The organism is Acinetobacter sp. YH12120, assembly GCF_013418795.1.
Classification (GTDB): domain Bacteria; phylum Pseudomonadota; class Gammaproteobacteria; order Pseudomonadales; family Moraxellaceae; genus Acinetobacter; species Acinetobacter towneri.
In genome coordinates this window covers 1-115,343 of the sequence record NZ_VPBI01000006.1, presented here as the reverse complement: position 1 = coordinate 115,343, position 115,343 = coordinate 1, and the positions used below count along the sequence as shown (strand labels likewise).

Here is a 115,343-nt window from a genome sequence, read left to right as displayed (position 1 = left end):
AGAAAATACAGAATGAAGAACATCAAATAATCCAAGAGCATTTATCTAAATATCCTAAACTCATGTCAGGATTGGCATTATTGTTTCATATTATTGACGGTATAAATTTAGGGGTCGTAGGTAGAGTTAGCAAGCGAGCTACTGAAATGGCAATTGAGTGGTGTGAATATTTAGAAAGTCATGCAAGAAGAATTTATGGACTTGTACTACATTCTTCTAACTTTAGAGCAAGTACATTAGCTAACAAATTGAAAAAACTTCCAGAGTCAGATAAATGGCGGACAGATGGTTTTAGTGCTAGAGAGGTATTTCGTAAAAATTGGAAATCATTAACAGACATACAACATGTATATGAAGCATTAGATATCTTAAATGAAATATGTTGGGTACACGTTGAAAAAGTTGAAGCGACCTTAAAAGGTGGACGACCGACAAAACGATATTGGATAAATCCAAAAATTTATGAAATGATCTAAAACCATACTGACAAAACTGACAGAACATAGTTTTGTCAGTTTTGTCAGTTGGAATATTGAGAAATTACATAAATCATAAAACTAAAAAATCCTTATATATATAGAATTATTAGTAGACAGAAATTTTTTCAAAGTATTATTGATTTAGATGAAATTAAATTTTTTACAAAAAACAACAAAAATAACCTATGTATCCAAGTTTGTATCTTTTTTACTTTATTGAAATAATTTTTCTTTAAAACAATGATTTAAGTTAGATTATGGTAATGTCTGGGCAGAACATAATATTTATAGATTTACTTTACTAAGATACGAAAGTTTACTTGTAAAAAAAACAGAACAGCTGACATTTTTTGATTAACCCGCATTCTGTTTAAGCCAATCATTCCATTACTGGCTGTATCATTTCGAAAGTTACCCAGCATGACTCTGATCAGGTTCACAAGCCCCCCGATATCCCCAAACTACTATGAGCCAAATCGAGGTGACCATGACAGAAAATGAGATGAGAGGCCAAAGATCCAGTTTGAGAAAAACGCCAGCGTAGAGTGAAATGATCATTTAGCGATACAGGTTTATCAACTATTAAAAAAATGCTAAATTATTATCATAAAAGAGCAATGTAAAAATATTTTTTTGAATTTTAGAGGTTTTTAGACTAAATGACCGAGGGTACAGCAACATTTGCATATGATTCATTGGAGTCGATTCGTAAGAGACTATTGGATTTAAGTTCAAGAAATTCGCTGTTAAATTATAAGTTTCCACGTGGTAAGTGCCTTCAGTTCATTGAAACTACACCAAACTCTATATTCAAAGCATTAAATGACAGAAAAATAATAGATCTACTACCAATTCCTAAACCATTAGATGCAGAGCTCAAGAGCTACTATGGGGTGGAGGAAAAGAATGGTAGTGGTATTAAAGATCACGGACCAAGTGTTGAATCTTGGGCAAAGCATTTAGGTTATGAGATTAGTTTTGAATTGAGTCACAATTATACGAGTAATTCATCAAAACCTGAAAATACACATGTTTTACAGAGTTTACTTTATCCAAAGGACTTAGAAACTCGAGTTAAATATATTAGACAACAAGCCGAATCATTCATAAATGAAACAGGTTCGAATGTTTTATATATTGCGATTGGTTTTTTAGAATGGACTGAAAGTAAAGATTCAAATCTGAAACGGTTAGCTCCACTTTTCACTCTACCTGTAAAAATTGAAAAAAAGCCAAAAACAAAACATGGGGGCTATGATAATTTTGAATTATCTATGTCAGATGAAGGATTATTAAGTAACGTTACATTACATGAAAAGTTAAAAAATGAATTTGGCTTAGAATTGCCTTTATTGGATGAAGAAAGTACGCCAGAAGATTATTTTGACTTAATTGAAAAAAATATTTTGTCTCATGAAGTAGGTTGGAGTATTAAACGCAAGGTCTGTATGTGCTTGCTAAATTTTTCTAAGCAAGCAATGTATCAGGATCTTGATCCTACGAATTGGCCTAAAGGGTATTCAATAGAAGATCATCCAGTTATTCAACAATTATTTAGTAAGGTGGCCAAAGAAAGTCAGTCTCATAGTTTCGACTCTGAATATGAAATTGATGATATAGAAGATATCCATGAAAAATTCCCAATCATTTACGATGCTGATAGTTCTCAACATAGTGCTTTAATCGATGCCGTAAAGGGGGAAAACTTAGTTATTGAAGGTCCTCCAGGATCTGGTAAATCTCAAACAATTACAAATTTAATTGCTGCAGCAATCAATGATGGCAAGAAAGTACTTTTTGTTGCTGAAAAAATGGCTGCATTAAATGTAGTAAAAGATAGACTAGATAAAGCTGGATTAGGTGGATTCTGTTTAGAATTACATAGTCATAAGTCTAATAAGTTAAAAATATTACATGACTTAAATGAACAATATAAGCAATTGGAGCACAATGCTAAAATACATGAAATACAAATCACAAAAAACAAACTTGAGTTAAGTAAAAATTATTTAAATCAATATGTAAAAAGAATTAATAAAGAGTGGGGAGAGACGAAATATACAGCACATGAAATTTTAACAAAAGCAACTTACTTCAAGAATTTATTGGATATAAATCCTGAAGATGTATTAATCGATAATTTAAATTTGATTACATTAAATCAGGATGATATCCAAAACTATATTGATTGGGGGAAGTTGTTAGAAAATTCATTTATACAAACTCGAGATCAATGCCCTGACAAGGAGATCTATAAACACTATTGGTTTGGGGTTAATAAGGTAAACTTAATTGATTCTGAAAAAGCAGAAATTGTGAAATTTCTTAAAGAGTGGAACTATGAATTAACAGTAATACAACGTTTATTTTCTGAGCTTTTTTTTTGTGATGATGTGAATTTAGAATTAGTTGAAAGAGTAACTAATAATGCAAAAGAATTACCAAATTTCGATGAGGAAATATCTTATCATTTAATTAATGATCAAATCGATAATATTAGTTTGCTATCTGAATACATTAATTTGTATGATGAAATTAATAAAAACTACAGAGTAATTGTTGCGGTAATTAACAAAGAATATCTTGGAGAGTCAAATTCTCGTGAAGTTGAAATCATTAGGAATTTGATAAATGAAAGCAAAGCATTTGATAAAAGTATCACTTTAGAAGATATAGATGAAGCGATACACCAACTAGAAAAAATTAAGACTGCTTTGTTGGATTTAAAGCCTGATATTGAACTAATTGAAAAGAATATACCTTCTGAACTTAAGAAGGTGTTTGGATATTCAGAAGAAAATTTTAAAGCTATGGAGATATTGGTAGGACATTTAAAAGGGTTGCCATTTGATCTTCTAAAACATAGAAATGAAATATTTGATGAATCTAGTATTGATCAGTTTATAGTTGATTTTGAACCAATATTTAAACAGTTGCATCAAAACTATCAAGATTGTCAAAGACTGTACAAATTAGAGATCTTGCCTAGTGTGGAAGACTTAGAGATAAATTACAAAAATATATGTATAGGTGGATTTTTTAAATATTTTACGATGCGTTGGTGGAGCGCTCGAAAGTTTATATTAGGTATCAGTAAAAATGAAGGTACTCCACTTATTGAAATACAAAATAATTTTTCTAAATTAATAGATTTTAAGAAAGGTATTGATTCTGCAAATAAATTGAATGATAAATATAAAATATTAAATCATATGTATGATGGAGTTAATACGCCATTAAATGATATTAAAACATTGCGTGATTGGTACAAAGGCGTTCGTCATGAATATGGTATTGGTTTTGATGAGAAGGTGAAGATAGGTTCTGCTATCTTAAGATTAGAGAGCCACTTAGTAAAATCTATCATTGAAGAATATGATCGTAAAGTTGCACCTAAGATTAAAGATTTATTGAATTTACTGCAGGGCTTTTCTACTTTATATGCAAGTAAAATTAGTTATTTGAGAAACGTCCACGAAATTATTGATGATGAAAGTGAGATTTCTCGTACATTAATTTCTCTTAAAGAATTAAAGTTAAAACTTGGGCCCTTTATTATTGATAAAAAATCTTCATTAGCTCGTATTGAAAATGAATTAATTTTATTTGATGCTAATGTAGTAAAAGTAACTCGATTTAATGAAATTAGAAAAAATTATCCTCAATTGTCTAAAGAATGGAACTTTGATGATTTAAAAGGGGAAATTAATGTTGCTGAACTAAATCGCGCTCAAAAGACTCTTAAGCTTTTAAATATAATTTCTGATTCATTCGGAATTTTAAGAGAGAAACTATCTAAGATATCAGATAAGGAAAGTTATCAAAGATTAAAAAAATCTTTAGATGAAATCTCTCATCATTTCAAAAATGAAGGAATAAGAAGAAAACAATTTGAAGAGCATTCTAATGTTGAAGCAAATTGGACCAATCAGCTTAAAAATTCTTTTATTGAAACGATAAAAAGAAATAATTTAGCTTTAGAGAATGAAGATTGGTTATTTACATGGAGTAATTACCATACTATTAAGAATAAAGCTGAAAATTCTGGTTTAAGATGCATTATTAAAAAGTTGGAAAATGCCGAATTAGAGAGGTATTCAGTTGCTGACGTGGTGCAACTATCTTTATATAGTTCTTTAGCAAAGCATATTATTAATACAGATACACTGATTCAAAAATATAACGGTATAGAATTATCGACTATGGTTAGTAATTTTCAGAATTATGATAATGAATTACTAGTATTACAAAGAAAGCAGATTGCTTGTAATGCCTCATCAGTCGATGTTCCTGTAGGGATTGCTTATGGTAGAGTATCTGATTTAACAGAATATTCATTAATTGCAAAAGAGGTTTCAAAAAAAACAAGACATATTCCAATTCGGTCTTTGCTAGAAAGAGCACCTAAATCAATTCAAGCATTAAAACCATGTTTCATGATGAGTCCTATGTCTGTTGCTCAGTACTTAAAGCCAGGACTTTTTGATTTTGATTTGGTTGTGATGGATGAAGCATCTCAAATTTTGCCAGAAGATGCGATTGGAGCATTAGCTAGAGGCAAAAGTGCAATTATTGTCGGTGATCCAAAACAATTACCACCTACAAGCTTTTTCAGCACATCAGTTAACTTTGACGATGCAAATGAAGATGAACTTGTTGGAGTAGAGGATGCTGAAAGTATCTTAGATTCAGTCTCAATGTTTAAGAAGAGGCGTTTACGTTGGCATTATCGCTCGCGTCATCAATCATTAATTGCCTTCTCTAATAAATACTTTTATGACTCTGACCTTGTTTTGTTCCCATCACCTATTCAAAGTTCTCCAGAACTTGGTATCCGATATAAGAAGGCATCTGGCATATTTGATTCAGGGCGAAACTATAAAGAAGCACAAAGTGTTGTAGATGAAGTATGTGAATTAATTCTTCAAGATAAAGAAGAGTCAATTGGTATAGTTGCGATGAATAGTCAGCAACGGGATGAAATCGAAAGTCAATTAGAACTCAGACTATCAAAAGATTCTAGGTTGCAGGATCTTTATGATAAAAAAATGAAATCTCATGAACCTGTATTTGTTAAGAATCTTGAAAATGTCCAAGGTGATGAAAGAGATGTTATTGTCATATCCATGACTTATGGGCCGTCACAGGTTGGGGGTAAAGTATTTCAAAGATTTGGTCCGATTAACCAAAGTTCAGGTTGGAGACGACTCAATGTACTGTTTACCCGTTCAAAGAAGAGAATGCATGTAATTTCATCTATGAATTCATCTGATATTTTATCATCTGAATCAAGTAGTAAAGGTGTAACTGCATTAAAGGCATTCTTAAGATACTGCGAAACTGGTTTTTTACATGAAGAAAAAGTAACTGGCAAAGCACCTGATAGTGACTTTGAAATAGCAGTCATTAAAGCGCTTGAGAAGCATGGATATGAATGTGAACCTCAACTTGGTGTTGCAGGATACTTTTTAGATCTTGCTGTCAAAAATCCAGCTAATCCAGGAGAATATTTGTTAGCAGTTGAGTGCGATGGTGCAACTTATCATTCTGCAAAATCTAGTAGAGATCGTGATCGTTTACGCCAACAAATTCTAGAAAGTTTGGGTTGGAATATACATCGGATTTGGTCAACAGACTGGTTTAAAAATTCGCAAGAACAAATGCAAATTTTGTTGGAAAAATTGAGAGTATTAAAACCGGCTGTTGATATACAAGATACTATTAATACCCAAATAACACGGCCAACAAGCATTAATATTGAGAAGCAATATTTACTTGAATCTGAAACAGAAAATGAATCACACGATAATATTATTGAAATAATAGAGGCGGGTGATCTGGTGAGATATTTGGATAGTAGGCATCCTGAAAAAATAATGAATGTTAAGATTTCTAATAATCTTAACAATTTCCAGGAAGGTATTACACATGTTAATAGTCCCTTAGGTCAAGCATTAATGGGACTAACGATAGATGACAGTACAACCTTATCTTTGCCAAGTGGTGATGTGAAAATCACAGTGAAAGAGATCATTAAGTCTTAAGTAAATTTTAACAATGGTGGTAAATATGAATTTTGAAATAGAAAAGTTAATGAGAGCTGAGGAAATTGCGGCATCTGGTATTTATAGTCTTTCTGAATCTGAACAGCAGGCTATATTACAGTGGGGCTTACGTTTATTTGGGATGGGACAGCACAAAGTCGGTGATATACACGAGATTAAATACGAGGGCAGAGTGGTTGTTTTAGATGACGGTTCTAGATGGGAAGTCGAGTCATACGATGCATCAACTGTAGATTTTTGGGGGGAGTTTACAAAAGTAGCTATTATAGATGATGAAATGTATCGTTTAGACGAGAGTGTTTCTGTAAGCGAGGATTTGGTTTAAAGATCCTATACATTAGATCTCTTGTAAAAGTATGCTTATACCTAATTTTTGAATCAGCTAAACCTTCTAAAATATAGCTTGCTGCTGTTTAAATTTTGACTAACGCAAGAAGTCTAATGTAAATGTTATTTAATTAACTAGCCTGAAAAAATGTAATTCGGTTTGCGGGGAAATTAAATGAAAATAATTACAAAAAAATAACATAAATAATGTATGTATCCGAGTTTGTATCATATTTCATTCAATAATAATAAATATATATGAAACATATACTTAAAATTGAGTATGGTAACGTCTGGGCCCACCATATAAAACAACCACTTAGGTGTACTAATCCTAAGTGGTTTTTTATTTTAAGCTTTATGTCAGCAATTGAAATGTAGTCTGTGAGCAGCTCAAAAGCTTATTCATTTAAGATTCCACTTGCACATCTACTTCTTCCTCGCCAACAATGTCGCAAAACGCTGTTTAATTCGATTACCATCTGCATCTTTACGGTGCAATTCACCGACATTTTCATTGTATTTCACAATATCCCAATCAGCATAATAAGCACTTAACTCACCCGCTTTAAAACTAAAAGGGAAGTCTTGTTGCACAGGGTAATCTTCAGTATCCATAGCGCAAACAATTAAGTTAAAGCCTTGTGGTTTGGTCGCTTGCTGCATGTGCTGAATAAGCTTAGGAATGGTCTTAGGTGCCAAAAACATCATCACCACTGTACAGTTAATGAAGTCATATTCACCTGTAATAGTGGCATCCTGATTGAAATCCCGCACAGCAGTTTGAATAGATGAAATCTGTTCTGCAGCAATAATTTCATTCAGTTTTTGAATACTACTCGGATTCACATCCCAAGCATCCACCTGAAAACCATTTTGACTCAAATACAGTGCATTTCGGCCTGTACCACAGCCAACATCCAAAGCTTTACCCGCGTTTAACTGCGGAAGCGCCTCTAAAATTTCAGAATGTGTTGGGCTTAATTTGTATTTTTTAACAAAATAATCTTGAGGCAAACAATAAAAACTGAGCTGACATTCAATATCATCACTGGCAGATACAATTTTATGCCACACTTGTGGTTCAATAAAAGGTGGTTGATTTTCCACAGAAAAAATATGCTCAGATTGTACTTCGCCAGATTCTTGCAGCATCGAAAAATGCAATTCGCCTTTTAAAATAGTCAACTTTGCCCATGTGCCGACTTGGGTATTGTGTTGTTTTTTGAACCCTTGTGGAATTGAGTCATAATTCCAAATTGGAAGTTGCTTATAACAGATCAATTCTTGTTGCATCATAAACTCCAGTTGTACCGATCCTGATGGGATATAACTTCACATTAATGTAATGTCTTATGTAGATTAGAAAATATCATCTTCATTTCAGCATAACATTGCAGACCTGTTTCAGCCATCTTATGAATTTTATCCATCTCATTAAAACTAAAATTATTTTTAGGGGGGGATTACCGCTAAAAATACTAAACTGAAAAAATATTCACCATAAATTGTATGATTTTCATGTCTATTCAGTTGTGAATGTTTTACCATAAGCCGTTTAAATTCATTGAATTATTCCGTGTTTATTCAAGCCAATCAGTACGTTATTCCAACAGAGCAGCACGATTATCCTGAATGGCATCGTGGGCGTGAGCGTTATGCGCTTTGGTATTTAACTGTTCAACATCCAGCTTTAGAATGCTATTTACAACAATTAAAACAGCAATTTTCAGATGTGTTATTTCGCCCAAACACACGTCAGTTTCATATCACCTTATATATTTGTGGGTTTTATGCTGCATCAAAGCATTGGGAAGATGACTTTCTCGAGTCACAATTTCAACAACAAGTTCAAGCCTTACAGCAGTTGCAACTCAAGCCTTTTCAACTGAAAGTGGGCGGCATCAATAGCTTTAACAGTGCTTTATTTGTAGAAGTGCAAGATCAATCACAGCAATTGGCGCGTATACGTCAGGCACTTGGCGCAGGTGGGGCTGAAATCGCAGCCTTGCAGTATCATCCACATATTACTTTGGGTTTATATCAAACAGCGTGTTCAACCAATTTGATTTTGCAGCGTATTCAAAATCTCCCCGTGCAATATTTCGATTTAGATATCCATCATTTAAATTTTGGTTATTATCAGGCGCACACTTTACAAGGTCAGCTATTTAGCACGCATCAATTTCCTTTGGAGCACATGTGATTCAACTTATTTTGGGCGGTGCGCGTTCGGGTAAAAGCCGTATGGCTGAGCAAACCGCGCAGCAACTTGGCAAATCCGTCATTTATGTAGCAACTGCACAAGCGGGCGATGCAGAAATGCAGGCGCGGATTCAGCATCATCAACAACAGCGTCCGCAGACTTGGCAATTGTGCGAAGAGCCTTTGTATTTGGCGGAGCAGTTAAAGATGCTGGATCATCCGAATGCTGTGATTTTAGTAGATTGTCTGACCTTGTGGATGAGTAATTTGTTGATGCAATCTGCAGAAAGCTTTGCCGAACAACAAATTTCAGCATTGCTCGAAGTTTTACCTCAGTTGCAAGCCGATATTATTTTAGTGAGCAATGAAACAGGTTTGGGCGTTGTACCGATGGGCGAAATAACCCGAAAATTTGTCGATGAAACAGGGCGATTACATCAGCAATTGGGACAAATTGCAGACAAAGTGCAGTTCTGTGTCGCAGGTTTTCCAATGCTTTTAAAAGGAGAGAAGAAATGACTTGGTGGTTTGCAGCGTGTCAAAAGCCAAATGAACAGATGAAACAACAGGCAATTGCACGACAACTTCAATTGACCAAACCAACAGGTTCATTGGCAGCATTGGAAAATATTGCGATTCAACTGGCGGCTTTGCAAGGAACAACGCAGCCGAATATTGAACGTCCGTGGATATGTATTTTCGCAGGCGATCATGGCGTGATGGAAGAAAATATTTCCGCCTATCCCCAAGCCGTGACTCGGCAAATGCTACAAAATTTTGCCACAGGTGGGGCATGTATCAGCGTCATCGCCCGACAATATCAGGCGCATTTACAAGTGGTGGATTGCGGCTCGGTCGGGGAAGCGTATGAATATGCAGGAGTAGAGCGGCATTGTATTCGTGCAGGCACAGCGAATTTTGCTAAAACCCGCGCCATGACTGAACAAGCGTGTGCAGATGCGATGGCACTTGGACGTCAAAGTGTGGAAGATGCCATCGCACAGCAGGCCTCGATTTATGTCGCAGGTGAAATGGGTATTGGAAATACCTGTTCGGCATCAGCCTTGTCTTGCTTTTTATTACAAGAACCTGCTGAAGCCTTGACTGGCATAGGCACAGGAATTGACACTGCACAATTGCAACATAAAAAACAGGTGATTGATGCTGCTTTAGCTCTACATCAGAACTATGTGCAAGATGATGCTTTTAAAGCCTTATGTGCAGTTGGTGGATTGGAGGTCGCTGCAATGGTGGGCGCGTATATTCGCTGTGCGCAGTTGGGCTTGCCGATGGTGGTGGATGGTTTTATCAGCAGTGCTGCTGCATTAGTTGCAGTGCGTTTAAATCCTCAAGTCCGAGAATGGATGTTGTTTGGGCATCAATCGGCTGAATATGGACATCGTCGCTTATTAGAAGCATTAGGTGCACAAGCCTTGCTGCATCTAAATTTACGCTTAGGTGAGGGCAGCGGTGCGGGCGCGGCATTGGGCATTATCCAACTGGCCTGTGCCTTGCATAATCAAATGGCGACTTTTGCCGAAGCTGCGGTTATTGGTGAGAAAGTATCTTTATGATCATGCTAGACCTATTAAGACATGGCGAAACAGAATTGGGTCATACTTTGCGTGGCTCAACCGATGATGCTTTGACTTTACAAGGTTGGCAAGACATGCAGCAGACTTTAAACACGGCAATAGCTACAGGACAGCGATGGGATATCGTAGCGAGTTCGCCTTTACAGCGTTGTGTGCAGATTGCTCAGACTTTTGCGCTGGAACAGCAATTGCCACTGTATATTGATGCACAATTTCAGGAAATGCATTTTGGTGCATGGGAAGCTATTTCCACCCAAACTTTGTATGAACAATACCCTGAAGATTTAGCTAAATTTTGGATGACACCAACCCAGTTTTGTCCACCACAAGCAGAATCTTTGCCAAATTTTCAGCAGCGCGTTTTGCAGGGTCTGTCTGATCTCAACCAATATTTACAACAACTTGAGCAACAACCTAAACGTGTGTTATTGGTTACGCATGGCGGGGTAATTAAATTACTCAAAGTGATGGCGCAGAAACAACCTTTAGACGATATTTTAAAAATGTCTGCAGCGTTGGGGCAATTGAGTTCATTCCAGTTACATCCTAATGGCAAGATTCACATGCAGGGGCAAACATGACACCTTTTTGGATTGCCTTGCAATTTCTGAGCACGTTTCCTGTTTCTTTAAAACAGATACCAACTGCAGTGCAAAATGCGCAATCACTGTTGTTTTATCCGCTCGTTGGCTTATTAATCGGGGCTGTGTTGTGGGGAATGGCGCATCTATTGCAATTCCTGCCTTTGGTGCTCAGTAGCAGCTTAATTTTAGTACTCTGGATTTGGCTGACAGGTGGTTTACATTTAGATGGATTGGCGGATACTGCCGATGCATGGGTCGGCGGTTTTGGCGATTCTGAACGTAGCTTAAGCATCATGAAAGACCCAAGCAGCGGCCCGGTTGGAGTGTTGAGCTTACTGATCTGCTGCTTATTAAAATGGTCTGCGCTATATGTACTGCTTGAACAACAGTATTTTGCCTTTTTGCTGTTTGTACCCGTATTGGGACGGTTAAGTGCTTTGATTTTATTTTTAAGCACGCCTTATTTACGTGCCAATGGTTTAGGAACTTCTATTCAGGAGTATTTACCTAAAAAAGGCACAAAAATTGTGATCGCATTGACCTTGCTTGCAGGAGTGCTTTGGGGATGGGTGGGTTTGGTGACCGTTCTGACTTTTATCCTTAGCACCTTGTATTTGCGATATAAATTTATGCAGCGTTTAGGTGGAATTACGGGCGATACCGTTGGTGCGAGTATTGAAATAACAGAAAGCATGATGTTATTGGCTATTGCGATTCTTTGGTTTTTAATAAATTAGCTTTTGAGCAGTTTTTTTTGTTTCAAGTGCGCTGAAAATTGAAATAATATAAGCGAATGAATTTACAGCTATTTATGCACTCAATTTCAGCAAGTATGCAGATGAATTTGTCATTTGTCGGAAAGTTCCTAAATTAGATTTGCTATTTTTTTTAAATATGATAATAGTAGTTTATGTCAATCAGCCTTGATGACATTTGTATCTCAGGATGAGATCACAAACGTGATGTATAAAAATCAAAAGGAATGTCATTTATGATCAAACTGTTAAAGCAAATTTTCTGTATCCATATTTATGAATATGACGCAATGGAAGAAATCGGGGCGCATTTAGAGTGTCGTAAGTGTGGGGATTCTAAGACACAATAATGTTAAGTATTGAATCTGTATTAAAACCAAGTGAGTCTTTATGACTCACTTTTTTATTTTAGGCTAATAGCCTGAATATTTTGCTTAGTCTTGCCTGCATGTATAGATTAGACTGCACTTATCCATCTTCAAAACTACATATATCATTCCCACCTCTTTTGGTGGGGCGACTTCTCATGCTGTACGAAGTTAGATTTATACAAGTGCACAATTAAATTTTCTATCCTCCGCACACTTTATCCCACAAGGTATTCCGCTTAAAATCCAGTACCTAGAAATATTGAACTGACCGTATTTATGGCTAAAAACTTTCAAGAAAAAACGTATATTGTAGATGACAATCTAGCAGATACTTTGACGTGGTTGCTGCATCATCAGGACTGTTATGATCGGTTTTATTATGATGCGATTCAGCAACAACTGACGGTAGAACATGCCAACGGGGTAGATATTATTAAAACAGGGCAGTATTTAAATGCCAGTTACGGAATTTTAATTACCTCTTAAAAGCGTTGCCGCATAAACTTATTTTGCTGCATAAAAAATAAAGTCCCTTTTAGGGACTTTGTACATTTGGATGGGTGCTAAAATTTTAAGCCATTGCCATCGCATCTACCGACAATTCAGAAACCGTTGGTTTAGCACGTTCAGGCACTAAGCCTAACTTTTGGAACAATTGTTTGTCTTTGCCTTCGCCTGCGTTTGGTGTAGTTAAAAGTTTTTCACCTGAGAATAACGAGTTCGCACCTGCCATAAATGCCAATGCCTGATCTGAATCAGACAACGATTCACGCCCTGCAGACAAACGAATATAGCTGTTTGGCATGATAATACGTGCAACTGCAATAGTACGAATCCATTCAATCACATCTAGCTTTTCGACTTCAGCCAGTGGTGTACCTTCAATCGGAACTAACATATTGATTGGCACAGATTCAGGGTGTAACGGTAAAGTCGCCAATTCATGTAACAAACCAATACGGTCTTGGGTATCTTCACCTAAACCGACAATACCGCCACTACACACTTTCATACCTGTTTGACGCACAATATCCAAAGTATTTAAGCGGTCATCAAAGCTACGAGTACTAATGACATTCGGATAATATTCACGCGATGTGTCTAGGTTGTGGTTGTAATAATCCAAACCTGCATCTTTTAAGCGTTCTGCCTGAGATTGATTCAACATCCCTAAAGTCATGCAAGTTTCTAAGCCTAGAGCTTTGACTTCACGCACCATTTCTAAAACATACGGCATATCACGTTCATGCGGATTACGCCAAGCAGCGCCCATACAAAAACGTGAAGAACCTGATGCTAAAGCTTCTTTGGCTTCCTGAATGACTTTATCCACTGCAATACGTTTTTCAGCTTCAAGCTGTGAATCATAATGCGCAGATTGCGAGCAATATTTGCAGTCCTCAGGGCATTTGCCTGTTTTAATAGACAATAAGGTACTGACTTGTACGGTATTGGCAGCAAAATGTTGGCGATGCACACGCTGTGCTTCAAAGACTAAATCCAGAAAAGGTTGTTCATATAACTGCTGAATTTCTTCTCGAGTCCAATCATTGCGTACTGACATAAGTAAAAGTCCATCATCCCTATTATTCATAGTCTGTATCATACACAAATAGTTTGAATCAGAAAGGCATAATCTCCCAATTTCGTGGCAAATATTCGACAGAATAGAATTAAAATCATGCAGTCTATTTAGTTGCAAACTTGAGCAATTTTTCTGATATTTCGCTGCAAAATTAAATTTTATGGATTATTATTTTTGCAATGAATTGGTCACTAAAATTCAGTTAACTGCATAAATTGGCAAGTAACCTGCAGCCAAAATATCGTACCATTTGGGTGGTAGTTTTTGTTTAAATTTTAGGCTGTTTAAGCAATTGTTCCTGAATGGCCCAATCAATATGGATTTGCACAATCTCATCATGCTGTGCTCGCGTTTGCTGCAAAGTTTGCAAAATCTGTGCTGAAAATGGGGCATTTCCAAGCCCGATTGCAATATTACGCATAAAACTTTGATAGCCTGTACGACGCAATGGACTACCTTCAGTTTTGGCTAAAAACGTGCTTTCATCCCATTGCCATAAATCTAGCAAGCTGATCTGATCTAAGGCATGTCGAGGATGAAAATCATCCACCGTAGTGACTTGTGCAAAGCTATTCCACGGACAAATCAGTTGGCAATCATCACAACCAAACACCCGATTACCAATACCACGACGTAATTCTTCAGGAATGATACCCTGATATTCAATGGTCAAATAAGCAATACATTTACGCGCATCCAACATATAAGGTTCAACAATGGCCTGCGTTGGACAAATGTCGATGCAGGCTGTGCAAGAACCGCAATGCGAGGTTGCAGGCGGATCAAAAGGCAAATCTAGTGAAGTAAACAACTCGCCCAATACAAAAAAAGATCCAGATTTTTTATGAATCAGTAAGGTATGTTTACCTGTCCAACCCATACCAGCACTTTCTGCCAGTGACTTTTCAAAAATCGGGGCTGAGTCCGCAAAGGGGCGTGATTCAAAATTCCCCACTTTTTCACGAATACGGGTGGCAAGAGTTTTTAGGCGTCCGCGCATGACTTTGTGATAATCGCGCCCACGTGCATAACGGGCAATAATTGCAGAGTTAGGTGCATCGGGAATGTGTCGTGGACGTGGTGTTTCCACCAAATAATTCATCCGCACACAAATAATACTTTTTGTATTCGGGACTAACAGTGTGGGATTAGCGCGCTTGTCTAAATTTTCTTCTAGAAACTTCATATCGCCATGATAGCCACGTTTTAAATATTCCTGAAAACGTGCTAATTCTGCTTGAGCATCTGGTTTGGCAATGACACAATCAGCAAAACCAAGCGCCAAAGCTTGAGCTTTAATCCACGCTTTCAAGGCGGCTGGATCGTCTTGATGCAGAGAAATATGTGCTGAAGTGGTGGATGTTGCCATAACAAAATAGAAGGGAAGAAAATGCCGCAGCAAGTGTACCATAGCCCTGTTTATCATAGTCAAAGTATTCAAGCGTGGGAGCAGCGCTGGTTTGCCCGTCAAAATAGTTCTTACGGTTTAATGCAGCAAGTGGCGTGGACACTGCATTTACAAATTCGCAAAATTTTTGCAAAACAGCCATCTACAATACAAAAAATTGCTGTGTGTTGTGGACAAGGCAATAACGCAGGCGATGGCTATTTAACTGCAAAATATTTAAAACAAGCAGGTTTTCAAGTCGATATTTATGCCGCAACACGCGGTTCATCGGCAGATTTACATCAGGCTTTTTTAGAAGCTCAGACAGAACAAGTCAATATAATTCAAGGTTTTGCATTTCAACAAAGTTATGACTGCTATATTGATGCATTATTTGGTATTGGTTTAGATCGTCCTTTAAATGATGAGTGGCAGTCGCTTATTCACGCAATGAATCAACAAGCGGGTTTAAAAATTGCGGTTGATATTCCAAGCGGTTTAAATGCCAACACGGGGCAGCCATTGCCATGTGCAATTAAAGCCGATTACACCTTTACAGCTTTGGGTTTGAAAGCAGGGTTATTTACAGGGCAGGCACAAGAATATACTGGACTGGTCGATGTGCTGGATTTGATTCCAGCCGATGCAGAACTCAAAGCGTTGGCCCAACTCACACCACATTTGATTCAATTACCCGCACGGCAGGCTTTTGGACACAAAGGCAGTTATGGGCATGTGTTGATTGTGGGCGGACATGCGCAAATGGGTGGTGCGGTGATGATGGCTGCAGAAGCCGCATCAAGCGCAGGTGCAGGGAAAGTGACTGTGGTCTGTCATGCCAAACATCATGTGGCGATATTAAGCCGTGCGCCGAATTTAATGTTGCGGGATATAGACGCACTGACAGGCGCAGAAATTCAGCACTTAATTTCACAGGTCGATGCCGTGAGTTTAGGGATGGGACTAGGACGAGATGCTTGGGCAGAACAGCATTATGCAGACTGGTTTGCCGCACTAAATCAGTCCGAGGTAGAAGTAGTTTACGATGCCGATGCCTTGTGGTTTTTGGCGAAACAAGCGCATTCATCGCATCATCCAGCCCAACTAAAACCGAACAGTTATGCCACACCACATTCAGGTGAGGCTGCGACCTTACTGAATACTACGGTTGCAGCCATTGAAGCAGACCGTATTGCCGCGATTCAGCAATTGCAGCAACGCTATGCAGGCGATTGGGTGTTAAAAGGTTCAGGTAGTTTGACTTTGCAAGCTGCATCTACAGAACCGCAAGCAAGTTCATTGTGGATTTGTACCGCAGGCAATCCTGGTATGGGTACAGGTGGTATGGGCGATGTGTTGGCAGGCATGATTGCCAGTTTAAAAGCCCAGTTTCATCATAAAATTCAATTGCATGAAATTGTCATGTTACATGCCTTGGCGGGGGATGTATTGGCACAGCAGGGCATGCGCGGTTTACAGGCACAGCACATGAGCCAAGCGATTTATCAGGTTGTGAATCGGTAAAATATAAGCGATGGCGATGCTGATTTAGCGACGTCTGGAGCTTGAACGACTACGTCCGCGTGCCATACCACCCAAGGCATTGAGCACAGCCAATTTGGTCATACTGCCCGATGCATGAGCATGGCAAATTGCAGCAGCCAAAGCATCGGCAGCATCTTGTTGTGGTTTGATGGATAGATTTAATAATTTCATGACCATCATTTGTACTTGTTCTTTATCGGCAGCGCCATAACCCACGACAGATTGTTTAATTTGACGAGCGGTATATTCCGCCACTTGTAAATCTAAATTTACCAAAGCGGCAATCGCTGCCCCGCGAGCCTGTCCCAATTTTAAGGCAGAGTCTGGGTTTTGCGCCATAAACACTTGTTCAACTGCTGCTTCAGTCGGGCCGTGAAATTTCACAATCCGTTCAATCCCTGCAAAAATCCGTTTTAAGCGTTCGGGCATTTCACTGGTTTCGGTGCGAATGGTTCCTGCATCTACAAAACGTAATTTAGCGCCATCACGTTCAATAATGCCGTAGCCCGTTAGACGAGAACCAGGGTCGATTCCAATAATAAGTGACATGCCAAGCCTTAAAAAATTACATCAAGTTGAATTATAGGAGTTTAAATCTCTTTTGTGTGGAGTAATTTCAAAACATTCGGTCAGTAAGCTGCTGTTTAAACCATTGGAATGTATCCCACGCCACATTTTCAATTTTGGACTTCATTTTATTTTAAGTTTTGAGGTGTATATTTTATATACGGTAGCAAATGAGAGTGGCAATGAAGTGGATTGATAGGCTAAAACAGTGGGCGAAGCAAATTAAACGAAATGTTTATGCGGTTTGGTTTGTCGCACGTGATCCTGAAACGCCGTTTATGGCAAAGCTTTTGGCATTGTTGGTCGCTGCTTATGCCATTTCTCCCATTGATTTAATTCCAGACTTTATACCTGTTTTGGGTTATTTAGATGACCTGATTTTAGTGCCATTGGGCATCATGTTGGTATTGCGTTTAGTACCTGCTGAAGTAATGCAGCGTTGTCGCTTACAAGCCGATGCGATCAGTCAAAAACCGAGCAGTTATATTGCAGCATCAGTTTTTATTGCGTTGTGGTTATTATTGGCTTATGCCGCATATTTTTATCTTTATCGTTTAAATATATAGACGTATTAAGTCTGTTATTGGGTGATGATGAAAATATTAATGACAGACTTAACCTTTAAAAATACAATAATGCCCATATTGAAACAACAGCGAATCAAAAAAGCTTGATCCCGATGAAGCACTTGGTTACTGCATTTTATTTATTTTGTTGAGATTAGATTAATTTTCATGAAATTATTTCTTATTGTTCTAATTGGCTTAGTTCTTGAAGTCTTCGTCTGGATTGGTGTGGGCGACCTAGTGGGGAGCATGTGGTACGTGTTCTTTTGGTTTGTCGCTGCTTTCTTCATTGGTTTGAACCTGATTCGTAAATATTCTGCAGGCGTGATGCCACAAATGCAGCAAATGCAAATGGGGCAGATGAGTGCCGATCTTGCGCTGAGCAATAATTTACCTAAAATTTTTGCGGGTTTTTTATTGATGATTCCAGGATTAATTAGCGATGTTTTGGCATTGCTGGTGATGATTCCTGCCGTACAAAATGCCTTTAAAGCGGCAATGATGAAAGCCATGATGAAACGTCAGCAAGCCATGATGGATCAAATGATGGGTGGCATGATGGGCGATATGAATGGCATGGGCGGAGCAGGTCAAAACCCGTTTGCAGATTTAATGCGCCAAATGCAAGACATGCAAAATCAGCAGGGTGGTGGTCGTGATTCCAGTATTATTGATGGTGAAGCACGTGAAATTACCCCCGATGCGAAAAAAATTGAAATGAAAGATGTCAATCCACCTAAATAATATAGGTGATGCTTGATATCAAACCGAATCGTGCTGATTCGGTTTTTTTTATGTGTGTTTTTGGGTAAATATTCAAATATTGAGAGGCCTATTTTAAAGCCTTATTTATTCTCTTGCTGCACAAGGTATAATCGGACTTTCAATTCTCCTAATGTATTTATGTCTTTGTTATTCACCATTTGTTCGCTGCATTTTGTGGCACAGCTTAGCCCAGGCCCAGATGTTTTATTAATTGCCAAAAGTGCAGCCAGCAATACCCGTCGTAATACCTTGCAGATTATTGCGGGCATTTCATCGGGGATTGTGGTGTGGGTAGTGCTGACCCTATTGGGTTTTACGGTTTTGGTGCAGCAGTTTCCTTGGATTCAGCAAGTCTTAATGCTGATTGGCGGTTTATTTCTTGCCAAAATGGGATGGGGTATGTTGTCGGGTGGTTGGCATAGTTGGCAGCAGCGTAAACAGTTTGATGATACTCAAGTGCAAATTCCAGCCGCAAAAAACTACTTTTTATTGGGTCTATTCACCAATTTATCTAATCCGAAAACCTTAATTTATTTTAGCAGCGTATTTGCTTTGGCGCTGAGTTCATCGGCAAGTGCATCTTTAAAAGCCCAATTGGCAGTGATTATTCCAATCCAAACTTTTGTGACATTTACATTATTTATGTTGCTACTTTCGACACCAAAAATGAAAAAGTTATATCAGCGTTCAGGCAGTTATATTGATATGGTCTCGGGCGGATTATTTTTATTATTTGCTGTGTGGTTGTGGTTAGATGCACTGCGTATGTTTTAAAACATAGGTTTTGATGCCAATTAGTTAGATGATTTGATGTTGTCCAAAGCCAAGTTTGACGATTTTTCATTCAGTATTTCGGTTGCAGTCGTGTTTTCAGTTTTATCTAAATGATTGGGCTGATAAGTACGGTTTGATTGCAAAGTTGCTTCGGTATTTTCCGAACCTTGGTATTTACGACTACGGTTGGCACGTTCTCGCAAGCCACCTTTTTTAATGAGTTGCACCACTTTAACTTTACTCCGTGTAATAAAAAAATATGTGCTGAAAGCCAAGCTTGAGTCTAAACTTCAAGTAATCGAGCATGCAGAATTTTAGCATGGCATACCTATTTTAGATGGATAAAGTGACTGTTTATTCAAAAATACGATTTGCGCGAATAGCAGAACTTTGACATTCTAATTCACAAGCGATTGTGTCTGCTCAATCATCCAAAGGGTGTAAGCTACAAAGTGTCACAGTTGCTTAAACAAAATTACACTGCATCAGGGTAGATGGTGTAACAATAAAAACAAGAATTACAGTGAAGTAGGAGAATACCTATGCTGTATCATCAGTATCGTTGCGCATGTTGCAATCGGGTGGTGGAATCATCAGAAAAAGAATGTGGTACTTGTGGTTCACACAATATTCGTAGTCCTTATGGTTTCTGGTTATTCTGTATTTTGGCATGCTTGGCAGCAGCCGTTGTGTTTAAAGTCGTGCATGTTTATTTGCAAGATCATCAAGAAGTGCCCGTGCAACAATCGGTGCTTGAGGTGATTCGTACGCAATAAGTGCTGCATCCAAGCTTAACGCTTATTTCGTCTATACAAGATTTCAAAAAATCCTGAATCATTAAATGGCTCAGGATTTTATTCAACTGTTTTTTCAATATTGAAGAGACTCACCATTTTATTCTTCAATATGGATGAGCAATTTAAAAAGATTAGCGACTTAAGAAGTCAGCTTGGTTGATTGCAGACAGTGCAGCATTCACCTCAAAAATCTTGCCACGAATATCCTTCACGCCAAAACTTTCTAAACGTGCAGTGTGCATTTTTAAATAGCGTTCAGCATTGGCCGCATGATCAAACAGATAGATTCCACCTGCTTCCTGTGTTTGACCGTTCTCAGTCCAAATTTTCCAAAGCATGCCAGTTTCTAGGTTAATGCTTTCTGCAAGTTCACGGTACGCTTGGCTCATGCTTTCGCCAAATGGGCCTTCAGAAGGGAAATCGACTTGAAGAATAACCGCCATAATAAACTCCTACATCATTATCTTAGATGAGTATTTAAAAAATCTCAGGAATGATTCACTATAACATATTCGTATTTTGTATATTGTGGTTTGACAGCTAAATTTTAGGCATAAAAAAGCCCACCGAAGTGAGCTTGATAAAACTGAAAAGTTTTACATTACAGACCTGCAGAAGCTTTTAACGCCTCAACTTTGTCGGTTTTTTCCCATGTAAATGCAGTGTCAGAACCTTGACGACCAAAGTGACCATAGGCTGCAGTTTGCTTATACATCGGTTGTAACAGGTTCAACATGTTGGTAATGCCGTATGGACGTAAATCGAAGTGTTCACGTACTAAAGCAATAATCAACTCATCTGCCACTTTTGCAGTGTTGAAGGTGTTGATTGAAATTGATGTTGGCTCTGCAACACCAATAGCATAAGACACCTGAATTTCACATTTGTCTGCCAAGCCAGCTGCCACAATATTTTTGGCAACATAACGGCCTGCGTAAGCAGCAGAACGGTCAACTTTAGATGGGTCTTTACCAGAGAATGCACCACCACCATGACGCGCCATGCCGCCGTAAGTATCGACAATGATTTTACGACCTGTTAAGCCGCAGTCACCTACAGGACCGCCAATCACAAACATACCTGTTGGGTTGATGTGGAATTTGGTGTCTGCATGGAACATTTCTGCAGGAATCACTTTTTTCACAATTTCTTCAATTACCGCTTCTTTAAGCTGAATTTGAGAAATTTCAGGATCATGCTGAGTAGATAACACCACCGCGTCCAAACGTACAGGCACACCATTTTCATAAGCAAAAGTCACCTGACTTTTTGCATCTGGGCGTAACCACGGCAAAGCACCACTGCGACGTAATTCAGCTTGCTTTTCCATTAAGCGGTGTGCGTAAGAAATTGGGGCAGGCATTAATACATCAGTTTCACGGCTGGCGTAACCAAACATCAAACCTTGGTCACCTGCGCCTTGATCTTCAGGCTTTTGACGGTCTACACCTTGTGCAATTTCAGGTGATTGTTTACCAATCATGTTAATGACCGCACAGGTTGAACCATCAAAACCTAAGTCAGAATGATGGTAACCAATGCCATTTACGGTTTGACGAACAACGGCTTCAAAATCGACATTTGCAGTTGTTGTGATTTCACCTGCCAGTACAACCGCACCCGTTTTTACAAGCGTTTCACAAGCAACCCGCGCATAAGGGTCTTCTTTTAAGATTGCATCCAAAATGGCATCACTGATTTGGTCAGCCATTTTATCTGGATGGCCTTCGCTTACAGATTCCGAGGTAAATACAGCGTACTCGCGCATAAGTCCTATCACAGTTAAATTCAAAAGACGCAATATGTTACATCGAGTTAGACTTTAGGACTAGCGCATTACGACTAAATTGGCTGAATTTATTTCAATTCAATGACTTTTTATCGCATATCTTTAGCTAAAAAATAGATAAAGTATCGGTATGACTATATTGTGACTCAAAAATATTCATGTTGGCTAAAGTATGCTGTCATAATTTTAAACTAAGGAGCACCTTGTTTTTAAGTGGTGAATCATTTTTAAAAACAATATTGTAGATGGGTAATTTAAAGACTTTGAATTGACTTTATCTGCATCAAGCTGCATTTTCAAAAGCTGTTTTAAAATTTTGGACGATGGCTGTGATTCAATTTATTGTGTGAAAAGTGAATAAAATTCAAGATGTGTTAAAATCTGTCTATTATTTCTACAGAATACTGTTGTGTTTTAACTTGTTGCTAGGCATTTGATTGGAGTTGCTGCAAGAGCGACATCACAATTCCATCCTGCGTCTATAAATTGAAATATCTATACTTTAGAATTTTGCCAAGAATAGAGCTTAACACGGCAATTAGCTATTTTCTTGTTGTTATAAACGTGAAAACGTCTTTGAATTTGCACGAAAAATACCCTGAATGGGAATTAATGCGGAAATATTGTTGCATAGGCTTTACCCCTCAGGCGTTTTTTTGAGAGAATAGCGGCTGTTTTGAATTCTATTCATCTTCTTCTATTTAACGATTTTTTGTGGACTCTGACCTATGACGACCCCGCTTAATGAACGTCGTATTGCAAACGCAATTCGTGTATTGGCAATGGATGCTGTGCAAAAAGCAAATTCAGGACATCCAGGTGCACCGATGGGGATGGCAGATATTGCCGATGTGGTGTGGCGTGAATTTTTGAATCACAACCCAACCAATCCACAATGGGCAAACCGCGACCGTTTTGTATTGTCTAATGGTCATGGTTCAATGTTGCAATATGCGTTGTTGCATTTAACAGGTTATGATCTTTCAATCGAAGATTTAAAAGCGTTCCGTCAGTTACACTCTAAAACACCTGGCCACCCAGAATTGGGTTATGCACCAGGGATTGAAACCACCACTGGTCCACTCGGTCAGGGGATTGCCAATGCTGTTGGTTTTGCTTTAGCAGAAAAAACACTGGCTGCACAATTTAATAAAGAAGATATTCAGGTTGTAGACCATTTCACTTACTGTTTCTTGGGTGATGGTTGCTTAATGGAAGGTGTTTCACACGAAGCATGTTCATTGGCAGGTACTTTAGGTTTAGGCAAGCTGGTTGTTTATTATGATGACAACGGCATTTCTATTGATGGTGAAGTAGAAGGCTGGTTCTCTGACGATACCGAACAACGTTTCTTATCTTACGGCTGGCAAGTCTTAAAAGTTGATGGTCACGATGCCGATGCAATTTGTGCTGCAACGGTTGAAGCAAAAGCTGAAACGCAAAAACCGACTATTATTATTTGTAAAACTGTTATTGGTTTAGGTTCGCCAAACAAACAAGGTAAAGAAGACTGTCACGGTGCGCCATTAGGCCATGATGAAATCGCTTTGACGCGTCAAGCATTAGGCTGGACAGATGAAGCATTTGTTATTCCTAAAGATGTATATGCCGCTTGGGATGCTAAAGCGAAAGGTGCAGAAGCAGAAGCAGCATGGAATACAACTTTTGATGCCTATGCAGCAAAATATCCAACGGAAGCTGCAGAACTTAAACGCCGTTTAAGCGGTGAACTACCTGCAGAATTCATCGCGCAGGCAGATGCGTTTATTGCTGAAACCAATGCTAAAGCTGAAACTATTGCAACGCGTAAAGCCAGCCAAAATACTTTGCAAGCATTTGGCCCATTATTGCCTGAATTATTGGGTGGTTCTGCAGACTTGGCAGGTTCAAACTTAACCCTTTGGAAGGGTTGCCAAGGCGTTCAGGACAATGCAGCAGGGAACTACGTGCATTATGGCGTACGTGAGTTTGGTATGACTGCTATTGCAAATGGTGTAGCACTTCACGGTGGTTTCATTCCTTACGTTGCAACATTCTTAATGTTTATGGAATATGCGCGTAATGCCGTGCGTATGTCTGCATTAATGAAGCAACGTGTGATTCATGTGTATACCCACGACTCGATTGGTTTGGGTGAAGATGGTCCAACACACCAACCGATTGAACAAATTGCATCTTTACGTGGTACGCCAAACTTAAATACATGGCGTCCTGCAGATACCGTTGAAGCGGCTATTTCTTGGAAATCTGCATTAGTACGCAGCGAAGGTCCAACTGCTTTAATTTTCTCACGTCAAAACTTGCCATTCCAAACTCGTACTCAAGCGCAAATTGAGAACGTGGCAAAAGGTGGTTATGTCTTGGCTGAAGAAAAAGGTGAATTGAAAGCCATTATTATTGCAACAGGTTCAGAAGTGGGCTTGGCAATGGAAGCATACGCGCAGCTTGAAGGTGTACGTGTTGTGTCTATGCCGTGTGCAGAAGAATTTGTGAAGCAAGATGCAGCATATCGTGAAGCGGTATTGCCATCACATATTCGTGCACGTGTTGCGGTTGAAGCAGCGCATGTAGACTACTGGTGGAAGTTTGTCGGCTTAGACGGTAAAGTTATTGGTATGACAACTTATGGTGAATCTGCACCTGCAAAAGACTTGTATCAGTACTTTGGCATTACCACTGAAGCGGTTGTTGCTGCAGTAAAAGAATTAACAGCTTAATTTTTTAATCCAGTGTTTTTAAAGGCGTTCCTGTAAAGGGACGTCTTTTATTTTTGCATATTTGTTTGGTATTCGATGTGATGATCCAACAAATTTTGTCAGTGTAAGTCAGGTTTGTGAATAAACCTCTGTGTAATTGAGTGAGATGAGAAATGAGTTTGTACGAGCAAATTAATGATGAAGTCACTTTAATGGATGCGGGTGAGCAAAAGTGGATTGGACAAGATTTACCACTTGAAGCTATGGTGGCGGTAGAGTTGTTGTTACAGGATTTGGCTGAAGATCAGCAAATCAAAATTCGCCGTAAGAACCATGAAAAGCAATCAGGCTTAAAGCAAGTTGATCGTATTTTGATTGAGAAGCTTTAATCTATTGCGATGAATGCGGTGCATTAAATGGTGTATCGTCAAAAATAGCTTTATTCTATGCGTAGGGTAAAGCTTTTTTTATTGCTGAAAAATAGTTTATAAAATAGCCTAAGCATAATATGAATGATGCATAATCAATAAAATGATTCGATGCAAAAATAATCAGGCAATATCAAAGCATGCAGGCAACTATATTAGATCGTCAATTTAAGCACATCGACATTGTCGCGTTAAGTGAAATCCAATTTGAGCAATGGCAACCACTTTGGCAGGGTTATCAGCAATTTTATCAGGTGCAATTAAGTGATGAGGTTACGCAAAATACGTGGTCAAAACTAATTAATCCACACAGTACGCATATTTATGGTTTTGCTGCCGTATATCAAACTCAAGTTGTGGCAATTGTGCATGTAATTGAACATGACAGTTGTTGGACGCTTAAACCTTATGCCTATTTGCAAGATTTATATACCTTGCCTGAGTACAGAGGGATGGGAATTGCTCAGCAGCTTATTCAGCAGGTGAATCAAACAGCGCAACAGCGTGAATGTGATCGGGTATATTAGCTGACTCATGAAGATAATTTACAGGCACGGCAGTTGTATGATCGTGTCGCAAAAAGAACAGGTTTTATTCAATATCGCAGCCCTGCAACAGCGATGTAAAACGCGCATGCATATTTTTACAAATTTATCGTTTCAGTCATGCAACATACTGTTTTATCTTTAATCCTGTATTTGCAGCAAAAATCAATAAACTAAACCTCATTGAAACGTATCAACACTTTTAGAGATGAACAATATGAACATGAAATCAATTGCTTTAGGTTTGGCTATCGCGTCTGCAGCAACAATGACAATGGCTAAACCAGTGGCTTATCAAATTGACCCAACGCATACTGCTACTGTATTTACTTGGGATCACTTCGGTTTTTCTACGCCATCAGGTAACTTCTCAGACATTCAAGGTACTATCAACATTGATGAGAAAAAACCTGCTAACTCATCTGTGAATGTGACGATTCCATTAAGTAGCATCAACACCAACGTAAAAGCTTTAGATGAGCACTTAATGGCAGCAGATTGGTTTGATGCAGCAAAATATCCAACCATTACTTTTAAAAGTACAAAAGTTGAAACTCAAGACAAGAAAAACTTTAAAATCACAGGTGATTTAACAGTTAAAGGTGTAACTAAGCCAGTGGTACTTGACGCAGTATTGAACAAACAAGGTCCACACCCAATGACTCAGGCAGCGACTGTTGGTTTTAATGCAACAACATCATTCAACCGTTCTGCATTTGGTATCGCAAGCTATGTACCAAACGTAGGTGATAAAATTACTGTCAACATCACTACAGAAGCGTCTGTAGCTGCTAAAAAATAAGTAGTAATGATTTGATCAAAAAGCATCATTTTAAAAATGGTGCTTTTTTATGTCTGTGATTTTTATCCATGATTTTAATGTCAGCAACTTGAGGTCTATGGCTTTAAAATCTGTTTGGATGAATGGCTTTTTTATTTTACTTTTTGTCCATTCGTATATCCAAAACATAAAAAATGCGAACCGAAGTTCGCATTTTCATTCATCATGTTAAGGTTGAATTAACCAACTTAGAAGAAGCCAGCAGGTTTAGTTGAGTAGCTCACCAACAAGTTCTTGGTTTGTTGATAATGTTCTAACATCATCTTGTGGTTTTCACGGCCAATACCTGATTTTTTATAACCACCGAAAGCGGCATGCGCAGGGTAGATGTGGTAACAGTTCGTCCAAACGCGACCCGCCTGAATAGCACGGCCTGCACGGTAAGAAGTGTGCGCAGAACGTGACCAAACACCTGCACCTAAACCGTAAATGGTGTCATTGGCAATTTTAATGGCTTCATCAAAGTCTTTAAATGTAGTCACAGAAAGCACTGGGCCGAAAATTTCTTCTTGGAAAATTTTCATGTCATTGGTGCCTTTGAAAATTGTCGGCTCAATATAGAAACCACTGCCAACTTCATGACGTTCACCGCCACCTGTTAAAACTTGCGCACCTTCGGCACGACCTGTCGCAATACAACCCAAGATTTTGTTTTGTTGTTCTTGCGATGCCTGCGCACCAATCATCGTTTCAGTATCAAGCGGGTGACCTGTTTTAATACGTTTAACACGTTCAATGGCTTTTTCAAGGAAACGGTCAGCAATACTTTCCTGTACGAGCGCACGTGATGGACAAGTACAAATTTCACCCTGATTCAGCGCAAACATAGCAAAGCCTTCGAGTGCTTTGTCTAAGTAGTCGTCATCTTGCGCCATAATATCTTCAAAGAAAATATTTGGAGATTTACCACCAAGCTCTAAAGTCACTGGAATGATGTTTTCAGTGGCGTATTGCATGATCAATTGACCGACCTGGGTTGAACCTGTGAATGCAATTTTGGCAATACGTGGATTGGTTGCCAATGGGCGACCCACTTCTACACCGTAACCATTGACTACGTTTAATACGCCTGCTGGCAATAAATCTTGAATCAGTTCGACCAAAACTAAAATACTAGCAGGGGTTTGCTCCGCAGGTTTAAGTACAATACAGTTACCCGCAGCCAAAGCAGGTGCAAGTTTCCATGTTGCCATTAAAATTGGGAAGTTCCATGGAATAATTTGCCCCACAACGCCCAACGGCTCATGAAAGTGATAGGCAATGGTATCTTCATCAATTTCAGAAATTCCGCCTTCTTGGGCACGAATACAGCCTGCAAAATAACGGAAATGGTCAATCGCCAATGGAATGTCGGCAGCCAATGTTTCCCGAACAGGCTTACCATTATCCCATGTTTCTGCCACTGCCAATAATTCTAGATTTTGTTCTAAACGATCTGCAATTTTAAGCAGAATGTTGGAGCGTGTGGTTGGAGATGAGCTGTTCCATTGTGCTTTGGCTTTATGGGCTGCATCTAAAGCCAGTTCAATGTCTTCTGCCGATGAGCGTGGGACTTTGGTAAATACTTTGCCATCTACAGGAGAGATATTTTCAAAGTATTCGCCTTTTACAGGGGCGACCCACTCGCCACCAATAAAGTTTTCGTATTGTGCTTTAAATTGAACTTTTGAACCGGGTTGATTGGGATCTACGTAACGCATAATTCTCTTCCTTTGATGGTTTTTTATAATCTGCCGTCATCTTTACCTTTTATCACAATCCTGTGTCTAAAATCAGGTTAAATTTACGGCTAAGGTATAAGGTACTTTAGTACGTTATTTGATTAGCATACCAATATAAGGTTGGAAAAAGGTTGGAAAGTTGCAGGTTTACAAGCAGCGAACAAATCCTTACAAAAGTAAGCAGTACAATGGATGTAATGCCCACAGGATTGTGAGAATCAGTCATGATGAAAAAACAAGATCTATTGGAAAAAAAACTGCATATTGAACGGTTTAGACAAAGCAGTAGTTTATCGCCGCTGCATGCGCAGCAAATTCAGCAGAGTATTTTAAATTCTTGGCAACGCTCTGAAATTGCAGAAATTCCTGTAGATCGGCAGGCTGCTCCGTTAAATTCCAGTTTATCGCATCCGCAAGGCGGTTCGGCTTTACAGAGAGCTGTGCAAAATTGCGCAGAAGATTTAAAACATATCGCGCAGCAGTCCGACATGGTGGCAGCCGTGGGCGATGTGGGCAGTACGATTATTTGGACGGCAGCGAGCGCTCAAATGCGTAATGTGGCGGAACGAGTACATTTTGTAGAGGGTGGACAGTGGCGTGAAGAGTTGGTGGGTACCAATGCTTTGGCTTTGTCACTCAAAACTCAGCAAGCCAGTTGTGTGTTTTCCAGTGAACATTATATGTCATCGTTACATGACTGGGTTTGTTATGCCGCACCAATTTTAGACCCACATTCCAAACAAGTGTTGGGCGTGATTGATTTATCGACCACTTGGAAAAATCATAACAGTTTGGGTTTGTTGGCAGCAGAGCGCTGTGCTTCTTTAATTCAAAATGCGTTGCTGGAACAGCAAAAACAGCAGCTTTATATTCGCGCGTTTCGTGTGCCACAGGTGTTATTTAATGGCAAAGTGGTGGTGATGACACCGCGTCAAATTGAAATATTGGTGATTTTGGCACTTTGCCCACAAGGCATGAGTTTAGACACTTTACACCAAGCACTATATGGTGAGCGTAAAGTCAGCATGGGAACGCTAAAAGCTGAAATGTCGCAATTACGCGATATTTTAGGGGGGATGCTCGGCTCGCGTCCTTACCGAGTTTTGGCGCATATTGAAGCCGATTTTTTACAAGCTGAGCAGGCTTTAGATGCAGGTTATGTGCAGTCTGCCTTGCAAACGTGTGCAGGGGTATTTTTGGCGAAAACTGAAAGTCCATTTTTATGCGCATGGCGAGATTGTTTAGAATCACGCCTGAGTGATGCCATTTTTAATGCACAAGATACCGATGTATTGCTGAAACATTTGGCGCATAGCCCTGAAGCGATTGATGCGGTAGAGCGTTTAATTGAACTGATGCCAAAGCATCATCCTGCACATCAAATTTTATTAAAATACAAAGCCTAAATGACGAATCAAGTCTTTAGGCTTTCATTTCACTGTCCTTTAGTCTTACTGTTTTTTTTAGTTTTTACAGCCCCTTGCGGTTTAACCAGTCAAACAAGGACTGATACACTTCCGCACGGACTTCTGGCGCAGAAAGCACCAAATCATGCACGCCATCTTCAATTTGGCAAAGCTGAATATCACCATGCATGTGATGCCCATATTTTTGCATATCCGCAACATCTAAAATTACGTCAGTACGTTGCGCAATCTCATTCCATTGGCGTGGATAACTACTTTGACTCGCATGCATAATTAAGGTTGGTACACCCAAATGCACACTGGCATGAATTTCTTTTTGTGCTTCATGAATTGCACGTACAAAACTTAATCGCACTTTAGGATAGCGCGGTTTTTTCCATTCCAAGTTAAATAGCCATTCACCATGATATTGCTTGTGTAGACTTGGCACATAAAATGGATTGAGGCGACTTGGAAATTTCATTTCTGGCAGTAATTTGCCTAATTGGCTTAGACGAGGAATGCCGACTTTTTTCTCAATTTCGCTCATATTGAAATCATAAAAAGGGCTGTTACACCATAAACCACGAATCAGTGGATGATTGGGATGATGTGCTACATATAACGTGGTGATTAATCCACCTGTTGAATGTCCCGCCAAAATCACTGAGTCATGTTCTTCTGCGGCAATTTGCTCAAGTGCAGCGGAAATTTCTGCATCATATTCAGACAAGCTGCGCACGTTGTACCAATGCTGATGTGACAAATGCGAACGCCCGTATTTGCGCAAATCTAAGGCATAAAAGTCGTAGCCGTACTGATTAAACTGGTCTGCCATTTCAGTTTGAAAGAAATAGTCAATAAAACCATGAATATAAAGTACGGCTTTACGGGTTTCCCGTTCAGCTTTTTTGCGTACCAAGGTAGCAATCACTTTGCCTTCATAATCAGATGGAAAATCCAGCGTCATTTGTTGGTAATCGGCACCCAAAATATCGGGTTGATAGCTTGGTGTTGTTTTTTGTTTTTTACTTAACAGCATAAGGTGTTCGTCATCCATTTTATTTTGACTATATCCTTGATGAGCTGTGCGCATTTGTCAAATTGAATTATGCAAACCCTCTGCATCTAAATCGCTTTAGTTTTATGCTGCGAGTTCATTTTGTTCTGAACAGCAAAAAAAGCAGAACGCATCTGAGATGGTTCTGCCAAAGGGAAGGATAAAAATAAAACAGCAAAAGAGGAAAATTGAAAAAAAGGATGGGAGATGCTGAGCAAATCTTGATTCACTCAGCAGGAGATTCAAATTACATCGCGGCTTTAAAAATTTCGACCACTTGTGCATGATTGGCTTTACGTGGGTTGGTGAGCATGCAGGCATCTTTTTGTGCATTTTCAGCCATAATCGCCAAGTCATCTTCTTTCACGCCTAACTCTGCTAAACCTGTTGGAATACCAATTGAGCTAGATAATTCACGAATTGCATCAATTGCGGCATAGGCGGCTTCTGTGGTGGTTAATCCGTCAGTATTGACTCCCATCAATTCTGCAATATCTGCATAACGCTCAGGGCAGGCAATCAGGTTAAATTCGCAAACATGCGGCAGTAAAATTGCATTACAGACGCCGTGCGGCAAGTTGTAGAAACCACCGAGTTGATGCGCCATGGCATGCACATAACCCAATGAGGCATTATTAAATGCCATACCAGCCAAATATTGCGCATAGCTCATGGCATCACGTGCTTCAATATTTTCACCATTTGCCACGGCAGGGCTAAGCCACTGGCTAATCATACGAATAGCTTTTTCAGCGCAGGCATCGGTAATAGGATTGGCTGCAGTTGAAACGTAGGCTTCTACAGCATGGGTTAAGGCATCCATGCCTGTTGCTGCGGTTAAACCTGCAGGTTTGGCAATCATGAGTTTTGGATCATCAATGGCGATGAGTGGTGTGCAGCGCCAATCGACAATTGCCATTTTAACGTGCGTGTCGGTATTGGTAATGATACAGAAACGGGTCATTTCCGATGCTGTACCTGCTGTGGTGTTAATGGCAATTAGTGGAGTCATTGGCACGGTACTTTTATCAATGCCTTCATAATCACGAATATGCCCACCACCTGCGGTAACTAAGCCAATGCCTTTGGCACAGTCGTGTGAAGAACCGCCACCTAAAGACACAATAAAGTCGCATTGATTGGCATTGTAGGCATCGACACCTTTATGTACGTTAATGTCGGTTGGGTTTGGCTCAGCACCTGCAAAGATATGGCTAGCAACGCCTGCTTCGGTGAGATAGCCTGCAATGGTATCGGCTACGCCAAATTTAAACAGTCCTTCATCTGTCACAATCAGGGCTTTTTTAGCACCTAAATTTTGCGCTCTTACGCCAATTTCTTTGGCACAACCAGGGCCGAAGAGAGACACACAAGGAATATAAAAACCGTTGGTTTGATCTGCAATATTTTTAAAAGCCATGCTCAGATTCCTTCTTGCATTGGGTATTGGAATAATGTGTTGTTATCGCGGTGTTGAACCGTGATTTGAGTATTCAATGCTTTGTGGTGAAATCCTACCTACCAAACACCAACCCTATTTTCTGAGTAAATAATGCAAACTAATCAATTGAAATTTATTTGTTTTTTAATGGGTTTTTATTTTTTCTGAAGTTGTGCGCAGGCTATAGGCAAGGGCTTAAATCTTGTTTATAGTGTTTTTGTATCTCTAATTTTAAGGTGTAGATACCGTTCACATAAATTTCAGGTGTAATTCAATTAATAAGTGGCTTAAGCTCGATTGAAGAATTGTCCACTTTTTGCAGATGGAAATAAAAAACAAAAAATAGGGATGTATCACGTGATGGGTCTAGTCGGTGCAATCAAATAAAAATAAGATGACACTTAGATAGACCGCACTTAAGCATGAGGAGCGTATATGCAGCCAATTTGCCAGCATAGCCAGTTGCATGCCGTTGCACAGCAATTGGTTCGTATTTCCAGTGTGGCCGCAGAAATCTATCAAGATCAAATGGATTTGGTTGGACATTTTACAGCACAAAATTTGTTTCGGATCGATCCTTTGCAGCATCGGGTCGAATTGCTGAATGGTCTGTTTAGTCTTGAATTTTATCCGCCTAAATCTAACCCTAGTTTAATTCAGACGCAGTTTGAGTTTGCGGGGCTGCATCAAGAAGCGTTTGAAGATTTTTTCTTACATGATCTGCATTTTTTGACTGGGGATTTAAAACCGCAGCATTCTTTATTTTTGCGTAATCAGGCGCAGCAATTGCGACAATTGATTCTGCAGCAAGTTTACCTGTGGGTAGATGGTGCAGCACGGGTTAAGCAATTGTTATTGCATTTAGATGCAATGCAGGCACAAATTTTAGATCAGGCATTAATGCAGGCAGACGATCAGTATCAACCAGTATTGACCAAATTTGTGCAGCAAGGGCAGCACATTCCTGAAGATGTTTTAACTAACTTAACGATGCTGTGTGCTTTGGAATTTATAGAGGGTGAAACCTTTTTGCCAGTGCAAGCACTGATGCAAAGTTATGATGATTTTTGTTTTAGTGCGGCAGAATTTTTACCTAAAGCCATGCATCGTATTTTAAGTATTTCATTTCCTGAACGATTTAATTTGCAGGATTTAATCGATCATCAGGATGATATTCGGTTGTTGTATCGACATGCCGAAGAACATGGGCATTTATTGGGTTTTGCGCGTTTAATGCACCGTGAGGTGTGGCAGCGTTCCGATGCTTTGGCGAAACCGCATTTTTTAAAATCTTGCCCTTTAATTTGGCAAAAGAAAGTCGCCAAACTGCCGTTATTTGATTATCCACGTGCGGTGAATTGGCTGTTTAAACAGTCTGCACAAGTGTTGGATTGGCTTAGTTTAAATATTCATCATACCAGTGTGCGGGTGGCAGTGACTGCGCTCAGTTTTGTCGATTGTAGTCAGGCACATCCACGGATTATTTTGGCAACTTTGCAATATTTTCAATATTCAGCCGCACGTATGTTCATTCAAAGCTGTAATGTATATGCGACACAGCAAGCGTGGTTCGCACATGCGCATAATGTCAGTTTAATGCCGCATGGCGAAAAACAATCGTTGGATGATCCGCGGGTTGCCATTAGTCCTTCTATTTTGTATTTGGATGAATGGATGACTTTGCTGAAAACCGTGGCGCAACACGATGAGCATTTGGTCAAGCATGTATTTCGGCGTTTAAGTCGTGTCATGCAAAGTTATATGTTGTATTTACAGCAGATCACCCAAGATTTACCGACAGCTTTGTTGGACTATATTCAGTCTGATAGTCAGCAGCAACGTGACTTTTATACGGTATTGCAGCGTTATCAGATTCAGCCTGATGATTTTCGGCAGCGTTTTTATTTACGTGCACACAATACACGTGTTTCGGTATTTGACAGTTATGTGCGCGACTATTTACTGGAATATTTCGTAGCGCATACACATATTCCAAAAAGTTTGAGTTGGTTGGGGTTGTTTCATCAAGCGGTACATTGGCATCAACAAGTGTATAAAGCAGAGCTATTTGCCAAACTGAAAAAAGAAATTCCGTGTAGCACATGGCAGGCGAAAAGCCCGCAGCAAATATTGTACTTTTCAGGTTGGTGTTTTGAAGAACTGACCGATTTAGACCGTATTATTGAAGAATCGAAAAACTTTAAACACTGTTTGGCACTGAGCTATGCCAAAGCCGTGAGTGAAGGACAATATGTGGCGTTTCACATGGCATCACCACATTATGTGCAGCAATTGACCTTGGGCTGTCACTTTAGGAATGGGCAACTTGTGTTTGATCAATTGGAATATCCTAATAATCAAAAAGCAGAACAATTGTTGGTTACCATCGCAGCGCAGTTTATTGCATGGCTGAATCCACAATTACCATCAAAGTCATAAGTTACAAGTCATAAGACAACCGTTGTCGTATTCACGGACTTGAGCCTTAACTTTTGGCTCAAAACTCGTTAGGCTATAGCCGTTCAATCATGGTATAGGTCTTATGAAACAGGAAACTGCACTTAAACTTTTAAAAGCAGGCGAAAATGTCTTTTTAACAGGCTCGGCTGGTGCGGGTAAAACCTATACCCTGAATCAATACATCAATTATTTAAAAGCGCGTAAAGTGCCCGTGGCAATTACGGCATCTACAGGCATTGCAGCAACGCACATGAATGGCATGACCATTCATACATGGGCAGGCATAGGCATTAAAGATTTTTTGTCCGATGCCGACCTGAAAAATATGAAAGAGCGCAAATATCTCAAAGAACATTTAGAAAATGCGCAAGTGCTGATTATTGATGAAATTTCGATGTTGCATGCCAAACAACTGAATTTGGTCAATCAAGTTTTAAAATATTTTAAAGACAGTGATGACGCTTTTGGCGGCATTCAAGTGATTGTCGCAGGAGATTTTTTCCAGTTACCGCCTGTAGGAAAAAACGATGAGCGCAATCGTGACAAGTTCTGTTTTATGTCAGAGGCGTGGGTCGAAGCTAAATTTCGAGTCTGTTATTTAACTGAGCAGCACCGTCAGGGCGATGACTACTTAAATGACATTCTCAATGCAATTCGTGCACAAAGTATTGATCATCAACATATTCAGGCTTTGGAGCACACCCGCCATCAAGATATTGGCGACACTTTCACACGTTTATATACGCACAATATGGACGTGGACAATATCAACTTTAAGCATCTGAATGAAATTGAAACTGAGAGCAAGCAGTTTGATGCCGTGTGTGATGGCAATGAAAAGTTGATTGAAACGCTGAAATCATCCGTACGTGCGCCTGAAATTTTAAATCTAAAAAAACATGCCAAAGTGATGTTTGTTAAAAACAACTTCGATATGGGCTATATCAACGGCAGTTTGGGCGAAGTGATTGGCTTTGAAGAAGATGACGATCACGGTATTTTGCCTAAAGTAAAATTGACCGATGGCACAGTATTACTGGTCGAGCCTGAAACTTGGTCGGTGGATAATGATGCAGGCAAAACCATTGCCAGTTTCCAGCAAATTCCGCTGCGTTTGGCATGGGCAATTACCATCCACAAATCACAAGGTATGACCTTAGAAGCGTCAGAAATCAATCTTAGCCATACTTTTGAAAAAGGGCAGGGTTATGTGGCGTTGTCACGATTAAAATCGTTAAGCGGTTTGCGTTTATTGGGATTTAATAGCCAAGCTTTGGAACTCGACAGTTTAGCGATTAAGGCTGACCGCCGTTTTCAGGAATTGTCTGAAGAAGCTGAAACGCACTATGAGCTGATGGATTTAACACCACAACATAATGCATTTATTCGTCACTGTGGTGGCACGTTGAACGAAACCGAAATTTTGCGCAATGAAAAGAAAATTGCCAAAGGTGGAAAAACCAATTATGCGACTGCCACGTTAGATGAAACCCGCGCTTTATTTGAAGAAGGTTATGATATTCAGGATATTGCAGTAGAGCGAGGTTTAACTCCTGCAACTATTATCAACCATTTGGCACGTTTGCAAAAAGAACAAAATCTGGATATTTCAGTGGCACATCCAGGTGAAGAAGTGGTGGAAGAGGTCCGTAAAATTTATAAGCGATTAATGAAGCGTCAAAATGCAGAGCACTTCAGCGATGATGGCGCAATTAAACTGCGCCCGATTGTTGAAGCGACTAGTCCACGCATGGGCTATGATCAGGTGCGTTTAGCATTGCTGTTTATTCAGTAGTTTAGTCATTTGGATAATGATGACTTATACTGCAATTCTGCATTAAAAATGCCCGCTTAACGTCACATAAAATACTATCGTTTTGAGAAAAACTTCGGTTAAACTGCCATCACTGTAAGCCTTAAAATATAATATTCGGTATGGCATTTACACCGTGGTACACATTTCGAAAATTTGTCTATAACAACTTACACGACGATGACTATGAAACATGGTTTAGTCGTTGCATTAACTATTTTTTAATTTTACTGATTTTAGGCAATGCCAGTGCGGTTATTTTAGAGTCGGTGAATGATGTCTATCTTGCCTATCAGGTATTTTTTGACCATTTTGAAAACTTTTCCATCGCAGTGTTTACGCTTGAATATTTGCTGCGGATTTGGAGTATTGCCGAAAAAGACCCGTTTATTTCGCCGTGGAAACAGCGTGTAAAATGGCTTACCAGCGGTGGGGCAATTATAGATTTGTTGGCGATTCTACCTGCTTATATTAACTTCTTTGTGCATCTAGATTTACGGTTCCTAAGAATTTTACGTTTGCTGCGTTTGTTAAAACTGACACGTTACTTTGTATCATTGCAAATTTTATTAAGAGTGATCGAACGGGAAAAAGGATCATTTCAGGCAGTCATTTTTATTCTCTCTATTATGATTGTGATGTCTGCCGCAGGTGTGTATGTGGTGGAAAGCAAGGCACAGCCTGAAGCCTTTAGCTCAATTCCCGCTTCGATGTGGTGGGCAGTGGTGACTTTAACCACAGTCGGTTATGGCGATGTCACACCAATTACCCCTTGGGGCAGAATTTTAGGTGCGTTAATTACGGTATTGGGTGTCGGCTTGGCAGCATTGCCTGCAGGTATTTTAGCCACAGGTTTAGCCAACGAACTTGAACAACGTAAGCAGCATTTAGGGTTGAAATTTAGAGAGCTATTGCAAAATAGTGAGATTGATCTGTTAAATGATCAAGAAAAAATTGAAGATTTACGCAAACAAGTCGGTTTAACCACTGAGCAAACCCAAGATATTTTATTGCAGTTAATTCGTGAGCGTCGTGAAGAAGAGCTGCGTTTAGAACAGGAGCCTTATAAATACTGCCCACATTGTGGAGAGAAGTTGTCGGAGTAAGCGAGGCTTGGGTTAAGAATTTCAATTCTAGTTTGGCTCTGCACGTTGGAAGCCTAAAACATGCTTGCTGAAAGCCATATTATTTTTATGGAATTGTATTGATTTCGTAGTAAATATCATCGAATAAAAACTAAGATGAAGAAAACTCATTATTTACATGCTAAGATTAAATTAATTCATTATTAAATTGAATCATGTTTGGCTTTGTTTCTTATTTTGCAAAATAAAAATGCGACCTAGGTCTAAACATGCAGTCAATAACTTGAAAAACTAGGAACAAGCAATGCTTGAAATTCGCCACTTAAAAACGCTATCAGCCCTGCGTGAACATGGTTCTTTGGTTGCTGCCGCCAATGATTTATGTCTGACGCCATCTGCCATTTCTCATCAACTCAAAGAACTAGATCATTGGTATGGCGTAGAAGTGGTGAACCGTCGTAGTCGCCCTGTGACATTTTCCAATGTCGGACAGCGTTTATTGAAACTGGCGGATGATGTCCTGCCACAAATTCAAATCACCCAAACTGATATTACCCGCATTGTGCATGGTCAAACGGGGCGAATTATTTTTTCTTCGGAATGTCATAGTTGCTTTGACTGGTTGATGCCGCTGCTGAATCAATATCGTCAGCAATACCCTGATGTAGATTTAGATTTTGCTTCAGGTTTTGAAGCCAATCCGCATGAATTATTGCAAAACGCAGAATTTGATTTATTGATTACCGCAGACCCGATTGCCTTAAAAGGTATCGAATATTTTCCAATTTTTGAATATGAATCGCGTTTGGTGTTGTCAAATACTCATCCTTTAGTACGTGCCGAGCGCATTACCGTACAGGAGTTGGCAGAAGAAACCCTGATTACCTATCCTGTCGATAAACACCGTTTAGATATTATGTCTAAGCTATTCATTCCAGCCAATATTCAGCCAAAAGCTATTCGTACTACAGATTTAACCCAAATGTTGATTCAACTGGTGGCGAGTGGGCGAGGGATTGGCGCATTGCCAGATTGGGTGGTGAATGAATATGAGCAAAAAGGCTGGGTAACTTCACGTCGTTTAGACTGCGTTGCTGCGGGAGGATTACGCCGTACCTTGTATGCGGGTTATCGTAGCGAAGAAAAAGAAAAGTGCTATTTTGAAGGCTTTTTGAAGCAATTAGAGAAATTTTCCCAAAAACGCACGCAGTATTATTCAAGTTAAAAATCGTACGATCAGCATCGTAAAGAGAATGCTAATTTATCGCTAAAAACACTAAGCTCATCTAAATCTCCACTAAAAACAGTGAGATGTTCTTGCTAAGCTTGCCTTGCGAAAATTAAGGGAGAGCGCAGTGAGTTCGGTACGTTGGCTGACAAAGGATTTGTGGATTGTTGCTGCGGGTTTTATGGCAGCAATGCATATTGGCAAGTTGCCACCGACTGTACCCATCCTACAAGCTGAACTCGGAATTAGTTTGGTTCAGGCAGGTTTTTTGCTGTCTTTGGTACAAGCTGCGGGCATGTCTTTGGCGTTGTTGCTAGGCAGTTATACCGCAAAAATTGGCTTAAAACGCTGTGTACTTTTGGGTTTGTCTTTATTGGCAGGTGCAAGTTTTGTTGGTGGTTTTGTACATAGCTTTTCCGCACTATTAAGTCTGCGTGTAATTGAAGGTTTTGGCTTTTTACTGATTACACTCAGCGGCCCTGCATTTATTCGTCAACTGGTTGCAGTGGAGCAGTTGCCTGCCAAAATGGGGCTGTGGAGTGCCTATATGGGCGGTGGGATGGGTATTGGTTTACTAAGTACGCCGTTTTTACTGCCCATCTTGGATTGGCAAGGCGTGTGGATGTGTTTGGGATTGTTATCCTTTGCGCTCGCAATCATCATTTATAAAGCCGTACCGAGTGTGCAGATCAGCACGCAAGCCATTGCCATCTTTGAACTGATTAAAAGCACTTTGAGCCATCCACCCGCATGGATATTGGCTTTGGTTTTTGGTGTTTATGCAGGGCAGTGGTTCAGTTTGGTGGGTTTTTTGCCGACCATTTATCAGCAATATCAAATATCTTTACAAACCGCAGGTGTGCTCACAGCTATGGTTGCAATGGCAAATGCGGTGGGTACATTTGTATGTGGGTTGTTATTACAGCGTGGGCTGAGAGCGCAAGTGTTGATGCAAATGGGTTTTGCGGTATTGATGCTATGCGCACTGAGTTTTTATATTTTGCGTGATGTTTTACCATTCATTGTGCAGTTTTTATTGGTCATCCATTTCTCTTTATTTGGTGGTTTAGTCGCAGCTGTGGTATTTGCGCAAGTACTTAATTTTGCACCACAACCGATTGCGATTAGTACCACCGTAGGTTTGGTGTTGCAGTGCTCGGCAATTTCACAATTTTTATTGCCGCCTGTGGTCGCAGCTATCGTATCTGCCACAGGAACATGGCTTTGGGTTGGTATTTTAATGGCCGTTTTATCTGCAATGGGAATGATATTAACATCTATCTTGTTTCGCAAAGTGGCTTAGATTTGGATGGTTTTTATTGAAATTGGTTGATACAAGACGATGAATTCAAGCAAAACCATCTAAACCAAGCGTCCCTAAATCTATGTTAAGAATAGCCAATAAACAAGGTGAGAATTCCTGCTGCAATCAGTGGTCCCACAGGCACGCCACGTAGCACAGCAACACCTGCGACTGTACCAATCAATAAGCCTGCGACCACATCAGGCTGATTGGTCATGAGCTTGACACCACGCCCGCCTAACCATGCCACAAAAACACCAATTGCAATCGCAAGTAAAGATTTCCAACTCAGGAAAGATTTTAGAATTGCTTCGCCTGGAAGTTTGCCACTGGCAATGGGTGTCAGTACGCCAATGGTGAGAATGATAATGCCCAGATTTAAGCCATGCTGCTGCAATAGTGGGAAAAATTCACTTAGCGGCGTAATTCTAAAAATAATCAGTACTGCTGCGGCAATGGTCACAGCCGTATTTTGGCTAAAAATACCGCATGCGAGTAGAACGATCAGCACCATCAGGTTAAGGTCTAATTGAGAGAGCATGGTGATCCATAAAAGGGGAAATAAATTGGAAAAGTGCAGTTATTGTAACTGTTTTGAACTACAAGCGGGCAAGGTACGCAATGTGTTCAGAATTTACGGTGTATTTGGTTTAGAATAGCAGCAAATATATTTATACTTTTTATCATTAGGTCGCTCATCATGTTGTTGGAAAAAATGTTGCAATCACAAGGCTTTGGATCACGTAAACATTGCCAACAACTCATTAAAAATGGTGCAGTCACCATTATGGGCGAAACCCAGACCAATCCTAAATTCGCGATAAAAATTGCGCCTGAAACGGTTTTGCAATTTTCGGTGTATGGGGAAAATTATCAATATCGTGAAAAGGTCTATATCGCCTTACATAAACCACAAGGCTATGAGTGTTCGCATCAGGCGACCCATCATTTTAGTGTGTTTGACTTGTTTGATGATGTATTGCTGAATCGTGGTTTGCAGTGTGTTGGACGCTTAGATCAGGACACCACAGGGCTGTTATTGCTGACGGATGATGGACAGTTTTTACAAGCATTGACCCATCCTAAAAAGCATGTGGCAAAAGTGTATGCTATGCACACCGCAGACCCGATTAATGCAACACAAATCCAGCAACTTGAGCAGGGTGTCGCATTGCGCAATGAATCAGGGACATTTGCTGCAACAGAGGTACAACAGCTTGCTGAACATGAATTGCAGATGACCATTCATCAAGGTGTTTATCACCAAGTTAAACGTATGCTGGCAGCAGTGGGCAATAAAGTAGAACAATTACATCGTCAGCAAGTTGGTGCATTAAACTTGACTGATTTGGCTTTAGATGTGGGTGAATGGATGTATTTAAGCCCTGAACATGTCGAGTTGGCAAAAAGCCGTATGGAATAACATGAGTTTAGCTGAGCTTTCATCAATAGCTTATGAGCAATGGCTTGGGCTAGGTTAAATTTAAATCCATTGTCTAACTCTGCAATCGTCAGATCAGATGACTATTTTAAAAAGCAGTGATAGGTTTGAAATTCATCATCTTTGACAAAACCCATCTTTTCATACAATTGGTGGGATTGGTAATTACTTTTCTGTGTTTCAAGGCTAATCCGTAGCGCATTTTCATGTCGTGCAAATAAAATTGCAGTATCAATGAGCTGTTTGGCCGAACCTTGTCGTCTAAAAACAGGGGTGACATAAACGTCATCTAAAATATAGTAGGTCGAGCAGGCAACCGAAGAAAAGCCTAAATAAAGTAATACAAATCCAGTGATTTTTTGATCTTTGATATGAATGAAAATCACACTTTCCTGATTTTCAAAACGCTGTTTTAAGAATGCTGCTGAAAGGCTTAAATTCGAGGATGCACCATAAAACTGACGATACTCATCGAACAATACAGCAAGCTGGTCTAAGTCTTCTAAAGTGGCACGTCTTACAATCATTACGATACTCCATGCTTTTTTATTGTCCTTGCATGAAGCATAGCTAAGTTTTTAAAGTAAATTTTTAAAGAATTGTTTAAAAATGCAACACTGTTAATTTTTGTCAGTTTCACCCAAAATTGCATTGAGTTCATCAAACAAGTCTAGATGTTCATCATCCAGTTCAAAATCTTCAACACTATTATTGCCAGTTACAGATGCTTCATTGCTTGGGGTTGCATCCACTAGCGTTGCTTTTTGCTCTTGTTTTAATTTGCGTAACTTAATCAATTGTTCCAGATTAATATTCTGATTTTCAATTGAAAAGGGAATTGATTTAGTCAGCACGACTTGCTTAAAAAACAAACGTACCGCTTGCGCAGGCGTAATCCCCAACTGTTTAAACACAGCAAAGGCTTGTTTTTTCTCTTGAGAGTCCAAGCGTACTTGATAGACTTCAGTTTTTCTCATAATTTTTAATAGAAGGAAGTAGATTTAAATTTTAGCAATATTGTAAACAATTCATTTGTAATTTCAATATGACTACAACGAAAATCCACTATTTTGTAATGACAAACATATTACAATGTCAATTCTTGCTGTGCGCTAAAGTGGAATTGTTGCTGGCTAATCGGGTCAAAAAAACTTAAATGCTTGGCAAGCAATTGTAGCGGTGCAGAAAAATCATCTGCTTGTTTGTGCTGTAAAATGGGATAAAACGGGTCGTTCTTAATCGCAATACCTAAGCTATTTAAATGCACACGCAGTTGGTGCTGCTTGCCTGTTGTAGGCTTTAATTCATATTTTGCCCATGTTTGATTATGTTCAAGCAAACGAATTTCTGTTTCGCTGTTAGGTGTGCCTGCCACGACGTGCATCAAATAAAAAGGTTCACCTTTTTCCATGCGTAATTGCACAGTACATGGTAGTGACAAATTAGCTTGATAAGGCGCAATGGCATGGTAGGTTTTTTGCACCTGACGTTCTGCAAATAATTGCTGATACACCGCCCGAGTTTCTGGTTGTTTGGAAAACAGCACCACACCCGCAGTTTCGCGGTCTAAACGATGAATAGGTGTGAGCTGCTCATTCTGTGTTTGTTTTTTTAAGCGTACTAATAGGGTTTCTTGTACATATTGCCCTGTAGGGCTCATGGTCAAAAAATGTGGTTTATCTACAACCAATAAGTGTTCATTTTCAAATAAAACTTGATGCTGAAAAGGCACTGCAACTTCATGCGCTAAAAAACGATAATAAAAAATATCCTGATGTGCGCTATAAGGTGTATCTAAATCTAAACGCTTGCCTTCGGCATCATAAACCAGACCATCCTCAAAGCGTTGCAGCCATTCCTGTGCAGAAATATGGGCAAACTGGGCACATAAATAACGAAAAATTGATTCAGGCTGTGTGCTTAATTTGGGTAAATGCAATTTGCTGGCGCTCACACCATCTAGCATGGGTGGAACAAAGGTGTTGGGATGAGTCGACTTCATCTGCAAATTGCTCATATTCAGGTGGGAGAGTTTCTTTTTCATCATATTGAAAATAGCCTAAGCAGTTTGGGTGCTAAGCTTAACAATCTTGATTCATTGCCTTGTCTAAAATTGTTATAAATTGTCCACATTTACACAGTTTTATCCATCAGTACATAGGCTTTAAAGCAGTGCGATGCTATCATAATTGGTCTTTTGAATCATGTCGTGAGCGTTATGCAGTATTCATTTAATTTGGCTTTAAATAATGAGCAAGATACCCAAAATCTGGCGCAGGTTTTGGCAACGCATTTTCGGTCGGGTGTGATTTATTTAATTGGTGATTTAGGCGCAGGAAAAACCACTTTATCGCGTTATTTTCTACAGCATTTGGGGCATCAGGGCGCGGTTAAAAGCCCGACTTACACCTTGGTGGAACCTTATCAAATACAAGGACAAGATATTTTTCATTTTGATTTATATCGTTTAAATGATCCTTATGAATTAGAGCTGATGGGCATTCGTGATTATTTAGAAACCCCAAATGCCTTGTTTTTATTTGAATGGCCATCAAAAGGTGGCGATGAAATTCCGCCCGCAGACCTGATCATTGAAATTAAAAAATCGGAAGATGAATTAAGCCGTACTGCAACGCTAAGTTCGTCTTCGGTTGCATTACAACAAGCTTTGGAGCAACAATTTAATCATGCCTAATGATGTGTTAAATCTACGTCGGATCCACACGCTTGAACCTGCCTTAGCCAACCAAATTGCTGCAGGTGAGGTGATTGAACGTCCTGCCTCTGTGGTCAAAGAACTACTAGAAAACTCCATTGATGCAGGTGCAACCGAGCTAATTATTCGGGTGGCACAAGGCGGCAGTACACTCATTGAAATTATTGATAATGGTCGTGGCATTCATGCTGAAGATTTGCCTTTGGCGGTGACTCGTCACGCGACCAGTAAAATTCAAACGGCTGATGATTTACATGCTATTGTCAGTTTAGGCTTTCGTGGTGAAGCACTGGCATCAATTGCAGCAGTATCGCGTTTGACTTTGGTCAGTAGCCAAACTGAAGATGGTGTCGGTTATCAGGTCGAAGTCAATGGCACTGCCTTTGACCATCAAGATATTCAGGCCGTTGCTGCACAAAAAGGCACACATATTCGGGTACAGGATTTATTTTTTAATGTGCCTGCACGACGTAAATTCCTGAAAAAAGCGGGTACAGAATTCGGACATATTGAAGAAATTGTGCGTCGTTTGGCACTCACACATTTCGATATTCGTTTTGTTTTGGAACACAACGACAGCATCAAACTGAATTTACCCATTGCAGACAGTGGCGAATTGCGTTTTCAGCGCGTGCAGCAACTTTTAGGACGAAACTTTGTCGAAAATGCCTATTGGATTGATGCTGATAGTGTCACCATGCGCTTATCGGGTTGGTTGGGGCATCCTTCCGATGCACGTTCACAAGCCGATTTACAGTATGTGTATGTGAATGGACGTATTGTAAAAGACAAGACCATCTCCCATGCTTTGCGTATGGCATACGAAGGTATTTTGCATGGACATCAACATGCTGCATATTTGCTATTTTTAGAAGTAGAACCTGAAAATATTGATGTCAATGTGCATCCGACCAAGCATGAAATTCGCTTTTTAAATCAGCGAGAAGTTCATGAGTTTGTACGACATTATGCCAAAGAAACCTTAGCTCAATTTCAAACTGCAACAGCAGATTTAGCCACTGCTATGAAAGCTGATCCTGTCGAACAAGCTGCGCCTTATGTGGTGCAACCGCGTTATCAGGAACAATTTTTACTGCACAAACATGCCGAGGCAAATCCTTACAATTCCGCTGACGATGCAGTAGATGCGTACACGATGCAGCCCGCTTCACAAGCGGGAAGTGAGTTACTTACCGATTTTAATCAGAGTCAGCCGCAGACAGTTCAATATAACCGACCTGTGCAGAGTAATTATCAAGGTTCGCAACAGCTCAACAATGCTTTAAAAAGCTATCTCGCGCCTTTACGTGATCTAGATCAAGACTCAGCCAATCTTACGCAAACAAACACAACACCTGCGGTGGATGAGCATCCGCTCGGCATTGCAATTGCGCAATTGCATGGTATTTACATTCTGGCGCAAAACAGTGAAGGCTTGATTATTGTAGATATGCATGCCGCCCATGAACGAATTGTGTTGCAACAGATGAAAGCCGCTTGGGATAAACCTGAGTTTTGGACTTCGCAGCAATTGCTGATCCCCAAAGTTATCAGCATTAGCCGCATGCAAGCCATGCGGGTGGATGATTTAAAAGAACAATTGGCACGACTGGGCTTGGAAATAGACCAATATGGCGATGAACAGGTCATTGTGCGCGGTGTGCCCGCGATTTTGCATAAGGCAGATTTTGCCGAATTAATTCCTGAATTACTTGATGATTTAGATCCGAATGATGAGGCGCAAGCCTTGTTGCAAAAGCGTGATCATATTTTGGCGGGAATGGCATGTCATAGTGCAGTACGTGCACATCGGATGTTAAGTCTTTCTGAAATGAATGCCTTATTGCGTCAAATGGAACAAACCGAATTTGCTAGCCAATGTAATCATGGTCGCCCGACTTGGCGTGCCTTTCCATTGGCACAACTAGATAAACTTTTTGCTCGAGGAGAGTAGCGTTACATGTCAAATCAATTGCCGGTCATCAATTTAATGGGACCAACTGCAAGTGGTAAAACTGCTTTGGCATGTGAACTCTATGAACTAGGTCATTTTGAGCTAATTTCAGTCGATTCTGCGCTGGTTTATCGAGATATGGACATTGGTACAGCCAAGCCGACTAAAGCGGAGCAGGCGCGTTATCCGCACCATTTGATTGATATTATCAGCCCGCTTGAAGTTTATTCTGCTGCACAGTTTGTGGAAGATGCTTGTGCCTTAATTGATGATATGCACGCGCGTGGCAAAACCCCAATTTTAGTGGGTGGAACCATGCTGTATTTTAAAGCTTTGCTTGAAGGACTATCTTCCAATTTACCCAGTGCCAATTACGACGTCCGTGCAGAAATTGAAGATAAAGCTGCACGCGAAGGTTGGGAAGCGGTCTATGCAGAGTTGTGTGCAGTAGATGCACTGGCGGGTGAAAAATTTAAGGTATCAGATAAACAACGTATTATTCGTGCACTAGAAGTTTATAAATTAACAGGAACGCCAATTACCCAGCTTCAGGCGGAACAACCCAAAAATGTACCATATCGTTACACTTTTCATAACCACGCCTTGATGCCTGATCGGGTAGAATTACATCAGCGTATTCAAAAACGCTTAGAGATTATGTGGGAAATGGGTTTTTTGAATGAGGTGCGACATCTTATTGAAAATTACGATTTAGATGCTAATTTACCCTCTATGCGTTCAGTTGGCTATCGTCAAGCTTTAGAGTTTTTGCAAAACGGTGATGAAAGTCGCGAAAAAATGCAGGAAATGGAGGATAAGGCGCTATTCGCGACACGACAACTCGCGAAACGTCAATATACTTGGCTCAGATCGTTGCAAGAATCGCATAAATTTCACACATATTTTACGATAAAGCAGGCTCAAGAAGACTTGCGAAACTGTTACGGATAAAGCAAAATTTACCTACTGTCTTTTTTATAATTTTTAATTGAAAAATAGAGATAGTTTTTGCGCTGATTTTTAATTATTTTTGGAGTTATAACATGTCTAAAGGTCAAACTTTACAAGATCCGTTCTTGAATTCTCTCCGTAAAGAACGTATTCCTGTTTCTATCTTCCTTGTGAACGGTATTAAGCTACAAGGCCATATTGAATCTTTTGACCAGTATGTTGTTTTATTAAAAAATACGGTAAGCCAAATGGTTTACAAACATGCAATTTCTACAGTTGTTCCTGCACGTAATCCACGTCCTGCTGGTGCACCTGCTGGTGGTCAAGGCGCTGGCTTTGGCGGTCAAGGCGGTGGCTTCGGTGGTCAAGGTGGTGGCTTTGGTGGTCAAGGCGGCTTCGGTGGTCAAGGTGGTGGCTTTGGTGGTCAAGGTGGCGGTTTCGGTAGTCAAGGTGGCTTTGGTGGTCAAGGCGGTGGTTTCGGTGGTCAAGGCGGCGGCTTCGGTGGTCAAGGTGGCTTCGGTGGTCAAGGTGGCTTCGGTGGCGGTCAAGCAACTGGCGGTTTTGACAACGATTCTAAATTTGAAGAATCTTCAGAAGACGATAACAACCGTTAATTGATCTTCTTAAAAAACCTCTCGAAATGAGAGGTTTTTTTATGTCTATGGTTTTTTTATCAAAGTCGTATTTTGGTAGTGGCTAAGATGAAGTGCATATGGTAAAAAAGCATAAAAAACCAGTGTTGCTACACTGGTTTTAATTTTGGAAATAGCAGAAAACTTAAGCTTAGTTTTTCTTGCGGTCTAAGCTTGGGTCTTTAATTTCTACAAAAGCATTGTTACGTGTTTCACGTAACCAGCTATCCAATTCAGTATCAAACTGGCGTTCACCTAGTATTTGACGTGCCATACGTTCTTGGTATTCACGAGTCATATCTTGCTGGCGTGTATCGGTCACTTGCAGTACATGCCAACCAAACTGGGTTTGGAATGGTGCGCTAATTTCACCTTTTGCAGTATTTTTCATTTGATTTTCAAATTCTGGCACCATCACGCCAGGATTCACCCAGCCTAGACTGCCGCCATCACGTGCAGAGCCAGCGTCATTAGAGAACGTCGCTGCTAAGGTTGCAAAGTCTTCACCCGCTTTTAAACGGTTGTGAATACTGTCAATCATGTGTTTCGCATTTTCAGGGCTTACGACTTCACTTGGCTGAATCAAGATATGTCGAGTTTGATATTGTGGAACTAGTGCACGTTGCTCAGTACTTTTGCGCTCCAGTAATTTTACGACATGAATACCATCACGGACTTCAATCAGTTCACTGGTTTGCCCCACATCTAATGGCGTAATACGTGCAGCAAGTTCCGCGGGAATATCGGTCAAGTTACGTAAACCCATGTCTGCAGACTGAACGGTTACACCATTGCCTGTATATTTTTTACTAATGGCTTGAATGTCATTGTTCTGCGCCAATTCAGCTTTGACTTGTTGCGCAACTTGTGCGGCATTTTCTGCTCCAGAAACACGCACATGCAAAATATGTACTTGATTGCCTAAGGCAGCCTGACCTTGTGGTGTTTTCAGGAAATTATCAACATCTTGGTCGCTAATTTGAATACGTGACATTACGACTTGCTGACGTAAGCGATTCATTGCCAAATCTTCAGCAATACGGTTACGTAAAAACGCATAACTGCCTGGTGCAGATTTATCTAATTTTTGCTGAAAAGTTTCTAGGCTGTTTGCGCCATTTTGCTGTGCAACTTTTAAAACTGCTTCATTTAAAGATTTTTCATCAGCTTTAATGTTGTAGCGTTTGACTTGCTCTAATTGCGCTTGGCGTACAATCAGTTGTTCTAAAGCTTGTTGTTCTAAAATGTGTTGTGGTGGAACAGGGCGCTTTTGCATCTCAAGTTGTTGTTTGAGTTCAACCACGCTTTGCGCTAAATCACTTTTTAAAATGACACTATTGTCAACTACAGCCACAATTTGATCATTCGCAGCAAATGCAGGCAGCGCTGCTGTCATGCAAAGTGCTAAGGTTGATGCTTTTAAAAATCGTTTTAACTGTTCTGTTTTCATTAACGTTGTGTCCAAGATTGATTAATTTTATTAAAACCTAAAATACGGTTTTCAAGTAAAGATGCAAGTTTATTATTGAAACTGCCTAAACCTTTTAAATTTAACTCTGCCATAATGGCACGTTTGGGTTTAACGCCCGCATCCGTCACATCATCCAAGTCGTTATAGTAAGAGCGTCCATAGACTGAAATGCCCCAACAGCAAGATTCATAATTCACCCCTAGCAAATATTCACGGGCGACGCTATGGTCTAGGTCGTATTGCGCATGACCTAAAATACGCCAGTTGTTGTGAATCGGCTGAATAAACGATGCCACAACTTGATCATAATGATCTTGACGGTTTGGAATAACACGACGGTTAATATAACCAAAGCTATATAAGTTGCCTTGATCACCCGTGTAAAGCATATTGACACTGCGCTGTGCATTGTCGCCATTTGACATCCATGCAGCATTGGCACCCACACTGAGGTTTTGACTTAGCTGACTGGTTAAGCTCACAATTGGCCCAGTACGGTTTTCCGTATTAAATTCGTCTTCGGTATTATCCAGCGTGACACGACGATCTTCAAAGTAAAAACTTTGACCAATTCCTGCTCTAAGGCGTTCCAAACCAATTTCATCAAATAGGCTATAGTTTAAACCCAAAGACAAAAAGTTGTTGTCTTCTAAACGGTCATGACCATAGAAACGGTTTGGACTGAACAACTGGTCATAATTAATCGAAGCTGTTGCAGAGTCAAAGTTTGGGTGGTCGTTTTGATTGCGGTACGGTGCATAGGCATAGAACGCGCGCGGGGTAATGGTTTGCAAGAAGCGACCATCTTTTTCAAAGGTAATCCCTGTGTCTAAAGTGAATTGCGGAACAGTAACCGACTCACTTTTACTTGAAGATTTATACGTGTCTGTACTTAGAGTTTCTTTATCATAGAAGGTGTTGATGTTGCGTAACGATACTTCTGGAATCACAAATGACCACGGGTTACGGTAGTTGTAACGCACTGCAAAGTCATTATAAATACGCGTACCACTTGGTTCCCCATCTTGCGCAGCTAGATCTTTTTGGAAGTAAGCCGTGTCGTTATTAAATTCGACTTGGAAGCCTTGAGGATTACCTGTTTTATAGTTCAATAAAAATTGTGGTAGGCGTGCATAAGGGCGATCTACAGATGGAATCGTCTTATCCAGGGTTTGGAAATCCTCAACTTTGAGCTGTGCTTTTAAACCCGGTATACCGTTACGATAATTCAACTCCCAAGCACGACGTAAATTCAGGTCGGTTTTAGAGTTCGGGTTGTTATTTAAATCGGCAAAGTAGTCTTTGTCCGATGCATAGTTATATTCTAGGTTGGTTGAAAATTGCTCGTTAATTTGCCAGCCGTGTAAAAAATGTAGATCTTTACGGTCTTGGTCATCATATTTGGCATCCGATGCTAAATAACCGCCCCAAATTTTACCTGAACCAAAATTTTCAGTTAAATAACGGAATTCACCTTCTAGCATCGCGCCACGATCGGCAATATAACGCGGGCTAACGGTTGCATCAAAATTCGGTGCAAGGTTTAAATACACAGGCACAGACAGCTCGACACCACCATCATTGGTAAAGCCAAAACTAGGCGTCAAAATACCTGTGGTACGGCGGTCATCAATTGGGAAATTGAAGTAGGGTACAGCTAAAACTGGTACATTTTTCACATACAATTTGGTGCCGCGTGTTTCACCGCGTCCCGTTTCCTGATTCAGCTTAATTTCATTGGCTTGAATTTTCCAGGTTGGCGCTTGCTCGGGTGGGCAGGTGCTGTAGGTGGCGTTATTGAGTACCATGGTATTGGTTGAGGTACGTGCAATTTTTTCTGCCATGCCATGCGCATGCTGTTTTTCAGCAATATAAAAACTGTTATTTAAATCGCCTTGCTGAGTTTTAAGGTTGTAGTTAATTTCATCACTTTGCGCAAGTAAACCAGCTTGTGCCATTTGTACACGACCTTCGGCTTTGGCAAAGGTTTGGGTTTGATCAATGGTAATTTTATCGGCGCGAATTTGACGGCCTTGCTGGTCAATCAGGACATTGCCTTCCAAGACGGAATCGCCATTTGGGTCATAGTGACCATAATCGGCAGTAACGGTAGAGGTCGCTTCTGCAGCATCTACGGCAACGGTGCTTGAGCTGATTGGCGTTAGCCATGCACCTTCACAATAGGCAGAACTTTGAGTGTGCCCAAATTGTTGTTGTGCTTCAGGTGCAGCTTTATCAACATAATATTGCTCAAAGAACTGCTGCCCAGGATAAGCTTCCTGAATGGTGTGTTTAAGCTGCTGGTTATTGAGATTTGTGACAGATGAAGTCTGATCTGTGGTCTGCGCATAGCTGGAAACAGAGTGACCACATAACAGAGTTAAGACCGCAGTCGCTAAAGGATTAAATTTAAACTGATGCTTCATTTATCTCATCAACCAAGAATGCTTAATCGCAATTAATTATTGTCGCATCATAGAGAAAAAGCGCAGAAGTAGCTACACTTAGCACTTTAAAAACTCAGCCTGTATTAGAATTTATTGCAAATGAATACACAACGCGAACAATTGATACAAACATGGATAACATCTGTACTTGGTTCAGATCAATTTGAAACTCATTTTTTAGCAGGCGATGCAAGTTTTCGTCGTTACGCACGAATCAAGTTGAATAATAAAACATTTATGCTCATGGATGCACCACCAGAAAAAGAAGATTGTGGTCCTTTTGTGACGATTGATGAATTTTTTGCTGCCCTTGGCGTGCGCGTGCCAAAAATTGTAGCCAAAGACCTGACACAAGGCTTTTTGTTGCTTGAAGATTTTGGTGATGTCTTATTATCTACCTTGCTGAATGATCAGACTGTAGATGACTACTATGCGCAGTGTTTTAAGCAGTTAATTCAATTACAAGATATTGATGGTACGGCACATTTCCCTGAATATTCCTATGACAAACTCATCAGTGAAATGGAGTTACTCACCGATTGGTTATTGCCTGCCTTACAGATTCAGCCAACGGCTGAAGAAAGTGCATTAATTAAACGTACATTTGCAATTTTGGCCAATGCCGCTTTGGCTCAGCCACAAGTGATTGTGCATCGCGATTTTCATAGTCGTAACTTAATGAAAATTAATGATGATACCGAGCTAGGTGTAATCGATTTTCAGGATGCAGTGATTGGTGCAGACACCTATGACCTGATTTCAATTACGCGTGATGCTTATGTACAGTGGAATGCTGAGCGTGTGTATCGCTGGTTTAAAATGTTTTATGACTTGTTGCCGGCAGCATCTAAGCAAGACCGTGATTTTGAACAATTTAAAAAAGATGCCGATATGATGGCGATTCAGCGTCATATCAAAATTTTAGGTATTTTTGTGCGTTTATTTGAGCGTGATGGTAAATCGGGTTATCTCAAGGATTTACCGCGCGTAATGTGGTATTTACTTGAAGAAAGTAAACCTTATCCAGAATTACAACCATTTATGCACTTTATTCACACGACAGTAATGCCAAAATTTACAGCCAAATATGGTCAGTATGAGGTGGTTGCCTAAATGAAAGCCATGATTCTTGCTGCAGGCATGGGTAATCGTATGCGTCCTTTAACGTTGCATACACCTAAGCCATTATTGGAAGTCGGTGGTAAGCCTTTAATTGTGTGGCACATCGAAAAATTACAAAAGATGGGTGTGCAGGAAATTGTCATCAATACGGCATGGTTGGGTGAAAAACTTGCAGATGCTTTGGGTGATGGTTCGCAATTTGGTGTGAAAATTTTGTGGTCGCATGAAGGCGAAGGCTTAGAAACTGCAGGTGGCATCATCAATGCGTTGCCATTATTGGGCAATGAACCTTTTATATTGGTGAATGGCGATGTTTGGACCACCATGGATTTTGCGCCACTATTAAATGTGCAGCTTCAAGACGACTTGGCACATTTGGTTTTGGTGGAAAACCCTGTGCAGCATCCGCAAGGTGATTTCACTTTGGCTGCAAACAAAGCCTATACTTTTGAGCAAGCACGCTCAGGTGAAAATCTGACTTATAGTGGCGTGGCGGTGATGCATCCGCAAATGTTTAACGGTTTGGAATCGGGCAAACGTCCGCTTGCGCCATTGCTCAAACAAGCCATGCAGCAAGAAAAAATTTCTGCACAGAAATTGCAGGGTGTTTGGGTGGATGTTGGCACTCCTGAACGATTAAATACGCTAGATCAACAAATTCAGCAGGGTGTGTACGCTTAAGTGCATATTCACTAAGCATTCGCCCCTATGACTGCAACTATAAATCGGTATACTTCCATTAACTTTTTCGAGATGTGAATTGTGATGCATTCGTTTTTTCAGGAACTCAAGCAAGGTAGTCAGGCTTTAGGTTTAGAGCTCAGTGATGAGGCTTTAAATTTATTACTCAAATACCAAGATGCTTTGGTGCTATGGAACAAAGCGTACAACCTCACTGCAATTCGTGACCCGAAAGAAATGCTAGTGAAGCATTTGCTAGATAGTCTGAGCATCCTCAAAGATTTGCCTGCAGGTCGTTTACTGGATATTGGTACTGGCGGTGGTATGCCGGGCATGATTATTGCCTTGTGTCAGCCTGAGCGCGATTGCGTGTTATTGGACTCGAATGGTAAAAAGATTCGTTTCTTAAAACAGTTTATTGCCGATTTAAAACTGAAAAACGTCGTGGCAGTTCAGACCCGTGTTGAAAATGAAGACAGCATCCGCGAGTTAGGTCAGTTTGATGTAATTACCAGTCGTGCTTTTGCATCTTTAACTGACTTTGTAGCCGCGTCAAAACCATTTATGCATGAGCAAAGTATTATTGCATCTATGAAAGGTTTGATTCCTGCCGATGAAGTAGAGGCATTGAAAGATGAATTCAGCTGTGAAATTATCGAGCTTAAAGTTCCGCGCTTAGACGAACAACGTCATTTACTTTTATTAAAACGTATCTAATTTTCAAAGGACTGGGGTGATCATGGCACAAATTATTGCGATTGCGAACCAAAAAGGTGGTGTCGGAAAAACCACAACCGCAGTAAATTTGGCAGCATCTTTGGCTGTTTTGAAAAAGCGCATTTTATTGGTCGATATGGACTCACAAGGCAATGCCACCATGGGTTCAGGCATTCAAAAAAATGATTTGCTGTATTCAGTGACCGATGTATTGTTGGGCGAAGTGCCGATTGAAACTGCAATTAGCAAGGCAGAAGTTGGTTATAAAGTTTTGGGTGCCAATCGTGATTTGGCTGGGGTTGAATTGGTGATTGCTGAGCAAGAGGGGCGTGAGTTTATTTTGCGCAATGCCTTGCAAGAAGTTGCCAAAGACTTTGATTATATTATTGTCGACTGTGCACCAAGTTTAAGCTTAATTACAGTAAACGCTTTAGCAGCAGTGCAAAGTGTAATCATTCCAATGCAGTGCGAATATTATGCACTTGAAGGTTTGGCTGACCTGACGCAAACCATTGACCGTATTCAACAAGCACTCAATCCTGATTTAGAAATTATTGGTGTATTACGCACCATGTATGATGCGCGCAATGCCTTAACCCGTGACGTGTCTGAAGAATTATCGCACTATTTTGGTAAAAAATTATACGATACCGTGATTCCGCGTAATGTACGCTTGGCAGAAGCACCTGCACACGGTTTACCCGTCATTTATTTTGAAAAAAGCTCGAAGGGTGCAGTTGCCTACCTGAATTTAGCAGCTGAAATGTTGAAAAAAAGCAAAGTGAAAAAAGGAAGTAAAGCATGACCACAAAAAAACGCGGATTAGCCAAAGGTCGTGGTTTGGATGCCTTATTGGGGTCAATCCAGAAAGAAAAATTACAACTTGAAGTGCAATCTTTAGATCATGGTCAGCTCAAAAAAATTGATGTCAATTTATTAAAACGTGGTGAATATCAACCGCGTCGTTTTATTCAAGAACAAGATTTGCAGGAACTGGCGGCATCTATTGAAAAACATGGTGTAATGCAGCCAATTGTGATTCGTCCTATTGATGACGAACTACATCCTTATGAAATTATTGCAGGTGAACGTCGCTGGCGTGCTGCACAGTTGGCTGGTTTAACTGAAATTCCAGCAATTGTGCGTGATTTGACCGATCAGGTCGCGATTGCTTTGGCATTAATTGAAAACATTCAGCGCCAAGATCTTAATCCGATTGATCAGGCAATGGCGCTGCAACGCTTTCACGATGAGTTTGGCTTGAGTCATCAAGAAATTGCCGAAACAGTAGGTAAAGCACGTACCACGGTCAGTAATTTATTGCGTTTACTCACTTTGGCTGAGCCTGTTAAAGAGTTGATGCAGCAAGTCTTGCTAGATATGGGTCATGCACGTGCTATTTTAACTTTGAAAGCTAAAGATCAGCTCAAAGTCGCGCAGCATGTAATTGAAAAGAATTTATCGGTACGTCAAACCGAACAGTTGGTACGTGACTTTAATGCGCCAAAACAAGAAAAGCCGAAAACGGCTATTGCGCCTGATATTCAACAACTCACGCAACGTCTTTCTGAGCGTTTTAGTGCAGATGTTAAAATTGATTATAACAAGCAAGGTAAGGGCAAATTGACCATCAGTTATCACTCTCTGGAAGAGCTGGATGGTATTTTAAATATTTGCCTGTCCGATTAATTTTAATTCGTATTTTATTGGGGAAAAGCGAATGTGGGAATTGGTAAAAGCAGGTGGCTGGCTGATGCTGCCGTTGGTATTGTGCTCGGTATTTACCGTTGCAATTACCATTGAGCGTTTTATGCGTTTAAAGAGAGCAGGTATTTTGCCCAATGCGTTGTTGCTCAACCGCGGGCAAAGTTTAGCGACTGTGTTGCAACAACTGAATCAAAGTGCCAACTTAAAAAACAGTACATTAGGCCGTATTTTTGAGGCGGGTGCGCGTAACAAACAACAATCAGAACACTATGCGCGTGCACAAATGGAAGCGACAGCTTCACAAGAAATTGGTTATTTAGAAAAAAATATCAACTTCTTGGGTACGCTCAGTGCAGTTGCGCCATTATTGGGTTTATTGGGTACAGTGCTTGGGATTATTGAATCATTTTTAGTGATTGATGTGGGTGCAAGTAATCCAACCTTAATGATTCCAGGGATTTCTAAAGCCTTAATTACCACTGCTGCAGGTATGTTAATTGCAATTCCAGCCTTATTTGCCTATCGTTATTTTCAGCGTTTGGTGCAAGAATATACTGCTGAGTTAGAGCAGCAAGCGACTTTGTTTCACGCAGGATTATTTCATCAGAGTCAACCTCATCAGCTTGATGCGGATGTGCAAGATGTGAAAAAAGTAAGCTAAGGTGAGTTTATGAAATTCAAACGCTCGCAAGTTGAAGATATTCATATTAACCTGACTCCAATGATTGACTGTTTACTGTTCATCTTGGTGTTTTTGTTGCTTTCGACCACATTTAACCAATTTAGCCGTATGAATTTAACTTTGCCAGATGCGCAAGGCGTACCACCAAAATCTTATGAACATAAAATTGAAGTCGTGGTAGATTCTTCAGGGCATTATTCTGTCAATGGTCAGGCACTTTCGACTAAGGAAGTGGCAGATTTAAGCACAGCAATTAAACAAATTTCTCAAGATCGACACGATTTAATGTTTATCATTGCTGCAGATGCCAAAGCCACTCATCAAGATGTGATTCGAGTGATGGATGTCGCAGGACAACTTGGTTTCGTCAACATCAATATCAGTACGAAAGTCCCAACTCGAGGTTATTAGTGAAGAAGGATTTACAGGTCTATCGCCGTCTTCTGAGATATTTGCTCCCATTTTGGGGCTTGGCAATCTTGGTGATTATCGGTTTCGCCATTAATGCAGCCACAGAAGTATCTGTGGCAAAACTCTTGGAAAAAATTATTAATGCCATTCAGGAGCGTGACCAATCTTTCACCACACTATTTCCGCTATTAGTCATTGCACTGATGTTTTTCCGTGGTTTGGGAACTTTTATTGGCGGTTACTATACCGCAGTGATTTCACGTAATTTGGTATTCAATATCCGTCAGGAAGTCTTTGCTAAATTGCTGCGTTTACCTGCACAGTATTACTTAGATAATACCAGTGGGCACATTACTGCCAAAATTATGTATAACGTAGAGCAGTTGACCGCTGCATCTACAGAATCGCTGCGTACATTGGTACAACAGGGTTTGATTACACTCGGCTTGCTCGGCTATTTGCTGTATACCAACTGGCGTTTGACCCTCTGTATTTTGGTATTTGGCCCATTAATTGGCTTGCTGATTCGTAAAGCTGCAAAACGCATGCGTCGTTTATCTATTCAAGTACAAGACACCATGGGGGATGTAAACCACGTGGTGCAAGAAACGGTGAATGGTAATTTGGTCGTCAAAGGTTTTGGTGGTCAGACCTATGAACAAAGCCGATTTAAAGAAAACTCTTTAGAAAACCTGCGTCGTGGTTTAAAGATGGTGGCAGTGCAGCAATTGAACAGCCCTGTGGTGCAGTTCATTATGTCCATTGCTTTGGCAATTATTATCTGGATTGCCTTACGCCCAGAAATTCTACGTGATATTTCAGCAGGCGAGTTTGTAGCCTACATTACTGCCGCAGGTATGTTGAGCAAACCAATTAAAGCCCTTACCGATATTAATGAAAAATTACAACGCGGTTTGGCAGCAGCGCATTCGGTTTTTGAATTGCTCGATATGCCTGAAGAAGACAATCACGGGACGCTTACACCAGACCTAAAAGGCAATTTGCAATTTAAAAATGTGAATTTGGTGTATTCCGATGGACACCATGCCATTCATGATTTCAATCTAGATGTCAAAGCAGGCGAGACAGTGGCTTTGGTCGGTCGTTCAGGTGCGGGTAAAACCTCATTGGTCAATCTGTTGGTACGTTTTCAGGAAGTATCTTCAGGGCAAATTTTGTTTGATCAGCATGATATTCGTGACATTGAGCTGAATAGCCTGCGTTCACAAATTGCTATGGTCAATCAGCAAGTGGTATTGTTTAACCGTACAGTGCGTGAAAATATTGCCTATGGTCAGCTTGAAGGTGCGAGTGATGAAGCAGTGATTGCTGCAGCCAAAGCGGCTTATGCACATGACTTTATTATGGCTTTACCGCAAGGCTACGACACAGCATTAGGTGCGCAAGGTTTGAATTTGTCGGGTGGTCAGCGACAGCGTATTGCCATTGCACGTGCAATCTTGAAAAATGCACCGATTTTAATTTTAGATGAAGCCACCAGTGCTTTAGACAATGAATCTGAATACTTTATTCAACGTGCATTTGATGCGGCCATGCAAGACCGTACCACCATTGTCATTGCACACCGTTTATCTACCATTGAAAATGCTGACCGTATTGTGGTGATGGATCAGGGGCGTATTTTAGAACAAGGAACTCATCAGGAACTCATAGCGCAAAAAGGCGCGTACTTCCAGTTGCATCAACGTAACTTCGAGGAACATTAACTCATGGCTTTGGCACAATTTATTCAGGACGCTTGGCAGCAACAGGCCAAATGGCTGGTTGTGCTTAGACCCTTGTCTTTATTGTACCGTGGTGTGAGTTTGCTCAATCAAAATTTATATCGTTCAGGTATTAAAACCGCTTATACCGCGCCCGTACCTGTGATGGTGATTGGCAATATTACTGTGGGTGGCAGCGGCAAAACCCCTTTGCTGATTCACTTGGTCAAATATCTACAAAGTTTAGATGTTCGTGTTGGCGTGATTAGCCGTGGTTATGGCGGAAAAGGCCCATTTCCAGCCTATGTCAGCATTGACGCTAATGTTGACGTAGTGGGCGATGAACCGACTTTGATTGTGCAATCTACAGGCGTACCGATGGCTGTGGGGCCAAATCGTCAAAAAAGTATTGAATTGTTACTTGCACAGCATGAATTGGATTTAATTATTAGTGATGATGGTTTGCAGCATTTGGCTTTAAACCGTCAATTGGAATGGATTGTTTTAGATAATAATCGTGGTTTGGGTAACGAGAAAATATTGCCCGAAGGTTATTTGCGTGAACCAAAATCTCGATTAGAGCATGCCACGGTGATTGAACATGCAGCGCAACCGAGTTCTGAATTAAATATGCATTTGGCCGTTGCAGCGCCATACTTATTGCATCCCGCACAAGAATTAATTTTTGATCCGACCCAAAATTTTTATGCTGTCGTGGGCATTGGCTTTCCTGAGCGGTTTTATAAAACTTTAGAGTCGATGGGTGTGACCCAATTTCAATGCCATGAGTTTCCAGACCACCATGACTATGAAATTACCGATTTGCAGTTTGAAGATTCGCAACCGATTATTACCACAGAAAAAGATGCAGTAAAGTTATTGCCTCTGTTAAAACAATATCCAGATTTTCAGCGTGAAATTTGGGTTGTACCTGTAGATGCAGTATTGTCATCGGCCTGCTATGTCACCTTACATCAACAATTGAAACAATTGGGTTTAAACCTGCCTGAAAGACCATGATAAGGAAAATTATGAAGCACATTGTTATCCCTGCACGTTATGCTAGTTCACGCCTGCCAGGCAAACCTTTACTGGAAATTCATGGTCGTGCCATGATTTTACGTGTGGTTGATCAGGCAAAAAAAGTGGCAGGTTTTGATGACTTGTGTGTGGCGACCGATGATGCTCGTATTGCAGAATTATGCCGTGCCGAAGGTGTAGATGTAGTGCTGACTTCGGCAGACCATCCATCAGGTACAGATCGTTTAAGTGAAGTGGCGCGCATTAAAGGTTGGGATAAAAACGATATTATCGTCAATGTGCAGGGCGATGAGCCACTTTTGCCTGCGCAATTGGTGCAACAAGTGGCGCAGTTGTTAGAAGCTCAACCTGAATGCTCGATGTCTACGCTATGTGAGCCGATTCAGCAACTAGATGAATTTACTCGCGACAGCATTGTTAAAGTGGTCATGTCTAAACACAATCAGGCTTTGTATTTTAGCCGTGCCACGATTCCTTATGACCGCGATGGTGCGAAAGCAGCGACACCACAATTGCATGCACATGCGTATCGCCATTTAGGTTTGTATGCGTACCGTGTGGAATTGCTGCAAGAATATGTGACTTGGGAAATGGGAACATTGGAAAAGCTGGAAAGCCTAGAGCAATTGCGTGTCTTGGAAAATGGACATCGTATTGCCATTGCAGTTGCAGAAGCCAATTTACCACCGGGTGTAGATACCCAAGCAGACTTAGACCGTTTAAATGCAATGGATATTGCCCATTTTGAGTAAGTGAATCACCGACCATGCAACGTGATGTAATTGGACAAGTATATCCTTGGCAGCAACAAGTTTGGGAAAACCTGACAGGGCGATTTCCCAAAATGGGGCATGGTTTATTGTTTTTTGGCAAACAGGGTTGTGGTAAAGAAGCCTTTGCACAGCAATTTGTGGCTTGGATTTTATGCCAACAGCGTGATGTGCAGTCACAGCCTTGTGGTGAATGTAGCAGTTGTCAGTGGTTAAAATCAGATACACATCCGAATTATGTCTATATCAGCACCGATGAAGAGAATAAAAAGCAAAACGCGAAAATTAAGATCGAGAAGATCCGTGATTTATTACCTTTTGTCCAGCAAACGGTAGATGGCTGGCGGGTGATTGTGATTGAACCTGCTGAAGCCTTAAATATTGCATCTTCCAATGCGTTGCTGAAAACCCTCGAAGAACCGGGTGATCGCATCGTGATTATTTTGCTGGCAGATCATTATCTTAAATTACCTGCAACCATTCGTAGCCGTTTGCAGCATTTTGCTTTAGACCGTATTGATGCTGCACAGGCTACGGCATATTTGCAGCAGCATTTGCCCGATTTAGATGCAGACAAACAGCAATTGTTGATGAATTTGTCTAATCAAATGCCGTTGCAGGCTTTGCAGTTGGCACAGACAGAATGGCTAGAACAGCGTACAGATTTTCTCAAAGACTGGTCTAAACTGGTAACGCAAAAAAATATGCCGATGGCAATCGCAACCAAGTGGAACAAGGCGCTGAGCTTTACTGATTTTAGTCAGATGTTTGAATACTTGTTGTGTGATTTAATTTGTGTCAAGCTAAATCAAAGCATTAAAAATTTGGATTTAAGCACCGCTTTGCAGCATTTGGCTGAACAATATGACTTAGAAAGTCTGTTTGGTTTATATGCAGAATTACAGCAAGCCAAGCCAATGCTTGAGCAAAACGTGCAAAGTAATCTAGTGCTTGATCAATTATGTATTAAGTTGATGAATATTTAAGGGGAACATGATGCAACCACGTATGGGCGGTATTATTCAGGCCAATATTCCTGATGTCGAAACGCTATATTTAAGTTATATGCCATACGTTGTGGGCGGTGGCTTATTTGTACCCTCAAAACAACCTGTAAAAATGGGTGAAGAAATCTTCGTGCTTGCAACTTTGCCTGAACAATCACAAAAAATTCCACTTACAGGAAAAGTCATCTGGATTTCGCAAAAGCAAAACGGCATCAAATTGCAGGGCTTTGGCATTCAACTGAGCGGTGAAAAAGGCGTTTATTACAAATCTGAAGCCGAAAGAATCCTTGCGGGGCTTAAGTCTGACAACCGTAACAGTTACACTATGTAGGTTGTTTGCTTTTAGGAAAAAATCGTGTTTGTAGATACACATTGTCATTTAACGATGTTGGATTTAAGCCCTTATGATGGTGACTTAGATGCAGCAATTGCACAGGCACGCCTAGCGGGTGTGTCTAAAATTATGGGTATCTCTGTCGATTTAGACGATCATATTGCATTGTCAAAAATTGCAGCACGCCATGCCGATGTTGGTTATAGCGTGGGTGTGCATCCTTGTGAAAATGCTGAAAATATGGCGCGTGCCACCACCGAGCAACTGATTGCTTTAGCACAAGCAGACAAAGTCTGGGCTTTGGGCGAAACAGGTTTGGACTATTTTCACAGTACCGATTTTGTCGCAGAGCAAAAAGCCTGTTTTGCACGGCATATTCATGCGTCACAAGCTGTAAAAAAACCTGTGGTGGTACATACCCGTGCTGCCAAGCAAGATACAGTAGATATTATCCGTGCGGAAAAATCGACGCATGGTGTATTACATTGCTTTACTGAAGACTGGGCAACCGCCAAAGCGGTGTTAGATTGTGGTTATTATGTGTCGTTTTCAGGCATTGTTTCCTTTAAAAATGCGCAAGATTTACGTGATGTGGCTAAGCAAGTACCTTTAGACCGTGTCTTAATTGAAACTGATAGTCCATATTTGGCACCTGTGCCATATCGCGGTAAGACAAATGAGCCAAAATACGTTCCGTATGTAGCCAAAGCCCTAAGTGATGTATATGATAAGTCCTTAGAGGAAATGGCTTTCATAACAACACAAAACTTTGAAAACCTGCTCAAAGGACATTAATTTGCATAGTGGAATGATGCAAAAATTTAATGTTCTGGTGATATTAAAAATTTCCATTGATTGAATAGTGAAAAGAGAGTTTATCGGGTGAAGATGGATCGTCAGGCTCAGTTTCGAGCAAGAGAAACGTTAATTTTCCAAGTGGCAGAGCAGTTGCTTTTGGAAAATGGTGAAGCAGGAATGACCCTTGATGCTTTGGCAGCAGAACTGGATTTGGCCAAAGGTACTCTATATAAACACTTTCAAAGTAAAGATGAACTATATATGTTGCTTATTATTCGTAATGAGCGCATGTTGCTAGAAATGATTAAAGATGCGGAAAAACAGTTTCCTGAACATCTAGCATTTTTTATGCTGCATCACTTACATCATCCTGAACGTACTGTGCTTTTTCATCAAATTGAAGAACGCCTTTCTACAACGGGTGTTGGCATTGGCTTGTTGTTTAGTGAACTATATCAGGTTCGTAAAAGCCGATTACGCATCATTATCCGTATGACTGAACAATATTTGGAATCTATTAATAGTCACATGGAAGTGCGTGATTATCTGGCTTCAATTTGGGCACTTACGCATGGTGCGGCAGCCATTTTAAACTCAAGTTTCTATCAGCGTTATTTAGGTTCCCGGGATACTTTACGTGTGGCCTATATCGATCAAGCGTTGGCGATGCCCAAACAAGCACAATCTTTCGAGCAATTGAATTAATACGCTATGAACACACCACTATCTTCGGTTCGCGGTTTTACGCTCATTGAATTGATGGTGGTGATAGTCATTATGGCGATTATGGCATCGCTGGTTTTAATGAATATCGGTGGTGTTGATCAGCGTAAAGCCATGCAGGCGCGGGAAGTGTTTTTATTGGATTTGCGTAAACTGAATCGTGAAGCCAATGATCAAGCGCGTATTTTTGCACTCAATTTGCATCAAGCAACCGATGTTTCACCTGCGCGATATGATGTACTGGAATATCAGCCTTATGCTTCAGAACAACAATTAACCCTGCAAAATAATCAAAAATGGCAAAACTATGGCGAATTTAAAAGCAGAACGTTGCCTGAACAAGTTTCTATCCAAATTTTATCTTTAGAACAAAGCTATCCGAATGCTAACAATAGTGAGTTGCTGCAAGGTAATGCACCCGCACTGATTTGGCTGGGCAATGGTGAAGCCAAACCTGTGCGTATTCAGTTCTATTTAGAACAGCGTCCTGTAGGTGCGGAAATAGAGGTCGATCATTTAGGAAAAATCCATGAAAGCTAAAGGATTTACACTACTTGAAGTTATGGTGGCTTTGGCAATTTTTGCAACAGCAGCTATGGCAATGACCAAAGTGGCGATGCAATATACCCAATCCACCGCCAATGCAATTTTAAGAACCAAAGCACAATTTGTGGCTTTGAATGAAGTGGCATTGATGGAAATGAATCGGCAATGGTTAAGTGGAACAGAGTCAAAGCAAGTGACACAACAGGGCGAAACATGGCAAATTGACAAGTCCACACAGCCAACCATTAGTCTGAATGTGCAACGTGTCGATCTTCAAATCAGTTTATATAATCAAGACACAGGACAAGTTGAAGCAGGAGTGACTTCTTTGGTGTTTTTTAATGCCCGTGAGCAGCAATCATGAGTACAAAGAAAGGCTTCACTTTAGTTGAGTTGCTAGTCGCTATTGCAATTTTTGCAGTGCTGTCTGCTTTGGGTTGGAAAGTATTTGATTATCTCGCCAAAGTCAAAGATCGCAATGCGATGCATGAAGCCAATCTAGAACAGTTGCAAGAAAGCTATCAACAAATATTACGTGACACGATGCAGGCTGTTCCATTAACGGCCAATGTCAAAGGGCAGCAACAACCTGCTTTGGTTTTACAAAATGGACGTTTTAATTTCAGTAAAACAGGGGTGACCGATCCTTTGCAGCAGAGTATTTCACCCCATGAGCGTGTTGAATATCAATATCGTGCCGATGAAAAAAAATTGTATCGTTTAAAATATCGTAATTTGCATCAAACGGGCAATGATCAGCCTGAGTCGAGCGTGATGTTGGATGAAGTCGAAGCCTTTGAGATTATGGTTTTGAATCCAAATGAATTGAGCAGTTGGCCTGAAAGCAGTGTCGATTCGCAGCAAACTGAACAATTAAGGCTACTCCCGAAAGGAATAAAAATAAATTTAACCGTGCGTGACGTGCAATACGAATGGATATTTAGCTTATTGCAGACTGATTTTTTAAAGAAGAAAGACAATTAAAGGCACAGTGGCAATGTATTCAAAATCGACTCAGCGCTTAGGTAGCATCATCAAATCACAACAAGGCATCGCCTTGATTACGATTTTGATGTTGGTTGCCTTAGCTACGATTTTGGCAGCGACCATTGCCAAGCGGCAAATGTACACCAGTGAAAATACCGCCTATTTGATGCGTCAAAATCAGGCATTGTTATATGCCAAAAGTGCTGAAGTATTTTTTGCAGAATTACTGCAAGATGATGCTGAAAATGCAGGCCAAGTTGATCACTTACAAGAGAACTGGGCAAAACCGATGCCGCCATTTCCAGTCGAAGATGGTTATGTATCGGGCGTGCTGCAAGATGAGTCAGGGAAATTTAATTTAAATAGTTTGCTGACAACCGAAGATCAAGTAAACGAAAAAGCAAAAAAATATTTTGAAAAATTATTGCAGCGTGTTGGGCTACCTGCGCAATTAAGTGAAGCTGTGATTGATTGGCAAGATGCAGATGATGAACCGAGTGGTGCTATGGGTGCAGAGTCGAGTTATTACCAAGGTTTGCCAATTCCTTATTTACCGCCCAATAGCTTGTTTCATAGTGCGGAAGAATTAAAACAAGTCCGTGGTTTTGAAGGTGCGAAGTATCAGCAAATTGCACCTTATGTGAGTGCCTTGCCAAAACGAGATACCACTATCAATATTAATACCGCACCTGCTTTAGTTTTGGCGAGCTTTGATGAAAAATTGGATGTGGTTGCTGTGCAAAATCTACTTGATCGTCGTAATGCCAATTTAGAGCACTTTAGCAATGTAAATGCTTTGTGGGAGTTAGATGGCTTTCAAGCTGTCGATAGCGCGATACGCAATGAATTTACAAGTTTATTGGGTGTGCAATCCCATTATTTTAAAGCCAAAATTGAAGTGGTATTGGGCGAGCGCAAACGTCAATTTAGCAGTGATTTGGTGCGTAGCGAAAAATCTGTCAATGTCAGTGGGCGAAGTCTGGCGCCATTTTAAGTATTAGCATTAACCTTGACTTAGTTGCTGTTATTCGGATGCAAATGCATTGCATATCTGTACTGAAACTGATCATTACGATTTTTGTCTGGCAATCTGCGGGCTAAAATTGGCTTATTGTTCACGTTTTGCATTATAATTAAAAAGAATATCCCCCAAATATTTTGATGACGTTAAGACCCATGTTAATTCGAAAGTTATTTAAGTTTGAAAATGCGCATATTGTGCGTAATTGCACTTCAGACCGCTGTAAGCGCTCGATTCATGGTCATAGCTATAAAGTAGAATTATTACTGAAAGCTTCAAAACTTGATCATGGACAAATGGTGTATGACTTTGGTTTGCTTAAAGGTGTAATCAAAGAATTATTTGATGCCTTCGATCATGCCATTTGTTTTTGGGAGCAGGATGACCCTGCATATATTCAAGCCTGCAAAACGTTCAGCGCACGTTGGGTATCTTTACCAGTATCGCCATCAGCAGAGCAGTTTTCACGTATTTTCTTTTATTTGGCACAGCAAGTTTTGGCATCGACCATCACGCAAAATGGGGAAGGTGATGTAGAGGTCTATTCTGTGATTGTACATGAAACTGATACAGGCTATGCACAAAGCTTTTTGGAAGATATTGAAAATGCGCAGATGGGATTGCTAAGTCTGGATCAAATTCATTTCTCTGAGCAAGTACAGACAGAATGGTCAGACCCACAAATGTATGAAAAATTAAAACAGGGGATGACATTCCAAAACCCGAATGTCGAGTTACAAGTTAAACTTTAAATCACATCATTAGACATCAACAAGGATTGATAGCGGTATGTCTTTTACTGAGCAGCAATATGCGAGCTTAAATAAAGTTCAGTTAGATGAGAGTTGGAAATACAATCTAGCTGAATTTTTATTGAGTCCACAAATGGATGCGCTACGCGATTTTTTGTTGCAGGAAAAACAACAGAATAAGGTGATTTATCCACCAAGTTCACTGATATTTAATGCTCTAAATACCACGCCTTTAAATCAGGTGAAAGTCGTGATTATTGGGCAAGACCCTTATCATGGACCTAATCAGGCACATGGACTTAGTTTTTCTGTACAAAGAGGGGTTGCATTGCCACCATCTTTGCGTAATATTTTCCATGAGTTACATACAGATTTAGGTGTGCCTATTCCAAGACACGGTGATTTAACGCATTGGGCAGAGCAAGGGGTATTGCTGCTCAACAGCGTGTTAACGGTAGAAGCAGGACAACCAACCTCGCACCAAAAGCAGGGTTGGGAAGATTTTACAGATCATGTGATTGATGTGTTAAATCAACAACGTGAGCATATTGTGTTTATTTTGTGGGGCGCGTATGCACAACGTAAAGGACAACGTATAGATCCAAATAAACATCTGATTTTGAAGGCAGCGCATCCATCCCCATTGGCAGCAAACCGCGGTGGTTTTTTTGGATGTAAAGTATTTTCAAAATCAAATAATTATCTTAAACAAAATGGCATTGAGCCTATAGACTGGCAGCTGGACGCATGACACATTCTCCCATTTCTAAAGAATATCATCCGGATTTAATTGTCGAAGAAGCAAATAACGGTTGGCGCATTGTACGTTTGAATCGCCCAAAATCTTTGCATGCTTTAGATGAATCTATTGTTTCTGCATTATTGGCAGTATTTGAAGACTTTCATACCGATGATAGCGTAAAAGCAATTTGGCTAGATTCGACCACACCAAAAGCATTTTGTGCAGGCGGTGATGTGCGTAAATTACGTCAGCTTGTCATTAATGATGAGGTTGCAACTGCCAATAAATTCTTTGAGCAAGAATATGCGTTGGACTTGTTGCTACATAACTATGCCAAGCCTGTTTTAGTGTGGGGTGAAGGTTATGTCATGGGTGGTGGCTTGGGTCTATTTATGGCTGCACCATTCCGTTTGGTGACACCGTATTCACGTTTAGCTATGCCAGAAATTAACATTGGTTTATACCCAGATGTAGGGGCAACTCGTTTCTTGGCTGACCGTGGTGCGATTGGCTTGTTCACAGGTTTAACGGGTTCAATTATGACTGCTGCAGGTGCGTATGGTATTGGTTGGGCAACCCATATTTGTGATGCACAACGCGCTTCTGTATTAGAAAAAGTCATTAATATTGACTGGAATCATTACCCTGCAGGTGACTTCCGTGCCATTGATGATACCTTGAACAGCATGCACCGTCCTGTAGGGCCTGGGCCGCTACAGAATTCTTTGGATGTGATTCAAAGCGTGTGCCGTGGTGTGAGTTTTGAAAGTGATTATGAATCCATCATTGGTCTAAGCGATGCACGTAGCGATTGGTTACGTCAAGCCAGTGAAAACTTGCAAAAAGGTTCACCAACCACAGCAGCTTTAACGTGGTTACTATGGCAATGGGGTAAGAAGGTTCACGCTTGGAATGAAGTGTTTGAACTGGAAACGCAAATTTCAGACTGGAAAATTCGCCACGCAGATTTTGTCGAAGGTGTGCGCGCACGTTTGGTCGATAAAGACCTTGCACCAGCTTGGCAGCAAAATGGGCCAGTGCAGCTCAAAACCATTTTTGCAGACAATCCACCTGTGACGAGCATTGAAAGCTGGAATGAGTTATTGAAACAATACGAGATTATTTAATTCGTATTGATTTTTACTCATATTTAAATGTCAGAACAGAACTATAGTGATGAAGACTGGATGCAGCTTGCCTATGCGCAGGCTGCTTTGGCTGCAGCACAGGGGGAAATTCCTGTGGGGGCTGTCATCGTTAGTCAAAATCAAGTGATTGGCGCGGGTTATAACGCGCCTATTTCCTTACACGACGCAACCGCACATGCCGAAATTGTGGCAATCCGTGCAGCATGTGATCATATTCAAAATTATCGTTTACCTGAAGATGCCACGCTTTATGTCACACTGGAGCCTTGTACCATGTGTGTGGGTGCGCTCATTCATGCGCGAATCAAACGTGTGGTATTTGGAGCAACTGAACCCAAAGCTGGCTCATTAATCAGTGCCAGAAAGCTTTTAGAGTCGGGTTATTACAATCATATTTTTGAGTATCAATCAGGTTGTTTAGAACAGCAATGTTCAGCCCAATTGAGCGACTTTTTTAAGCTGCGCCGGGCGCAAAAGAAACAACAAAAACAGCAACAGTTGATAAATGACCTTCATGATCAAAACCAGTTCTGAGTTTTAGGCTTGATTTGCGTTAAACTAAATCAAACACAACACAGCATTCATCATCAGGGCAAACTATGCACGCTATTCAAATTAAAAAAGAATTTAATGCGCCAGTTGCGCAAGTATTTGAATTACTTTCTAAACATGCAACTTATAATATCGCATTTGCACCAATGCAAGTGGTACGCATTAAAGATTCTGCCGATCCTGAACGTCCAGATGGGGTGGGTTCGGTGCGTCGTATGGGGATTGGGCCAATTAAACCTTTGCAAGAGCAAATTACCGTGCTTGAACCGAATCAGCGGATTGAATATAAAATCATTAAAAATCCATTGATCAAACATCATTTGGGTACCATTGAATTTCAGCAAGTGGCAGATCACAAAACCTTGGTCACGTATCGCATTGAGCTACAAGCGCGAGTTCCATTTGTGAGCAAAGCTATTCTTGCGCAGTTGAAAACTGCAATTAAAATTGGTTTATCCAAACTCGCAAAATCTCTCTAATCATTTCGGAAACAGCATGACGGTTCAAATTATTACCATTGATGGCCCTAGCGGTTCAGGTAAAGGCACACTCGCGGCAAAATTGGCAGCATATTATCAGTTTCATTTACTCGACTCTGGTGCGTTGTATCGTTTGTTGGGTTTGGCGTTACATAAGCAGAATTTGCTAGATCAACTTGATACTGAACTGAGTCAATCCGTTGCCATTGCAACACAGCTCAATATTCAATTTGTGACCCAGCCAGATGGCACACAAGTGTTGCTTGATGGTGAAGATGTCACGCAAACCATACGTACCGAACGTGTGGGGGAATATGCCTCAAAAGTTGCGGCAGTACCTGAATTGCGCACAGCATTACTTGCACGTCAGCATGCCTTTGCCCAAGCACCAGGCTTGGTTGCAGATGGACGCGATATGGCGACCAGTATTTTTCCAAATGCGCAGGCTAAAATTTATTTAACTGCTTCGGCAGAGTCGCGTGCACAAAGACGAGTAAAACAGTTGCAGGGTATGGGGCTGGATGCTAAAATAAGCGACATTTTAGCGAATATACAGGCTCGCGACAAACGAGACATGGAGCGCACAGTTGCTCCGCTCAAGCCCGCAGAAGATGCTTACATCATTGATAGTTCTGAGTTGAACATTGATGAAGTGTTTGCATTAATGACGGCTTATGTCGATCAGAAGCTTGCTATTTGCCGCGCTTAACCGCGTGAAATAAACCTATTCAGCGAACGCATAGCTTGATCAGTTCTATACGGACTATGTAGACGCTTAACTAAACCGGCCTTGTCTGATCCAAGACCGCTGACTTTATCAGGTATATCATGACCGAATCTTTTGCAGCCCTCTTTGAAGAAAGCGAATTAAACCTCAACGTTGAAAAGGGTGCTGTCATCCAAGGCGTTGTAGTAAGCATCGACTCTGACTGGGTAACAGTTGATACTGGCCTTAAATCAGAAGGCGTTGTTGACCGCGCTGAATTCTTAAACGAACAACGCGAACTTGAAGTTCAAGTTGGTGACACCGTTGATGTTGTTGTTGAAGCACTTGACAACGGTATGGGCCAAACTGTTTTATCACGTGAAAAAGCGAAACGTGCTGAAACTTGGACTAAACTTGAAAAAATCTTTGAAGACGGCGAAATCGTTACTGGTGTTATCTCTGGTAAAGTTAAAGGCGGTTTCACTGTAGACATCGGTCCAGTTCGTGCGTTCTTACCAGGTTCTTTGGTAGACACTCGTCCTATCCGTGACACAACTCACCTTGAAGGTAAAGAGTTAGAGTTCAAAGTTATCAAACTTGATGCTAAACGTAACAACGTTGTTGTATCTCGTCGTGCAGTTATGGAAGCTGAATCTTCAGCTGACCGTGAAGCGCTTCTTGCTCAGCTTGAAGAAGGTCAAACTGTTACTGGTACGATTAAGAACCTTACTGACTACGGTGCATTCGTTGACCTTGGCGGTATTGACGGTCTTCTTCACATCACTGACATGGCTTGGAAACGTATCAAGCATCCATCAGAAGTGGTTGAAGTGGGTCAAGAAGTTACTGTTAAAGTACTTAAATTTGACAAAGAGCGTAACCGCGTATCTTTAGGTCTTAAGCAATTAGGCGAAGATCCATGGTTAGCGATCATGAGCCGTTATCCTAAAGGTTCTATCGTTAAAGCTCGCGTAACAAACTTAACTGACTACGGCTGTTTCGCAGAAATCGCTGAAGGCGTTGAAGGTTTAGTACACGTTTCAGAAATGGACCACACTAACAAAAACATCCACCCATCTAAAGTTGTTCAGATTGGTGACGAAGTTGACGTTATGGTTCTTGAAGTGGACGAAGAGCGTCGTCGTATTTCTCTTGGTATCAAACAAACTCGTGCTAACCCATGGGAAGAGTTTGCTAAGAACCACGACAAAGGTGAAAAAGTTTCAGGTACAATCAAGTCAATCACTGACTTCGGTATCTTCATCGGTTTACCAGGCGGTATCGATGGCCTAGTTCACTTGTCTGACATTTCTTGGAACGAGCAAGGCGAAGAAGCTATTCGTCGTTACAAGAAAGGTGACACTGTTGAAGCGGTTATCCTTTCTGTAGACGCTGAAGGCAACCGTATCAGCCTTGGTATCAAGCAATTGAACAGCGATCCATTCAACGATTTCTTAGCTGCTAACGAACGTGGTGCTTTGGTTAAAGGTACTGTAACTGCTGTTGATGCTCGTGGCGCAACTGTTAAGTTAGCTGACGAAGTTGAAGCAACACTTAAAGCATCTGAAATCAACCGTGATCGCGTTGAAGATGCAACTAAGTTCTTGGAAGTTGGTCAAGAAGTTGAAGCGAAAATCATCAACGTAGACCGTAAATCTCGCTCTATCAACTTGTCTATCAAAGCGAAAGACGAAGCTGAAGAGAAAGAAGCTGTTGCTAACTTGAAAACTGCAACTAGCGGTCAAGACAATGGTCCTAAGACAATTGGTGACTTGATCAAAGCTCAAATGGGCAACTAAGTTGCGGGTAAACTGTATGGTTAATGTAAATTAGCACATACTTTTTACACAAATACTGTAAACGGTAGCGTAGTATTCAATTATTACGCTACCGTTTTGTATTTAAACAGGTTATTATCAGTTTAGGTAAAAGTAGCTTGATAATTAAAGAGGTCGCAGATGACTACTGAAGCACTTAATAAGTCTGATTTGATAGAACGAATTGCTTTGAAAAATCCACATTTGGCTGAGCCATTGGTGGAAGAAGCTGTGAAGATCATGATTGATCAAATGATTGCATCACTATCGGCAGATAACCGAATTGAAATTCGTGGATTCGGTAGTTTTGCATTGCATCACCGTGAACCACGTGTAGGTCGTAACCCAAAAACAGGTAAGTCTGTAGAAGTTGCGGCTAAAGCTGTACCGCACTTTAAACCGGGTAAAGCACTACGTGATGCAGTAAACGAGTCTGTAAATAAATAAAATTCCTAGGGGTGTTTATGCGTTACGTTCTAGTCGCTATTTTAGTTATTCTATTTGGATATTCTCTGGCATTGGTTTTGCAAAACGGCACTGAACTTTCAGTTGACCTGTTATTTACTCAAGTGCCTGCAATGCGTTTGGGTCTATTGCTACTGATTACATTGGCACTTGGTTTGGTGCTAGGGTTATTGTTGGGCGTGCAGGTTTTCCGTGTATTCCAAAATAGTTGGGAAATTAAGCGACTACGTAAAGATATTGAATACCTACGCAAAGAGCAAATTCATGCAGCTCAACTGGCTGCTGCTGAAGCTGCTGCGCATACTCGTCATGAAAAAACGGTATTAGATGTGCATACTGAAGATCGTTCTTCTAATGCACTTTAATTTGCTCTGTTGAGCGAATTGATCATCAACACCTCAAGGTTATCTTGGGGTGTTTTTTTATGTGTGCCTTTGACGAATGGCTGATTATCGCTGCGATGGGGGATAAGCTGTCTTTTTGACTATCTGCTTGGCACGAATCACTTTATAATAGCGACTCTTTGTCAAATCCATAGGTAATTCTCTTGAGTATCATTGTTGCCCTCGATGCTAAAAGCCAATATGACGCCTTAACCATTGCAGAACAATTAGACCCTGCATTATGTCGAGTAAAAGTTGGTAAAGAGTTATTTACCCATGAAGGTCCTGCAGTCGTGAAAGCCTTGCATGACAAAGGTTTTGAGGTTTTTCTAGATTTGAAATTTCACGATATTCCAAATACAACGGCTCAGGCTGTATGTGCTGCAGCAGATTTAGGCGTATGGATGGTCAACGTGCATGCCTCAGGTGGTCGTAAAATGATGGAAACCTGTGTGGAGCGTTTAAAAGCAGGGAATTATCAGACTCAACTGATTGCAGTGACTGTACTAACCTCTATGGGGCGTGAAGATTTAAAAGATTTAGGTTTAGATATTGAGCCTTTTGAGCAAGTTCAGCGTTTAGCTAAACTCACTCAAGAAAGTGGTTTAGATGGTGTGGTGTGTTCTGCGCAAGAAGCCAAAATGTTGCGTGAAATCTTAGGGCAGGATTTTGCCTTAGTAACTCCAGGGATTCGTCCTGAAGGCTCAAATGCCGATGATCAAAAACGTATTGTGACTCCCAAACAAGCTATGCTGGATGGTTCTACGCATTTGGTGATTGGTCGTCCAATTACAAAATCTGAAAATCCACGTCAGACTTTGAAAGATATTTTAGCGACGCTTTAATTTTACTATCGCTGACTCTCTAAAAGGGAGATAAGCCCTCTCTCTAACTCTCGCCTAAATAGAGCGCAAACCCTCTCTCCAACTCTCTCCCAGAGGGAGAGAGGACAATTGTTGATTCTTTTTAAATAGCAGCCAATACACTTACAGCAATGGGTGCAAGGATTGACAATACAAATCCACTGACCATGGCATGTGGAATAAAATCGTTGCCACAGGCTTGTTTTACCATGGGCAAAGTGACGTCCATGGCAGTTGCGCCTGCGGCAGAAATTGCAGCACGTGGATAACGCCATCCCAAAATATACATCAGCAATATCGCAAAAATCTCTCTGAATAAATCATTCATTAACGCAATACTACCCAATTCGGCATTGCGAAGTTCCGACACCACAATCCCGCTCATGGAATAAAATCCATAACCTTGTGAGAGCATAAGCAAATCTTGTAGAGCGATGGGGAGCCAAAGTGCGCAAAGTAGTACCCCTGCAACTGAACCGAAAATACAGCCTACGGGCACCATTAAAATTTTCCAATTCAGCCAAGAACGATCTAAAGGCGAATAAGCGAGATCGAGTCCAATCATCCACATAAACAGCAACAGTAAATACCAAGTGTTGATCTGAACTTGGAAATCCATAGCACTAAAAAGTAGATGCAGCACGTAGCCTGCCAAAAGTGCAAAAAAGGCATAACTGATGTTGATGCAGGATTGAATCAACAACTGTAATGAAACTTTGCCTTGCGTTGCTTGCAGCCCCAAACCTTTGTAAAGCAAATAACAACACAGAAAAGCACCAATTGATGTAGCAAATGCAATCTGTAAAGCTGTAGATAGAATATGCGATGGCTGCTGTAGTGAACCGAGCGTTTGTGAAAATTCCATCGCAATTGCAATTAGCAGGATATAGCTAAAATATGGAAGCAGTTGAAACGCAATTTTTTCGATTATTCGAGGGAGGCGTTTTGCCAGTACAAAGCCTAGACATAAACAGCAGAGTAATTGGAAAATCAGCCAAAGAGATTGCATGAGATCAACAGGTGGGAGATAGATAAAAACCTGTTGATTATGCCAGTTTGCTTTTAAAAGCGGAAATTTATGCCGCTTTACTGATTAATCTGAAATCACTCGGATGCAGCGACTTGGTTTTTAGCCAATATTTCCAAGTATAGGTTGGCCAAAGTGCAAAGTTTTTTCCACCATCTTGTTGATACCAACTTACACAGCCAGATTGCCAAACCGTGTTATTTAGCATGTCTTGCACATCGTGGTTAAATTGATCTTGTACTTGATCTTTTACTACAATTGCATTGCTCTGTGATTGTGCCACCAAATCCATCATTTGCAGAATGTAATCGACTTGCGATTCGATCATAAAAATAACCGAGTTATGCGCCAAAACTGTATTTGGCCCAAGCAACTGAAACAGGTTCGGAAAACCTTTGTGGCTAATGCCGTAATAGCTTTCTGCGCCATCTTTCCATGCCTGTTTTAATTCAACGCCATGTTCACCAATGCAGCTAAATGGCTGTAGATAGATACGCGGATCGGTAATAAAGCCTGTGCCATAAATCAGACAATCAATTTTTCGCATTTTACCATCTTTGGTGATGATGCTGTCTGCAGTCAATTCCTGTATTGCATCAGTCACTAATTCGACGTTGTCACGGTTAAAAGTTGGGAAGTATTTATTGGACACTAAAATACGTTTACATCCCATAATGTAGTCAGGCGTGAGTTTTTGTGCCAATTGTTTGTCTTTGACCTGAAAACGAATAAAGGCTTCTGCCAGTTTTTGGGTATATTTCATCACGCTAGGTTGCATGATTGGAATTGCACGTGATTCATTCGACCAATACAAACGCGCACGATGCAATTTTCTAAACCAGTCTGCTTGTTTAAACAGTTTTTTCTCAATATTCAGATATTTGCGTTCATCTCGTGGAATGACCCATGCAGCTGTACGTTGCATGACATATAACTGTTTAACTTGAGGTGCAATTTCAGGAATGTATTGAATCGCGCTGCCGCCTGTGCCAATAGATGCCACAACTTTGCTATTTAAGTTGTATTGATGATCCCATTGAGACGAGTGAAAAACCTTGCCCTGAAACTTTTCAATGCCTTTAATGTGCGGGATTTGTGGCACATGCAGTGGGCCAGAAGCAAAGACTAAATATTGGCAACTCAATTGTCTGCCATCTTTTAACGCAACATGCCATACACAGTCTTTTTCATGGTATTCGGTATGCACCACTTCGCTGTTAAATTGGCAATATTCACGCAGATTAAATTGTTGCACCACATCTTGAATATATTGAAAAATTTCTGGTGCTTCGGCATAGCGTTTTGACCAGTCAGTTTTGGGTGCAAATGACAATGAATACAGATGCGACTGCACATCACAAGCCGCACCAGGGTATTGATTTTCACGCCAAGTACCACCCACTTCATCAGACTTTTCTAAAATCACAAAGTTATGAATATTGCGTTGTAGTAAACGAATCGCCATGGCTAATCCGCCAAAGCCTGCACCAATAATTGCGACTTGATAATACGCTGCTGCATCCTGCATGAAGATATCCTTATATTTATTTTGTTTGATTTGAGTTTGTTTGAGTCAGGATAGAATAAGCCAGCATGCGGTAACATGATCGTGCTGACATAAAAATTGATATTTTCGGCAATTTCTATCTGTGGACGAATCGGGTAAAAAGGATATTCCGTTTCGCACTGTTCATTTTATGAAAAGATCCATACTTGGCTTAATGTATTTAATACAAGGCATGCGTAAAGCAGGCGTTGATGTCGATGCAAAATTGCAAAGTATCGGCTTGCGTGCAGATGCGCTAGATACCAGTTCAATCATTCATCCGAGTTTGGAATGGGATATTCTAAAAGTCATTGGTGAAGATGTAGAACCTGAAATGGGGCTGTTTATTGGACAGCATTATGCTTTGGCAGGTTATGGTCCTTTATTGATGTTATTGGTGACCAGTCCAGATATTGCCACTGCATTAGAAAAAGGGATTCAATATCAGGGATTGACGCATTTAAGCGGGAAACTAAGTTTACAACATAGCACGCGACATATTGCATTGTGTTATCAACCCAATGATTTACATAGTAGTTTAGGTGTATTACGTGCGCAGTGTGAAATTTCAGGCACATTCAAATTTATTCAAGACCTATATAAAATGATGGGGATGAGTGCGCCACGTATTCGCATAGAATTGCCATTTGTACAGCCGCAGCAAAGTGAAGTTTTGCAAACTTTTTATGATTATTACGGTCAAGATATTGTTTTTAATCAATCACAAGCAGCATTTTGGTTTGATGATGCAGTTCTCACAGCACGTATTCCCTCTGCCGATGCAGTCACTTTTAGCAGTTATGAAGCCAAGTGTGTGATTGAGTTAGAGCGACTTAAACTTGAAGATGATGCGCCTTCGGTAGTGCAGCGCGTAAAAGATTATTTGGAGTTACAACAGGGCAGTATGCCGAGCATGGCAGAAACAGCACATGCTTTGCAAATTCCTGAACGGACATTGCGCCATCAACTGCAACAACTGAACACCAGTTATAAACAAATTCGTGAAGATCTCATCAAAGATAAAGCATTGCGATTAATTGAATATCAGGAATATTCAATTGAAATGATTGCAGAGTTACTTGGTTATTCAGAACCCGCAGCATTTAATCATGCCTTTAAGCGGTGGTTTGGACAAAGTCCACGCCAATATACAAAATAGCCTAAGTATTTTGCAAACTATGCCAAAGTGCTATATCTCGTGATTCGATCTTCGTTATAATCTATTTGCCCAAATAAGTACTGATGAATATGTCTGATTTTAATTCGCCACAAACCACAGCCTTTACTCCATTATCGCCTGCGGAGCGTTATGCACAAGCGTTAGCCTCTGGACAATTTATGCCAGATGATGCGCAGGCGCAGGCTGTACACGAACTTGAGCGTGTGTGGCAGGAATTAATTCAACGCTATAAAGCATCAAAAAAAGCGTTCCGCCGTTTCCGCCGCCAAACAGCACCACAGGGTGTTTATATGTGGGGTGGTGTAGGTCGTGGTAAAACATGGCTCATGGATCAGTTTTACGACTCGATTCCATTTAGACGTAAAACACGTATGCACTTTCACCACTTTATGCAGCATGTGCATCGTGAACTGAACAAACTTTCAGGGCAGCGTAACCCGCTCGATTCTGTTGCAGACCAAATTTATAAAGATGCAGTGGTGATTTGTTTCGATGAATTTTTCGTATCTAACGTGACTGATGCGATGATTCTGAGTGACTTGTTCCAAAAATTATTCCATCGTGGCATTACTTTGGTGGCAACATCTAACATCGCCCCAGACGGTTTATATAAAAATGGTATCCATCGAGATCGTTTTATTCCAACCATTGAAATGGTCAAAAAACATTGCCAAGTGCTAAATGTCGATGCTGGTGTAGATTATCGCTTACGTGTTTTGAAACAGGCGCAATTATTTAAATCGCCTTTAACGCATGATAATCAAAACTGGATGGCACAGCGTTTCAGTGCTTTGAGTAATACACAACATTATTCTTCTGAGCCAATTATTATCAACCAACGTATTGTTGAAACAATTGCGCATACTGAAGATGTGTTGTGGTGTGAATTTTCAGAACTGTGCTTTAAACCGCGTAGTCCTGCAGACTTTATTGAAATTGCCAACATCTACAACACGGTTTTGGTGAGCAATGTACCGCATTTAACAGACTTCTTGTCTGAAGGAACACGTCGTTTTATTTATTTGGTCGATGAATTTTATGATCGTGGTGTCAAGTTATTACTGACTTCTGAAGATTCGATTATTGAAATTTATCAGGGCGAAAAACTGGCATTTGAAATTGAACGCACACGTTCACGTTTATTGGAAATGCAGTCTGATGATTACTTAAATGAAGAACATCGACAGATACAGGCCACCGAAGCCAAACATCAAATCAGTTGATCTTTTAAGCGCCTAGAACTAGGCGCTTTTTTATGATAGAAAAGATGTGACTGTTGGTTTTATCGACATTTTGTCATAAACATGGCTTAATCTTGAAGGGTTGCAATAAGACTGACGTCGATTTTTACAACAAAATCTGAACTTAAGTCTAATTTCGACATTTCAAAAACTTTATACACTGTAAAAGTGTATTTAGATGAGTAATAGTGTCGTGTTTCTGATCAGGATTTATGATGATTGTTGTCATTCATCTTGTAATAAATGATCGTTATTTTGAAATGTGATAATACTATTCAGCTAAATATAAATCAGTATACTAGAATCTCTTGTATAAAAAGTAGCAATATCAGGAAAGACAATGACTGCACGTATTCAAAAAGGCAAGTTAGCGATTGCTAAAGAACTTTACGATTTCATCGAAAATGAAGCATTACCAGGTTCTGGTTTGGACAGTGATACATACTGGAAAAACTTTGAGCAAGTCGTTGTCGATCTTAGCCCTAAGAACAAAACATTACTCGCAAAGCGTGATGAGCTTCAGGCTAAAATTGATGAATGGCACCGCAATAATACATTTGAATTAGAAGCTTACAAAGCTTTCTTGACTGAAATTGGCTACTTATTACCAGAAGTAGAAGATTTTCAAATTACCACCGAAAATGTTGATGAAGAAATCGCATTATTGGCTGGTCCACAGCTCGTAGTACCTGTACGTAACGCACGTTATTGCTTGAACGCAGCAAACGCACGTTGGGGTTCGTTATATGACGCACTTTACGGTTTTGACGTTATTTCTGAAGAAAATGGCGCAGAAAAAGGTAAAGGCTACAACCCAGTTCGTGGTGAAAAAGTAATTGCATTCGCGAAAAACTTCTTAAATGAAACTTTCCCATTGGCGCAAGGTTCACATGCCGACGCGACTCAATATGCTGTAGAAGCAAACAAACTTGTTGTTCGCCTAAAAGATGGTTCTACAACAACTGTTGCGGATAGCTCTAAATTCGTTGGTTACAATGGCGAAGCTTCTGCACCAACTGAAATCGTACTGAAAAATAACGGCCTGCACGCAGTCATCCAGATTGATGCAAACAGCCCAATTGGACAGACAGATGCAGCTGGCGTGAAAGATGTTGTGCTTGAAGCGGCTGTAACGACGATTCAAGACTTGGAAGACTCTGTTGCAGCAGTTGATGCTGAAGAAAAAGTTGAAGGCTACCGTAACTGGTTAGGCTTGATGAAAGGTACGCTTGAAGAGTCTATCGAGAAAAATGGCAAGACCATTACCCGTAAACTAAATGCTGACCGCACCTTCAAAAATGTTGAAGGCGGTGAGACCAAGGTTCATGGCCGTTCATTGATGCTGCTTCGTAACGTGGGTCACTTGATGACAAACCCGGCGATCCTTGTAGATGGCGAAGAAATTTATGAAGGCATCATGGATGCATTGGTCACTCCATTGCTTTCTGTGGCTGATATCCGTGGTGAGAACACGATCAAGAACTCACGTACCGGTTCTATGTATATCGTTAAGCCAAAAATGCACGGTCCAGAAGAAGTAGCATTTGCGGTTGAGCTGTTTGAACGTGCTGAACAAGCGCTTGGCTTACCTGCTAAAACCCTGAAAATCGGTATCATGGATGAAGAGCGTCGTACCTCTGTTAACCTGAAAAACTGTATTGCTCAGGCGAAAGACCGTACCATCTTTATTAACACCGGTTTCATGGATCGTACAGGTGATGAAATCCATACCTTCATGGAAGCAGGTCCATTTGTTCGTAAAGGCGAAATCAAAGGCCAAAAATGGTTCCCAGCTTACGAAAACCGTAACGTCATGGTAGGTCTACAAACAGGTCTACGTGGTAAAGCACAGATTGGTAAAGGCATGTGGCCAAAACCAGACATGCTGTTAGACATGTACAAAACCAAGACTGAACATCCTGAAGCAGGCGCAAGCTGTGCATGGGTTCCGTCTCCAACAGGTGCAGTGATTCACGCGATTCACTACCATCAAATTAATGTAGCAAACCGTCAGCAAGAATTGCTTGCAACTGAAGCATTGCCTTTAGATGATTTGTTAACTCCACCTCTTGCAACTGATACCAACTGGTCTGAAGAAGAGAAACTAAAAGAACTGGAAAATAACTGCCAAGGTATCTTGGGTTATGTCGTTCGTTGGGTTGATCTGGGTGTAGGTTGTTCTAAAGTTCCAGACATCAATGATGTGGGCCTGATGGAAGACCGTGCAACTTTACGTATTTCTTCTCAGCACGTTGCCAACTGGTTACGTCACGGAATTGTAACGCGTGAACAGGTTGAAGAAGTAATGCAGCGCATGGCGAAAATTGTAGATCAACAAAATGCTGATGATCCACTATACACGCCTATGTCTAACGACTTTGCTAATAACATTGCATTCCAAGCTGCATCTGACTTGATCTTCAAAGGTGGCGAGCAACCTTCTGGTTACACAGAGCCACTTTTACACGCAGCGCGTTTAAAGTTAAAAGGTTATACAGGTGATTAATCCTTTAGGATTTGATTTACTGATTGTGTAATACAAACAAATGAGCCTCTTCGGAGGCTTTTTTGTTGCCTGTATTTTGCTTATGGTTTTTTGAAAATTTTGCAGCTGAATAGTTACAGGATGTACTTGCTGCTAGAAAAACATCAAGCTGCGGAGTAGAGTGAAAGTCATATATAAAAAGTAGCGCAAGGACAAATACATGCCAGCATATCAAGATTTGAATCAACAATTTATTGGCGGCAAGTGGTCGGTTGGGACATCTACTAAAACCATTCCAAACTTGAATCCATATCATCAAACTACAATTTTTGAGATGCAGGGCGCCAGCGTGGTAGATGTTGATAGTGCCTATAGTACAGCGCAAAAAGCTTTTGATGAACAATTGATTCAATCCACAAGTCTGCGTCAATACATCATTAAGAACTTAGAGCAAGTCATTCAGCAACGACGCGAAGAAATTATCCAGTGGCTGATTGATGAGTCGGGCAGTACCCGTTTAAAAGCCAATATCGAAGTCGATGCTGCTTTAGGGATTATTCAAGAAGCTGCACAATTTCCCGAGCAAATGACCACGACGCAACTGGAAAGCAAAGATCCGAAAGTCCGTAGTGTTGTTTTGCGTAAACCTTTGGGTGTTATTGCTGTGATCAGTCCGTGGAATTTCCCTTTCCATTTGTCTATGCGTTCAGTGGTTACAGCGATTGCTTGTGGTAATAGTGTAGTGCTCAAACCTGCCAGTGATACGCCAGTCACAGGTGGAACTATACTCGGTAAACTGTTCGAAGAAGCAGACTTGCCTGCAGGCGTACTCAATGTGGTGGCGGGTGCGAGTCGTGAAATTGGTGATTACTTTGTTGAGCATGCAACTCCTAAAATGATTTCATTTACAGGCTCTACAGAAGTTGGACAGCATGTAGGGCAACTGGCCGTTGCGGGTGAGCATTTAAAACGTGTCGCCTTAGAACTCGGTGGCAATGCACCTTTAGTCATTTTGGATGATGCAGATATAGATTTGGCCGTAGAACTAACTGTGATGGGGCGCTTTTTGCATCAAGGTCAAATTTGCATGAGTACCAATCGGGTCATTGTCGATCAGTCTATTTATGCAGCCTATCTTGAAAAATTGTTAGCAAGTGTGTCGCAATTAGTAGTAGGTGATCCGAATAAAAATGACACCTTGATTGGGCCAATTATTAATGCAGAACAGGTGAAAAAGCATCAGCATATTATTCAAAAAGCACAGGCGCAGGGTGCAGAATTGGTTTATGCGGGCGGGGTTACGGGGAACTTAGTTGCACCACATGTTTTTGTGAATGTCGCTGCCGATTCAGAAATTGTACAAAATGAAAGTTTTGGACCTATTTTACCGATTCTCAAAGCAGCAGATACCGCACATGCCTTACAGTTAGCGAACGATACACGCTATGGTTTATCTGCTGCTGTATGCACTACAAATGTAGAACGCGGTGCAGAATTTGCAGCACAGTTTGATGTTGGAATGACACATATTAATGGTATTACCGTTGCCGATCATGCCAATGCACCGTTTGGTGGTGAGAAAAACTCAGGCTTAGGTCGTTTTAATGGGCGCTGGATATTTGAAGAATTTACCCGCACGCATTGGCTGACATTGCCAGCTTAACGGTAATTATTTGTCCTGCGTTTTGTTTGAGTAAGAAGGAATGCGTGGGTGCGCACTTACTGTTCATGATCAAAACGCATAATATAGTGCGTGTGTCTAATCATCCAATTTGTATATGTGTGCCAATTTTAAACCAATAAGCATAGCGCAATTATCTGCATTAGGTCTGCCTGAAATTCCGTTTGAATATGCTGAAGAAGCGTATCCAAATTCGAGTGTGCCACTATTGTTTAAGTCTGAACAAGGTTTAGAGTGGCGCTCGGTGAATTTTGGCTTGATTCCCAAATGGGCGGAAGACAGAAGTATTGCGCAAAAAACCTATAATTGCCGTAACGAAACTTTATTAGAAAAACCAAGTTTTAGTGAAGCTGCATATAAGTGTAAATTTGGCGCGATTGTTGTGTCAGAATTTTATGAATCCAAATATATAGACAGTAAACCGCAGCGTTGGGGTGTACGTCGTAAAGATGGACAGGCCTTTTTTATTGCAGCACTGTATGAAATTTGCCGTTTAAAGGATGGGCAAGGCACGGAAGAAATTGTCCGTTCTGCGAGTATGATTACCATGGACGCAATTGATCACGCGATGATGAAGGAATTTCATGAGCCTGGGCCAGTCAAACGTTCTGTTATTGTTATTCCACATGCACGTTTAGATGAATGGCTAAGTTTGAAAACACCGAACATACACAGCTTTGTGCAGGGCTTTCCTTTAGACGAGTTTGAGTGTTCACATGTACCAAAAGCAAAGATCGAAAAAGTAAGCCCCCAGCTCAATTTTTTCGATCTTTAAGTACATCTTGTGCTTATATAGGATAAGAACAGATGTGGAACAATAACGTGATGTTTAGCGTGCTAAATTATTAAAAATATGACGTAAACTTTCCATCATTTTTTCAATTTGTAGTGGAGTTAAACCATCAAATGACTGCTCTAAAACAACGCTAGTCAGATCATTAATTTTGTTGGTCATCTCATTACCTTTTTCAGTAAGCACGACACGAGTGATACGCGCATCATCATCACAAGAATAAGTTTCAACCAAACCTTCATCTTTTAAACGATAAACAATTTTAGTTGTAGTTGACATTTTTGACACCACCATGTCTGACAAATCAGACACACTCGCATGTGCTTTTGACCTTAATGCCAATAAAATACGACGGCGAGAATTATCTAAACCATACTTTTTAAGTGCCTGATCGACATTCTGTACATATTGAGCATGTACTTGTGTGACCCAATAATACGGAAATTGTTCAATATCATATTGGTCGGCGGATGGTAGAAATTTTGAATATTTCTTGGACATTGCATATTCCCTGCATTGTTTTAATTGTATTTTTGATATTTCACATTTTATGTGAAAACTCATGTGCTTAGCAAGATGCTTTCAGTGGCTAAAATTTGGTTGAAATCTGACGAAATATGATGAATCTCGATTTAGAAGCTGGCTTTGAAATGGCTATTTTTCCAAGCGCGTAGGCATTTGTTTAAGTTCAATCCATATTCATGTGTCATATCAATTAATCCTATAGAATTGTTTTAGTTTGGATTAGTAGTGAGTTATCTGGTTTTATAAGTTGAATTATCAATTTAACCATCAACTTAGGCTGCATTTTAGTTAAAAAAATACATTTGTACACTTGGCTTTTAGGTAAAAGTGCGGGTTATTGCGTTGAATTTTGCAAAAAAATTATAAGCTTTGGTCTAATCTTTTAACAATAGTTGTTTTTTATCAATATTTTAAGTTTAGATTAAAGTGTGGGTTGGCTTACAGTTGTAATCTATGACTAATGCGTCTAAAAATACATTACAATTCATTTGACATTTTTAATCCATTCTCACGGCTTTTGTTTGGCTGTCATCGCTCTAAAAAAATTAAGAATGTGAAAAATAAAGTAAAAACCTTCTTATAGATCGTACTGTTTAGTTTTATTCAAAAAAATTAAAAATTTAATTACAAATGTTCAAGATTGTGCATAATTAAGCTATCTATTGCTAAAAAGGTTACTTTTATGGATCCGTCGCCGTGCGCAGGTCTACTTTATATTTCGATTTCTGCTAACTATCTCGGAGCTATGAACTAATGGAGTTTTTATTAGATCCGGGAATATGGGTTGGTTTAATTACACTTATTATTCTAGAAATCGTATTAGGTATTGATAACCTAGTCTTTATTGCAATTCTTGCAGAAAAATTACCCCCAGAACAGCGTGATAAAGCCCGTGTGATTGGCTTATCTTTAGCGTTGTTTATGCGTTTAGGATTGTTATTTGCAATCTCTTGGTTGGTTACTTTAACCGAACCGTTAATTACCTTATTTGAAAAAACCTTTTCAGGGCGTGACCTCATTCTCTTGGGTGGCGGTTTGTTCCTCGTCTATAAGGCGGTAGGAGAGTTGCATGAGAAGATGGAAGGCAAACCCGAAGTCAAAGTCACGACCAATGTGGTTTATGCAAGTTTTGCCGCAGTTGTAGCACAAATTGTTGTTCTAGATGCAGTTTTCTCTTTAGACTCAGTCATTACCGCAATTGGCATGGTCGACAACATCTATGTGATGATGGTTGCCATGGTGGTTGCAATGTTGGTGATGTTACTTGCATCTAAGCCATTAACTGCTTTTGTGAACCGTCATCCAACAGTGGTGATTTTGTGTTTAAGCTTCTTACTATTAATTGGTATCAGCTTGATTGCAGAAGGTTTTGGCTTCCATATCCCTAAAGGTTATATCTATTCGGGTATTGGTGTTGCGATTGCTATTGAAGCGTTTAACCAATTTGGTCAGCGCAATGTTGCAAAACATGAAGCAAAAATTCCGTTACGTCACCGTACTGCAGATTCAATTTTAAAATTGATGGGGGGGCGAGTTGAAACCAGTAGCCCTGATTTGCATAACGAAGCGCAAGAAGCGTTTGCAGATGAAGAACGCTACATGATTGGTGGTGTCTTGACCTTGGCAGAGCGTTCAGTCGCATCAATTATGACGCCACGTAGCCAAATTTCATGGGTCGATATTGAAGATTCACCTGAACAAATCCGCGAACAGATTCTATCTGTACCACACAGCTTATTCCCAGTGTGTCGTGGTAGTTTAGATAAAGTCATTAGTATTGTACGTGCCAAAGAGTTGTTGGATGTATTGGACGAAGAAGAAGAGCTTAAAGCTTTAATTAAACGTCAGCGTCCAATTTACATTTTTGAAAAAATGAAAGTGATTGATGCGATCAATACGTTACGTACCTCTAAAGGTTCTTTGGTTTTAGTCAGCGATGAGTTTGGTAATGTTCAAGGTTTGATTTCACCGCTTGATGTGTTTGAAGCGATTGCAGGTGAATTCCCTGATGCAGACGAACAGTTAGATTTGGTTAAAACCAATGAAAACGAATGGAAAGCAACAGGTATGCTGGATTTATACCAGCTTGAACTTGAACTGGGTATGATGGATCTGATTGAAGAAGATGCAGGCTACATTAGCGTTGCAGGTTTGATTTTAGATAAAACCCAAGGTGAAGTTCAGGTCGGCACGCAGTTGGATTATCAAGGTGTGCACTTTGAAGTGACAGAACTTGATGGTAACCGTATTAAAACTGTGATGATTCGCTTACGCTAATTACTAAGCTTTGAATTAAATCACTCAAAAAGCTCTACCGAAATGGTGGAGCTTTTTTATGGTGTAATAAAAAGATTGTGATGTTTCATCCTGAAAATGTGTATCAGCGATAAGTCTGGATTTTAAAAGCTGAACATGAAATGTGGCATGGAATAGAAAAAAAGAAACAACCAAACAGGATTACAAATTTGGTTGCTTAAACAGGGAAAAGAAAAAGCGAGAAACTAAAACAAATGTTTAATTTGTATGTGACTTCGCCACTAAAAATTAAACTGCCAATTGATTTTCAATCACATTCCATAAATTTCGATGTGACTTTTTAAACATCGCCATATGCCCAATGGCTTTATGCTGATAACGCTTTGGTTTAAGTTCAATCATATTAGTCGATGCATGGGGATAGAGACGGAGTAAATCTTTCACATTGGCTTCGGTGGCAATCTCATCATCCGAACTCCAAATAGCAGTAATCGGGCAACGAATTTCATCGTGATAATGCTGTGAAACTGTTTTGCCTATAGCATTGATGACATAGCCGGGTTTGCTACAAAATTGTGCCCATTGTTGGGCCACATTTTTAGGTAGGTTTTCGCCCATGCCAATTGCATTGGTTGGGCCATAACCATGTGTGATTCTGGCAAGTGGAAAAATAACTTTAAACATCACAGGGGCAAGTAGGCGAGTACGACCTTTTAAACCTTTTGTGTGGCCTGTAGAGCCTGAAACAGCTACGACTTTTGCCACTTTATGATATTCAGGATTAATCCCCAGTAATTGTCCGCCTGCGCTGTGTCCCAATAAAACCACTTGTTCAGCTTGCGTTTTTTGCAGCAAAGTATTTACTGCTGCAGGAATATCTAACTGCCCCCAATCAACAATACTGGCTTCACATTGTTTCAATGGTTCGTGTAACGAATCACCAATACCACGAAAATCAAAACACAGCACAGCATAGCCTTGTTCATTTAGCCATGTGGCAAAAGCGTGATAAAAATTCTTGGTAATGCCTGTCGCGGGACAAATCAAGACGGGTAGACGCTGTGCTTGTGTATATTGATTTGGATAATAACGGGCAGCGAGGGCATAACCATCTGCACATATAATATTTAAGCTTTCAAATGTGCTCATAATGTTTTAAGGATGATGAGAATAAAGTTACTTTACACGAGTTCCAAAAAGAAACTTGTATTTATTCTGACTCTAAAGTCAAGCTTAGTAGTCTGCGAGTGTAGTTAAATAGCCACACGAAAAATAAAAGAGTGTTAAACATGGAAAGTTTATCTTTGGCAGTGCGCCTTGCGATTATTTTCAGTGGAATATTTTTGTGGGTGGGGATGCTTACAGGCGTGTGGAAATATTGGCAAATTCGTGCTTCTGCCCAAGCGCGTGCTCATTATTATGTGGATATCGCACATCGCAGTAGTTTGTTATATGCACCTGCAAGTTTAATTTTAGCGGTCTTGGCTTATTTTTGTATTTGGGATGCCACTGTAATTTTAATTTGTGTGATTCTAAATTTAGTATTTTTTAGCTTTTCTATTCTGAGTTATATCTTGCATGGATTGCTTAAAGATACCACTAATCAATTTAAACAACCGCATCAAATTGCAGCATGGACATTGCCAAGTTGGTGCATGAGTTTGGCGATGCTGTTATTGATTGTGGCTGAATTGGGTGGGACTAGTGTGTTATTGCTTGGCGCAATCTATGGATTGTTGTAATTCTAATTGCTCAGTTTAATTTTTTCTTGGTAGCCCGTAGAAGATTTTGAGATTTTTGCTGTAGATCAGGAATGATGATTAGAATCTACTTTTTGAGTTTGGCGGCAGAGGAGTGATCCATCTGCCGCAAAGTGAAAGCGAAAAAGCTAAAATGAGTGGGTGCTAGGGTAAGATTAATGAACTTCTACGTTTTTATGTTCACGAAACTTTTGGTCAATGGATGTCCAAATCGCAAAGGCTATACATACCAATAAGGCATATAAAAAATAGGTTGGTTTCAAGTTGCCTTGAATTGAGCCTTGGAGCAATAGGGTCAGCATCAGTGCAAAAGTGGTGCTTAAAAAAGTAACTAGATTTTGGTTAGCCTTCAGAGCGTTAATGAAGACTTGCGTATTGAAATGTGAAAACATCTCCATCCCTCCTTGTTATAAATCACTAAAATCAGAGCATTTTAGTCAGATTGGTTTTATTGTTCTACCTTGTTTAGCAAACTATTTCAAGCCCTTATAGTCATATTTTGATAAAAAACATCATTTTCATATGAAATACTACTATTTGTTATCATTTATTTACAAAATAATAAAAAGTAGTGTGTTTTTTAAGCCATTTAAATACGATTTCAATCGTACTTGCATATTTTATGCCAGCTAATTTTGAGGGCGACTATACGACTTTAGCGTTAATTTGAGCTCTGCTTAAAATGGGTGAATGATTTATTTTGTTTTAGTTTTTTATTGAAAATATTTTAATTTCATTTGTTTATTTATACCAAATAATTATTTGGGTTGCTATTATCATGACTGATAAATTGCCTTAAAAAGAGGCAGTTTTAGCACAAGAAACAATAAGTGCGGGTTTGGGTAAAACCTGACAATTATTGTCTAACTTAAATTCGTATTTGGATAAAACACGACTTTAATACAATACAGCTCGAAAATAGAGCATGACTTGAAAAAATAGCCGAGCTCGAAGTCCGTACTGGCTATTTTTTCATTCGATCATGAATTGCAGCGAATACAAAAATCAGTAATGCAGGAATCAACCAAGCGAGGTTTTGTTCACTCAGGGGAAAATTGGTCAGTGTGGTTGGCAAGAATCTAGCTAAGTCTGCGGCCTTCATTGCATCAATGATGCCAAAGAGCAATGCAACTGCGGCAGTAGGTGCAATCACGCGGGTTGGAATACGGAATAATCCCCAGAAAAAGCTGAGTAGAATGACCACAATTGCAGGTGGATAAATCGCGCTTAAAATAGGCACTGAAACTGCAATGAGTTTGGTGAGTCCAAGATTGGAAATAACAAAGGCAAAGCCCACTAAAATAAATACCCAACGGCGATAATGAATTTTAGTAATTTGCTCAAAATATCCAGCACATGCGCATGTCAGTCCAATTGCCGTAACCATGCAGGCAATAAAAATCATTGCAGCTAAAAATACCGAGCCAAATCCGCCAAAAGCATGTTGCACATAGGCATGTAAAATGACTGCACCATTACTGGCATTGGCGGCAACATCGTGACTGCCCATCCCCAGTTTAAATAGGCTTAGATAAACTAAAGTTAAACCGATCCCTGAAATTAAACTTGCCCATACCGCATAGCGGGTGATGAGTTTTTTATCAGTTACGCCACGTGAACGAATCGCATTAATAATCACAATCCCGAATACCAATGCACCTAAGGTATCCATAGTGAGATAACCGTTAATAAAGCCTTCAGATACAGGACTGTTCACATAATTGTGAATGGCAGGTGAAATTGTACCTGTCGGAATAATAAATGCAGTGATGCCTAAAATTAGTAATGACAGAATTTTAAGCGGGGAAAGTACATAGCCCACTGTATCTAAAATTTTGTGTGGATACAGTGAAACTAACATCACCAAGGCAAAATAGATGGCGCTATAAATGAATAAGGTGCTCGCGGAATCGCCAAAATAGGCAGAGAAACCAATTTCATAAGATACGGTAGCGGTACGTGGTGTGGCGAAAAGCGGGCCAACCGCTAAATAACAGACGACTGTTAAAATTAAGCTCGCGATTTTGCCTAAAGGCGAACTTAAAATTTGTATAGAACCTTCGACACGTGACAACGCCATAATGGTAATCACGGGTAAGCCAACTGCGGTAATGAGAAAACCGAGCGCAGCAAGCCAGACGTGCTCGCCCGCTTGCTGTGCCACGATAGGTGGGAAAATAATATTACCTGCACCAATAAACAGCGCAAAGGTCATAAAACCCAAGGCAATAATATCCCGTGTGCGTAAATTCGTCATGGGAGAGAAATAAGATGTAAACAAAAGAAAGCGATTTTAGTAGATCGAGCTATGATTTTCTAATTTATTTTATAGGTCATATGAATATTTTTTATGATATGTGTTTGTAGGCTATTTTAATCTTCACTATAAAAATTAAATAACTTACTGTTTATCTGATGTATTTTTGAAAAATGCTGATCCCACATAGTATAGATGGCTTATCTAGTATAAGTTTTGGTTGCTATTTTAAATGCGCAGTTCTTAAACAAAACTGTTGGTCGCATGACGATGGATACTTGTTTGGCAGCTTGAGCTGATTTTACAAGCCGAAAGGGCTATAATCTCAGGCTTCAGGTCAGGAGTTCATCATGCGTGCCCTTAAAGTCAGCATTAAATCAGAGCAAGATATTGAGAAATTACGCATTTCGGGGCGTTTGGCTGCTCAGGTGTTGCAGATGATTGGTGAGCATGTCAAACCCGGAGTCACGACAGAATACTTAGATGATTTGTGTCACGATTATATTGTAAATACCTTAAAAGTCATTCCTGCCAATGTGGGCTATCACGGTTATACCAAAACCACCTGTATTTCACCCAATGAAGTGGTCTGTCATGGTATTCCATCGTCCAAAACCATTTTAAAAGATGGCGACATTATTAATATTGATGTGGCAGTGATTAAAGATGGTTTTTATGGTGATACCAGTCGTATGTACTATGTGGGTCAGGTGAAACCAGAAGCGAAAAAACTGGTCGATACCACTTATGAGGCGATGCGCGCAGGGATTCATGCGGTGAAACCGGGCGCGACTTTGGGCGATATTGGCTATGCCATTCAAAGTGTGGCGCATCGTGAAGGGTTTAGCATTGTGCGTGAATATTGCGGACATGGTATTGGGCAGGTGTATCACGAACAACCAAGTGTGCTGCATTATGGTCAGCCTGGACAAGGCTTGGTGCTTAAAAAAGGCATGGTATTTACCATTGAGCCGATGGTGAATGCGGGCAAAGCGCGTGTGAAAGAACTGAAAGATGGCTGGACGGTGGTGACGACAGATAAATCACTTTCTGCACAATGGGAACACATGGTTGCTGTGACTGATACAGGCTTTGAAGTGTTATCGCCGTGGCCAGAAGGTACGGGGAGTTATCCTGAAATTTAATGCACGAATGCTTTCAGGTTAAGACTGATAGATAAAACATCTTAGACTTTAGTTTTAAACTATTTGTTAAAAAATGAACAATCGCTATAATTGAAGTCAAAGATACTTGCTGTAGTTTCTTTGTTTTAGCTTTCTTATTTTAGATTGTAGTTTTCAAAGCTTATCTGTCTTAGATAAGCTTTTTTTTTGCTGTTTCGTATCTGAAATCAAAAGATCCTATGTGCTAACGAATGGTTAGCTTTTCGACCAAATAGTCGATAAATACACGTACAGCAGGTAATAAACCACGGCGTGATGGATAGACGGCATGGAAAATACCATGCGGTGCGTGCCAGTCGGGTAAAACACGAACCAATTCACCCGATGCAACATAATCTTCAACAATCGTGTCAGGCAACAACACAATGCCACAATTTTGTCGTGCCAATTGCGCTAGCATCATTAAATCTGAACCCATGACTGTAGGGTTGACCTTAATTTTTTTCGGTTGCTGTTGTTGATCATGCACAACCATGTATTGATCTAAATGCTCATCCGACATGCTTAAAATTTTATGATGACTTAAATCTTCAGGTTTTTTCAAATCGCCAAATTCATTCAAATAAGCCTGACTGGCAAATAGATGTTGTTCGATGTTGCTGAATTTGCGAATCACCAAACTTGGATCATCATCTAAATTTGAGCGGACACGCAGGGCAATGTCGATCCCTTCGTTGACGATATCGACACGACGGTTGCTGACAATTAGCTGTACTTTAATTTCAGGGTAGGCTTTCAAAAACTCAGGCAAGATTTTGGCAATTTCATTTTGTGCAATTGAAACAGGTAAGCTGACTTTAATTACACCACGCGGTTGAATACTTAGGTGATCGACCAAGTCGTGCGCGGCTTGGGCAGCATTCATCATTACTTGCGCATGCCGATACACATTCATACCAATTTCTGTGACCGCAAAATGACGTGAGCTGCGCTGAATTAAACGCACACCTAAGCGTTCTTCTAGGTTGTGTACGCGTCGGCTAAGTTTGGATTTTGGAATATCGGTGGCGCGTTCTGCTGCACTAAATCCACCATGTTCGACCACTTGGGCAAAACAATAAAAATCATCCAAATCTGTAAGCATGACTAAATTCCATTTATGCAACAATACTTAAATTAAAGTGGCATCGTTGCATGTTGTCAATCTTTAATTGTGCTTTATTGCTGTGCTTTTTGCAGAATCTCTAAAACTTGTCGGTATTCTTCTAAACGGGCTAAATCACGTGCTGTAGGATTGGGAATCCGCGTTAAATTCATGTTGTCTTGCACATCTGCAATTTTTACAGCACAGGCAAGCGGGTTTTGTGCAGTACGCATAGCCGCTTGAACACGAGTTTCATGCGGCAGTTTGGTGAGCGCCTGAATTGCTTGAATAATATGCGTTTGAAATCCTAAATTTTGCAGGTCTTGTGCTGTGGTGTGGGTATCTTCAAGAATGTCGTGCAGTACAGCGACAATTTGCTGATCGGGCTGTTGTAATTGCAACATTACACGTAAGGGATGCAAAATATAAGGCTGACCGCCTTTATCTAGCTGCCCTGTATGTTGTTGTACTGCAAGTGTAATTGCATTTTCTAGAGTTGCCATAAGTATAATTAAAAAAATTTCTATAATTATAAGCCGTGCTTAGCGCAAAATATAGAAATTGCTTGTTATGATGCAAACAGATTTTATGTTTATCTATTTTACTATTGGTGATGCTGCTCTATGCCATATCAACTCATTGAACTGAATACGCCTGCGACTGAAAATTTGCTTTGCCCACATTGCCAACATGCTGTTATTGATTGGGCAGAAGAACAATATATTCAGCCTTGCGAGCATACTTTGTTTGTCGCAATGGATTTGGGTTTTGAATATGCCTCAGATGTATTTGAACAAACCATGCCACGCAGTGTCGATGAAATTCATGCACATGATGATCAGTTGGATATGTGGCAAGAACTGACTTCAAGTCGTTATCCGCAATATTTGATTTATAAAACGGATTTAGGCGTGCAAGGTTTATCTCGCTATGTTGGATTTACCGCGGCTTAATTGCACTTAACTTAGAGAGTCTAAGATATAAAAATAGGGAAATTCAAAAGCTGAATTTCCCTATATTTTGATGGATTAGATATTTTTTCTGCGTTTAGCTCTCCATATCTTCTTCTATTTCATCATCGGCACTGTCCATTCCTAATTCTTTGAGTTTTCGCGTCAAAGTATTACGTCCCCAACCCAATAATTCAGCGGCATGACGTTTACGTCCACGGGTTTGTTGCAGTGCAGCATTAATTAAGGTGCGTTCAAACATTGGAATGGCGATATCCAGAAGTTTCATCTCGCCATTTTTTAACTTTTGTACTGCCCATTGCCCAAGTAATTCATCCCAATGCTGCATAGATACCCGATCTGCCACATGAAGCGCAGAATGTTCGGCTAATTTTTCAATTGGAATTTGCTTGAGTTCGGTTGGTAAATCTTCAGGATAGACCTCACGTCCTGTAATCATCACGGTAAGCCAGCGACAAGTGTTTTCCAATTGGCGCACGTTACCTTGCCACGGCAATTGCTGCATATATTCGACTGTTTCAGGACGCAATATTTTTGGACTCACGCCTAATTCTTTGCCTGCACGTGCCAAAAAGTGCTGTGCCAACATTGGAATATCTTCACTGCGATGCGCCAGTTTAGGAATATGAATCCGAATGACGTTCAGGCGATGATATAAGTCTTCACGGAAGCGTCCATCTTGTACCAGTTTTTCCAAATCCTGATGTGTTGCTGCGACAATCCGTACATCCACTTTGACAGCAATATGTCCACCAACCCGATAAAATTCACCATCTGCCAAGACGCGCAATAAGCGGGTTTGGGTTTCAAAAGGCATATCACCAATTTCATCTAAAAACAAGGTGCCGCCGTTGGCTTGTTCAAAGCGTCCCTGACGTTGTGTATTGGCACCTGTAAATGCACCTTTTTCATGTCCAAAAAGTTCGGTTTCAATCAAATCTTTCGGAATGGCTGCCATATTCAGCGCAATAAATGGTTTGCTGCTACGCGGTGAGTGTCGATGCAGTGCATGCGCCACCAACTCTTTGCCTGTACCTGATTCACCATTAATGAGCACAGTAATGTGTGATTGCGATAAACGACCAATCGCACGAAACACTTCCTGCATGGCAGGCGATTCACCAATAATTTCTGTCGATTGAATTGGCTGCACTGTCGATTTTGCAGATTCTTGCTGTTGTAGTTTGGTGATATGCAAAATTGCACGATTGACTAAAGCAAGTGCTTCATCAATATCAAAAGGCTTGGGTAGGTATTCAAATGCACCTGTTTGATAGCTAGATACTGCCGATTCTAAATCGGAGTGTGCAGTCATAATAATCACAGGCAAGTCGGGATAACTGACTTTGACTTTGCCAAGAAAAGTTAAACCATCAATTCCAGGCATGCGAATGTCGGTCAAAATTACATCGGGTGCATCTTGGTTTAACTCATCTAGTGCAGACTGTGCTTCTTCAAAACTGGTGACTTCAAAACCTTCTTCTCTAAAAGTTTTTTCCAGTACCCAGCGCATTGCACGGTCATCATCAATCACCCAAATTTTATTTCGCGACATGACTCGCCTCCCAAGGTAAATATAAGCTAAATATTGTTTTTCCTGGAATGGATTGGCATTCAATCATTCCGTTATGTTGATGCATAATATTTTGTGCGATGCTCAAACCAAGTCCTGTACCGTTTGCGCGTCCAGTCACCAATGGATAAAACACGGATTCTAAAATGTCTTCAGGTACGCCTGGGCCGTTATCTTCAATATCAACACGTACGGTAGAACGATTCAGCACACCATTAATGGTAACCAAGCGTTGAATACGAGTTCTTAAAATCAATTCAGGTCGATGCTCGGTAAAGAAATCGGGATGTTCGGTCATGGCTTGTACTGCATTGGCGCAAATATTCAGCATGACTTGAATCAATTGATCGCGGTCTGCCATGACTTCAGGTAAAGAAAGGTCATAATCACGGATAATATTTATTTTGTTTTTAGTTTGATTGACGATCAGGCTGCGCACCCGTTCTAAAGGTTCGTGAATATTGACCAGTTCATAGCTTGGTAGTTGGCGTGAGCCGAGCATGGTATCGGCCAAGTTTCTTAAACGATCTACCTCGCTAATAATAATGTCGGTAAATTCATCATATTTCGGGTCATTTAAACTTCGTGCTAACAGTTGTGTCGCACCACGAATTCCTGCAAGCGGGTTTTTAATTTCATGTGCCACACCACGAATCAGCTGACGTGCGACTTGATGCTGTTGAATAAAGTTTTCTTCTTTGGAAATTTTGAGCATCCGATCAATCGGATTCAATTCAATCAGCAAAAGAGGATGATAAGGCTTGCCTGCATTTAACTGTGATACAGTGTAATCGACATGAATATCTTTAAAATTGACATTAATGGTCGCTTCACGGCGGGTGTAGGGTTGACCTGTTTTGATGGTATTCAGGAAAGCCTCTTGCGTATTGAACTCATCATCAGGCATGTGCAGCAAATTTAAAACGGGTTGCCCCGAAGCGCGAATTAAACTGATATCAAACAATGCTTCACAAGACGAGTTTAAATAAAAAATATTCAGGTCACGATCAACCAGTAAAATTGCGGTGCTGAGGTTATCCACCAAAAGACGATAGTCAATGCTCTGGGTCTGATCCATTCGTGAATGCTTCCTGTATGAAATATTGTGCAAGGGCATTGTCATGTGTCAGCCATGTTCCAAATTTGGATCGAATTGAGGCGAATTAAGCAAAATGCACGCCAACTTTTCGTTTTTAGTGCATTTATCACTGAAGAATCGGAAAAATGCGCAGGAACTGGACTGAATTTTCAAGATATAACGGATAACAGAAACACTGTAAATAAAAAATGCATTAAAATGGTGCAATATTTAAATCATTCAGCCTGAATGGTTGTATTTTGGTGCATTATGCAAAGAGTCGGCTATTTCTCTATTTTTATGCAAAGAAAAGTCATACAATACGCGCATTCTAGTGGAGTGCAGATTCTATGAAATCCCCCAAAGTCGGTTTTGTTTCTTTAGGTTGTCCTAAGGCATTGGTAGATTCCGAACGAATTTTAACTCAGTTAAAAACTGAAGGTTATGATGTCGCATCTGATTATGAAGGTGCTGACTTAGTTGTTGTCAATACATGTGGTTTTATTGAATCTGCAGTACAAGAGTCCTTAGACGCGATTGGCGAAGCCATGAATGCCAATGGTCGTGTCATTGTGACAGGTTGCTTGGGTAAAGATGAAGATAAAATTCGTCAAATGCATCCCAACGTATTAAAAGTGACTGGCGCGGCTGCTTATCAGGACGTGATGGAAGCGGTGCATCAATATGTTCCTGAGCCACCAAAACATAATCCATTTATTGATTTGGTACCTGAACAAGGCATTCGTTTGACGCCTAAACATTATGCCTATCTTAAAATTTCAGAAGGCTGTAACCATCGCTGTACTTTCTGCATCATTCCAAGCATGCGTGGCGATTTAGTTTCGCGTCCTGTGGGTTCGGTATTAGAAGAAGCTGCGGCACTGAAACGTGCAGGCGTAAAAGAAGTATTGGTAATTTCTCAAGATACTTCTGCCTACGGCGTAGATACCAAATACAAATTGGACTTTTGGAGCGGTCAGCCTGTTAAAACCAAATTCTATGATATGTGTGAAGCCTTAGGGCAATTGGGTATTTGGGTGCGTTTGCACTATGTCTATCCATATCCGCATGTGGATGCTGTAATTGATTTAATGGCACAAGGCAAAATTTTGCCTTATTTGGATATTCCATTCCAACATGCCAGCCCGAAAGTATTAAAGTTGATGAAGCGACCTGCGCACAGCGAAAACACGTTGGAGCGTTTAAAACTTTGGCGTGAAAAATGCCCTGAGCTGGTGATTCGTTCAACCTTTGTGGTGGGTTTTCCAGGCGAAACAGAAGAAGATTTCCAAATTTTGCTCGACTGGCTAAAAGAAGCGCAATTAGACCGTGTTGGTTGCTTTACTTATTCACCTGTTGAAGGTGCGGCAGCAAACGACTTGCCAGATCATGTGCCAGAAGAAATTAAGCAAGAACGCTATGAGCGTTTTATGCAGGTTCAGCAAGAAATTTCAGCAGCTAAACTGCAAAAACGTATTGGTCAAACCATGACCGTGTTGGTAGATGATTTGGAAGAAGAATTTCCAGTCGCAGTGGCACGTTCTTATGCAGATGCGCCAGAAATTGATGGCAACGTCTTTGTAGAAGATATTGACAAGAGCGTGATTAAAGCAGGTGATTTACTTGAAGTTGAAATTACCGATGCCGATGAATACGACTTATTTGCCAAGCTGATTCAGGTCAAATCTGCATAATGCTTTGCAGATTTGGATTGCTAGCTGTAAGCCATACAAATTGTAAAAAATTAAAGTTTAGAATTTAGAATTGGAGTAATGACAATGTTAGATTCAAAAAAGCCACGTTATGCACGTATCTTGTTGAAACTATCGGGTGAGGCACTTGCGGGTAATAAAGACATGGGGATTGATGCGCAAGTGCTCGATCAAATGTCTTTGGCAATTGCACACTTGGTTGGTTTAGGTGTGCAAGTGGGTATTGTTGTCGGTGGTGGTAACTTATACCGTGGCAGCCAATTACAAAAAGATGGTTTAGTCGGCCGTGTAACAGGCGACCAAATGGGTATGTTGGCAACGGTGATGAACGGTTTAGCCATGCGTGATGCCTTGGTGCGCCGTAACATCAAAACCCGTTTAATGTCTGCATTGCCTATTGGTACAGTGGTTGAGTCTTACTCAAGCCGTGATGCGATTCGTCACCTGACTCAAGGTGAAGTGTGTGTGTTCGTTGCGGGTACAGGCAATCCATTCTTTACCACAGATACAGCAGCATGTTTACGTGGTATCGAAATTGAAGCTAACTTGATCTTAAAAGCGACCAAAGTAGATGGCGTATATAACAAAGATCCAAGCAAATACGAAGATGCGGTGAAATATGACACACTTACATTTGACCAGGTGTTGGATGAAAAATTAGGTGTTATGGATTTAACTGCAATCTGCTTATGCCGCGATCACAATGTGCCGTTGCAAGTTTTTGATATGAATAAAGCAGGTGCATTGCTTTCTGTAGTGATGGGCGAAAAAGAAGGAACTCACGTTACGAACTAATGTACGTGAGCCACAAAGCTCTTTATACTACGGTTTAATTTAACCCTATATTTTGACTCAAATTTTAGAATACAGTAAGGAAGATCTTATGATTAACGATCTTAAAAAAGACAGCGAAGAACGTATGAGCAAGACTTTAGAGTCTTTAGAACATGGTTTTGCCAAAGTACGTACAGGTCGTGCACATCCATCAATTTTAAATGGTGTGATGGTTTCTTACTACGGTTCCGATGTGCCACTTAACCAAGTAGCCAACATTGGTGTAGAAGATTCACGTACCTTATTGGTTCAGCCATTTGAGCGTTCAATGGTGTCTGCAATTGATAAAGCAATTCGTGAGTCAGATTTGGGTCTAAACCCAATCACAGCCGATGCAATTCGTGTACCGCTTGCAGCATTGACTGAAGAAACTCGTCGTGACATGCAAAAAGTTGCGCGTTCTGAAGCAGAAAATGCCAAAGTTGCTATTCGTAACATCCGCCGTGATGTATTGGGCGACATCAAAGCATTATTGAAAGAAAAAGAAATTTCTGAAGATGATGAGCGCCGTGCAGCAGATGACATCCAAAAAATCACAGACAAATACGTTGCAGAAGTAGACAAGCGTCTTGCTGCAAAAGAAGCTGAGTTGATGAAGGTCTAATCAATGACCACATCGGAAGACAGCGCGTCTTTGCCAAAACATGTTGCCATCATTATGGATGGCAACAATCGTTTTGCAAAAAAAAATCAAATGCAAAAAGGGGAAGGACATCGCTCTGGTAAAGATGTACTTGACCCGATTGTTGAACATTGTAGAAAAAAACACATTCAAGCTTTAACCGTTTTTGCTTTTTCGAGTGAAAACTGGAATCGTCCGCAGTTTGAAGTGGATTTACTCATGCAATTGCTGGAAACCACAATTCATGAGCAATTACCACGCATGGAAAAATTCAATATTGCCTTACGTTTTATTGGTGACCGTTCACGTTTGTCGCCGCATTTGCGTGAGTTAATGTTGCATGCCGAACAAAGGACTGCTAATTTCAACAGCATGACACTCACAATTGCCATTAGTTATGGTGGTATGTGGGATATGGCACAAGCTGCAAAACAAATTGCTGCAGATGTTGTGGCGCATAAAATTGATATTGAACAAATAGATACACAACTTTTTGGTCAATATGTCAGTCTGGCAGACCTACCACCTGTCGATCTGTTGATTCGTACAGGTGGCGATTTTAGATTGTCCAACTTTTTACTTTGGCAAGCTGCGTATGCTGAATTGTATTTTACCCAAACCTTGTGGCCTGAATTTAGCATAGAAGAATTTGACGATGCACTGGCAGTATTTGGTGGTCGCGAACGTCGTTTTGGTAAAACTTCTGAGCAAATTCAACAAGAGAAAATTGAGAATTAATACATGTTAGAGCGGATTATTACCGCATTGGTATTGGTTGCTGTGGTGTTGAGTTGTATGTTTGCAACTCAGTCGCACTATCCAATGTTTATGCTGATGATTGTTGCAGCAGGGGTTGCGGGCTATGAGTGGTTCAAACTCATGCCAAGAAAAACTAAATATGTCCTCAAACCTGTGGCTTGGGGCTTTGGTGTATTGACTGCCGCTTTGGCAGCAATGGCACTTTATTTTAGTGATATTGCCTTGTTACTTTGGGCAGCTTCTATTTTGACATGGTTACTCAGTATTTATTGGGTCAAGTCTTATCCAGAATACGATGCATGGTATAACCCAAGCTTAAGTTTTATTGGTTTTATTCTAATTTCTGCTGCGGTCACTGCAATTTTTTCCGTATGGAATAGTTCGCCGTGGTGGTTAATGTACTTGTTCTTGTTGGTTTGGGGTGCAGACTCAGGTGCTTATTTTGTTGGGCGTAAACTGGGCAAGAAAAAACTTGCACCGAATGTCAGTCCAAACAAATCAGTAGAAGGCTTATATGGCGGTGTTTTTACTGCCATGCTAATCGTGATTGTTGTTGAAGTGGTGTATTTAGACCTGACTTTGGCACAACATATTTTATTCCTGATTCTTTCGGTGATTACGGTATTTAGCTCGGTATTGGGCGATTTATTTGAATCCATGATCAAACGCCGTGCAGGTATTAAAGACTCTGGGCGCGTCTTGCCAGGTCATGGTGGTGTGCTAGATCGGATTGATTCTTTGCTTGCAGCAGCTCCAATTTTTGCTGCGGGTATGTATGTTTTAAAACTTATTGGCGTAGATTTATAAATGTCACAAGCTGTTTGTATCTTGGGTGTGACAGGTTCAATTGGACAAAGCACCCTAAAAGTACTGCAACAACATCCAGAGCAGTATTCAGTTTTTGCCGTGACGGCGCACAGCCGAATTCAAGAACTGGTTCAAATATGCAAACAGTACCATCCTAAAATTGTGGTTGTACCTGCGGCAAAAGTTGATGAATTGCAGCAGTTACTTGCACAGCAACATATTTCTGAAATTGAAATTCTAAGCGATGAAGCGGGTCTAATCGCAGTTGCCGAACATCCTGAAGTGGATGTGGTAATGGCAGCCATTGTTGGTGCGGCAGGTTTGTTACCTACACTGGCTGCGGTTAAAGCGGGTAAACGCGTATTATTGGCCAATAAAGAAGCTTTGGTGATGTCGGGTGACATCATGATGCAGGCGGCACGTGAACATGGAGCTTTGTTATTGCCTGTAGATTCTGAACATAACGCGATTTTCCAATGTTTGCCTGAACATTATTTACAGGCTGAGCGGAATGGACAACCTAAGTTAGGTGTATCACAAATTTTACTGACTGCTTCGGGCGGCCCATTTTTAAACCACAGCCTAGAAGAACTGCAACACGTTACTCCTGCACAAGCTTGCAAACATCCAAATTGGTCTATGGGACAAAAAATTTCGGTAGATTCTGCAACCTTAATGAACAAAGGTTTGGAATTAATCGAAGCGTGTCATCTTTTTGCAATTTCAGAACACTTTGTTACAGTGGTGGTGCATCCACAGAGTATTATTCATTCCATGGTTCAATATGTGGATGGTTCAACTTTGGCGCAAATGGGTAATCCTGATATGTGTACGCCAATTGCGCATGCTTTGGCGTGGCCGCAGCGTATCCAAACGCATGTTCCGCCTTTAGATTTGTTTGTCAATCATCAGCTTGATTTTCAAGCACCCGATACCACCCGTTTTCCTGCTTTAAGTCTGGCACGTCAAGCCATGCAAGAAGGTGGTTTAGCACCTGCTATTTTAAACGCAGCAAACGAAATTGCAGTTGCAGCATTCTTGCAGCAAAAAATTCGTTTTACCGAAATCGCGACAGTGGTTGAGCATACCCTGAACCAAATACAAAATTCAGCCGCAGAAAGCATTGAACTGATTTTGCAGGCAGACCAAAATGCCCGTGCTGTTGCACAGCATTTTGTGTTGAATAAAGGAAGCTAAAGCATGAGTGCCTTATTTATTGTGGTTGCAGCGATTCTTTTGCTAGGACCTTTAATTGCAATTCATGAGTTTGGGCACTACTTTGTTGCACGTAAATTAGGTGTCAAAGTTTTGGTGTATTCCATCGGCTTTGGACCAACCATTTTAAAATGGACGTCTAAAAAATCGGGGATTCAATATCAGCTTTCGGCACTGCCTTTGGGTGGCTATGTCAAAATGCTTGATGAACGCGAAGAAAACGTTGCAGAAGCAGACCTACCTTATGCCTTTAATCGTCAGCATCCGTGGAAACGTATTGCGATTGTGGCAGCAGGTCCGTTAATCAACCTGATTTTTGCCATATTATTGTTCTGGCTATTATTTTTACCCTCTCAAGAACAGTTGAATACCCGTGTGGGTAAGGTACTGGCAGATACACCTGCGGCGGCAGCGCAAATGCAAGTAGGTGATAAGATTACCGCCATTGATGGTACGCCTGTGACGACATGGGAAAAGCTGAACTTTGCCTTGGTAGATCGTGTAGGTGAAACAGGCAAGATCCAGGTACAGGCGGAACGCGCAGGTGAAATCAAAACATTTAGCTTACCCATTCAAAATTTCTTAAATGATCAATCCCAATCACCTTTAGATATCTTGGGTTTTACACCGTATCGCCCACAAATTCCTGCAATTGTCAGTAAGTTAAGTGAAGATGGTGCGGCCATTCGTCAAGGTATGCAAGTCGGCGATCAAATTATTGCGATTGATGGTGTCAAAATGAATGACTGGTACGATGTGGTACAAGTTGTTCAAGCATCGCCAGAAAAATTACTGAAAGTAGATGTGCTGCGTAACAATCAAGTACAGCAACTGGAAGTGATGCCGCAAGGCAAACGTGACAATATGGGCAATGTTTCGGGTGTATTGGGTGTGCAAAGTGATCCTGGAAAAATTGTCATTCCAGAAGATTTTAAGCAAACCATTCAATACAGCCCGAGTGAAGCTTTATTTATGGCGGTAGATAAAACAGGTCAGCTGTCTAGCATGATTCTGAATTCTATTGTCAAAATGGTACGTGGTTTAATTGGTTTAGATAACTTATCAGGCCCAATTACTATTGCCAAAGTCGCAGGGCAAAGTGCGGAAATGGGGTGGCAAACTTTTATTTCCTTTATGGCACTTATGAGCGTAAGCTTAGGAATTCTAAATTTATTGCCAATTCCAATGTTGGATGGCGGGCATTTAGTTTATTATTTTATCGAGCTGATTCGTGGAAAACCTGTTTCTGAACAAATACAATTAGTTGGTTTAAAAATTGGTATGGTACTGCTTGGAAGTATGATGCTCCTTGCATTATTTAATGACATTATGCGTTTATAACAACGTAGATACGAAATAAATTTAACACTGGAAAAGACTGGCATGCAGCACACACATTTATTTATGCCCTTGGCACTGGTTAGTGCAATGGCGGCAACACAACAAGTATATGCAGCAGATGAATTTATTGCGCGAGATATAAAAATAGATGGTCTTGTTCGTTTAACGCCAGCCAATGTCTATGGAATGATTCCAGTGAATAGTGGTGATCGTGTCAATGAAGCAGTGTTGGCCAATGCGATTCGTTCACTCTATGCCACAGGTTTGTTTGATGACATTCAGGCCAGTCGTGAAGCCGACACTTTAGTGTTTAAAGTGGTTGAGCGCCCAATCATTTCTAAGGTTGAATTTAAAGGCAATAAACTGATTCCAAAAGAAGCGTTGGAAGATGGTTTAAAGAAAATGGGTGTGGCTGAGGGTGAAGTGCTGAAAAAGTCAGCACTACAAACTTTAGAATCTGAGCTTGAACAGCAGTATATGCAGCAAGGTCGTTATGATGCAGATGTACGCGTCATTACCACAGCACGCCCAAATAACCGTGTAGATTTAACCGTAGAATTTGTTGAAGGCAAAGCCGCCAAAGTGGTAGATATCAACATCATTGGCAATACGGTATTTAAAGATAGCGATATTAAGCAGGCGTTTGCTGTTAAAGAAAGTAGCTGGAGTTCGATTGTTACCCGTAATGACCGTTATGCACGCGAAAAAATGGCAGCAAGCTTGGAAGCATTACGTGCGTTATATCTGAATAAAGGTTATATCAACTTCAATATCACTAACTCTAGCTTGAATTTGAGCGAAGACAAAAAGCATATTTTTGTTGAAGTTTCGGTGGATGAAGGTGAGCAATTCAAGTTTGGCGAAAGCAAGTTCTTGGGCGATGCTTTATACAAACCAGAAGATCTTACGGCACTGAAAATTTATAAAGATGGTGAAACCTATTCACAAGAAAAAGTGAATGCGGTGAAACAATTGTTGCTGCGTAAATATGGCAATGCAGGCTATTACTATGCCGAAGTGAATATTGTTCCGCAAATTGACAAAGAAACTAAACTGGTAGATTTAAACTACTACATCAACCCAGGTCAGCAAGTTACAGTGCGTCGTATTAACTTCGCTGGTAACAGTAAAACCGCCGATGAAGTACTGCGTCGTGAAATGCGTCAAATGGAAGGCGCATTGGCAAGCAATGAAAAAATTGATTTGTCTAAAGTCCGTTTAGAGCGTACAGGTTTCTTTAAAACCGTTGATGTCAAGCCTGTGCGTATTCCAAATGTGCCAGACCAAATTGACTTAAATGTAAATGTAGAAGAACAGCACTCAGGTACAAGTACTTTAGCGGTAGGTTTCTCGCAAAGCGGTGGTGTGACGTTCCAAGCTGGTTTAAGCCAAACCAACTTCTTGGGTACAGGTAACGCAGTTTCGATTGATTTATCACGTTCTGAAACTCAGGATTACTATAACCTGAGTGTGACCGACCCGTACTTCACGATTGATGGTGTGCGTCGTGGTTACAACATGTACTATCGTAAAACCAAACTGGACGATGACTATAACGTAAACAACTATGTGACAGACAGTTTAGGTGGTGGAATTAACTTCGGTTACCCAATTGATGAAAACCAAAGCATTAGTGCAGGTTTAAACATTGATCAGACCGAAGTAACCACAGGTCCTTATGTTTCAACTTATGTCGCAGACTATTTAGAGCGCCATGGGGGTAAAGAAACCAAAAGTGACGAATATTGTCCAGATGATTTAGTCCCTATTAAAGATGCAAATGGTGATGTAGTAGGGTATGAGCCTTGTGCAAATCCAATTCCTTACGGCAAAGAATTTAAAGGTGATTTCCTTACGTATAACCTAAATTTAGGTTGGTCATACAACACTTTAAACCGTCCGATTTTCCCAACCAATGGTATGTCGCATCGTGTTAATGCTGAAATTGCTTTACCCGGTAGTGATGTGGAATTCCAAAAAGTGACCTATGATGCACAGGCTTATATGCCATTAGGTCATGATTTTGTCTTACGTGGCTACGGTAAGTTAGGTTTTGGTAATGACTTACCGTTCTATAAGAACTTCTATGCAGGTGGTTATGGTTCAGTACGTGGTTATGACAACAGCACCTTAGGCCCGAAATATCCAGGTGTTTATTTCTCTGATACAAGTCAAACGGATCGCTCACCTGAAGAAGTTGGTGGTAATGCTCTAGTACAGTTCGGTACAGAATTGGCTCTACCAGTGCCATTTAAAGGAGATTGGACGCGTCAAGTCCGTCCAGTAATTTTTGCAGAAGGCGCACAAGTTTTTGATACTCAGTGTAATGTTTCTGATTCAAATATTTTTGTGAATGGTGCTTCTGTGAATGCCAAGCAATATTGTAAAGACAATTATGGCTTCGACTTCGGTGAAATGCGTTATAGCGTGGGTGTAGGCTTTACTTGGATTACCATGATTGGCCCATTATCACTCAGCTATGCGTATCCGTTGAATGATAAACAAGGCGATGACACTAAAAATATCCAATTCGAAATTGGTCGTACTTTCTAAGTACGACTCAAATTGGATCGTTTAAACACAGGATGTAGCACATGAAAAAAACAATATTGAGTTTGGCATTGTTTGGTTTGTCTAGCATGGCTGCTGTGGCGCATGCTGCAGGCTATGGTGTAGTAAGTTTAGAGCGTGTTGTAGAAAATAGCAGTTATCTCAAACAGCAAAATTTAGCTTTGCAGCAGTCGGTCAAACCACAAACCACTAAGCTTGAACAGCTGACAAAAGAGTTGGAAGCCATGCAGCAGCGAGCGCAGCAGGCTACGAATTTGTCAGATACTGAAAAGCAAAAAATGAATACTCAGTTTCAAGCGAAATTGAAAGAATTTAATGGTTTGCAACAAGTAGTGCAAACTCGTGTTCAGTCAGAATTGCACAAAATTAACGATGGTTTTGAAACTCGTTTAAAGCAAGTTGCTGAACAATTGCGTAAAGAAAATGGTTTAGATGTGGTTTTGAATAAAAACTCAGCACTTGCCTATGACCCGAAGTATGATTTAACTGATAAAATGATCCAAAAGGTCAACGTACTTAAATAATCAATGAGTTCCCAACATTATCGCTTAGAAGAAATTGCTAGTTTAGTTCAAGGTCAATACATTGGACAAGCCGATTTACGTTTGCAAGGTTTGGCAAGCCTTGAGTCTGCTCAGGCGCATCAACTTGCATTCGTGAATGGCGATAAATATTTAGCGCAAGCACGTAGCTCTCAGGCGGGGGCTTTAATTGTGACCGCTTCACTACAAGCCGAGTTAGACAATCATCACAACTTTATTGTGGTCGATAATCCGTATTTAGCTTTTGCAATTTTAACCCATGTATTTGAGCGTAAGCATACGCAACGTGGTATAGAAAGCACAGCCCAAATCCATCCATCAGCCATCATCGCCGATAGTGCTTATATTGGTCATTACGTCGTAATTGGTGAAAATTGTGTGGTGGGTGACAATACGATTGTGCAATCGCACTGTAAAATTGATGACTTTGTCGAAATTGGTCAACAGTGTTTTATTGATTCACACGTGACTTTGACAGGCGCAGCCAAGCTTGGACATCGTGTGCGCATACACGCCAATACTGTAATTGGCAGTGAAGGCTTTGGCTTTGCACCTTATCAAGGCAAATGGCATCGTATTGCACAGTTGGGTTCGGTGATTATTGGCAATGACGTTCGTATTGGCTCGAATTGCAGCGTAGATCGCGGTGCACTAAATGATACAATTTTGGAAGATGGTGTCATTATTGATAACCTTGTGCAAATCGCACATAACGTCAAATTAGGTGCTCATACGGCCATTGCAGCAAAAACTGCCGTGGCTGGAAGTGTGACAATTGGCAAAAACTGTATCATTGGTGGTGGAAGTGCAATTTCAGGGCACTTAAATATTGCTGATAATGTGACTTTGACAGGAATGTCAATGGTCACAAATAATATTTCTGAATCAGGAAAATATTCGTCAGGTATAGGCTTGTTTGAAAATCAAAAGTGGAAACGTACTGTTGTGCGCCTCAGACAATTAGCAGATGTGCCATTGACCCAATTGGTGAAAAGACTTGATGATATGCAATCTCAAATTGAGTCCCTTGAATCAACTTTTAAATTGCGTAAATAATTATGATGACTGAGTCGAATTCTAGCACCTTCACTAAACCTGAATTGCCAATGCACATTCAAACCATTCGTGAATATTTACCCCATCGCTATCCGTTTTTATTGGTAGACCGCATTGTAGAAGTCACTGATAACGGTATCGTGGGTTATAAAAACGTATCTATCAATGAAGAATTCTTGCAAGGACACTTCCCGAATTATCCGATCATGCCGGGTGTTTTAATCGTTGAAGCGATGGCACAAGTGTCGGGTATTTTAGGTTTTATCATGAATAATGAGAAACCGAGCGCAGGTTCTTTGTTCCTTTTTGCAGGCGCAGAAAAAGTTCGATTTAAAAAACAAGTCGTTGCAGGCGATCAACTTGTATTAAAATCTGAATTAGTTATGCAAAAACGAGGCATTTACAAATATAATTGTATCGCCACCGTTGATGGCGTCGTCGCAGCAACCGCGGAAATTATGGTTTCGCATCAGAAAACAGAGCAAGCATGAGCAATAACCCACTCATTCACCCAACCGCTATTATTGACTCATCTGCAGTAATCGCTTCAGATGTCACGATTGGTCCATACTGTATTATTGGCCCAAATGTAACGATTGGTGAGGGTACAAAACTTCATTCGCATGTGGTGATTGGTGGTTACACCCGTATTGGTCAGCACAATGAAATTTTCCAGTTCGCCAGCGTAGGTGAGGTCTGTCAGGACTTAAAATATGCAGGTGAGGAAACTTGGCTAGAAATTGGTGATCACAACAAAATTCGTGAACACTGCAGTTTGCATCGTGGTACGGTGCAAGACAATAGCCTGACCAAAATTGGTAGTCACAACTTACTTATGGTCAATACGCATATCGCACATGACTGTATGGTGGGTGATCACAATATTTTTGCCAATAACGTGGGTGTGGCAGGTCATGTGCATGTTGGGGATTATGTGGTTGTCGGTGGAAACTCTGGTATTCACCAATTCTGTAAAATTGACTCTTATAGCATGATTGGTGGTGCATCGCTTATTCTTAAAGATGTGCCTGCGTATGTCATGGTTTCTGGTAATCCTGCACATGCATTTGCAATGAATGTGGAAGGAATGCGTCGTAAAGGCTGGTCGAAGGATGTGATTCAAGGTCTTCGTGAAGCCTTTAAACTCATTTACAAATCTGGATTAACCACTGAGCAAGCCATTCAGCAAATTCGCAGTGATATTTTGCCAAATGTGGCAGAAGCGCAGCGTTTAATTGATTCTTTAGAACAATCTGAACGTGGTATTGTGCGTTAAGGTTTGAGTTTACCGAATACGGCAAGCTTCAGAATATTAAAAGACATCCTCGGATGTCTTTTTTTATTGGCTTATTTTAAAAATCTTGCTTCTTCAGACTTTGGATATTGGCTCAGAATTTTACTTTTGTATTGCGCTGCTAAAGTAGGTTTGTGATCTACATCTTGCGCTATGCTATATAAGCGATATAAGGCACTTGATGCTTTTGCAGATTGAGGGTACTTGGTTGCCACAATTTCAAAATTCTTTTTGGCTTCGCTGTAATTGGTCGGTTCAATCGCTAAATTAAACTCAGCTAACCAAAAATAAGCATTGCTGATATACACACTGTTTGGGTGGTTTTTAATAAAGTTTTGCATGGGTGCAATGGCTTTTTTAGCACCACCTTGTTTATAGGCATCCAATGCAACAGTATAGGCTGCTTTTTCTAGCTCAATATTGGTATTTAAACCTTGAGCTGTTGGGCTAACATGCGTTGTATTTTGCGCAGATTGCGGGGCATTGCTATTTAACTGGTTGTTGCTGGTGACTGGGTGCAGTATCCTTTTGGTTATCCTCCTCAGCGGTAGGAGTAGATTCAGGGTCTATTTTTTGCTGGAGCAGTTCTAGACGTTGATCTAAATCGGTATAGCGATTTTGCAATTCATGTTTGAGCTGCGCAATTTCATTGTCTTGTTCTTCAATTTTGCCGCGTAACTGGCGGATGTCATTTTCAAGTTGCTGGTTTTTTTGCATCAACTGCCAATTGATATTGGTGGGTACATTGGCAGTTGCCATATTACTCGTTGCAATCGCAGGGCTATTGGCATACCTAGCACTGCTTTGGCTGAGATTGTGGCTTTCAATTGGAATATTGGCAAATATAGGCGTTGAGCACAGTAGGGCAAGAGCACAAAGTGCATGCTTTTTTAGCATAATTGAATATCCATCTTAATCTTGTATAAGTGAGTCCTTGTAAGCGTATTGGACTCAACCTGTTGATTTGGTCATTTTCCACATTTAAAACGTCCACGCGTGGAATTGCAATAAGCTTTTACAAACTTATCATCAATCTCAGCGCAATATGGGTAAATCTAGGATTTAAATCTCGAAATAATTTTATGATGGGTTAGTTAGACTAAATTTTAAATGACGTTATTCTATAAATGTCTTCAATTGTTTTTAAAATAATCAATTGGATAGCATTATAAAAGGAAATACAGAACAACGCTTGCAAGTTTGTTAAAAATCTCTATACTCTGTTTTTGCAATGGTAGCCCTGCTGGTTACTTCGCAATTGTACTCTACGAACCCCGTCAGGACCGGAAGGTAGCAGCGGTAGTGGAACTATGATGTGCCGAAGGCTTGCTGGTAGGGTTGCCACCAGTTTTGAAATAATAATTCTATTTATCTTCTACTTATTTTGATCTTATATCCACTATTTTAAAAATCCTGCTCTTTCCTACGAATTGCTTTCATAATCGCATCCATATCAAAGCCCCGATACTGTAAAAAACGAATTTGTTTGGCTTTAAGTTTTGGCTCGTTTGCGACTTCTGTGCCGAATTTTTTCACTTTCAGTTGATAGGCTTGTTCTGCCCAATCAGTTTCTTTAAGTTCTTCTGAAATTAAACTGCTATCCACTTTTTTGTTTTTAAGAGCCATTTTAATACGATTTGGCCCTTTACCTTGCCGCTTTTGGCTAGCCAGTAACATTTCTGCTAGGCGTTGATCACTCTGATAATTTTCACGTGCCAATTCATTGACTAACTCAATCACTTCATCACGGTTTTCTGCATATAAAGCCAGTTTTTCAATTAAGTCATTTTTAGAATATTCTTTACGCGTTAAGACAGCAAAGGCGTAGCTGCGTAGACGAGAACCTGTTAGTCCTGGGCGTTTGTTTTGCTGTTCGTCTTGGTCTTCATTGTGATTGTGTTCTTGATCATCAATGGCATCTGTATAAGCAGGGTATTGTTTATTAATGTTAGGCGCAGAATTTGAGGCAAAATGCAGGGCAGACGTTGTTTCGGAATATATCTGCTCAGTTCGGCTACATGATTGCTCATCTTCGCCAAATTGTTGTTTTAGCGCAGCGTAATCAATCAGTTTGGGGAATTTGTCTTCAGGCATGGTAATGCTTCCATATACAATAAAACGCTCCGTAGAGCGTTCTATTTAATTCAGTTTGTTGTGTTCATATTAGCGTATGCTTAAACATCAAGTAAGTCGAATTCTTCTTCGTCTTTATCTTCTACAGGTGCTGCTTGACCTGTCGTGAGCAGTTGTTCACGAATAATCGCTTCGATGCCTTTAGCAAGCTCTGGATGTTCTTCAAGGTGGCGAATGGTGTTGTTTTTACCTTGACCAATTTTATCGCCTTGATAAGAATACCAAGCACCTGCTTTTTGCACGATATTTTGTTGAACAGCCAAATCGACCAGCTCGCCCAAATGGTTAACGCCTTTACCGTAAAGAATCTGGAACAATGCTTCTTTAAATGGAGGCGCCATTTTGTTTTTCACAACTTTGACTTTGGTTTCAGAACCAATAATCTCGTCGCCTTCTTTCACCTGACCTACACGGCGAATATCTAAACGAACAGAAGCATAGAACTTCAATGCGTTACCGCCAGTTGTGGTTTCTGGGCTACCAAACATTACACCAATTTTCATACGAATTTGGTTAATGAAGATCACCATACAGTTCGAGCGTTTGGCATTACCTGTGATTTTACGCAAGGCTTGGCTCATTAAGCGTGCTTGTAAGCCCATGTGTGAGTCACCCATTTCGCCTTCAATTTCGGCACGAGGGGTTAAGGCAGCTACGGAGTCGACCACAATCATGTCGATTGCGCCAGAGCGTACCAACATATCGGCAATTTCAAGAGCTTGTTCACCGTTGTCTGGTTGCGATACTAAAAGATTGTCAATATCTACACCAAGTTTACGTGCATATTGAGGATCAAGCGCGTGTTCGGCATCAATAAAGGCACAAGTTCCACCAGCTTTTTGACATTCTGCAATGGCTTGCAAGGTCATAGTCGTTTTACCTGATGATTCAGGGCCGTAAATTTCAATGATACGACCTTTAGGTAAGCCACCAATACCCAATGCAATATCTAGGGTCAATGAGCCTGTAGATACGGCTTCTACCGCTTGCACAGTGTTGTCACCAAGACGCATGACTGTGTTCTTACCAAATTGTTTTTCAATCTGGCTTAACGCAGCGTTTAACGCCTTGCTTTTATTCTCATCCATCTTACAACCTCAATACGATGTCACGAAACAATATACTCAAGTGGATGCATTTACTTAAATCTTTTCCACATGCAATATAGTGACAGAATTTGTCCTGTAGTTCTATTTATATCACGGGCTGTGCGACAGCCTGTGACGCTCTATTTAATCATCATTATATGACCAAAATTGGTCAAATTGCTGATCATTCTCTTGTTTAAATTTGCTGATGTCACGACGGTCTTTTTTACTTGGTCGATGATCAGGTCGTGCTAGATTATGCAACTTTCTTTGGGTCGCAATCAATTCCCTGCGTGCAATACTCACTTCAGTTTCTTCATAAAGTTGCTGAGCGACAGGGGCAGGGCCGCGTACGCCGGATAATGCCTTGACCAATACGGTTTTCTTATCAAAACCTTGTTGAATGGTCAGCTCAGTTCCCACACGAATTTCTTTGGAAACTTTAACGCGCTCGCCATTGTGATGTACTTTGCCGCCTTCAATGGCAGCTTTTGCAATAGAGCGGGTCTTGAAAAAACGTGCAGCCCATAGCCATTTATCAATTCGGATCGTTTCAATGGCTTCGTGGGACGAAGTTTTAGGCATATTTTTGAGTGTCCTCAAATTGTTCTAAGACAGGAATTAAATCTGTTAATTGGTGCAACATAGGGTAATTACAAGTCTGACGCGTAGGTTTTGCTGAGGATGGCTGGGCAATACTATATAAGTGTCCAATCCCAAAGGCTTTAGCACCATTAAGCACCTTTTCGGTGTCATCTATAAAATAGCAATCTTCAGGATTAAATGCATGTTGTTGTTGCAATGTTTGCCAAAATTCAACGCGCTCTTTGGCATAACCAATACTTTCAGAACTAACAATCACTTCAAAATACTTTGCTAAACCTGTATGTGCTAATTTAAAGTCTAAACCTGCACAATCGGCATTGGTGGTGAGCCAAATGTGATAGCCATTATTTTTTAAATATTCCAGTAACTCGATAGCTTGTGGACGCAACGTGACTTGATCTTTATATTCAAGTTGCATCGCAAGCATATCTACACCCACTTTAGCCGTCCAAAAACGTGAGGAATACCACTCTAAGGTGTGGCTATGCGCTTGATAAAAATCGTATAAAATTTCTTTGCTGCGCTCTAAAGAACAGGCGTGTAATTCTGCATAGCGAATAGGCAGTTGTTCATTCCAAATAAAATCATCATAAGCGTGATCTAACAGCGTTCCGTCCATGTCAAACATGATGATATTTTTGTGCATTTAGACATCCTAAACCATAAAGCAATTGCCAAAAGGCAAATAAAACTGGCTCATTTAAACATGCTTGAGGCATAACTCAAAATGCTGTCTGATTATTCGCCAAATTGTGCTAGGCTAAATAAATAAGCACTGTACATGCGTTGCATATAAATTAGGTGAGATGGGGCAGTTGTAAAAAGTAACTGTAGCGTTCACAAAAACAATTTTTTTGACATATTTCTGTATTTGTTTGTCTGTACAAGCATAGAAATTGAATGGTAAATTTTTTAAATTAGGGAGCTAGTAATGGCTGAACAACAGTATTTAGATTTAAAACACTTAGATAAACAACTCGATGAGTTTGAGAAAAAGAAGAAAAAAATTAAGAAAATGCGTATCGGCTATAAATTATTTGCGCATTTAATGGGCGATGAAAAATTCGCCCATCATGTTTCAGAGTCGGCATTAAACCCAGATAAACGTAGTTATCGTAAAGTCAAAATTAAAATCACCTCAGATGAGGGAGAGTTAACTTTTCTAGAAAAGGATTGATTAATTTTTTGATTTAAAATTCTAGTGATTTTGATTATGTATACAAATTTGTGTACCTTTAAATCTGGCCCGATTGATGCAGATCGGGCTTTTTTATACCTTAATTCTATGAATGGTTCAACCTGAATTAGAATCCTTTTATAAGTCGAAATTTGATCATAAATGATCAGTAAAATTAGTATTGAAAGTCCCTTCTTTTACGCCATGTATTGCTCAGGATGAGGAATATTCCGCAAGTGGATGAGGGGATTATTATAAAAAACCTCTCCCTGAGGAGCATGCTCCGCAAGTCTCCTAAAAGGAAAGGGAATTTCCTTTGCAGTGATTCAAAAATGATTTAAGAAAGAATCTTTTTAAATAAAATGCATCAAGTTGTCATAATCTGCACTTAAGCTATTCAGCAAACTCAGTGAAATGTAATAGGTCGTGTTTAGTCTATTTCAGTATAAGTTCTGTGTATAAATGTGGCAAGGTGCGCTCAAATGTTACGCTTTAACTATCAAAAGAGGCATGAATATGACAGAACGATACCTGAGAATATTGACAATTTTTCATGATTAAATAAATTTAAAAGGAATTGTGATGTCTATTTTAACCCGAATTACGGATAAGAAAAGCCCTTGAAAAAAAGGTAGTTAGAGCCATTTAGAAAGTTACGACACAACCCAAAGGCTCTAACTACCATGTACGATTTTACAGAAATTTTTTGTATTGTTGATGATTTTTTCAAAAAATTTGAACCCATCTATTGGCAATTTCTCAAGCAAGAAAACAAACGTCAACGTATCAGACAAGCAACGCTATCTTTATCAGAAATTGTGGCTATCTCCATCTACTATAAAACATCTCAAGTACATAATTTTAAGATGTTTTTTAACTTGCTTTGTCAGTTTGAAAGCAAACTCTTTAAAGACTTGCCTTGTTATAAAAACCTGATTACCCTCATCAATCAGCACCAACTTGCTATTCATG

At 40.4% G+C, this 115,343-nt stretch carries 108 protein-coding genes, 1 other RNA gene and 3 pseudogenes (1 of these 112 running past the window's edge); 81 read left to right on the top strand and 31 right to left on the bottom strand.

Going from position 1 to position 115,343, the window contains the following annotated elements:
- The 3 genes from FTU58_RS06300 to FTU58_RS06290 form a co-directional block, all read left to right on the top strand.
- Positions 1–476: the 3' portion of a DUF3987 domain-containing protein gene (locus tag FTU58_RS06300; RefSeq protein WP_180062228.1), read on the top strand. The gene continues 310 nt to the left of window position 1, outside the view; only the last 476 of its 786 coding nucleotides appear in the window; its start codon lies beyond the left edge, outside the window; the stop codon is at positions 474–476.
- A 662-nt stretch (positions 477–1,138) separates the two neighbouring features.
- Complete coding sequence (locus FTU58_RS06295; RefSeq protein WP_180062216.1) at positions 1,139–6,523, top strand: DUF4011 domain-containing protein; 5,385 nt, start codon at positions 1,139–1,141, stop codon at positions 6,521–6,523.
- Positions 6,524–6,548: 25 nt separating this feature from the next.
- On the top strand, positions 6,549–6,869 hold the full coding sequence (locus tag FTU58_RS06290) for a hypothetical protein (RefSeq protein WP_127801373.1): 321 nt from the start codon (positions 6,549–6,551) through the stop codon (positions 6,867–6,869).
- Positions 6,870–7,300: 431 nt separating this feature from the next.
- Here FTU58_RS06290 and tehB read toward each other — a convergent pair whose 3' ends face one another.
- Complete coding sequence (tehB, locus tag FTU58_RS06285; protein WP_180062215.1) at positions 7,301–8,167, bottom strand: SAM-dependent methyltransferase TehB; 867 nt, start codon at positions 8,165–8,167, stop codon at positions 7,301–7,303.
- A 283-nt stretch (positions 8,168–8,450) separates the two neighbouring features.
- Between tehB and FTU58_RS06280 the strand changes: the two genes are divergently transcribed.
- The 6 genes from FTU58_RS06280 to FTU58_RS06255 all read left to right on the top strand — a co-directional run bounded on the left by FTU58_RS06280 (position 8,451) and on the right by FTU58_RS06255 (position 12,867).
- Positions 8,451–9,077, top strand: a complete 627-nt coding sequence (locus FTU58_RS06280) for a 2'-5' RNA ligase family protein (RefSeq protein WP_180062214.1) — start codon at positions 8,451–8,453, stop codon at positions 9,075–9,077.
- On the top strand, positions 9,074–9,595 hold the full coding sequence (gene cobU / locus FTU58_RS06275) for a bifunctional adenosylcobinamide kinase/adenosylcobinamide-phosphate guanylyltransferase (RefSeq protein ID WP_096901203.1): 522 nt from the start codon (positions 9,074–9,076) through the stop codon (positions 9,593–9,595). The genes FTU58_RS06280 and cobU overlap by 4 nt, the downstream gene beginning before the upstream one ends.
- On the top strand, positions 9,592–10,650 hold the full coding sequence (cobT, locus tag FTU58_RS06270; RefSeq protein WP_004976913.1) for a nicotinate-nucleotide--dimethylbenzimidazole phosphoribosyltransferase: 1,059 nt from the start codon (positions 9,592–9,594) through the stop codon (positions 10,648–10,650). Before cobU ends, cobT begins: the two co-directional genes overlap by 4 nt.
- Positions 10,647–11,252 carry a histidine phosphatase family protein gene (locus tag FTU58_RS06265; RefSeq protein WP_180062213.1) on the top strand — a complete coding sequence of 202 codons (606 nt, stop codon included), beginning with the start codon at positions 10,647–10,649 and terminating at the stop codon, positions 11,250–11,252. Before cobT ends, FTU58_RS06265 begins: the two co-directional genes overlap by 4 nt.
- Positions 11,249–11,992 (top strand): adenosylcobinamide-GDP ribazoletransferase, encoded by a 744-nt coding sequence (locus FTU58_RS06260; RefSeq protein ID WP_179990261.1) that lies wholly within the window; start codon positions 11,249–11,251, stop codon positions 11,990–11,992. The genes FTU58_RS06265 and FTU58_RS06260 overlap by 4 nt, the downstream gene beginning before the upstream one ends.
- Positions 11,993–12,657: 665 nt before the next feature.
- The gene (locus FTU58_RS06255; protein WP_004976903.1) at positions 12,658–12,867 is read left to right on the top strand and encodes a hypothetical protein; all 210 of its coding nucleotides are present in this window, start codon (positions 12,658–12,660) and stop codon (positions 12,865–12,867) included.
- 85 nt (positions 12,868–12,952) lie between these two features.
- On the opposite strand, the gene bioB is transcribed toward FTU58_RS06255, so the two are convergent.
- Positions 12,953–13,945 (bottom strand): biotin synthase BioB, encoded by a 993-nt coding sequence (bioB, locus tag FTU58_RS06250; RefSeq protein ID WP_104851863.1) that lies wholly within the window; start codon positions 13,943–13,945, stop codon positions 12,953–12,955.
- A gap of 289 nt (positions 13,946–14,234) precedes the next feature.
- A complete protein-coding gene (queG, locus tag FTU58_RS06245; protein ID WP_218945028.1) occupies positions 14,235–15,335 on the bottom strand; it encodes a tRNA epoxyqueuosine(34) reductase QueG in 1,101 nt (366 codons plus the stop codon).
- Between the two features lie 21 nt (positions 15,336–15,356).
- Here queG and FTU58_RS06240 point away from each other — a divergent pair, with 21 nt between their 5' ends.
- Entirely contained in the window at positions 15,357–16,877 is a 1,521-nt protein-coding gene (locus FTU58_RS06240; RefSeq protein ID WP_104851865.1) for an NAD(P)H-hydrate dehydratase, read from the top strand.
- Positions 16,878–16,901: 24 nt separating this feature from the next.
- On the opposite strand, the gene ruvC is transcribed toward FTU58_RS06240, so the two are convergent.
- Positions 16,902–17,447, bottom strand: a complete 546-nt coding sequence (gene ruvC / locus FTU58_RS06235; RefSeq protein WP_004976895.1) for a crossover junction endodeoxyribonuclease RuvC — start codon at positions 17,445–17,447, stop codon at positions 16,902–16,904.
- 200 nt (positions 17,448–17,647) lie between these two features.
- Here ruvC and FTU58_RS06230 point away from each other — a divergent pair, with 200 nt between their 5' ends.
- The 3 genes from FTU58_RS06230 to FTU58_RS06220 all read left to right on the top strand — a co-directional run bounded on the left by FTU58_RS06230 (position 17,648) and on the right by FTU58_RS06220 (position 19,570).
- A complete protein-coding gene (locus FTU58_RS06230; protein ID WP_178318391.1) occupies positions 17,648–18,031 on the top strand; it encodes a YkvA family protein in 384 nt (127 codons plus the stop codon).
- A gap of 168 nt (positions 18,032–18,199) precedes the next feature.
- Positions 18,200–18,775, top strand: a complete 576-nt coding sequence (locus FTU58_RS06225; protein WP_179988713.1) for an FxsA family protein — start codon at positions 18,200–18,202, stop codon at positions 18,773–18,775.
- Between the two features lie 159 nt (positions 18,776–18,934).
- The gene (locus tag FTU58_RS06220; RefSeq protein ID WP_004976890.1) at positions 18,935–19,570 is read left to right on the top strand and encodes a LysE family transporter; all 636 of its coding nucleotides are present in this window, start codon (positions 18,935–18,937) and stop codon (positions 19,568–19,570) included.
- A gap of 20 nt (positions 19,571–19,590) precedes the next feature.
- On the opposite strand, the gene FTU58_RS06215 is transcribed toward FTU58_RS06220, so the two are convergent.
- The gene (locus FTU58_RS06215; protein ID WP_154320816.1) at positions 19,591–19,800 is read right to left on the bottom strand and encodes a hypothetical protein; all 210 of its coding nucleotides are present in this window, start codon (positions 19,798–19,800) and stop codon (positions 19,591–19,593) included.
- Positions 19,801–20,115: 315 nt separating this feature from the next.
- Between FTU58_RS06215 and FTU58_RS06210 the strand changes: the two genes are divergently transcribed.
- Positions 20,116–20,346 carry a hypothetical protein gene (locus FTU58_RS06210; protein ID WP_372238839.1) on the top strand — a complete coding sequence of 77 codons (231 nt, stop codon included), beginning with the start codon at positions 20,116–20,118 and terminating at the stop codon, positions 20,344–20,346.
- A gap of 152 nt (positions 20,347–20,498) precedes the next feature.
- Here FTU58_RS06210 and FTU58_RS06205 read toward each other — a convergent pair whose 3' ends face one another.
- On the bottom strand, positions 20,499–20,810 hold the full coding sequence (locus FTU58_RS06205) for a monooxygenase (protein ID WP_096901196.1): 312 nt from the start codon (positions 20,808–20,810) through the stop codon (positions 20,499–20,501).
- A gap of 158 nt (positions 20,811–20,968) precedes the next feature.
- Positions 20,969–22,135 (bottom strand): methionine adenosyltransferase, encoded by a 1,167-nt coding sequence (gene metK, locus FTU58_RS06200; RefSeq protein ID WP_004976883.1) that lies wholly within the window; start codon positions 22,133–22,135, stop codon positions 20,969–20,971.
- A gap of 749 nt (positions 22,136–22,884) precedes the next feature.
- On the opposite strand from metK, the gene tkt reads away from it, so the two are divergent.
- The 4 genes and pseudogenes from tkt to FTU58_RS06180 all read left to right on the top strand — a co-directional run bounded on the left by tkt (position 22,885) and on the right by FTU58_RS06180 (position 26,627).
- Positions 22,885–24,873, top strand: a complete 1,989-nt coding sequence (tkt, locus tag FTU58_RS06195; protein ID WP_180062212.1) for a transketolase — start codon at positions 22,885–22,887, stop codon at positions 24,871–24,873.
- 152 nt (positions 24,874–25,025) lie between these two features.
- On the top strand, positions 25,026–25,241 hold the full coding sequence (locus tag FTU58_RS06190) for a hypothetical protein (RefSeq protein ID WP_004976879.1): 216 nt from the start codon (positions 25,026–25,028) through the stop codon (positions 25,239–25,241).
- A gap of 179 nt (positions 25,242–25,420) precedes the next feature.
- Positions 25,421–25,906 (top strand): annotated as a pseudogene (locus FTU58_RS06185) (GNAT family N-acetyltransferase).
- Positions 25,907–26,042: 136 nt separating this feature from the next.
- Positions 26,043–26,627 (top strand): YceI family protein, encoded by a 585-nt coding sequence (locus FTU58_RS06180; RefSeq protein ID WP_004976875.1) that lies wholly within the window; start codon positions 26,043–26,045, stop codon positions 26,625–26,627.
- Between the two features lie 227 nt (positions 26,628–26,854).
- Here the strand turns inward: FTU58_RS06180 and FTU58_RS06175 are convergent, their stop codons facing one another.
- Positions 26,855–28,366, bottom strand: a complete 1,512-nt coding sequence (locus FTU58_RS06175; RefSeq protein ID WP_004976873.1) for an aldehyde dehydrogenase family protein — start codon at positions 28,364–28,366, stop codon at positions 26,855–26,857.
- A 245-nt stretch (positions 28,367–28,611) separates the two neighbouring features.
- Between FTU58_RS06175 and FTU58_RS06170 the strand changes: the two genes are divergently transcribed.
- Positions 28,612–29,793: a hypothetical protein gene (locus FTU58_RS06170; RefSeq protein ID WP_004976871.1), complete on the top strand. Its 1,182-nt coding sequence runs from the start codon at positions 28,612–28,614 to the stop codon at positions 29,791–29,793.
- Positions 29,794–29,857: 64 nt separating this feature from the next.
- Here FTU58_RS06170 and FTU58_RS06165 read toward each other — a convergent pair whose 3' ends face one another.
- Positions 29,858–30,853, bottom strand: coding sequence for an alpha/beta hydrolase (locus FTU58_RS06165; protein WP_180062211.1), 996 nt, complete (start codon positions 30,851–30,853; stop codon positions 29,858–29,860).
- A 247-nt stretch (positions 30,854–31,100) separates the two neighbouring features.
- Positions 31,101–32,273, bottom strand: a complete 1,173-nt coding sequence (locus tag FTU58_RS06160) for an iron-containing alcohol dehydrogenase (RefSeq protein ID WP_004976867.1) — start codon at positions 32,271–32,273, stop codon at positions 31,101–31,103.
- 456 nt (positions 32,274–32,729) lie between these two features.
- On the opposite strand from FTU58_RS06160, the gene FTU58_RS06155 reads away from it, so the two are divergent.
- The 5 genes from FTU58_RS06155 (at position 32,730) to FTU58_RS06135 (ending at position 40,183) form a co-directional block, all read left to right on the top strand.
- Positions 32,730–34,733: a hypothetical protein gene (locus FTU58_RS06155; protein ID WP_180062210.1), complete on the top strand. Its 2,004-nt coding sequence runs from the start codon at positions 32,730–32,732 to the stop codon at positions 34,731–34,733.
- Positions 34,734–34,836: 103 nt separating this feature from the next.
- Positions 34,837–36,549, top strand: coding sequence for an AAA family ATPase (locus FTU58_RS06150; protein ID WP_180062209.1), 1,713 nt, complete (start codon positions 34,837–34,839; stop codon positions 36,547–36,549).
- A 140-nt stretch (positions 36,550–36,689) separates the two neighbouring features.
- A complete protein-coding gene (locus FTU58_RS06145) occupies positions 36,690–37,673 on the top strand; it encodes an ion transporter (RefSeq protein ID WP_096901190.1) in 984 nt (327 codons plus the stop codon).
- A gap of 283 nt (positions 37,674–37,956) precedes the next feature.
- On the top strand, positions 37,957–38,877 hold the full coding sequence (locus FTU58_RS06140; protein ID WP_131261626.1) for a LysR family transcriptional regulator: 921 nt from the start codon (positions 37,957–37,959) through the stop codon (positions 38,875–38,877).
- A 130-nt stretch (positions 38,878–39,007) separates the two neighbouring features.
- Positions 39,008–40,183, top strand: a complete 1,176-nt coding sequence (locus tag FTU58_RS06135; RefSeq protein ID WP_154320808.1) for a CynX/NimT family MFS transporter — start codon at positions 39,008–39,010, stop codon at positions 40,181–40,183.
- A gap of 85 nt (positions 40,184–40,268) precedes the next feature.
- On the opposite strand, the gene FTU58_RS06130 is transcribed toward FTU58_RS06135, so the two are convergent.
- Complete coding sequence (locus FTU58_RS06130) at positions 40,269–40,724, bottom strand: DUF441 domain-containing protein (RefSeq protein WP_179995309.1); 456 nt, start codon at positions 40,722–40,724, stop codon at positions 40,269–40,271.
- A gap of 159 nt (positions 40,725–40,883) precedes the next feature.
- On the opposite strand from FTU58_RS06130, the gene FTU58_RS06125 reads away from it, so the two are divergent.
- The gene (locus FTU58_RS06125) at positions 40,884–41,606 is read left to right on the top strand and encodes a pseudouridine synthase (protein WP_131261624.1); all 723 of its coding nucleotides are present in this window, start codon (positions 40,884–40,886) and stop codon (positions 41,604–41,606) included.
- 101 nt (positions 41,607–41,707) lie between these two features.
- On the opposite strand, the gene FTU58_RS06120 is transcribed toward FTU58_RS06125, so the two are convergent.
- The 3 genes from FTU58_RS06120 to FTU58_RS06110 form a co-directional block, all read right to left on the bottom strand.
- Complete coding sequence (locus FTU58_RS06120; RefSeq protein WP_004976850.1) at positions 41,708–42,151, bottom strand: GNAT family N-acetyltransferase; 444 nt, start codon at positions 42,149–42,151, stop codon at positions 41,708–41,710.
- 93 nt (positions 42,152–42,244) lie between these two features.
- Positions 42,245–42,601: a type II toxin-antitoxin system RelB/DinJ family antitoxin gene (locus FTU58_RS06115; RefSeq protein WP_004976848.1), complete on the bottom strand. Its 357-nt coding sequence runs from the start codon at positions 42,599–42,601 to the stop codon at positions 42,245–42,247.
- A 110-nt stretch (positions 42,602–42,711) separates the two neighbouring features.
- Positions 42,712–43,626 carry a pseudouridine synthase gene (locus FTU58_RS06110; protein ID WP_154320807.1) on the bottom strand — a complete coding sequence of 305 codons (915 nt, stop codon included), beginning with the start codon at positions 43,624–43,626 and terminating at the stop codon, positions 42,712–42,714.
- Between the two features lie 216 nt (positions 43,627–43,842).
- On the opposite strand from FTU58_RS06110, the gene tsaE reads away from it, so the two are divergent.
- From tsaE to hfq, 4 genes are all read left to right on the top strand, one after another.
- A complete protein-coding gene (gene tsaE, locus FTU58_RS06105) occupies positions 43,843–44,319 on the top strand; it encodes a tRNA (adenosine(37)-N6)-threonylcarbamoyltransferase complex ATPase subunit type 1 TsaE (protein ID WP_096901184.1) in 477 nt (158 codons plus the stop codon).
- Entirely contained in the window at positions 44,312–46,294 is a 1,983-nt protein-coding gene (gene mutL, locus FTU58_RS06100) for a DNA mismatch repair endonuclease MutL (RefSeq protein WP_180008730.1), read from the top strand. Before tsaE ends, mutL begins: the two co-directional genes overlap by 8 nt.
- A 6-nt stretch (positions 46,295–46,300) precedes the next feature.
- The gene (miaA, locus tag FTU58_RS06095; protein WP_154320805.1) at positions 46,301–47,245 is read left to right on the top strand and encodes a tRNA (adenosine(37)-N6)-dimethylallyltransferase MiaA; all 945 of its coding nucleotides are present in this window, start codon (positions 46,301–46,303) and stop codon (positions 47,243–47,245) included.
- Positions 47,246–47,337: 92 nt separating this feature from the next.
- On the top strand, positions 47,338–47,859 hold the full coding sequence (hfq, locus tag FTU58_RS06090; RefSeq protein ID WP_104851882.1) for an RNA chaperone Hfq: 522 nt from the start codon (positions 47,338–47,340) through the stop codon (positions 47,857–47,859).
- A 169-nt stretch (positions 47,860–48,028) separates the two neighbouring features.
- Here hfq and FTU58_RS06085 read toward each other — a convergent pair whose 3' ends face one another.
- Both FTU58_RS06085 and FTU58_RS06080 read right to left on the bottom strand, forming a co-directional pair.
- Complete coding sequence (locus FTU58_RS06085) at positions 48,029–49,327, bottom strand: peptidylprolyl isomerase (RefSeq protein ID WP_104851883.1); 1,299 nt, start codon at positions 49,325–49,327, stop codon at positions 48,029–48,031.
- On the bottom strand, positions 49,327–51,774 hold the full coding sequence (locus tag FTU58_RS06080) for an LPS-assembly protein LptD (protein ID WP_180062208.1): 2,448 nt from the start codon (positions 51,772–51,774) through the stop codon (positions 49,327–49,329). Before FTU58_RS06080 ends, FTU58_RS06085 begins: the two co-directional genes overlap by 1 nt.
- Positions 51,775–51,894: 120 nt before the next feature.
- Here FTU58_RS06080 and FTU58_RS06075 point away from each other — a divergent pair, with 120 nt between their 5' ends.
- From FTU58_RS06075 to pyrF, 28 genes are all read left to right on the top strand, one after another.
- Positions 51,895–52,908: an aminoglycoside phosphotransferase family protein gene (locus FTU58_RS06075; protein ID WP_180062207.1), complete on the top strand. Its 1,014-nt coding sequence runs from the start codon at positions 51,895–51,897 to the stop codon at positions 52,906–52,908.
- Positions 52,909–53,598, top strand: a complete 690-nt coding sequence (gene murU, locus FTU58_RS06070; protein WP_131261486.1) for an N-acetylmuramate alpha-1-phosphate uridylyltransferase MurU — start codon at positions 52,909–52,911, stop codon at positions 53,596–53,598. It abuts the gene before it with no gap.
- Between the two features lie 84 nt (positions 53,599–53,682).
- The gene (gene rsmG / locus FTU58_RS06065; protein WP_131261485.1) at positions 53,683–54,315 is read left to right on the top strand and encodes a 16S rRNA (guanine(527)-N(7))-methyltransferase RsmG; all 633 of its coding nucleotides are present in this window, start codon (positions 53,683–53,685) and stop codon (positions 54,313–54,315) included.
- Positions 54,316–54,337: 22 nt separating this feature from the next.
- A complete protein-coding gene (locus tag FTU58_RS06060; protein WP_096901175.1) occupies positions 54,338–55,120 on the top strand; it encodes a ParA family protein in 783 nt (260 codons plus the stop codon).
- A complete protein-coding gene (locus FTU58_RS06055) occupies positions 55,117–56,004 on the top strand; it encodes a ParB/RepB/Spo0J family partition protein (protein ID WP_180062206.1) in 888 nt (295 codons plus the stop codon). The genes FTU58_RS06060 and FTU58_RS06055 overlap by 4 nt, the downstream gene beginning before the upstream one ends.
- A gap of 31 nt (positions 56,005–56,035) precedes the next feature.
- Positions 56,036–56,683: a MotA/TolQ/ExbB proton channel family protein gene (locus FTU58_RS06050; protein ID WP_004976814.1), complete on the top strand. Its 648-nt coding sequence runs from the start codon at positions 56,036–56,038 to the stop codon at positions 56,681–56,683.
- Positions 56,684–56,692: 9 nt separating this feature from the next.
- On the top strand, positions 56,693–57,115 hold the full coding sequence (locus tag FTU58_RS06045; protein ID WP_180062205.1) for a biopolymer transporter ExbD: 423 nt from the start codon (positions 56,693–56,695) through the stop codon (positions 57,113–57,115).
- Positions 57,115–58,842 carry a lipid A export permease/ATP-binding protein MsbA gene (gene msbA / locus FTU58_RS06040; RefSeq protein WP_179990134.1) on the top strand — a complete coding sequence of 576 codons (1,728 nt, stop codon included), beginning with the start codon at positions 57,115–57,117 and terminating at the stop codon, positions 58,840–58,842. Before FTU58_RS06045 ends, msbA begins: the two co-directional genes overlap by 1 nt.
- Before the next feature lie 3 nt (positions 58,843–58,845).
- Entirely contained in the window at positions 58,846–59,859 is a 1,014-nt protein-coding gene (gene lpxK / locus FTU58_RS06035; RefSeq protein ID WP_179990275.1) for a tetraacyldisaccharide 4'-kinase, read from the top strand.
- A gap of 11 nt (positions 59,860–59,870) precedes the next feature.
- Positions 59,871–60,632 carry a 3-deoxy-manno-octulosonate cytidylyltransferase gene (kdsB, locus tag FTU58_RS06030; RefSeq protein WP_004976805.1) on the top strand — a complete coding sequence of 254 codons (762 nt, stop codon included), beginning with the start codon at positions 59,871–59,873 and terminating at the stop codon, positions 60,630–60,632.
- Between the two features lie 14 nt (positions 60,633–60,646).
- Positions 60,647–61,636 carry a DNA polymerase III subunit delta' C-terminal domain-containing protein gene (locus FTU58_RS06025; protein ID WP_154320798.1) on the top strand — a complete coding sequence of 330 codons (990 nt, stop codon included), beginning with the start codon at positions 60,647–60,649 and terminating at the stop codon, positions 61,634–61,636.
- Between the two features lie 10 nt (positions 61,637–61,646).
- A complete protein-coding gene (locus tag FTU58_RS06020) occupies positions 61,647–61,988 on the top strand; it encodes a PilZ domain-containing protein (protein ID WP_026438361.1) in 342 nt (113 codons plus the stop codon).
- 24 nt (positions 61,989–62,012) lie between these two features.
- Complete coding sequence (locus FTU58_RS06015; protein ID WP_004976800.1) at positions 62,013–62,786, top strand: TatD family hydrolase; 774 nt, start codon at positions 62,013–62,015, stop codon at positions 62,784–62,786.
- Positions 62,787–62,879: 93 nt separating this feature from the next.
- Positions 62,880–63,494, top strand: coding sequence for a TetR/AcrR family transcriptional regulator (locus FTU58_RS06010; RefSeq protein ID WP_004976797.1), 615 nt, complete (start codon positions 62,880–62,882; stop codon positions 63,492–63,494).
- 6 nt (positions 63,495–63,500) lie between these two features.
- A complete protein-coding gene (locus FTU58_RS06005) occupies positions 63,501–64,052 on the top strand; it encodes a prepilin-type N-terminal cleavage/methylation domain-containing protein (RefSeq protein ID WP_131261481.1) in 552 nt (183 codons plus the stop codon).
- Positions 64,042–64,422, top strand: a complete 381-nt coding sequence (locus FTU58_RS06000) for a type II secretion system protein (RefSeq protein ID WP_180062204.1) — start codon at positions 64,042–64,044, stop codon at positions 64,420–64,422. The genes FTU58_RS06005 and FTU58_RS06000 overlap by 11 nt, the downstream gene beginning before the upstream one ends.
- Entirely contained in the window at positions 64,419–65,042 is a 624-nt protein-coding gene (gene gspJ, locus FTU58_RS05995) for a type II secretion system minor pseudopilin GspJ (RefSeq protein WP_131261480.1), read from the top strand. Before FTU58_RS06000 ends, gspJ begins: the two co-directional genes overlap by 4 nt.
- Before the next feature lie 13 nt (positions 65,043–65,055).
- Positions 65,056–66,039, top strand: a complete 984-nt coding sequence (gene gspK / locus FTU58_RS05990) for a type II secretion system minor pseudopilin GspK (protein ID WP_171501107.1) — start codon at positions 65,056–65,058, stop codon at positions 66,037–66,039.
- A 182-nt stretch (positions 66,040–66,221) separates the two neighbouring features.
- On the top strand, positions 66,222–66,818 hold the full coding sequence (locus FTU58_RS05985; protein WP_104851897.1) for a 6-carboxytetrahydropterin synthase: 597 nt from the start codon (positions 66,222–66,224) through the stop codon (positions 66,816–66,818).
- Positions 66,819–66,855: 37 nt separating this feature from the next.
- The gene (gene ung, locus FTU58_RS05980) at positions 66,856–67,569 is read left to right on the top strand and encodes a uracil-DNA glycosylase (RefSeq protein WP_004976786.1); all 714 of its coding nucleotides are present in this window, start codon (positions 66,856–66,858) and stop codon (positions 67,567–67,569) included.
- Positions 67,566–68,687, top strand: a complete 1,122-nt coding sequence (locus FTU58_RS05975; protein ID WP_004976784.1) for an enoyl-CoA hydratase/isomerase family protein — start codon at positions 67,566–67,568, stop codon at positions 68,685–68,687. Before ung ends, FTU58_RS05975 begins: the two co-directional genes overlap by 4 nt.
- 27 nt (positions 68,688–68,714) lie before the next feature.
- Entirely contained in the window at positions 68,715–69,242 is a 528-nt protein-coding gene (gene tadA / locus FTU58_RS05970) for a tRNA adenosine(34) deaminase TadA (protein ID WP_179990140.1), read from the top strand.
- Positions 69,243–69,307: 65 nt separating this feature from the next.
- On the top strand, positions 69,308–69,739 hold the full coding sequence (locus tag FTU58_RS05965) for an SRPBCC family protein (RefSeq protein WP_004976780.1): 432 nt from the start codon (positions 69,308–69,310) through the stop codon (positions 69,737–69,739).
- A gap of 16 nt (positions 69,740–69,755) precedes the next feature.
- Positions 69,756–70,448 carry a (d)CMP kinase gene (cmk, locus tag FTU58_RS05960; RefSeq protein WP_104851899.1) on the top strand — a complete coding sequence of 231 codons (693 nt, stop codon included), beginning with the start codon at positions 69,756–69,758 and terminating at the stop codon, positions 70,446–70,448.
- 119 nt (positions 70,449–70,567) lie between these two features.
- Entirely contained in the window at positions 70,568–72,244 is a 1,677-nt protein-coding gene (gene rpsA, locus FTU58_RS05955; protein ID WP_004976774.1) for a 30S ribosomal protein S1, read from the top strand.
- 159 nt (positions 72,245–72,403) lie between these two features.
- Complete coding sequence (locus FTU58_RS05950; RefSeq protein WP_004976773.1) at positions 72,404–72,709, top strand: integration host factor subunit beta; 306 nt, start codon at positions 72,404–72,406, stop codon at positions 72,707–72,709.
- 17 nt (positions 72,710–72,726) lie between these two features.
- Entirely contained in the window at positions 72,727–73,092 is a 366-nt protein-coding gene (locus tag FTU58_RS05945; protein ID WP_004976771.1) for a lipopolysaccharide assembly protein LapA domain-containing protein, read from the top strand.
- 182 nt (positions 73,093–73,274) lie between these two features.
- A complete protein-coding gene (gene pyrF / locus FTU58_RS05940) occupies positions 73,275–73,955 on the top strand; it encodes an orotidine-5'-phosphate decarboxylase (RefSeq protein WP_019836519.1) in 681 nt (226 codons plus the stop codon).
- 121 nt (positions 73,956–74,076) lie between these two features.
- Here the strand turns inward: pyrF and FTU58_RS05935 are convergent, their stop codons facing one another.
- Both FTU58_RS05935 and FTU58_RS05930 read right to left on the bottom strand, forming a co-directional pair.
- On the bottom strand, positions 74,077–74,982 hold the full coding sequence (locus tag FTU58_RS05935) for a lysine exporter LysO family protein (RefSeq protein WP_004976767.1): 906 nt from the start codon (positions 74,980–74,982) through the stop codon (positions 74,077–74,079).
- Positions 74,983–75,049: 67 nt separating this feature from the next.
- A complete protein-coding gene (locus FTU58_RS05930) occupies positions 75,050–76,528 on the bottom strand; it encodes an NAD(P)/FAD-dependent oxidoreductase (RefSeq protein ID WP_154320792.1) in 1,479 nt (492 codons plus the stop codon).
- A gap of 169 nt (positions 76,529–76,697) precedes the next feature.
- Between FTU58_RS05930 and FTU58_RS05925 the strand changes: the two genes are divergently transcribed.
- The 5 genes from FTU58_RS05925 (at position 76,698) to FTU58_RS05905 (ending at position 83,908) form a co-directional block, all read left to right on the top strand.
- The gene (locus FTU58_RS05925; protein WP_171501106.1) at positions 76,698–77,705 is read left to right on the top strand and encodes an AraC family transcriptional regulator; all 1,008 of its coding nucleotides are present in this window, start codon (positions 76,698–76,700) and stop codon (positions 77,703–77,705) included.
- Between the two features lie 89 nt (positions 77,706–77,794).
- The gene (gene zapE, locus FTU58_RS05920; protein WP_004976758.1) at positions 77,795–78,949 is read left to right on the top strand and encodes a cell division protein ZapE; all 1,155 of its coding nucleotides are present in this window, start codon (positions 77,795–77,797) and stop codon (positions 78,947–78,949) included.
- A 358-nt stretch (positions 78,950–79,307) separates the two neighbouring features.
- On the top strand, positions 79,308–81,473 hold the full coding sequence (locus tag FTU58_RS05915; RefSeq protein ID WP_004976757.1) for a malate synthase G: 2,166 nt from the start codon (positions 79,308–79,310) through the stop codon (positions 81,471–81,473).
- A gap of 199 nt (positions 81,474–81,672) precedes the next feature.
- Complete coding sequence (locus tag FTU58_RS05910; protein ID WP_136144233.1) at positions 81,673–83,115, top strand: aldehyde dehydrogenase family protein; 1,443 nt, start codon at positions 81,673–81,675, stop codon at positions 83,113–83,115.
- A 115-nt stretch (positions 83,116–83,230) separates the two neighbouring features.
- On the top strand, positions 83,231–83,908 hold the full coding sequence (locus FTU58_RS05905) for an SOS response-associated peptidase family protein (protein ID WP_096901413.1): 678 nt from the start codon (positions 83,231–83,233) through the stop codon (positions 83,906–83,908).
- A 54-nt stretch (positions 83,909–83,962) separates the two neighbouring features.
- Here FTU58_RS05905 and FTU58_RS05900 read toward each other — a convergent pair whose 3' ends face one another.
- Positions 83,963–84,427, bottom strand: coding sequence for a MarR family winged helix-turn-helix transcriptional regulator (locus tag FTU58_RS05900; protein ID WP_004976754.1), 465 nt, complete (start codon positions 84,425–84,427; stop codon positions 83,963–83,965).
- A 777-nt stretch (positions 84,428–85,204) separates the two neighbouring features.
- On the opposite strand from FTU58_RS05900, the gene FTU58_RS05895 reads away from it, so the two are divergent.
- The gene (locus FTU58_RS05895) at positions 85,205–86,728 is read left to right on the top strand and encodes a TerC family protein (protein WP_004976753.1); all 1,524 of its coding nucleotides are present in this window, start codon (positions 85,205–85,207) and stop codon (positions 86,726–86,728) included.
- Between the two features lie 267 nt (positions 86,729–86,995).
- On the opposite strand, the gene FTU58_RS05890 is transcribed toward FTU58_RS05895, so the two are convergent.
- Positions 86,996–87,856 (bottom strand): alpha/beta fold hydrolase, encoded by an 861-nt coding sequence (locus FTU58_RS05890; RefSeq protein WP_096901415.1) that lies wholly within the window; start codon positions 87,854–87,856, stop codon positions 86,996–86,998.
- A gap of 140 nt (positions 87,857–87,996) precedes the next feature.
- Here FTU58_RS05890 and FTU58_RS05885 point away from each other — a divergent pair, with 140 nt between their 5' ends.
- Positions 87,997–88,449, top strand: a complete 453-nt coding sequence (locus tag FTU58_RS05885; RefSeq protein ID WP_004976749.1) for a hypothetical protein — start codon at positions 87,997–87,999, stop codon at positions 88,447–88,449.
- Positions 88,450–88,622: 173 nt separating this feature from the next.
- Here the strand turns inward: FTU58_RS05885 and FTU58_RS05880 are convergent, their stop codons facing one another.
- Both FTU58_RS05880 and brnQ read right to left on the bottom strand, forming a co-directional pair.
- The gene (locus FTU58_RS05880; RefSeq protein ID WP_004976747.1) at positions 88,623–88,859 is read right to left on the bottom strand and encodes a hypothetical protein; all 237 of its coding nucleotides are present in this window, start codon (positions 88,857–88,859) and stop codon (positions 88,623–88,625) included.
- Positions 88,860–89,431: 572 nt separating this feature from the next.
- Entirely contained in the window at positions 89,432–90,724 is a 1,293-nt protein-coding gene (brnQ, locus tag FTU58_RS05875; protein WP_096901417.1) for a branched-chain amino acid transport system II carrier protein, read from the bottom strand.
- 350 nt (positions 90,725–91,074) lie between these two features.
- Between brnQ and map the strand changes: the two genes are divergently transcribed.
- Entirely contained in the window at positions 91,075–91,869 is a 795-nt protein-coding gene (gene map, locus FTU58_RS05870; protein WP_004976729.1) for a type I methionyl aminopeptidase, read from the top strand.
- A gap of 223 nt (positions 91,870–92,092) precedes the next feature.
- On the opposite strand, the gene FTU58_RS05865 is transcribed toward map, so the two are convergent.
- The gene (locus tag FTU58_RS05865; protein WP_004976726.1) at positions 92,093–92,992 is read right to left on the bottom strand and encodes a LysR substrate-binding domain-containing protein; all 900 of its coding nucleotides are present in this window, start codon (positions 92,990–92,992) and stop codon (positions 92,093–92,095) included.
- 74 nt (positions 92,993–93,066) lie between these two features.
- Positions 93,067–93,495 carry an HD domain-containing protein gene (locus FTU58_RS05860; protein ID WP_004976725.1) on the bottom strand — a complete coding sequence of 143 codons (429 nt, stop codon included), beginning with the start codon at positions 93,493–93,495 and terminating at the stop codon, positions 93,067–93,069.
- A 120-nt stretch (positions 93,496–93,615) separates the two neighbouring features.
- On the opposite strand from FTU58_RS05860, the gene FTU58_RS05855 reads away from it, so the two are divergent.
- Positions 93,616–93,945: a hypothetical protein gene (locus FTU58_RS05855; RefSeq protein WP_167845971.1), complete on the top strand. Its 330-nt coding sequence runs from the start codon at positions 93,616–93,618 to the stop codon at positions 93,943–93,945.
- A gap of 94 nt (positions 93,946–94,039) precedes the next feature.
- Here FTU58_RS05855 and glnG read toward each other — a convergent pair whose 3' ends face one another.
- Both glnG and glnL read right to left on the bottom strand, forming a co-directional pair.
- Positions 94,040–95,518 (bottom strand): nitrogen regulation protein NR(I), encoded by a 1,479-nt coding sequence (gene glnG / locus FTU58_RS05850; protein WP_154320780.1) that lies wholly within the window; start codon positions 95,516–95,518, stop codon positions 94,040–94,042.
- Positions 95,505–96,614 carry a nitrogen regulation protein NR(II) gene (gene glnL, locus FTU58_RS05845; protein WP_180062203.1) on the bottom strand — a complete coding sequence of 370 codons (1,110 nt, stop codon included), beginning with the start codon at positions 96,612–96,614 and terminating at the stop codon, positions 95,505–95,507. The genes glnG and glnL overlap by 14 nt, the downstream gene beginning before the upstream one ends.
- A gap of 350 nt (positions 96,615–96,964) precedes the next feature.
- Between glnL and rimO the strand changes: the two genes are divergently transcribed.
- The 12 genes from rimO (at position 96,965) to lpxA (ending at position 109,349) form a co-directional block, all read left to right on the top strand.
- On the top strand, positions 96,965–98,308 hold the full coding sequence (rimO, locus tag FTU58_RS05840) for a 30S ribosomal protein S12 methylthiotransferase RimO (protein WP_180062202.1): 1,344 nt from the start codon (positions 96,965–96,967) through the stop codon (positions 98,306–98,308).
- Positions 98,309–98,392: 84 nt separating this feature from the next.
- Positions 98,393–99,121, top strand: a complete 729-nt coding sequence (pyrH, locus tag FTU58_RS05835; protein WP_004976712.1) for a UMP kinase — start codon at positions 98,393–98,395, stop codon at positions 99,119–99,121.
- Between the two features lie 88 nt (positions 99,122–99,209).
- Positions 99,210–99,764 carry a ribosome recycling factor gene (gene frr / locus FTU58_RS05830; protein WP_004976711.1) on the top strand — a complete coding sequence of 185 codons (555 nt, stop codon included), beginning with the start codon at positions 99,210–99,212 and terminating at the stop codon, positions 99,762–99,764.
- A gap of 3 nt (positions 99,765–99,767) precedes the next feature.
- On the top strand, positions 99,768–100,520 hold the full coding sequence (uppS, locus tag FTU58_RS05825; RefSeq protein ID WP_004976709.1) for a polyprenyl diphosphate synthase: 753 nt from the start codon (positions 99,768–99,770) through the stop codon (positions 100,518–100,520).
- Positions 100,521–100,523: 3 nt separating this feature from the next.
- Complete coding sequence (locus FTU58_RS05820; protein WP_136143951.1) at positions 100,524–101,348, top strand: CDP-archaeol synthase; 825 nt, start codon at positions 100,524–100,526, stop codon at positions 101,346–101,348.
- The gene (ispC, locus tag FTU58_RS05815) at positions 101,349–102,545 is read left to right on the top strand and encodes a 1-deoxy-D-xylulose-5-phosphate reductoisomerase (RefSeq protein ID WP_180062201.1); all 1,197 of its coding nucleotides are present in this window, start codon (positions 101,349–101,351) and stop codon (positions 102,543–102,545) included.
- Between the two features lie 3 nt (positions 102,546–102,548).
- Positions 102,549–103,904 (top strand): RIP metalloprotease RseP, encoded by a 1,356-nt coding sequence (rseP, locus tag FTU58_RS05810; RefSeq protein WP_096901424.1) that lies wholly within the window; start codon positions 102,549–102,551, stop codon positions 103,902–103,904.
- Positions 103,905–103,946: 42 nt separating this feature from the next.
- Complete coding sequence (bamA, locus tag FTU58_RS05805) at positions 103,947–106,457, top strand: outer membrane protein assembly factor BamA (protein WP_180062200.1); 2,511 nt, start codon at positions 103,947–103,949, stop codon at positions 106,455–106,457.
- A gap of 41 nt (positions 106,458–106,498) precedes the next feature.
- On the top strand, positions 106,499–106,999 hold the full coding sequence (locus FTU58_RS05800) for an OmpH family outer membrane protein (RefSeq protein WP_180062199.1): 501 nt from the start codon (positions 106,499–106,501) through the stop codon (positions 106,997–106,999).
- A 3-nt stretch (positions 107,000–107,002) separates the two neighbouring features.
- The gene (gene lpxD, locus FTU58_RS05795) at positions 107,003–108,073 is read left to right on the top strand and encodes a UDP-3-O-(3-hydroxymyristoyl)glucosamine N-acyltransferase (protein ID WP_179990295.1); all 1,071 of its coding nucleotides are present in this window, start codon (positions 107,003–107,005) and stop codon (positions 108,071–108,073) included.
- Positions 108,074–108,075: 2 nt separating this feature from the next.
- A complete protein-coding gene (gene fabZ, locus FTU58_RS05790; protein ID WP_004976697.1) occupies positions 108,076–108,564 on the top strand; it encodes a 3-hydroxyacyl-ACP dehydratase FabZ in 489 nt (162 codons plus the stop codon).
- Positions 108,561–109,349 carry an acyl-ACP--UDP-N-acetylglucosamine O-acyltransferase gene (gene lpxA / locus FTU58_RS05785; protein WP_019836491.1) on the top strand — a complete coding sequence of 263 codons (789 nt, stop codon included), beginning with the start codon at positions 108,561–108,563 and terminating at the stop codon, positions 109,347–109,349. The genes fabZ and lpxA overlap by 4 nt, the downstream gene beginning before the upstream one ends.
- A gap of 71 nt (positions 109,350–109,420) precedes the next feature.
- Here the strand turns inward: lpxA and FTU58_RS05780 are convergent.
- Positions 109,421–110,267: pseudogene (locus FTU58_RS05780) on the bottom strand (YbgF trimerization domain-containing protein).
- A gap of 341 nt (positions 110,268–110,608) precedes the next feature.
- On the opposite strand from FTU58_RS05780, the gene ffs reads away from it, so the two are divergent.
- Positions 110,609–110,705, top strand: an RNA gene (ffs, locus tag FTU58_RS05775) — signal recognition particle sRNA small type.
- 66 nt (positions 110,706–110,771) lie between these two features.
- On the opposite strand, the gene FTU58_RS05770 is transcribed toward ffs, so the two are convergent.
- The 4 genes from FTU58_RS05770 to FTU58_RS05755 all read right to left on the bottom strand — a co-directional run bounded on the left by FTU58_RS05770 (position 110,772) and on the right by FTU58_RS05755 (position 113,840).
- Positions 110,772–111,461, bottom strand: coding sequence for a regulatory protein RecX (locus tag FTU58_RS05770; RefSeq protein WP_178868169.1), 690 nt, complete (start codon positions 111,459–111,461; stop codon positions 110,772–110,774).
- An 80-nt stretch (positions 111,462–111,541) separates the two neighbouring features.
- Positions 111,542–112,588, bottom strand: a complete 1,047-nt coding sequence (gene recA / locus FTU58_RS05765) for a recombinase RecA (protein ID WP_004976691.1) — start codon at positions 112,586–112,588, stop codon at positions 111,542–111,544.
- A 144-nt stretch (positions 112,589–112,732) separates the two neighbouring features.
- On the bottom strand, positions 112,733–113,173 hold the full coding sequence (locus FTU58_RS05760) for an RNA-binding S4 domain-containing protein (protein WP_004976690.1): 441 nt from the start codon (positions 113,171–113,173) through the stop codon (positions 112,733–112,735).
- On the bottom strand, positions 113,166–113,840 hold the full coding sequence (locus FTU58_RS05755; protein WP_180062198.1) for an HAD-IA family hydrolase: 675 nt from the start codon (positions 113,838–113,840) through the stop codon (positions 113,166–113,168). Before FTU58_RS05755 ends, FTU58_RS05760 begins: the two co-directional genes overlap by 8 nt.
- A 285-nt stretch (positions 113,841–114,125) precedes the next feature.
- Here FTU58_RS05755 and FTU58_RS05750 point away from each other — a divergent pair, with 285 nt between their 5' ends.
- Positions 114,126–114,371: a hypothetical protein gene (locus FTU58_RS05750; protein ID WP_004976684.1), complete on the top strand. Its 246-nt coding sequence runs from the start codon at positions 114,126–114,128 to the stop codon at positions 114,369–114,371.
- Positions 114,372–115,054: 683 nt separating this feature from the next.
- Positions 115,055–115,343 (top strand): annotated as a pseudogene (locus FTU58_RS05745) (IS982 family transposase); the annotation flags it as partial.

Bases quoted from the DNA above. Each gene is read 5' to 3' on its own strand.
- FTU58_RS06295 (WP_180062216.1), top strand. From the start codon at position 1,139: ATGACCGAGGGTACAGCAACATTTGCATATGATTCATTGGAGTCGATT.
- FTU58_RS06290 (WP_127801373.1), top strand. From the start codon at position 6,549: ATGAATTTTGAAATAGAAAAGTTAATGAGAGCTGAGGAAATTGCGGCA.
- tehB (WP_180062215.1), bottom strand. From the start codon at position 8,167: ATGCAACAAGAATTGATCTGTTATAAGCAACTTCCAATTTGGAATTAT.
- cobT (WP_004976913.1), top strand. From the start codon at position 9,592: ATGACTTGGTGGTTTGCAGCGTGTCAAAAGCCAAATGAACAGATGAAA.
- FTU58_RS06265 (WP_180062213.1), top strand. From the start codon at position 10,647: ATGATCATGCTAGACCTATTAAGACATGGCGAAACAGAATTGGGTCAT.
- FTU58_RS06260 (WP_179990261.1), top strand. From the start codon at position 11,249: ATGACACCTTTTTGGATTGCCTTGCAATTTCTGAGCACGTTTCCTGTT.
- FTU58_RS06255 (WP_004976903.1), top strand. From the start codon at position 12,658: ATGGCTAAAAACTTTCAAGAAAAAACGTATATTGTAGATGACAATCTA.
- bioB (WP_104851863.1), bottom strand. From the start codon at position 13,945: ATGTCAGTACGCAATGATTGGACTCGAGAAGAAATTCAGCAGTTATAT.
- queG (WP_218945028.1), bottom strand. From the start codon at position 15,335: ATGGCAACATCCACCACTTCAGCACATATTTCTCTGCATCAAGACGAT.
- FTU58_RS06240 (WP_104851865.1), top strand. From the start codon at position 15,357: ATGCCGCAGCAAGTGTACCATAGCCCTGTTTATCATAGTCAAAGTATT.
- ruvC (WP_004976895.1), bottom strand. From the start codon at position 17,447: ATGTCACTTATTATTGGAATCGACCCTGGTTCTCGTCTAACGGGCTAC.
- FTU58_RS06230 (WP_178318391.1), top strand. From the start codon at position 17,648: ATGAAGTGGATTGATAGGCTAAAACAGTGGGCGAAGCAAATTAAACGA.
- FTU58_RS06225 (WP_179988713.1), top strand. From the start codon at position 18,200: ATGAAATTATTTCTTATTGTTCTAATTGGCTTAGTTCTTGAAGTCTTC.
- FTU58_RS06220 (WP_004976890.1), top strand. From the start codon at position 18,935: ATGTCTTTGTTATTCACCATTTGTTCGCTGCATTTTGTGGCACAGCTT.
- FTU58_RS06205 (WP_096901196.1), bottom strand. From the start codon at position 20,810: ATGGCGGTTATTCTTCAAGTCGATTTCCCTTCTGAAGGCCCATTTGGC.
- metK (WP_004976883.1), bottom strand. From the start codon at position 22,135: ATGCGCGAGTACGCTGTATTTACCTCGGAATCTGTAAGCGAAGGCCAT.
- tkt (WP_180062212.1), top strand. From the start codon at position 22,885: ATGACGACCCCGCTTAATGAACGTCGTATTGCAAACGCAATTCGTGTA.
- FTU58_RS06190 (WP_004976879.1), top strand. From the start codon at position 25,026: ATGAGTTTGTACGAGCAAATTAATGATGAAGTCACTTTAATGGATGCG.
- FTU58_RS06180 (WP_004976875.1), top strand. From the start codon at position 26,043: ATGAACATGAAATCAATTGCTTTAGGTTTGGCTATCGCGTCTGCAGCA.
- FTU58_RS06175 (WP_004976873.1), bottom strand. From the start codon at position 28,366: ATGCGTTACGTAGATCCCAATCAACCCGGTTCAAAAGTTCAATTTAAA.
- FTU58_RS06170 (WP_004976871.1), top strand. From the start codon at position 28,612: ATGATGAAAAAACAAGATCTATTGGAAAAAAAACTGCATATTGAACGG.
- FTU58_RS06165 (WP_180062211.1), bottom strand. From the start codon at position 30,853: ATGGATGACGAACACCTTATGCTGTTAAGTAAAAAACAAAAAACAACA.
- FTU58_RS06160 (WP_004976867.1), bottom strand. From the start codon at position 32,273: ATGGCTTTTAAAAATATTGCAGATCAAACCAACGGTTTTTATATTCCT.
- FTU58_RS06155 (WP_180062210.1), top strand. From the start codon at position 32,730: ATGCAGCCAATTTGCCAGCATAGCCAGTTGCATGCCGTTGCACAGCAA.
- FTU58_RS06150 (WP_180062209.1), top strand. From the start codon at position 34,837: ATGAAACAGGAAACTGCACTTAAACTTTTAAAAGCAGGCGAAAATGTC.
- FTU58_RS06145 (WP_096901190.1), top strand. From the start codon at position 36,690: ATGGCATTTACACCGTGGTACACATTTCGAAAATTTGTCTATAACAAC.
- FTU58_RS06140 (WP_131261626.1), top strand. From the start codon at position 37,957: ATGCTTGAAATTCGCCACTTAAAAACGCTATCAGCCCTGCGTGAACAT.
- FTU58_RS06130 (WP_179995309.1), bottom strand. From the start codon at position 40,724: ATGCTCTCTCAATTAGACCTTAACCTGATGGTGCTGATCGTTCTACTC.
- FTU58_RS06125 (WP_131261624.1), top strand. From the start codon at position 40,884: ATGTTGTTGGAAAAAATGTTGCAATCACAAGGCTTTGGATCACGTAAA.
- FTU58_RS06120 (WP_004976850.1), bottom strand. From the start codon at position 42,151: ATGATTGTAAGACGTGCCACTTTAGAAGACTTAGACCAGCTTGCTGTA.
- FTU58_RS06115 (WP_004976848.1), bottom strand. From the start codon at position 42,601: ATGAGAAAAACTGAAGTCTATCAAGTACGCTTGGACTCTCAAGAGAAA.
- FTU58_RS06110 (WP_154320807.1), bottom strand. From the start codon at position 43,626: ATGAAGTCGACTCATCCCAACACCTTTGTTCCACCCATGCTAGATGGT.
- tsaE (WP_096901184.1), top strand. From the start codon at position 43,843: ATGCAGTATTCATTTAATTTGGCTTTAAATAATGAGCAAGATACCCAA.
- mutL (WP_180008730.1), top strand. From the start codon at position 44,312: ATGCCTAATGATGTGTTAAATCTACGTCGGATCCACACGCTTGAACCT.
- miaA (WP_154320805.1), top strand. From the start codon at position 46,301: ATGTCAAATCAATTGCCGGTCATCAATTTAATGGGACCAACTGCAAGT.
- hfq (WP_104851882.1), top strand. From the start codon at position 47,338: ATGTCTAAAGGTCAAACTTTACAAGATCCGTTCTTGAATTCTCTCCGT.
- FTU58_RS06085 (WP_104851883.1), bottom strand. From the start codon at position 49,327: ATGAAAACAGAACAGTTAAAACGATTTTTAAAAGCATCAACCTTAGCA.
- FTU58_RS06080 (WP_180062208.1), bottom strand. From the start codon at position 51,774: ATGAAGCATCAGTTTAAATTTAATCCTTTAGCGACTGCGGTCTTAACT.
- FTU58_RS06075 (WP_180062207.1), top strand. From the start codon at position 51,895: ATGAATACACAACGCGAACAATTGATACAAACATGGATAACATCTGTA.
- murU (WP_131261486.1), top strand. From the start codon at position 52,909: ATGAAAGCCATGATTCTTGCTGCAGGCATGGGTAATCGTATGCGTCCT.
- rsmG (WP_131261485.1), top strand. From the start codon at position 53,683: ATGCATTCGTTTTTTCAGGAACTCAAGCAAGGTAGTCAGGCTTTAGGT.
- FTU58_RS06060 (WP_096901175.1), top strand. From the start codon at position 54,338: ATGGCACAAATTATTGCGATTGCGAACCAAAAAGGTGGTGTCGGAAAA.
- FTU58_RS06055 (WP_180062206.1), top strand. From the start codon at position 55,117: ATGACCACAAAAAAACGCGGATTAGCCAAAGGTCGTGGTTTGGATGCC.
- FTU58_RS06050 (WP_004976814.1), top strand. From the start codon at position 56,036: ATGTGGGAATTGGTAAAAGCAGGTGGCTGGCTGATGCTGCCGTTGGTA.
- FTU58_RS06045 (WP_180062205.1), top strand. From the start codon at position 56,693: ATGAAATTCAAACGCTCGCAAGTTGAAGATATTCATATTAACCTGACT.
- lpxK (WP_179990275.1), top strand. From the start codon at position 58,846: ATGGCTTTGGCACAATTTATTCAGGACGCTTGGCAGCAACAGGCCAAA.
- kdsB (WP_004976805.1), top strand. From the start codon at position 59,871: ATGAAGCACATTGTTATCCCTGCACGTTATGCTAGTTCACGCCTGCCA.
- FTU58_RS06025 (WP_154320798.1), top strand. From the start codon at position 60,647: ATGCAACGTGATGTAATTGGACAAGTATATCCTTGGCAGCAACAAGTT.
- FTU58_RS06020 (WP_026438361.1), top strand. From the start codon at position 61,647: ATGCAACCACGTATGGGCGGTATTATTCAGGCCAATATTCCTGATGTC.
- FTU58_RS06010 (WP_004976797.1), top strand. From the start codon at position 62,880: ATGGATCGTCAGGCTCAGTTTCGAGCAAGAGAAACGTTAATTTTCCAA.
- FTU58_RS06005 (WP_131261481.1), top strand. From the start codon at position 63,501: ATGAACACACCACTATCTTCGGTTCGCGGTTTTACGCTCATTGAATTG.
- FTU58_RS06000 (WP_180062204.1), top strand. From the start codon at position 64,042: ATGAAAGCTAAAGGATTTACACTACTTGAAGTTATGGTGGCTTTGGCA.
- gspJ (WP_131261480.1), top strand. From the start codon at position 64,419: ATGAGTACAAAGAAAGGCTTCACTTTAGTTGAGTTGCTAGTCGCTATT.
- gspK (WP_171501107.1), top strand. From the start codon at position 65,056: ATGTATTCAAAATCGACTCAGCGCTTAGGTAGCATCATCAAATCACAA.
- FTU58_RS05985 (WP_104851897.1), top strand. From the start codon at position 66,222: ATGTTAATTCGAAAGTTATTTAAGTTTGAAAATGCGCATATTGTGCGT.
- ung (WP_004976786.1), top strand. From the start codon at position 66,856: ATGTCTTTTACTGAGCAGCAATATGCGAGCTTAAATAAAGTTCAGTTA.
- FTU58_RS05975 (WP_004976784.1), top strand. From the start codon at position 67,566: ATGACACATTCTCCCATTTCTAAAGAATATCATCCGGATTTAATTGTC.
- tadA (WP_179990140.1), top strand. From the start codon at position 68,715: ATGTCAGAACAGAACTATAGTGATGAAGACTGGATGCAGCTTGCCTAT.
- FTU58_RS05965 (WP_004976780.1), top strand. From the start codon at position 69,308: ATGCACGCTATTCAAATTAAAAAAGAATTTAATGCGCCAGTTGCGCAA.
- cmk (WP_104851899.1), top strand. From the start codon at position 69,756: ATGACGGTTCAAATTATTACCATTGATGGCCCTAGCGGTTCAGGTAAA.
- rpsA (WP_004976774.1), top strand. From the start codon at position 70,568: ATGACCGAATCTTTTGCAGCCCTCTTTGAAGAAAGCGAATTAAACCTC.
- FTU58_RS05950 (WP_004976773.1), top strand. From the start codon at position 72,404: ATGACTACTGAAGCACTTAATAAGTCTGATTTGATAGAACGAATTGCT.
- FTU58_RS05945 (WP_004976771.1), top strand. From the start codon at position 72,727: ATGCGTTACGTTCTAGTCGCTATTTTAGTTATTCTATTTGGATATTCT.
- FTU58_RS05935 (WP_004976767.1), bottom strand. From the start codon at position 74,982: ATGCAATCTCTTTGGCTGATTTTCCAATTACTCTGCTGTTTATGTCTA.
- FTU58_RS05930 (WP_154320792.1), bottom strand. From the start codon at position 76,528: ATGCAGGATGCAGCAGCGTATTATCAAGTCGCAATTATTGGTGCAGGC.
- FTU58_RS05925 (WP_171501106.1), top strand. From the start codon at position 76,698: ATGAAAAGATCCATACTTGGCTTAATGTATTTAATACAAGGCATGCGT.
- zapE (WP_004976758.1), top strand. From the start codon at position 77,795: ATGTCTGATTTTAATTCGCCACAAACCACAGCCTTTACTCCATTATCG.
- FTU58_RS05915 (WP_004976757.1), top strand. From the start codon at position 79,308: ATGACTGCACGTATTCAAAAAGGCAAGTTAGCGATTGCTAAAGAACTT.
- FTU58_RS05910 (WP_136144233.1), top strand. From the start codon at position 81,673: ATGCCAGCATATCAAGATTTGAATCAACAATTTATTGGCGGCAAGTGG.
- FTU58_RS05905 (WP_096901413.1), top strand. From the start codon at position 83,231: ATGTGTGCCAATTTTAAACCAATAAGCATAGCGCAATTATCTGCATTA.
- FTU58_RS05900 (WP_004976754.1), bottom strand. From the start codon at position 84,427: ATGTCCAAGAAATATTCAAAATTTCTACCATCCGCCGACCAATATGAT.
- FTU58_RS05895 (WP_004976753.1), top strand. From the start codon at position 85,205: ATGGAGTTTTTATTAGATCCGGGAATATGGGTTGGTTTAATTACACTT.
- FTU58_RS05890 (WP_096901415.1), bottom strand. From the start codon at position 87,856: ATGAGCACATTTGAAAGCTTAAATATTATATGTGCAGATGGTTATGCC.
- FTU58_RS05885 (WP_004976749.1), top strand. From the start codon at position 87,997: ATGGAAAGTTTATCTTTGGCAGTGCGCCTTGCGATTATTTTCAGTGGA.
- FTU58_RS05880 (WP_004976747.1), bottom strand. From the start codon at position 88,859: ATGTTTTCACATTTCAATACGCAAGTCTTCATTAACGCTCTGAAGGCT.
- brnQ (WP_096901417.1), bottom strand. From the start codon at position 90,724: ATGACGAATTTACGCACACGGGATATTATTGCCTTGGGTTTTATGACC.
- map (WP_004976729.1), top strand. From the start codon at position 91,075: ATGCGTGCCCTTAAAGTCAGCATTAAATCAGAGCAAGATATTGAGAAA.
- FTU58_RS05865 (WP_004976726.1), bottom strand. From the start codon at position 92,992: ATGCTTACAGATTTGGATGATTTTTATTGTTTTGCCCAAGTGGTCGAA.
- FTU58_RS05860 (WP_004976725.1), bottom strand. From the start codon at position 93,495: ATGGCAACTCTAGAAAATGCAATTACACTTGCAGTACAACAACATACA.
- FTU58_RS05855 (WP_167845971.1), top strand. From the start codon at position 93,616: ATGCCATATCAACTCATTGAACTGAATACGCCTGCGACTGAAAATTTG.
- glnG (WP_154320780.1), bottom strand. From the start codon at position 95,518: ATGTCGCGAAATAAAATTTGGGTGATTGATGATGACCGTGCAATGCGC.
- glnL (WP_180062203.1), bottom strand. From the start codon at position 96,614: ATGGATCAGACCCAGAGCATTGACTATCGTCTTTTGGTGGATAACCTC.
- rimO (WP_180062202.1), top strand. From the start codon at position 96,965: ATGAAATCCCCCAAAGTCGGTTTTGTTTCTTTAGGTTGTCCTAAGGCA.
- pyrH (WP_004976712.1), top strand. From the start codon at position 98,393: ATGTTAGATTCAAAAAAGCCACGTTATGCACGTATCTTGTTGAAACTA.
- frr (WP_004976711.1), top strand. From the start codon at position 99,210: ATGATTAACGATCTTAAAAAAGACAGCGAAGAACGTATGAGCAAGACT.
- uppS (WP_004976709.1), top strand. From the start codon at position 99,768: ATGACCACATCGGAAGACAGCGCGTCTTTGCCAAAACATGTTGCCATC.
- FTU58_RS05820 (WP_136143951.1), top strand. From the start codon at position 100,524: ATGTTAGAGCGGATTATTACCGCATTGGTATTGGTTGCTGTGGTGTTG.
- ispC (WP_180062201.1), top strand. From the start codon at position 101,349: ATGTCACAAGCTGTTTGTATCTTGGGTGTGACAGGTTCAATTGGACAA.
- rseP (WP_096901424.1), top strand. From the start codon at position 102,549: ATGAGTGCCTTATTTATTGTGGTTGCAGCGATTCTTTTGCTAGGACCT.
- bamA (WP_180062200.1), top strand. From the start codon at position 103,947: ATGCAGCACACACATTTATTTATGCCCTTGGCACTGGTTAGTGCAATG.
- FTU58_RS05800 (WP_180062199.1), top strand. From the start codon at position 106,499: ATGAAAAAAACAATATTGAGTTTGGCATTGTTTGGTTTGTCTAGCATG.
- lpxD (WP_179990295.1), top strand. From the start codon at position 107,003: ATGAGTTCCCAACATTATCGCTTAGAAGAAATTGCTAGTTTAGTTCAA.
- fabZ (WP_004976697.1), top strand. From the start codon at position 108,076: ATGATGACTGAGTCGAATTCTAGCACCTTCACTAAACCTGAATTGCCA.
- lpxA (WP_019836491.1), top strand. From the start codon at position 108,561: ATGAGCAATAACCCACTCATTCACCCAACCGCTATTATTGACTCATCT.
- FTU58_RS05770 (WP_178868169.1), bottom strand. From the start codon at position 111,461: ATGCCTGAAGACAAATTCCCCAAACTGATTGATTACGCTGCGCTAAAA.
- recA (WP_004976691.1), bottom strand. From the start codon at position 112,588: ATGGATGAGAATAAAAGCAAGGCGTTAAACGCTGCGTTAAGCCAGATT.
- FTU58_RS05760 (WP_004976690.1), bottom strand. From the start codon at position 113,173: ATGCCTAAAACTTCGTCCCACGAAGCCATTGAAACGATCCGAATTGAT.
- FTU58_RS05755 (WP_180062198.1), bottom strand. From the start codon at position 113,840: ATGCACAAAAATATCATCATGTTTGACATGGACGGAACGCTGTTAGAT.
- FTU58_RS05750 (WP_004976684.1), top strand. From the start codon at position 114,126: ATGGCTGAACAACAGTATTTAGATTTAAAACACTTAGATAAACAACTC.